Source organism: Stutzerimonas kirkiae (assembly GCF_004327335.1).
In the GTDB taxonomy this organism is placed as follows: Bacteria; Pseudomonadota; Gammaproteobacteria; order Pseudomonadales; family Pseudomonadaceae; genus Stutzerimonas; species Stutzerimonas kirkiae.
This window is the reverse complement of record NZ_QJUO01000010.1, coordinates 1-114,398: the sequence shown is the minus strand read 5'-3', so window position 1 is coordinate 114,398 and position 114,398 is coordinate 1. Positions and strand designations below refer to the sequence as shown.

Here is a 114,398-nt window from a genome sequence, read left to right as displayed (position 1 = left end):
GCTGCGGCATGGGCGCCGGGCTGGTTGAAGCGCACGCTGGCGTCTTTACCGATATCGAAGGACTGCCAGTCGATAATGGCGCGGTCGGAGCCCTGGTTCACCGTGAGGCTGGTGCCGCTCTGGCCGATATCGGCCTGGCCGGCAATGACCTTGCCACCGCTGGGCAGGGCGCCGGCGTCGAGGGCGAAGCCCGACGAGGGCAGGGCGAGCAGGCCGAGGCCGGCGAGTATCGCCAGGCGCAGCCGGCGCGCAGAGAAGGCGAACTGCCCCGTGACGGTAGCGCCGCCCACGGCCGCCGCGGCCTTGCCCTGGCCCCGGGCGGTTTCCGGGGCCACGGCCCAGGTGCCCCGGGCGCGGTTGAAGACCAGTCGATAAGCGCGGTTGATGCTGCCGTGGTGCCACATGTCGGTGTACCTCCCTGCGAGGGATTCGGTGCCGGTGAACCGGCATGGGATCAAGGGCGAGTCAGGCCGCCGGTCGTTGGTCTAGAACGCCTGGCTGAGGCTCAGCCAGGCGCGTGGGCCGCTGCGGGTGCCGTCCTGGTCGTGGTCGCTTTCGCCGCTGCCGGGGTTGTTGCCCAGGGGGGTCGCCAGCACGCCGTTGATGGCGAAACCCCTGGGGTGGCTCCAGGACAGGCCCAGGCCTGCGGCGTAGAGCGCGTAGCTGTTGCGACCGCTGTCGGCGGTATCCCAGCCCTGCCAGGTGGTGTGGCGCTGGCGGATCACGCCGCCATCGAGGAAGGCGTAGCCGTCCAGGCCGGGGATGCCGGCCCAGGGCAGCAGGCTGTGCAGTTCCAGTTGCAGCAGGGCACCGCTGTCGCCGCTGGCCTCGTTGACCGGGTAGCCGCGTACGCCGTAGGGGCCGCCGAGGCTGAACTGCTGGGAGGAGTCGAGGTTGTCGAAGGCCAACTGGCTGCTGAACCGACCGCGCAGGTACAGCGACGGGGCGAGCACCTGGTCGCGGCGCAGGTCGAGGCGCAGGTGGGCGAAGTCGCCGTCGATGCCGGCGCCGCCAGCGTCCTGCGCGCGGTCGGCGGCCAGGCGCAGGTCGGCGCGGCCACCGCTGAGGGCCAGGCGGCCGCTGTTCAGGCCACCGCCACCCCAGGCGTCGCGGGCATCGCCACGCAGTTCCAGGGTGGTGGTGGCCAGGCGGCGCTCACGCAGGGTGATGCCCAGGGTTTCATCTTCCTGGCGGGCCTGGGCCTGTTCCAGGCCGAGCCACAGGTTGTGCTGGCTGCTGCGCAGCAGGGGATAGTCCAGGCCGGCGCGGACAGTGCGGGTCTCGCCCTTGCTGTCGAGAATGGCGAAGTCCTTGCCGAGGCGATAGTGCACCTGGCTGTAGCCGAGCCTGGCGCGCAGGCCGTCATGGCCCAGCGGCAGGCTGTAGTCGGCGCCGAGGTAGTCGAGGTGCTCGGCGAGCAGGCCGCTCAATTGCAGGCGATCGCCGTAGCCGCTGGGGCCGTTCAGCGCCAGGCTGGCGAAGCCCTGGCCGCGCCCGGTGAAGCGGTTGCCGTAGTTGCTGGCGCCGAGCGCGCCGCTGATCAGTGGCGTGTCGCTCACGCGCAGGGCCAGGTCGCTGGTGCCTTGCGCCTGGCCAGCGCGCAGGGTGCCGTCGGCGCGCACGCCGGGCAGGTCGTTGGCCAGCAGCAGGCCGCGTTCGAGGGCCGCGAGCGAATAGGGCTGGCCGGCCTCCAGATGCCGCCCGACGGTGTTGGCGACGAACTCGGCATTGGCGCGGCTGTCGCCCGGTTGCAGGTCGATGCGGCCGAAGTGCCCCTCGATCACGCGAACCCGCAGGGTGCCGTCGCTGACATCCTGTTCGGGCAACTGGACGCGGACGAACCAGCCGCGCTCGCGGTACACGCCGACCAGGGTCTGGGCGGCGGCTTGCAGTTCGCCCAGGCTGATGGGGCGGTTCAGGTAGGGCTCGAACTGGCGGATCAGTTGGTCGTGGGGAATCAGGCTGGCGCCCTCCAGCTCGATTCGGCGGATGACGACCTGGGGCCCGGAGGTATCCACCACCGTCTCGGGGGCCACGGCCTTTGGCGGCTGCTGGATATCGGGCGTGCGCAGTTCCTGCTCGATCTGGCGCTGGATCTGCCCGGCGTCCGGGGCGATCTGGGCGTAGGCCGTGGAGCAGAGCACGGCGGAGGCGAACGCGGAGATCCAGCGGCTGCTGGCGCCGCCAGGGTGGCGATTGTTGGGCATGGCCGTTCCAGGTTGCCATACGCGGCACTGGCGGCCGTGCAGGGGCGTTGTGGGATAAGAGGCTTTCGCTGGCATGCGGAGGCATTGCTGTTCGCGGCGCATGGGCGAGTGAGGCGAACCATAAGTCGGCGCGCGTGGTTTTCCCATAGTCCATATGGACTGGCTGGCGGGGCTTGTGCGGCGGTAGCGGAAGCGCTTTCATAGGCCGATGAAGACCACGCCCATACTGCTTATCGACGACCACGCCCTGTTCCGCTCCGGGATCGCCATGGTGCTGCAGGCCAGTCTGGAGTGCGTGGAGATTTTCCAGGCCGGTTCGCTGGAACAGGCGTTGCGCCTCGCCGACATCGAGCCGTGCCTGGTGCTGCTGGATGTGCAGTTACAGGGCGTCAGCGGGCTGGAGGGAATCGAGTCGTTGCGGCGCAAGTGGCCGGTGGCCAAGGTGGTGATGGTCTCGGCGTTCGACCTGTCCGAGGTGGTTAGCGAAGCCGTCGAGCGCGGCGCCCTGGCGTTCATTTCCAAGACCGAGCGACCCGAGCGCATGCTGCAGCAGATCCGCGAGCTGTTGGCCGATGACGGCGCCCCAGCGCCCAGGAGTGTCGCCATTTCCCCTCGGCCGAGGCTTACCCCGCGCCAGTGCGAGGTGCTGGATCTGCTGTGCCAGGGCTTGTCGAACAAGATGATCGGCAGGCGCCTGAACCTGTCGGAACACACGGTACGCGGGCACGTACAGGCCATGCTGGCGGCGCTGCAGGTTTCCAGCCGCTCGGAAGCGGTGTTCGCCGCACGCCGGCTGGGGCTGATTCGTTGAGCGACGACCAGCGGGTTTACGCCGAACGGCTGCGGCTGGTGCTCGATGGCATTGCGCACTCGTTGCTGGTGGGCACGGTGCTGGCCACCCTGCTGGTGGTGGTGTTCTATTTCTCCAATGGCGAAGTGCAGGTCGCCATCTCGGCCGAGTCGAGCCGTGAGGTGGATGTGCGGGAGGCGACCATCGATTCGCTTGGCCTGGGCATCTGGTACCTGGCGTTCATGGTCGGCCGTGGGCTACTGGTCTGGTACACCAGGCGCACGCTTCGGCTTGGTTTCGAGCATGCCGATATGCCGCGGATCGTGCGGTTCCTGCTGGTCGGCAAGATCTACGAAGGCGTGGCCTGGGGCGTTTTCTGCTGGCTGGTGCTGCAGGAAAGCACCCCAGCCGCCGCGACGGCCCTGCTCCTGGCATTGATGGCGGCCATCAGCAGCAATGCCGTGTCGCTGCTGTCGCCGATCATCCGGCTCTACCTGGGGCTGATGCTGCCGATGCTGTTGCTGGCTGCGATTCGCTTCCTGGTGATGGACGGGCTGCTCTATCAGGCCATGGGGATCTGCTGCCTGCTGTATGTGGTCGGTCAGTACGGCCAGGCGCGGATCATCGGCCGTGGCCTGAGCAACTCGATCAAGCTGCGTTTCGAGAACCTCGACCTGATCGCGCGACTGGAGACCGAGAAGGCCCTGGCCAGCGCCGCCCGCGAAGAAGCCGAGCGGGCCAACCAGGCCAAGTCGCGTTTCCTCGCGGCGGCCAGCCACGACCTGCGCCAGCCGATCCATGCCCTGGGCCTGTTCCTCGAGGCGCTCTCCTACAGCCGCCTGGACGATGTTCAGCGTCAGGGCCTCGAGAATGCCAGGGCGGCCGGCGTGGCCTCGGCGGACATGTTGAACACGCTGCTGGATTTTTCCCGCATCGAGGCCGGCGTGGTGCGCCCCAAGCCCATGCCGTTCGCGTTGCAGTCGCTGTTTTACAAACTGGAGCAGGAGCTCGCGCCGCAGGCGGATGCCAAGGCGTTGATCTACCGCTCCCGGGAAACCCGGCACGTCGTCATTTCCGATCCGACCCTGTTGGAGCTGGTGCTGCGCAACCTGATTTCCAATGCCATTCGCTATACGGAGCAGGGCGGGATACTGGTGGCGTGTCGTTGCCGTGGCCGGCAGGTCGTCATAGAAATCTTCGATACCGGTATCGGTATCGCGCCGGAACAGCGGCGCGAGGTGTTCCGCGAGTTCCACCAGTTGGGCAATCCGGAGCGGGACCGGCGCAAGGGGCTGGGCCTGGGGCTGGCGATCGCCGAAGGCCTGGCGCGCTCCATGGGCCATCGCCTGTCCCTCGTCTCGCGCCTGGGGCGTGGCAGCGTATTCCGTGTCGAAGTGCCACTGGCGCAGGATGCGCTACCGGCCGGTGGACTGGAAAACCCGCCGCTCCAGGCCCTGCGCGATACCAGCCTGGAGGGCAAGCGGGTGCTGGTCGTCGACGATGACGAGTCCGTGCGCCTGGCCATGCGCCACTTGCTGAGCAACTGGGGCTGCGACTGCCGCGCGGTGGAATCCCTCGACGAGGTCTTTTCGCTGGACTGGAGGCTGCCGCCGCAGGCCGTCATCTGCGATTACCGCTTGCGCGAGCGGCAGACCGGTGCCGAGGTCATCGGTATGCTGAGGGCGCATTACGGCAACGATATCCCCGCGCTACTGGTCACGGGCGACACCGCGCCCGAGCGCTTGCGCGAGGCCGAAGCCAGCGGCATCCCGCTGCTGCATAAGCCGCTGGCCGCGGAGCAACTGCGCCAGGCGCTGCTGGAACTGCTCGGCGCATACTGACTGGCGCCGCCCGTCTTTCGCCGTGCGGCTGGCGAGTAGGGGTAGCTGGAAGCCATAAGCTGGCAGCGGAATCCACCGTGTGTTGCGGGTGAGAGTGCGCCGCCGGGGCACCCGGCAGCGGCTTCGGGCTTATGGCTGCCTCCAGGGGGGCACATCAGATATCGACATGCGCCCTGGCGCAGGCTGCGCTGAGCAAACTTCGCATCTCGCGCCTTGCCTCGTGTGAAAACAGGCGCCAGCGCGCTCACGCCGAAACGTCAACGGACCCTGGCCGAGCGGTCAGGGCTGCAGTTCCAGCCAGACCGGGCAATGGTCGGAGGGTTTCTCCATGGCGCGGATTTCATAGTCCACGCCGCTGGCCCGGGTGCGCGCCTGCAATGGGTCGGTGGTGAGGATCAGGTCGATGCGCAGGCCACGGCGGGGTTCGTCCTCGAAGCCGCGGCTGCGGTAGTCGAACCAACTGAAACGGTCATCCACTTCGGGGTACAGGGCCCGGAAGCTGTCCTGCAGGCCCCAGCTCTTGAGCCGTTCCAGCCACTCGCGCTCCTCCGGCAGGAAGCTGCACTTGCCGGTACGCAGCCAGCGCTTGGCGTTGGCCTCACCGATACCGATGTCGCAATCCTGGGGCGAGATATTGAAGTCGCCCATGATGGCCAGCGCGTCCCCGGGGGTGAAGCGCTCTTCCAGCAGCGCTTGCAGATCGGCATAGAAGCGGTTCTTGGCCGGGAACTTGACCGGATGATCGCGGCTTTCGCCCTGTGGGAAATAGCCGTTCATCACCACCACGGGGTTGCCCCGGGCATCGGCGAAACGGCCCCAGATAAAGCGTTTCTGCGCATCTTCACCGTCGCCGGGAAAGCCCTTGTGGATTTCCAGTGGCGCCTGGCGTGATAGCAGGGCGACACCGTAGTGTCCTTTCTGCCCGTGATAGTGGACGTGATAGCCCAGCGCCTCGACCTCGGCCCGGGGGAATTGCTCGTCGGAAACCTTGGTTTCCTGCAGCCCGATGACATCGGGCTGGTGTTTTTCGATCAGTGCGGCCAGTTGATGCGGCCTTGCACGCAAGCCGTTGATGTTGAAGGAAACGAGTTTCATGGTCAGGCCTTTCAATGTGGACGCGTCATTTTAGTCAGGCCGGGCGGATGGAGGGAACCTCGGCGCCGTGGACGGTTCTGAACTTCCAGGGAGCGCCAGGCACGGGCCAGCGCCGCTGATACCATGATCCCATGGTGTCACTTAAGGAATGAACGACAATGTCCGCCGCCGTCCGCATACTCGACTCCGCCCATGCCCGTGAGGCCCGTTCGCTGCTGTACCAGGCCTATCTGTACGAACCGACGTTCGCCTATCTGTTCGAGTCCGCCCGCCCCGGTTACGAGCGGCGCCTGCGGGCCACCGTGCGCGCCCTGGTCAGCCAGCATTTCGCCCAGCAGCAGCCCGCCATCGGCCTGTTGCTGGAGGACCGGTTGATCGCTGTCGCGCTGATCGCGCCACCCCAGCGGCGCCTGGCGATCACTGAAAGCTGGCTGTGGCGCCTGCGCATGCTGCTGTACGCCGGCCTTGGCAGCACCCGGCGCTATATCGACTATCAGCGAACCTTGCTGGCATCGCTTCCTCCGGGGCCTTTCCATGTGCTGCCGCTGATCGGCGTGCATCCGCAATATCAGGGGCAGCAGTATGGCGAGCAATTGCTGCAGGCGGTGCATGAATGGTGTGTGGAGGATAAACAGTCACAGGGCCTGGTCATCGATACCGGCAATCCACACTATCTGGACTATTTCCGTGAGCAGGGTTACGAGGAGCTGGGGCAGATCGCCATCGGCCCGGTGCTCGAGCATGTGTTCTTCCATGCCGCCACGCGGGAATGAAGACACTGGCGAAGTATGTCGGCATGGCCGCGGGTAATAACGTGCAAGGCAGACTTATACGCGGATGTCGTCCGCATGGTCGCTTGCGGCTGAACATCAACAACCCCTAGCATTCGCAGCCATGAAAGAATTCAAATGCTACGGCGCCTGCCTGGGCCTTTTGCTGTCGCTGACAGGAACCTGGGCGATGGCCGCTGAACTGGATGTCGAGGTCAAGCCGGGCAATCGCGCATTGCGACAGAACATCGAGAATTATGTCGGTGAACTGGGCGATCGCGATGAGCGGGAGTTGCTGCGTTACAGCCGGATCGCCCTGCAGCAGGCGGAAAAGGCCATGCAGGCGCTGGGTTACTACAAAGGCCAGGTGAACAGCGAAGTGATTGGCGGCGAGACGCCGCGCCTGCTGCTGAAGGTGGTTCCCGGCGAGCCGGTGCGCCTGCGCGGCGTGGTGCTCGGGCTGGATGGCGAAGCCGCCGACCTGGCGGCCTTCCGTGTGCCGCGCGGCCTTCTGAAGGAAGGCGACGTGCTCGATCACGGACGTTACGAGGATGCCAAGCAGCAGTTCCTCAACCAGGCCTCCAGGCATGGTTTCTTCGATGGCCGTTTCACTCGCCAGCGCTTGCTGGTCGACCCTGATGAAGGGGTCGCCGATATAGAACTGATCTTCGACAGCGGCAGGCGTTACCGGCTTGGCGATGTGGCTTTCCAGGGCGATTTCCCCTTCGACGAAGGCCTGCTGGCACGCATGGTGCCGTTCAAGGCCGACACACCCTATGATTCCGAACTGATCGCCGAGCTGAACCAGGCGCTGCAGTCCAGTGGCTATTTCGACGGCGTACGGGTCGATGCCAATCCGGAGCGCGCCGAGCAGCAGCGTATTCCCGTGGATGTGCTGCTGACCACCCGCAAACCTCGCACCCTGGGGCTCGGCCTGGGCTTTTCGACCGACGTGGGGCCGCGCGTCCGTTTCGACTGGACCCGCCACTGGGTCAATCCGCAAGGCCACAGTTATGGCGTGCAAACCGAGCTGTCGGCGCCAAGGCAGAACGTCGGGCTCTGGTACGAAGTACCGCTCGACCCGCCCTTGAGCAACAAGATGCGCTATGTCGCCGGCTACCAGTACGAGGAACTGGCCAATACCGACAGCCTCAGCCGGCTGCTGACCCTGGGCCCGGAGTGGCACCGGGAACTGCCGAGTGGCTGGCAACGTGTGCTGTCGCTGAAGTGGCAGCATGAGGAGTATCGCCTGGGCGACGACTCCGGGCTGAGCACCTTGCTGATGCCTGGGGTCAGCTACAGCTATCTGCGCAGTGACAACCGCCTGGACCCGAGCCGGGGCTATCGCCTGCAGTTCGAACTGTCGGCGGCCAAGGAAGGCGTGTTGTCGGATGCCAACCTGATCCATGGCAACGCCACACTCAAGGGCCTGACCACCCTGGCGCGCACTCATCGCTTTCTCGGTCGTGTGCAACTGGGCGGCAACCTGACCGATGGCTACACCAAGGTACCGCCCTCGCTGCGCTATTTCGCCGGTGGCGACCAGAGCGTGCGGGGCTACGACTACCAGAGCCTCTCGCCGACCAACTCCGATGGCGACCGCATCGGTGGCCGTTACCAGTTCGCCATGAGCGTGGAATACCAGTATTCGATCGCCGAACGCTGGCGCCTGGCGACCTTTGTCGACCAGGGCAATTCGTTCAATTCGCTGGATTTCCCATCGCTCAAGAGCGCCGTGGGGCTTGGCCTGCGCTGGGTTTCCCCGGTAGGGCCGATCCGTATCGACCTGGCGCACCCGCTCGATGGCGATGGTGGCGTACGCCTGCACTTTTCCATGGGGCCTGAACTATGAGGCGAAGCGTCCGCATCGGGCTGGCGGTGCTGCCCGCCATGCTGCTGGTCGTCGTGCTGGCGATCGCCAGCCTGCTGGCCAGCGAGACCGGGAGCCGCTGGCTGCTGGGTTGGGTGCCGGGCCTGCAGGTCGAGGGCTTCGACGGGCGCCTGGGCGGGCGCTGGCAGGCGCAGAGCCTGCAATGGCAGCATGGCGGGCAGCAGGTCCGGGTGCAGGCGCCGCGTTTGCAGTGGTCGCCGTCCTGCCTGCTGCGCCTGCGCCTGTGCATCGATGAACTGAGCGCGGCCAGGGTCGAACTGGTCTTCCCGCCCTCGACGGAGCCGGCCAGCGACGAGCCTTTCGAACTGCCGGATATCCGCCTGCCAGTGGCTATCCAGCTTTCACGTGTCGATATCGGCCCGCTGAACCTGAATGGCGACGAATTGCTGCGCAGTGTCTATCTCGAAGCCGACTGGCGGGAGCCGGGCGTGCAGATCGCTGCCCTGCGGGTGATACGCGAGGGCTTGCAGGCCGAGCTCTCGGGCACTTTGCACCCGCAAGGCGACTGGCCCCTGGCGTTGACCGGGCAGGCCAGCCTGCCGGCGCCGGATGCGCGGCCCTGGCAGGTGACGTTCGATGTGTCCGGTAGCGTGCGGGAAGACCTGGTGCTCGCGCTCAGCAGCGAGGGCTACCTGGCGGCCGAGTTGAATGGCAGCCTGCAACCCTTGCATGAGCATCTGCCGGGCAGCTTCCGGTTGCAGGTGCGGGATTTCAAGGCCAGCCCGGAATTGCCCGATACGCTGCGCCTGGATGAACTGGAATTGACCGCCAGGGGCGATCTGCAGGATGGCTACATCGTGCTGGGCACGGGACGCTTGCCGGGCAAGGGCGGTGTGGTCCGCCTGGCCCTGGAGACGCGGGTAACGGCACAAGGTGCGCAGTTGCAGGTACTGGAGCTGGACGCCGGCGAGAAACAGCGGCTGGCCCTGGAAGGCGACTTCGGCTGGGCCGAGGGCTTGCAGGCGAATGCCTCGCTGCACTGGAACGAATTCCCCTGGCAGCGCCTGTACCCGCTCGAGCAGGCGCCACCGGTCACGCTGCGGCGGCTGCAGGCGCAGGTCCAGTATGACGATGGCCGCTACCTGGGCAACCTCGATGCCAGCCTTGGTGGGCCTGCGGGTGATTTCACCCTGGTCAGTCCATTCAGTGGCACGCTGCAGGAAATCCACTTGCCGCAACTGGAGCTGGTGGCGGGGCAGGGGCGTGTCGCTGGCAGCCTGAGTGCGGGCTTTGCCGATGCCATCGACTGGACGGCGGACCTGGCCCTGAGTGATTTCGACCCTGCCTATTGGCTCGCCGAGCTGCCCGGCAAGCTGGCTGGCACGTTGAGGAGCCAGGGCGGCTTGCGAGACGGTGTGCTGAGGGCGGATGCCGAACTGGACCTGCAGGGTGAACTGCGGCGGCGTCCGGCGCGCCTGGCACTGCTGGCGAGTGGGGCGGGCGAGCAGTGGACCGTGCAGCAGCTACAGATACGACTGGGCGATAACAGTGTGCAGGGCAGCGGTCGCTGGGCCGAGCGCCTGGCCGGCCAGCTCGACCTCGACCTGCGCAACCTGGGCCAGCTCTGGCCGGGGCTGGCGGGGCAATTGTCCGGGGCATTGAAACTGGCCGGCAGCGCCCGCTCGCCCGAAGGCGAGTTGAGCCTTGGCGGGCAACGCCTGGCCTTCGAGGATAACAAGGTCGGGCAACTGCAACTGGACGCCTTGCTTGGGGCGGGCGAGCGGGCGCGGCTCGGCATCAAGGCCGATGGCATCCGGGTTGGCGAGACCGAACTGGGGCAGGCGACGCTGAACGCCAGTGGTACCCGCCAGCGCCATGAGGCGGCACTAGCGTTGCAAGGCCCGCTGTTGAAGTTGGCGCTGGGGCTCGATGGTGGTCTGCGTGGCGATGACTGGCACGGGCAACTGACCCGACTGGACCTGGATGCCCAGCGCCAGCGCTGGAGTTTGCAGGCGCCCGCCGCCTTGTCGCGCCTGGGCAACGGGCGTATCGAGCTGGGCGCGCATTGCTGGGTGTCCGGGCCGGCCAGCCTGTGCGCCGAGAAACAGCGGCTGATGCCCGAACCACAGATCCGCTATCGCCTGCGGGATTTCCAACTGGCGAGCCTGCAACCCTATTTGCCCGACGATATTGCCTGGCAGGGCGTGCTCAGTGCCGATATCCATCTCGACTTGCCGAGCGCCGGCCCTGACGGTCGCATCAGCCTGGATGCCGGCCCCGGCGTATTGCGTTTGCGCGAGTCGGGCGAATGGCTGGACTTTCCCTACCAGACGCTGTCGCTGGACAGCCGGCTGACGCCGCAAAAGGTCGATGGCAACCTGCGTTTCGATGGCGGCGACCTGGGCACGCTGGCGTTGCAGCTCAGCATCGACCCGCGCGGCGAACTCAAGCCGCTGTCAGGCGATTTCCAGCTCACCGGGCTGGACCTGGCCGTGGCGCGTCCCTTCGTACTGCAGGTCGATCGGCTGGAGGGGCAGCTCAATGGTTCCGGGCGCCTGTCCGGCACTTTGACGCAACCGGAGGTCAACGGGCGCCTGGTGCTCAGCAGTGGCGAAATTGCCGGCAACGAACTGCCGGTCACGATCGAGGCCCTGCGGGCCAACGTGCTGATCGACGGTGAAAGCCTGCAACTGGAAGGCGACTGGCGCAGTGGCGAGCGCGGGCGGGGGCAACTGAACGGCAGCCTCGACTGGCGCGAGGGGCTGGACCTGGACCTGCGGGTCAGTGGCAGCGACTTGCCGGTCGCCGTCGAGCCTTATGCCGAGCTCGATGTCAGCCCGGACCTGCGCATCACCCTGGTCGAGCGGCAACTGGCGATCAGCGGCAAGGTCGATGTACCGCGTGGCGCCATCACCGTGCGTGAGTTGCCGCCATCGACGGTAAAAGTGTCGCAGGATGCAGAGATCGTCGGGCAACAGCAGGAAGCCAGGGATGACGGCCTGGCGGTGCGCATGGACATCGCCGTCGAGGTCGGCCGGGAGCGCCTGCGCTTCTCCGGCTTCGGCCTGACCGCGGACCTGGCGGGCCACCTGCACATCGGCAACGACCTCGATGCCAGGGGCGAACTCAACCTCAACAATGGCCGCTACCGGGCCTATGGCCAGCGCCTGACGATTCGCCGCGCGCGCTTGCTGTTCACTGGCCTGCTGTCGCAGCCGTACCTGGATATCGAGGCGATCCGCCGCATCGAGGCCGAGAATGTGGTGGCGGGCCTGCGTATCTCCGGTAGCGCCGAGCAGCCGCGCATCGATGTGTTCTCCGAGCCGGTGATGAGCCAGGAACAGGCCCTGGCCTACCTGGTGCTGGGGCGTGCCCTCGGCGCGGACAGCGGCGACAGCAACCTGCTGGCGCAGGCGGCACTGGGCCTCGGCCTGATGGGCGGCTCCTCGTTCGCCGGCGGCCTGGCGGAGCAACTGGGAATCGAGGACTTCATGCTCGATACCGAAGGCAGCGGCAGCAGCACCAGCGTGGTCGCCAGCGGGCAGATCACCGAGCGGCTGTCGCTGCGCTATGGGGTCGGCGTGTTCGAGCCGGCCAACACCATCGCCCTGCGCTACCGCCTGACCCGGCGTATCTTCCTGGAAGCCGCCAGTGGCCTGGCCAGCTCCCTGGACCTGTTCTACCGGCGGGATTTCTAGACGGCGTCCAGGCTGGGGGATAGCAGGAGCGGGCGCCGTCGGGCACGAAAGCCTCGTCCAAGGGCGCTCCCTCGGCGAGGCTCAGGCGCAGCGGGCAGTCGGGGTGGCGGGCTGTTCGTCGGCCAGTACTGCGGCGATGCTTTCCCGGGCGCGGCGCGCCAGGGTCGAGCGGTCCAGGCCGTGGGGCTGGATCGGCGGCAGGAAGTGGATTTCCACGCTGGCCTGGCCGCTGGCGAGCAGCCGTTGCAGGTGGCTGGTCAACTCGTCATCGCCGAGGAACGGGCTGAGCGGGTCCGCCTGGTCGTGGCGGCGGTAGCGGATGGCAACGGGTTGCACCGGCGTAGCGGTTTCCAGGGCACAGCCCAGCAGGCGCGGATGGAAGGTGCGTACGCCAGTGCCATCGCTGGTGGTGCCTTCGGGGAAGATCAGCAGGGGGTGTTCGCGCCGCAGGTAATCCTGCAACTGCTGCCCGACCTGGCCGTGCTCGCCAGCGCCGCGGCGGATGAAGCAGGTGCCGGCATGGTGCGCCAGCCAGCCGATCAACGGCCACTGGGCAACATCGTCCTTGGACAGGAAGGACAGTGGCATCACCCGGCCCAGCATGACGATATCGACCCAGGAAACATGGTTGGCGACCCAGAGCATGGACTGCCTGGGCGGTTCTCCCACGATGCGCAGTTCATAGGGCAGTTGCCGGCCGATGCGCTCGAGGAACTGGCGGGTCAGGTATTGGCGCCGGGCCAGCGATGGCGGGCGGCCGCAGTGCTCGCGGACGGTCAGCCAACTGGCGGTCAGCAGCCCATGGCCGAGGATGGTCAGCAGCCCGCTGTAGCGCCTGAGGCGCAGCAGGCGCCCCATCAGACAGCCGCCTTGAAGTGCCGGGCATAGCGTGGGCAGAGCTCGTCGCGCTTGAGCAGGATGAAGATGTCGGCCACCTGGAATTCCGTGTCCCAACTGGGTTCACCGCAGATTTTCGCACCCAGGCGCATATAGGCTTTGAGCAATGGCGGCAGTTCGGCGATCACGTTCGCCGGCAGGTCGAGGGCGGGTAGTGGTTTCTTCGGCTCGGCGTGCAGGTGTTCTGTGCTCAGGTAGCGGTCGCGCAGGCGTTGCATGATCGCCTGGGCCTGGATGCCGCCGTCGCGCATGGAGACGCTGGCGCAGCCCATCAGGTAGCGGTACTGGCCCTGGTTCAGGACTTCCGCGAGTTCGCCCCAGAGTACGGCGATGGTGGCACCGTTGCGGTACTCGGCGTCGACGCAGGTACGGCCGATTTCCAGTACCGGCCCGCTCAGTTCGGTCAGGCCGTGCAGCTCGAATTCCGCCTCACTGTAGAAACGCCCCAGGCGACCGGCGGCCTGGCGGTCCAGCAGGCGCGTGGTCGCCACCAGTTGCCCGCTGCCGAGGTCGCGCACGCCGATATGCATGCAGTGCTCGTCGAACTCGTCGATGTCCAGCCCTTGTTCGGCGCCCTTGAGCTGGGCATCGTATTCGCTGCTGAAGACCTTGTAGCGCAATTCCTGGGCTTCGCGCAGGGCCTGTGGGGTTTGCAGGCGCTCGGCCTGCAGACGGCGGGGAAAGGCGATCATGTTCATGCTCTGTCTCCTGTGCGCCCTGGCTGGGTTTTCAGGGGCAGATTAGGTCTGCCCGGTGTCACTCGGGTTACTGAAACATGATGGTTGGATGACGCCGTCGGCTGCTGCGTCGCTGGAGGTGGCGGGAACTCTGGATGGTATTGCGGACCTATGTAAGGGCAGCGGCAAGCCGCAAGCCACAAGCTTGCGGCCTTGTCCCCTCATCACTATCCACAGGAGGATGTATGCGTTTTATCGTGGCTGTGCTGCTGGTTTGTTCGAGCGCCCTGTGCCAGGCCGACTGGCATGTCCTGGCGGACTCGTCGCGGGTCAGCTTCGTTTCGGTCAAGCGGGGCAACATCGCCGATGTGCACCGTTTCAGGAATGTCGCCGGGGTGATCGACGGGCAGGGCGCCGCGCGCATCACCTTGCCGTTCGCCGACCTGGATAGCGGCCTGGCCCTGCGTGACGAACGCATGCGCGAACTGTTGTTCGAGGTGACGCGCTTTGCCCATGCCGAACTGAGTGCGAATGTGGACCTGCCGCACTGGGAGCGGATGCGTGTCGGCGAGGTGCAGGCGACCACGCTGGAGTTCCAGTTGGATCTACATGGTCATCGGCAGCGCCTGAAGGCCGATGTGCTGGTCAGCCGCCTGGGTGAGAAGCGCATGCAGGTAGCGACCCTGGAGCCGATCCTGATCAAGGCCGAGTTGTTCGAACTGGAGGGTGGATTACTGAAACTGCAGGAACTGGCCGGTCTGCCCTCGATCGCATCCGAGGTGCCGGTATGGGCAGTGCTGGATTTCCAGCAGCGTCCCTGAGAACCTGTGTCCGGCGTCGGTTTCCGGAGTCGTGCTCGGGTGGAGAAGCGCTTGATAAAAGCTGGAGAAGTCTTTCCCTGGCGAGAAGGCAATGCCTTTCGCCTGTTGCTGGATGGGCCGGGGTTCTTCCCGGTGATGCTGGCTGCCGTCGATCGGGCGCGTTGCAGTGTCGATCTGGAAATATACCTGGTCGAGGAGAGCGATTGCGCCAGTCGCATGATCGACGCGCTGGTCGCCGCGGCAGACCGTGGCGTGCGGGTGCGTTGCCTGTTCGATGGCTTCGGCTGCCTGCGGCTCGGTCAGGTTTCGCGCCAGCGCCTGTTGCAGGCGGGCGTGCAGCTTCGCCTCTACAATCCGTTGGCATGGCGCCTGCGTTTTCACAATCTGCACCGTGACCATCGCAAATTGCTGGTGATCGACAGCACCCTGGGCTATGTCGGGGGTACGGGGCTGACCGACGAGTTCTGGAGCAGGGAAAGGCCGGAACGGCAATGGCATGAGGCGATGGTCGAGATGCGCGGGCCATTGCTGGCCGATTGGCAGAGGCTGTTCGATGCGCAATGGCTCTTCAGCAGGCGCAAGCGCATCTGGCAGATACCCTTGCCCCGGCGCCAGCCGCGTTTGCCCGTGGCCCCCATGGGCGCGGATGGCCAGGGGCGGGTGGCCTACACTGCGGCCCGCCAGCATCGGGACATCCTGCAGAGCCTGCTGCGTAACCTGCATCGCGCCGAGCGGCGTATCTGGCTGGCCACGCCGTATTTCCTGCCGACCGGCAAGGTACGACGCGCCCTGATCCGGGCGGCCCGGCGAGGTGTCGAGGTGCGTCTGTTGCTGACTGGCCGGCATACCGACAATCCACCCGTGCGTTATGCCGGCCAGCGCTATTATCCGAGGCTGTTGCGCGCCGGGGTGCGCATTCATGAATATCAGCCACACTTCCTGCACCTGAAGATGGTATTGGTGGACGACTGGGTAAGTGTCGGATCGTGCAATTTCGACCACTGGAATCTGCGCTGGAACCTGGAGGCCAACCTCGAAGCCATCGACACTGCGCTGGCCAGTCAGGTGGCTGCCAGCTTCGAGCGCGATTTCACCCGGAGCATCGAAGTGGATATGCAGTCCTGGCGGGCCCGGCCCTTGCTGACAAGGGTCTACCAGCGCCTGTGGGGAATGCTGGACAAACTGGTGATCAATATTTTCAACCGGAGTGGGCGATCATGACGACAGAGCGGAAAATCCTGGTACTGGCCGGTGACTACGTCGAGGACTATGAACTGATGGTGCCGTTCCAGGCCCTGCAGGCCATCGGTTATACCGTGCATGCGGTATGCCCCGGCAAGTCGGCGGGGGACAAGGTGCGCACCGCGATCCATGACTTCGAGGGCGACCAGACCTACAGCGAAAAGCCCGGGCACAACTTCGCCCTCAACTTCGATTTCGCGGCGGTGCGCGCGGACGATTATGCCGGCCTGCTGGTTCCGGGCGGGCGTGCCCCGGAATACCTGCGCTTGAACGACAAGGTGCTGGAACTGGTGCGAGCTTTCGACCAGGCCGGCAAGCCCATCGCCGCCGTGTGCCACGGTGCGCAACTGCTGGCGGCGGCAGACGTGCTCAAGGGCCGCGAGTGCAGTGCCTATCCGGCCTGTGCGCCGGAAGTGCGCCTGGCGGGCGGGCAGTTCGTCGATATCGCGGTCGACCAGGCCCATGTCCAGGGCAACCTGGTCACCGCCCCGGCCTGGCCGGCCCATCCCGCCTGGCTGGCAGCCTTCGTCAGGCTGCTGGGGGCCAGGATCAGTTTGTAAGGGCGGCAAGCTGCAAAAAAAAGCGCCTTGACGAACCCTGGTGTCGCGTCATACATCAAATGTCACAGCGCTCTTGCGTAGGGTGTGCCGTACGCACCTGAACAATCGGTGCCGCTATCCTTGGTGCGCATGGCGCACCCGCCCTACCGACATTTGATTCGTGTCGCGACACTAGATGCCCCCCGCGCTTTTTGCAGCTTCTTTTCTTTTCTTTATGAGTAGAATTTGTTTTCAACTGGAATATATTGAATTTGTCTCATGAGGCTCCGCTCTCCAGAATGCCTGCATCATTCGCATGGGAGAGTTGGGCATGGCCCTGGCACACAATCTTGGATTTCCCCGCATCGGTCGTGACCGTGAGCTGAAAAAAGCCCAGGAAGCCTTCTGGAAAGGCGAGCTGGACGAAGCCGGCCTGAGTGCCGTGGGCCGTGAACTGCGGGCCACGCACTGGCAGGTGCAAAAGGATGCCGGTATCGAACTGCTGCCGGTGGGCGATTTCGCCTGGTACGACCAGGTGCTGACCCACTCGCTGACCTTCGGCGTGATCCCCGAACGTTTCCGTCCGCACAGTGGCAAGCCGACCCTGGATACCCTGTTCGCCATGGCTCGCGGTGCCGTTGGAAAAGAGCGTCGCGACAGTTGCTGCGGCGCTGCCCATGCCCAGCCCTTGCTTGCACAAGAACTGACCAAGTGGTTCGACACCAACTACCACTACCTGGTCCCCGAATTCACCGCCGACCAGCAGTTCGAACTGAGCTGGGAGCAACTGTTCGAGGAAACCGCCGAAGCCATCGCCCTCGGGTACCAGGTCAAGCCGGTGCTGATCGGCCCGCTGACCTACCTGTGGCTGGGCAAGGCCAAGGGCACGGAGTTCGACCGCCTGGAACTGCTGGAGCGCCTGCTGCCGCTGTATGGGCAGATCTTCCAGCGGCTGGCCGGTTTGGGCGTGGAATGGGTGCAGATCGACGAGCCGATCCTGGTGCTGGACCTGCCGCAGGAATGGAAGAACGCCTACGAGCGTGCCTACAACCTGTTGCAGCGCGAACCGCTGAAGAAGCTGGTCGCCACCTATTTCGGCGGGCTGGAAGAAAACCTCGGACTGGCCGCCAACCTGCCGGTCGACGGCCTGCATATCGACCTGGTGCGCGCCCACGAGCAGTACCCGACCATCCTCGATCGCCTGCCGGCCTACAAGGTGCTGTCGCTGGGGCTGGTCAATGGCCGCAACGTCTGGCGCTGCGATCTGGAGAAAGCGTTGCAGGTGCTGCAGCACGCCCATGAACGGCTGGGCGCGCGCCTGTGGGTGGCGCCGTCCTGTTCGCTGCTGCACTCCCCGGTCGACCTGGAGCGTGAAGACAAGCTGGACGCCGAACTCAAGAGCTGGCTGGCATTCGCCCAGCAGAAGTGTGCCGAGGTGTCTATCCTGGCCCGCGCCCTGAGCGAACCCGAGGCCGCCGATGTGCAGGACGCCCTGGCCGCCAGCCGTGCCGTACAGGCCGCCCGAGCGGCCTCGCCGCGTATCCACAAGCCGCAGGTGCAGGCGCGTATCGCCGCCATTCGCCCGCAGGACAGCCAGCGCCCGGCACCGTTCGCCGTGCGTATCGAGAAACAGCGCGCACTGTTGCAACTGCCGGCGTTCCCGACCACCACCATCGGTTCCTTCCCACAGACTTCGGCGATCCGCCTGGCGCGGCAGTCGTTCAAGCAGGGCAGGTTGTCCGAGGCGGCCTACATCGAAGCGATGCAGAGTGAAATCCGCAATGCGGTGAGTTTCCAGGAGCGCCTGGGCCTGGATGTGCTGGTGCATGGCGAGGCCGAGCGCAACGATATGGTCGAGTATTTCGCCGAGCAACTGGATGGCTATGCCTTCACCCGCTTTGGCTGGGTACAGAGCTATGGTTCGCGTTGCGTCAAGCCGGCGGTTATCTATGGCGACCTGAGCCGTCCACGGCCTATGACCGTGGAGTGGATCAGGTATGCGCAGAGCCTGACCGGCAAGGTGATGAAGGGCATGCTGACCGGCCCGGTGACCATGCTGATGTGGTCCTTCCCGCGTGAGGATGCCAGCCGCGAGGGGCAGGCACGGCAACTGGCGCTGGCGATTCGCGACGAGGTGGTCGACCTGGAGGCCGCCGGCATCAAGCTGGTGCAGATCGACGAGGCGGCCTTCCGCGAGGGCCTGCCGCTGCGCCGCTCGCAATGGCGGCACTACCTGGACTGGGCGACCGAGGCGTTCCGCCTGTGCGCCAGCGGCGTGCGCGACGAGACGCAGATACACACCCATATGTGCTACAGCGAGTTCAACGATGTGATCGAATCCATCGCGGCAATGGATGCCGATGTGATCACCATCGAGACTTCGCGTTCGGACATGGAGCTGCTGGAAGCCTTCGAGGCCTTCGAGTACCCGAACGAGATCGGTCCGGGCGTCTACGATATCCACTCGCCGCGTGTACCATCGCTGGAGGAGATGGCCAACCTGCTACGCAAGGCGGCCATGCGCATTCCCGCCGGGCGCCTGTGGGTGAACCCGGATTGCGGCCTGAAGACCCGTGGCTGGCCGGAAACCGAAGCGGCACTGGTCAACATGGTCGCGGCAGCGCGCCAGTTGCGCGAAGAGCTGGCCTGATCCGGCCATGAGGATGTCCGGGCGCTTTGGCGCAGGTGCCTGCGCTCGAATGTCGTTATGGGTTCGCCCCATGGGAATCGTGTGCCGCCTCGTTACGACCGAACTGGCAATCGTGTGCCCGTCTATAGGGTGTATAGCGTGACCTCGGGCTCATCGCCTCTGTGCGGATGCCCGGTGGCGCGTGAATACCTCCCTGTAGCTCTTCGCCGTCATCCCTGGCGGCGAAGGCCCCGTCCCGCCACCGGGCATCCGCACAGTCACTTATCGACGTCGACGGTGCCTGTAGGAAAGAGCGCGAAGCTGAAAACCCTACGGATGATTCGGCACCGCGCCAGCGGTCCTTTCCATAGTCGCCTCGATATTCGCCGCGAGCCCGGCCAGCCGCGCTATGAAACACGCATGAACCCGTCGCCCATATGAATAAGGAGGGCGCTCTTCGTCGGCGTCCCTGCCAACGAAGGTTTCGAGCGTTAGCGAGTCCACGGGTACCAGGACACCGCCAGCGCTCTATGATGAAGCACATACTTGATTGCCAATCCGGAGGGCACGCCTGCCTGGGGCGGAGGAGAGCGCCCAGGCGATTGCCCTCATCAAAGTATCCGGGCACAGGCTCTGACGCGACACTAATCGGTGGTGTGTATCCTTTGCTCGGCCTCGACGTAGGCGGGGGTCTTGCCCACATCCGCGAAGATTTCATCCCCTTCCTCGGTGCGGATGACCTGTTCGCCCTTGATATAGGGGATCGCCGATTCCGCTTCATGGATGGCCGCATGGAGCAGGCCCTCGGTGATGGTCTGTTCATCCAGCCCGTAGATCTCGGCGAAAGCCTTGATCTTGACCAGATCGTGCCGGTAAAGGGTCAGGGTGGTTTCCACCCGTTCCTGTGCGGCTCGGGATCTGGTTTCCCACTGATTCAGCAGCGTCGCGAAAGTGCTCATGTCCGTCTCCAGTGATCCACGGGCCTGGATATCCAGCCTGTCCAGGCTCCTGCAATATCCGACCCCGTTGCGGACAGCGCGTTCTACCGCCAAGCCGTGCAGGGCACCTGCGCAGCAAGTCAGTGGCCCCGCTTCTTGGGTTGACCAGGACATTTCCTCTCCAGCCGGAGGCAGGTTCGTATGCCTCCAGCTCTCCAGCTTGCGGCCTATGGCAAGTCCCCTGGCATTCCCGCGTGCTCGATCGCATTGGCGATATGCCGCATGAGCTGGGCATCCATGGGCCTGCCCAGGTTGATGTTCAACCCGGGTATGGGGCGTTGGAACCAGCGCTGGTAGATATCGGTCATGTCGGGTGCGGCGAGGACGGCGAGCAGGGCATCGCGTACGACCAGTTCGAAGGCCCGGTCGTCCAGGCGCATCATGAAACCGTAGGGTATCGGTGCGCTCAGGGTTTCCTCGGAAACCCTGTATTTTTCAGGCTCGGGGCTGCCGGCGATCATGGTCTGGAGAATGATGTCGTCCATGATGAAGGCGCTGACCCTGCCTGTTCCAAGCAGCTCGAAAGCCGTCTCGTACGAATCGCTCGGGATGATCGCGAGGTTGAGCCGGCGCAGGCGGTTGGCCTGGTTGACCTGGCCGATGCTCACGGTGCCGCGGGTGACGCTTACACTGCGCCCCTTGAGGTCGTCGAACCGGCGGACCTGCTGTCGTTCGTGGGTCGCGTAGCGGGTTGCGCTGTAGAAAATGGCCGGGGAGAAGGCAACGTTGCGGCGTCGTTCGCTGGTATTGCTGGCGGTGTCGCAATCGATGTCGTAGTCGCCCCTGTCGAGCATTTGCACGCGTTTGTTGGCTGTATGCAGGACATACTCGATCGCCAGTCGCTCCAGCCCGAGCTGTTTCTGCAGGCGCCTGGCGATCCTCTGGCAGAGTTCGATCGAGTAGCCGACGACCTGGCCGTCGGCCTGGTAGGCGAATGGTGGCAGGCCGCCATAGCCGAAGCGGATCACACCAGTCTCGTGAATATGCTCCAGGGTGGAGGCGAGCACCGGCGGCCAGGTACCGCTCGCCGCCAGCAACAGGCCAAGCAATAGCGCGCGCGGGTGTCCGTTCTTCTGCTCCTGGCGATGCGTGGTCATCTGCCGTCTCCTCAATCGAGGTATTCGCCGGGGCTGGCGAATATGGCCCTGAGTTCGCTGGTAATGGGCAGGGCGAGGCTCTGCCCGTTCGGTGGGATCGGCGACTGGAACCAGCGCCGATAGAGGGTTTCTATTTCACCGCTGGCGAAGAGGTCGCGCATGGAGCGATTGACCACGGCCTTGAACCGCAGGTCGCCGGGGGGCAGCAGGATGCCGTAGGGTTCGGGGTTTTCCAGGGTCAGGCTGGAAATCTCGAAGGCCTGCGGGTTGTCGGAAGCGGCTACCAGACCCGCCAGCAGGATATCGTCGGCGACCAGTGCGGCGGCCTTGCCGTTTGCCACCAGTTCGAAGGCTTCCTGGTAATCGCGGGTGAGGATTACCGAGATGTTCAGGTAGCCGGCCCGGTTGAGTGCGTGGAGTTGCTCCAGGCCGAGCGAGCCGCTGGGGGCCGCGACACTGCGCCCGGCCAGGTCTGCCAGGTTGTGCAGGGCATTCTCTCGGCGTGAAACGAAGCGGTTGCTGGCCACGAAATGTGGGTAGCTGAATTCCGCCAGCTTGCGGCGCATGACGGTGTTGGTGGTGGCGCCGCATTCGAGGTCGATGCTGCCGTTGCCGATCAGGATGAAGCGCGTGGCGGTGGTGACCGGCATATAACGCACGTCGATGCGTTCCAGCCCCAGCTCCTGGCGGATGCCTTCGACGATATGCCGGCAGATATCCACCGAGTAGCCCATCACCTGGCCATCGGCGACATAGGACAAGGGTGGCGCATTGTGCCGGTGGCCGAGGGTGACGCTGGCGGTTCTGGCGATCCGTTCCAGTGTTTCGCCATCCTCCGCCGCATTCACCGCCGTTATCGCCACAGAGGCCAGCAGCAGGGCCGCGGCGATGCAGGCCGATGGCCAGAGGCGGCTGGCGCGGTTCCATATCCATGTGATCCCGATTTCTTTCCCAGGCATCTTTCTTCCCCTGAAGTCTTTCCTTGAAGTGAGCCGCTCATTCCTTGAATAGACTCGTCAATCCGGCTTATCCATCGGTCGTCTCATGTTGCGCCGGCATGGACATGCCGTGGCGATAGAACATGAAGCGGCGGCGGCCATCGTTCTTGGCCGCATACAGCGCTACATCGGCCCGTAGCAGCAGTTCGTGCGGGGTATGGCCGTCGTTCGGAGCCCGGGCGATGCCGATGCTCACGCCGACGCTCAGGGTGAGTCCGTTGCTCTCGATGGGCCTGCTGATGGCTTCGATCAGGCGTGTGGCCAGTCGCTGGGCCTCCTGCTCGGCGTCGCGCGCGATCTGCTGGATGATCGCGAACTCGTCGCCACCCAGCCGTGCGGCGGTGTCATTCGATCCCAGCAGCAGCGATATGCGCTCGCCGATCTCCACCAGCAGCTTGTCGCCGGTGGCGTGGCCGAAGCGATCGTTGACCACCTTGAAGTCATCCAGGTCGAACAGCATCAGGTTGAATCTCTGCTGCACGGCCAGTTTTTCCGTGGCATGGTCCAGGGTATTGTTCAACTGCGCGCGATTGGGCAGGCCGGTCAGAACATCGTGGTGGGCCATGTATTCCAGGCGCAATGCCCGTTCCTTGATCTCCAGCAGATGCTCGCGCTCGATGACGGCGGTGCGCAGCTTCTCTATCGCGCAGGCCAGGTCGCCGATCTCGTCGTCACGCTCGAGAAAGGGCGTGGTGGTGCGAGTGTCGTTGTGGGCAATGCGGGTCAGTGCCTCGATAAGGCGCGGAACCGGGCGGAAGACCCGGCGCTTGAGCAGGAACAGGCCGCCGAGGGTGACGGCCAGCACCGTCAGCAATACCAGCAGCGAGCGGTGTACCAGATCATTATGGGTCGCATAGAGTTCCGATCTCAGGCCAATGCTGGATACCACGCTGCCCAGCAGTTGCCCGTCCGGGGCCAGCACCGGCAGCGACGCGATGAAATGCTCTTCATCGCCGATATGGGCGAACCCCGTGTAGAACTGTTGCGGCGCCGCCAGTTGCAGAAGCGGGGGCTGTCCGTCCGGGTGGCTGCCGAGGGTACCCCAGGCATCCGCCACGCCGACCAGACGCTGCCTGCCAGGTTCGCGCTGGAACAGCCAGGCGTTGCTCTTGGTCTGGCTGGCGGCCTGCGCCAGTACATCGGCGGTACTGAAACCGGTATCGAGCACGGCAGTCGAATCGCCAAGCAGGCGCTCACTGAGGATGCCGGTTATCTGTCCATGCTCATCGGCGTCGACGGCGACGAAGGTATAGGTGTGGCGGATCACGGCGCTGACGATCTGCGCGTTCACCTCGGCCGCACGCGTCCACTGGTCACGCAGGCTGCGCTCCATGATGAAGAGCCCGGCCGCCGCGCCGAGAATATAGGCCAGCAGCACTCCGGCCAGCATGAGAGCCTGGATCTGGCCTTGCAGCGAGCGCCGCCAATTGAACAAGGGCGCGAATGGACGAGGTTCGCCGGAACGTGGTGCCGGCCCTTGTAGCCCGTCCGGGATTGATTTTTCCATACATTCCCCTATAGCGAATTTTCCTCTATTTCTCCGTGGTTCCGCTCAGGGCCGGCAGCATCGACTGCGTATCGCTCGTCGGCGAATCTGTAAAAACTCAATCTCTATTGCCGTAGATCAATGACATGGCTGGATGCCATCGTCGTTATATCAATCGTTACGCTTTAAAAGTCAACCGCGAAGTCAATATTGCAAGAAATTTCGCCTGCCCGGGAGGGGCTGTCGCGACAACGCGGCTTGCGACGAAACGGGAACAGACCCTACGCCATATGGCTCTGGGCCTCATGCAGTGCTTGCGAGCCGAGGGAAAAGAAAACAAGCCCCCAGGAACGCGAAAGCCCGGCTTGCATGGCCGGGCTTTCGCGTTCCTGGGTGGGACTGTTATTGCACTTCCACCGCCAGGCTGTCGGCGATCTTCTTCTGCCAGATCGCCGGGCCGGTGATGTGTACCGACTCGCCATTGGTATCGACGGCGACGGTGACCGGCATGTCCTTCACTTCGAACTCGTAGATGGCTTCCATGCCCAGTTCGGCGAAGGCCAGTACCTTGGACTTCCTGATCGCCTGGGCCACCAGGTAGGCGGCGCCACCCACGGCCATCAGGTAGACGGCCTTGTTGTCGCGGATCGCCTCGATAGCGATCGGGCCGCGTTCGGACTTGCCGATCATGCCGAGCAGGCCGGTGCTCTCCAGGATCTGCCGGGTGAATTTGTCCATGCGCGTGGCGGTGGTGGGGCCGGCCGGACCGACCACTTCGTCACCGACCGGATCGACCGGGCCGACGTAGTAGATAAAGCGGCCCTTGAGATCGACGGGGAGTTGCTCGCCCTTGTTGAGCATATCGACCATGCGCTTGTGCGCGGCGTCGCGACCGGTGAGCATCTTGCCGTTGAGCAGGATGGTCTCGCCCGGCTTCCAACTCTGCACTTCTTCCGGGGTGATGCTGTCGAGGTCGACGCGACGGGCGCTCGGGCCGGCTTCCCAGACGATGTCCGGGTAGGCGTCCAGCGAAGGCGCTTGCAGTTCCGCCGGGCCGCTGCCATCGAGCACGAAGTGGGCGTGGCGGGTGGCGGCGCAGTTGGGGATCATGCACACCGGCAGCGAGGCGGCGTGGGTCGGGTAATCCATGATCTTGACGTCGAGCACGGTGGTCAGGCCGCCCAGGCCCTGGGCGCCGATACCCAGTTGGTTGACCTTCTCGAACAGCTCCAGACGCAGTTCCTCGATGCGGTTTTGCGGGCCACGGGCTTGCAGTTCATGGATGTCGATGTGCTCCATCAGTACTTCCTTGGCCATCACCGCGGCCTTCTCGGCGGTGCCGCCGATGCCGATGCCGAGCATGCCCGGCGGGCACCAGCCGGCGCCCATGGTCGGCACGGTCTTGAGCACCCAGTCGACGATGGAGTCGGACGGGTTGAGCATGGCCATCTTCGATTTGTTCTCGGAGCCGCCGCCCTTGGCCGCGACATCCACTTCCACCTTGTCGCCGGGGACAATGGAATAGTGGATCACCGCCGGGGTGTTGTCCCTGGTGTTCTTGCGGGCACCGGCCGGGTCGGCCAGGATCGAGGCGCGCAGCACGTTCTCCGGCAGGTTGTAGGCACGGCGCACGCCTTCGTTGATCATGTCGTCGACGCTCAGGGTGGCGCCGTCCCAGCGCACGTCCATACCGACCCTGATGAATACGGTGACGATGCCGGTGTCCTGGCAGATCGGCCGGTGGCCGGTGGCGCACATGCGCGAGTTGATCAGGATCTGCGCCATGGAATCGCGCGCGGCCGGCGATTCTTCCTTCAGGTAGGCTTCATGCATCGCCTGAATGAAATCAACCGGGTGGTAATAGGAAATGAACTGCAATGCGTCGGCGACACTCTGGATCAGGTCGTCTTGTTTTATCACGGTCATGTGCGCGTCCTCTTGGCGGGGCGGAACGATGAGCAAACAGGGGCGCCCGGCAGGCACCCCAGTTGGAAACGGCGCGGCAGTATAGCGCGTCGGATTGACGCTGGCACGAAACGGGCAGGGTGATGCAGGGACATCGCGCCATGCCGTTATTCACCGGCAGGGCGCTTCGATAAAAGCGCTGGAGGCTGGAAAGCTGGACGAAAAACACCGGCTGCCACGCTCTTTCGTCCAGCCGTCCAGCCGTCCAGCGCTTTTCCCGGATTTATAGCGGGCGTCGTGGCGGTCCGCCGGGCTGTTAATATCGGCCTGTCCTATTCGCTGGAGGTGGTAATGAACGTACAAGTCATCATGCGCGATGGCGCGCCGGAGTATGCGGTGCTGCCATGGGCCGAATACCAGGCGTTGCTGGACGCCACGGGACGTACGCCAGATCAGCCGGCCATACAGCCTGGCCAGGCCTCGTTGGCGCAGTTGGCGCAACTGCGCCAGGAGCAAGGGCTGAGCCTCGAACAACTGGCTCGTACGGTAGGCATCAGCCCGGCCTACCTGGAACTGATCGAGCGGGGCGAGCGCGATCCGGATAGTGCCATTCGCCGGGTGCTCGCCCGGACCCTGGGGGTCTCTGGCTGGGGCGAGGCTTCTTGAACAGCCGGGTGCTGAGGATCAGCCGGGCCCAGTGGCAGGCGCTGCTGGATGCACTGGAGGTGACCCGGCGCGAGCGCAAGCTGCTGACTTACCGTTCCCTGCTGGAGCGTTTGCAACTGGCGACCCCGGCCATGCTCACCCTGACCTCGGCGCTGGAACACCTGGCGAGCAGGGATGCGGAGGCCGGGCGGCCCTTGCGCAGTGCATTGGTAATCAGCCAGAGCGCCAGCCGCTTGCCGCGCAGCGGGTTCTTCGACTGTGCGAAGCGGCTGGGCCGCTTCAGCGGAGATCCCGAGGGCGCTGCCGCCGTGTCCTGGCATGCCGCCGAGGTGGCCAGGGTGTTCGATTTCGATTATCCGGAGGCGACATGATCGTCTGGAAAATCCGGGCACGCATCGGCTACTGGTGTGCACGCCGGTTACTGGCATGGCGCTGGGCCGTTGCGCAGCCTCGCCTGTGGCGCTGGATGGAAGGGCAGTTCTCGCGTATGGCCAACCTGGGCGACAGGCCTGCGCAGAGTTTCTACGGGCATGTGCTGCTGTTTCGCGGCCAGGGGCTGGGCTCCCGCCAGGAAGGCATGCGCTTGTTGGGACTGGCGGCGCAAGCCGGGGATGGCAAGGCGGCCTATCAACTGGGTTGCCAGTGCCTGGCGGCGCGGCTCGAGCAGCCAGCCGATCCAGCACAGGCCGCGCAGTGGTGGCGGATGGCCGTGGATGCCGGCCATCCGTTGGCGGCATCGCGGCTGGCTCAATTGTATGAGCAGGGCGGCGAAGGCCTGCCCGGCGATCCACTTCTGGCGCAACGCTATCGCGCGCAGGCGGCCAGGCTCGGGTTCTGATCCTGATGGTTGTCGGTATCCAGCAGGTGCCAACTGAAACCGGGCTTCAGTTTGGCCTGGTGCTTGGCTTCCGATGCCAGGCCCGCGAGCATCGCCGCATCCAGCTCCTGCGCCCGGTATGGGCGCAGATGCACCGCGCCGACCGAAAGCGCCAGCAGCGGGTAGCGGGTCTGCTGCCCCTGGCGGTCCTGGGCGATGAAGCATCCATCGCTCAGGTGTTCGCTGCGGTAGAAGCTTCGGCAGCGTTTCTGGAAGTCCTCGAACAACAGTTCCAGCCGCCGCTGCCAGTCGTTGGGGCCGAGCACCAGCATGAAATCGTCACCGCCGATATGGCCGACGAAGTCGCAGCTGTAGTCGAGCCGTTCGCCCAGGCAGTGGGACAGGCACAGCAGTACCTCATCCCCCTTGGCATAGCCGTAGATATCGTTGAAAGGCTTGAAATTATCCAGGTCGACATAGCAGATGACCGCTTCACGCTCCTGTTGCAGCAGGCGGGCCAGGCATTGCTGAATCGGTACATTGCCGGGCAGCAGGGTCAGCGGATTGGCGTGACGTGCCTGCTGGATCTTCATCTCGGTGATCAGCTTGAGCACGTCGATGACTCGCCCCAGGCCGTGGTAGTCGCCTTCATGGGTGATGATGAAGTCTTCCTCTATGCGCTGTCGGGCACGGCTGGTCAGCAGCCGGCTGACCTGCTGCAGCGACTGGTGCAGTTCCACGGCGAGAAAGTCATCGCTCATCAGGCGACTGATCGGCTTGCGTGACAGCAGGTCGGTGGCGAAAGGCTTGAGCAGCGCTTCGGAGAGCAGGTTGCGGTGGACGATGCCGACCGGGCGGCTTCCTTCGTCCAGTACCGCCAGCGAATTGAGATTGGCCTGCATACGGAAGATTTCCAGCACTTCGCCGACCGGCTGCTCCTGGGACACGGCGGGCTGGCGTAGCAGCAGCGGGCTCAGGTCGCCGCTGTCTTCGTTGAGGCCGACCTGCGAGGGCAGAACGATCCGTTCGGCGTCCAGGCATGGCTGCTCCTGCGGGCGTCCGAGCAGATAGCCCTGTACCAGGTCGACCCCCATCTCCATCAGCACCGTCAGCTCTTCCTGCAGCTCGATGCCCTCGGCGATGACCTGTGAGTGGGAGGTCCGGGCGATCTTGAGAATGGACTCGACGAACTTGCGCTTGACCGCATCCAGGTGGATGCCGTCGATGAAGTAACGGTCGATCTTGACGTAGTCGGGGCGCAGTTCCGACCACATGCGCAGGCTCGAATAACCTGCGCCCAGGTCATCCAGGGCGATCAGGAAGCCCATGTCGCGGTAATGGTGCAGGGCAGTGTCGAGTAGCGCCACATCGTCGGTGGGTGACTGCTCGGTGAGCTCGATGACCACCTGCTCGGGAGAGAGGCCATAGGTCCGCAGGAATTCCAGGGTCCGGCCCGGCTTGTGCGAGGCTTCCAGCAGCGACTCGGGCGAGGCGTTGAGGAACAGCTTGCCGCGCAACCGCCGTTGGCTGAAGCAGCGGCAGGCGTTCTGCCGGCAGGCCATTTCCAGCTCGTTCAGGCGTCCGCCGTGGCGGGCCGCCGCCAACAGGTTGATCGGTGAATGCAGGGGGCTGTCGGACGGGCCGCGTGTCAGGGCCTCGTAGCCGAGGATGCGCCGCTCGGAGAGCGAAACGATGGGCTGGAACAGTGTGCTGATGTCGCCATGAGCAAGGATATGGTCCAGGCTGCTCGACTGCGAGGTGGCGGTCATACGGACCTCATGCGGTGGTCGCGGAAACGGAAAGGCCCGCACCGCGGGCCCTCCCATTTCATGCGAGCATGATGTCACTTTGATGACAAATTCTCTGCCGCATGCTTTTCAATATGCCTGGCTTTACCCGCATGCTTCTCAGTGGCTGGCCAGCCTGCTGTTGAGCTTCAGGTAGTCCAGCAGGATATGGCCGCTCTCCGAGAGGTAGGCATCATCTTCCGGCTTGCCTTTTTCCTCTTCCTCATGCACTAGCAGCTCCTCGTCTTCCTTCTTCAGCGCGTCCAGCGGTTCCTCGCCCTTGGCCACGCGCAGGGCGTTCTCCAGGGACAACTGGCGTTTTTCAATAGCGTCCTGCTGGCTGCGGCGACGTTGCTCGTTGAGGCTGACCGTGGTTTCCTGCATCAGCTCCTGAGCCAGGGCCAGGCGTTCGCGGGTGAACACGAAGTCCGGATTGTCGCGGGTGCGTGACTCGTGGCGCGCCTGCAGTTCGGCGAGGAAGGGGGCGAAAGGATTCTGCGGCGCGCTGATGGCCGGGCGGATGCTGTCCCAGGGCAGGGCCTCGGGCAGGGCGCTCTCACCGATTTCCTGGATATCCACATTGGCCGGATAGGCAATGTCCGGGAGCACGCCCTGGTGTTGCGTGCTCTGGCCCGATACCCGATAGAACTTGGCCAGGGTCAGCTTGAGTTCGCCATGGTTGAGCGGCTGGATCGACTGCACGGTGCCTTTGCCGAACGTCTGGCCGCCGAGGATCAGCGCACGGTGATAGTCCTGCATGGCGCCGGCGAAGATTTCCGAGGCCGAGGCGGAGAGGCGGTTGACCAGCACCGCCAGCGGGCCTTTGTAGAAGGCGCCGGGGGTTTCGTCGGCCAGCACATCGACGCGCCCGTCGCTGTTGCGCACCAGCACGGTCGGGCCTTGCTCGATGAACAGGCTGGTCAACTCGGTGGCTTCCTGCAGCGAGCCGCCGCCATTGTTGCGCAAGTCGATGACGACACCGTCGACTTTTTCCTCCTGCAGTTCCGTCAGCAGCTTGCGCACATCGCGGGTCGTGCTCTTGTATTCCTTGTCACCGGCCCTCAGCGCCTTGAAATCCAGGTAGAACGCCGGAATCTCGATGACACCGAGCTTGTAGTCGTGGCCAGCATGCTCGAGGTGCAAGATCGACTTCTTCGCGGCCTGCTCTTCGAGCTTGACGGCTTCGCGGGTAATGGCGACCACCTTGCTGCTCTGGTCGTTCGGTGCATTGCTGGCCGGGATTATTTCCAGCCGCACCACCGAGCCTTTCGGGCCACGGATCAGCTTGACCACTTCGTCGAGACGCCAGCCGATCACATCGACCATGTCGCCGTCGGCCTGGGCCACGCCGATGATCTTGTCGGCGGGCGCGACCTGCTTGCTCTTTTCCGCCGGGCCGGCCGGCACCAGGCGCACGATCTTGACGTGTTCGTTGTCGCTCTGCAGGACCGCGCCGATGCCTTCCAGGGAAAGGCTCATGTTGATATCGAAATTTTCCGCGCTGTCCGGCGAGAGGTACTGGGTGTGCGGGTCATAGGACTGGGCGAAGGCGTTGATATAGGTCTGGAACACGTCCTCGCCACGGGTCTGCTCGAGCCGGGACAGTTGATTGCGGTAGCGCTTGCCGAGCAGCTCGTCGATGGCCTTGGGTTCCTTGCCGGCGATCTTCAGGCGCAGCACCTCGTCCTTGACGCGCTTGCGCCACAGGTCGTCCAGCTCGGCCTCGTCCTTGGCCCAGGGCGCATTCTTGCGATCGATCAGCAACTGCTCGTCGGCCGTGAAGTCGATGTTCTCGCTGCCTTTCTCGATCAGCGACAGTGCGTATTCCAGGCGGCTCTGCAGGCGTTGCAAATGGCGCTTGTAGAGGGTGAAGCCCGGCTCGAGCTCGCCATTGCGCAGGAAATCGTCGAACTGGGTGCGCCAGGGGGCGAATTCCTCGAGATCGGCCGCGGTGAAATAGCTGCGTGAGGGATCGAGCATCTCGATATAGCTGTCGAATATCTTGACCGAGCGGGCATCGTTCAATGGCGGCTTGTTGTAATGATGGCGCTTGAGCAGCTCCACCACGTTGAGGCTGGCGATGACCTGCTCGCGGTCGGGCAGCAGGTAATCCCAGTAGGCGCTGTCCTTGGACAGCGCCAGGGCGGTGATGCTCTGCAGGCCGAGGGTCAGGGCCAGGCAGGTGGAGATCAGCGAACGTTTCATGGAGTATGGGCGGCGTGAGGATGGAAAATAACGCATATTAGGCCATCAGATTGGGCGCCGGTTCAGGCGCGGAAGCGAATTGGCCCGAGATGAAGCCGGTTGGGTTGCGGTGGCGGGCACAGACAGGACCACTATGGAGGCAGTATGAAGGCATTGCAAGGTATCGAAGGGCGTGTGGAGTGGAGCGAGCACCCGACCCCGGCCTGTGGCCAGGGGCAGGTGCGTATCCGCGTGGCGGCCGCCGGGCTCAATCGTGCCGACCTGTTGCAGCGTGCCGGCCTCTACCCGCCGCCGGCCGGTGTGACGCAGGTTCTCGGCCTGGAATGCGCCGGGGTCATCAGTGAAGTGGGCGGCGACGGCCCGTGGCGGGTCGGTGATCGTGTCTGCGCGCTGCTGGCTGGCGGCGGCATCGCCGAGGAGGTGGTGGTGGATGCGCGCCATGTGCTGCCGGTGCCGCAGGGGCTGAGCCTGGTCGAGGCGGCGGTGCTGCTGGAGGTCTATACCACGGCCTGGCTGAATCTCTACCAACTCGGTGGCCTGAAGCCCCGGGAGAAGGTGTTGTTGCATGCCGGCGCCAGCGGCGTCGGCTCGGCGGCCATTCAATTGTGCCGGGCGTTCGACAACCCGTGCTGGGTGAGCGTCGGCTCGGCGCAGCGGCTGGCCTACTGCGAATCGCTTGGCGCCCAGGGCGGCGTGCTGCGTGGAGAAGGGCTGGAGGCCCTGCGCGATTTCGCCCCCTTCGATGTGATTCTCGATCCGGTCGGCGCCAAGTATGCCGCGCTGAACTTGCAGTTGCTGCGCCAGGATGGCCGCCTGGTGGTCATAGGGCTGATGGGCGGGCGCAAGGCCGAACTGGACCTGGCGCTGTTGCTCGGCAAGCGGATTCAACTTATCGGTTCGACGCTGCGCACGCGAGACGATGACTTCAAGGCGCAGTTGCTGGCGCAGATGCGGGAGAAGCTGTGGCCGCTGTTCGCCGATGGCCGGCTGTCGCCACGCCTGGAGTTCAGCTTTCCCATCGGAGATGTCGAGGCGGCCTTCGCGACCCTGGAAAGCAATACGGTGGCGGGCAAGGTGGCGCTGCTGATCGACCCCGGGCTTTGAGCCGGAACAGCCGGAAAAGCATTGGAGGCCGGACGAGGTCGTCGCCCGGCCTCCAGTGCTTCAAGGCAGTTCGGCGCTGCGATAGAACGCTGTCAGTACCTTGACCAGGTGCGCCAGGTCCTGGCTGCCGGCCAGTTCGCGGATCGAGTGCATGGCGAAGGTCGGCAGGCCGATATCCACCGTGCGCACGCCGATGCGGCTGGCGGTGATCGGGCCTATGGTCGAGCCGCAACCCATGTCGCTGCGGGTGACGAAGCTCTGTACCGGCACTTCCTCGGTCAGGCACAGGTGGCGGAAGAAACCGGCGGTTTCGCTGCTGGTGGCATAGCGCTGGTTGCTGTTGACCTTGATCACCGGCCCCGCGTTGATCTTGGGCCCGTGGTTGCCGTCATGTTTTTCCGGGTAGTTGGGATGAACCGCATGGGCATTGTCGGCGGAAATCAGCAACGAGCGGTTGATGGTCCGCTGCAGCGCGTCCTCTTCCGGCAGGATGCGGCGCAGCACCTGCTCCAGGAAAGGCCCGTCGGCACCGCAGCAGGAGGATGAGCCGACTTCCTCGTGGTCGGTGCAGACCAGCATGCAGCTCTGCTCTGGCGTCGCCGCCAGCAATGCCTGCAGGCCGGCATAGCAGGAAAGCAGGTTGTCCAGGCGTGCGCCCGCGATGAATTCCCCGTTCAGGCCGATCTGGCTGGCCGGCTGCGTGTCGTAGAAGCCAAGTTCGAAGTCGAGGACTACATCGGCCACCAGGTCGTGCTCGCGACTCAACTGTTCCGCCAGCAGGGCGCGAAAGTCCGAGGCGTCCTGGCTGGCGACCTGCGCCAGGATCGGCGGCAGTTCCTTCTGGGCGTTGATGGCCCAGCCCTGGTTGGCTTCGCGATTGAGGTGGATGGCCAGGTTGGGGATGGTCGCGATGGCCTGCCTGAAGTCGATCAACTGGCTTTCGATATGGCCATCCCGGCTGTAGGTGAGGCGCCCGGCGAGGGACAGGTCGCGATCGAACCAGGGGGCCAGCAGGGCGCCGCCGTAGACCTCCACGCCCAGTTGCCAGAAACCCTGGCTATGCAGGTCCGGGTGCGGCTTGACGCGCAGGCAGGGGCTGTCGGTATGTGCGCCGACCAGGCGAATGCCCTGTTCGCTCATAGGCTGCGTGCCGAGCTGGAAGGCGATGATCGAGGAGTCGTTGCGGGTGACGTAGTAGCGGCCCCCGGCCTGCAGTTGCCAGCTTTCACGCTCGTCCAGGCGCTCATATCCGCCGCTGCGCAGCCTCTGCGCCAGGCTGGCGGTGGCATGGAAGGGCGAGGGCGAGGCACCCAGGTAGTCGATCAGTCCCTGGTTGAGTGTTGCTTGCATTGACACGGCTCCATACGGCGGTGGCGCGCAGTCTAGCGCATTCGATCCGCTTGCGAGCCCGGCTCGCTTCATAAGTGTGACTGGCTTTACAATCGCAGCTTTTTTTCCGGACCATCGCTCATGATCCCGCGGTTGCTCGCTGCTTTGCTGATGACATGCGTTTTTGCGGTACAGGCACAGGATGTTTCCTACTCCCGGGACATCCAGCCGATCCTCACCAGGAACTGCGTCGCCTGCCATGCCTGCTACGACGCGCCCTGCCAGTTGAACCTGGGCAACGGCGAGGGGCTGCAGCGCGGTGCGAGCAAGCTGCCGGTGTATAACGGCACGCGGACCAAGGCACAGGAAACCTCGCGCCTTTACCTGGATGGCCACGGCGAAGAGGCCTGGCGCCAGCGGGGCTTCCACTCGGTGGTGCAGGAGCAGGCTTCGCTGATGGCGCGCATGCTGGAGCTGGGGCGCAACAACCCGTTGCCGGCCAATGCCAGGTTGCCGGATGACCTGGACATCGGCATCAACCGCGAGAACCAGTGCCCGCTGCCGGGCGATTTCGACAGTTATGCACGCAAGCACGCCAGTGCCGGCATGCCGTTCGCCGTGACCGGCCTGGCCGATGAGGACTACGCGACCCTGCAGCGCTGGTTCGCGCAGGGCGCGCCGATCGAGATCGAAACGATACGGGCTACGGCGGACGAGCAACGGCAGATCGACGAATGGGAGCGCCTGCTCAACGGCTCGTCGGCGCGCGAGCGCCTGGCCAGCCGCTGGCTGTATGAGCATCTGTTCCTGGCCCATCTGCATTTCGATGGTGGCCGCACGGGGCACTTCTTCGAACTGGTGCGCTCGCGCACCCCCAGTGGCCAGCCGGTCGATCCGATCGCCACCCGGCGCCCCAATGACGACCCAGGTACCGACTTCCATTACCGGATCCGTCCGGTGCAGGGCGTGATCGTGCACAAGACCCACATCACTTATCCCCTGAGTGCACAGAAGCTGGCCCGCACACGGCAACTGCTGTTCGCCGGTGACTGGCAAGTCGAGCGGTTGCCGGGTTATGGGGCAGGGCACCGCTCCAATCCGTTCCTGACCTTCGAAGCGATCCCGGCCCGCTCCCGCTATCAGTTCATGCTCGACAACGCGGAATATTTCGTCCGCACCTTTATCCGCGGGCCGGTCTGCCGCGGCCAGATCGCCACCGATGTGATTCGCGATCATTTCTGGGTGATGTTCCAGCAGCCCGGGCATGATCTCTATGTCAAAGATGCCGGCTACCGGGCCGAAGCCACCGGGTTGTTGTCGATGCCCGGGCAATGGGACGAGATCGGCGACCTGCTCGGCCTGTGGCGCAGCTACCGGGACAAGCGCAACCAGTATGAGGCTTTGCGCACCAATAGCTACCGGAATGCCCCGGCGCCGGACTGGGAGCACATATGGTCCGGCAACGACAATGCGCTGCTGACGGTGTTCCGCCACCATGACAGCGCATCGGTGAACAAGGGCCTGATCGGGGGACTGCCGCAGACGTTCTGGTGGATGGACTACCCGTTGCTGGAGCGCACCTATTACCAGTTGGTGGTCAATTTCGATGTTTTCGGCAATGTCGCCCACCAGGCGCAGACACGCTTGTACTTCGACCTGATCCGCAATGGCGCCGAGCAGAACTTCCTGCGCCTCATGCCAGCGGACGGGCGCAAGGCGATCCTCGACGACTGGTACCAGAACGGCGGTCAGCTCAAATTGTGGATCGACTACCAGGCGCTCGATCGCAAGTCGCCGAGCGGCCTGCAACTGTCGCAACGGGAGCCGCTCCAGCAGTTCGCGGACGCCCTGCTGGAGCGCTTCGCCAGCATTAACGCGACACCCGACCCGATCAACCGTTGCCGGGGAAGCCATTGCCACCGTCCACGGCTGCATGCACAGATACAGGCGGCCGAACAATCTCTGAGCCGTCTGAGCGGGCGTCTGGCCGCAGGGCTAAAGGTCATCCAGCAACTGCCCGAGGCGACCCTGCTGCGGGTAGAAGCAAGCGACGGCTCGCGCGAGGTCTACAGCCTGCTGCGCAATCGGGCGCACAGCAACGTGGCCTTCATGCTCGGCGAGAGCCTGCGCTATCAGCCGCGGCTGGATACCCTGACGATCCACCCCGGGGTTCTGAGCAGCTATCCGAACTTCATCTTCAACCTGCCGGCGAGCGAGGTGCCGGGGTTCGTCCGCAGCCTGGAACTGGCGACGAACAGTCAGGACCTGGAGGCACTGGTGGAGCGTTGGGGAATAAGGCGCAGCCATCCGGAATTCTGGCGTTACTTCCATGACATGAGTGCCTATATCCAGGAAACCGAGCCGCTCGAAGAGGGCGTTCTCGATATGAATCGCTACCAGAATCTCTAGGGGTCATCGACGTTTCGCTTCAACTCATTGATTCAGATGGAAATATATTTCCAATCCAGTCCTTCGAACGGGCTTCTTCGAAGCACAAGCGGCCTTCGGCCTTCGATTAAAAGCGCTGATGGCTGAACGCTGGACGAAAGCGCTGGCGCCGTGTGCCGGTCGTTCAGCCTCCAGCGCTTTTCGGCTGTCCGTTTGTGCCTCTATCCGGCCATCCATGCCGAAACGTCAACAGCCCCAAGGGCCTGTTGACGTTTCGTCGCTTTTTCTCTGCCGCTACCCGCCGATCTGTACCTGCTACCTTATTTCCTACTGATTTAGTATGGCTTCAACCACGCGCCGGGTTGGCGTACACTGCATTCAAGTTCGCGAGGAGGCTTTATGAGCGCCATCACCATTACCGACGCTGCACATGATTACCTGGCCGACCTGCTGGACAAGCAGAATACGACCGGCATTGGTATACGAGTCTTCATCACGCAGCCGGGCACGCCCTATGCCGAGACCTGTATTGCCTACTGTAAGCCGGGCGAAGAAAAGCCTGACGACATCGCCCTGGCGCTGAAAAGCTTCACGGCCTGGATCGACGCTGTCAGCGAGCCTTTTCTGGAAGATGCCCTGGTCGATTACGCGACCGATCGCATGGGCGGGCAACTGACCATCAAGGCACCCAACGCAAAAGTGCCGATGGTGAACGAAGACAGCCCGCTGAACGAGCGCATCAACTACTACCTGCAGACCGAGATCAATCCGGGCCTGGCCAGCCATGGCGGCCAGGTGACACTGATCGATGTGGTGGAAGAGGGCGTCGCGGTGCTGCAGTTCGGCGGTGGTTGCCAGGGCTGCGGCCAGGCGGATGTCACCCTCAAGGACGGTATCGAGAAGACGCTGCTGGAACGTATTCCCGAGCTCAAGGGCGTGCGCGACGTGACCGACCACACCAACCGCGAGAATGCCTACTACTGACGAGCAGCGATGAGCGGCAAGCGGGGTTCCCGGGGCGCGCCATCATTCGCCGAAACCCGGGATGCTTTTCTTGCAGCTTGAAGCCGTTCCATCGGAACGATGCCATTATTTTGCCATGCATCGCCCATTCGACCTCCGGCTGGGATAAGCTTCTCGCTCGCTCCGAGGGTTCTGAGAGTAAGGCATGTCTCCCCCTGTTCTACTGATTTGTGACGACTCTTCGCTTGCACGCAAGCAATTGCTGCGTGCGCTTCCCCTCGACTGGCAGGTCACTGTCGAACAGGTCGATGGCGGTAGTGCGGCGCTCGAGCGCATTCGCCAGGGCGGCGTGGACCTGATGCTGCTGGACCTGACGATGCCAGAGATGGATGGCTATCAGGTTCTGGCCTGTTTGCGCGAAGAGGCCCATGACTGCCAGGTCATCGTGGTTTCCGCCGATATTCAGGAGCAGGCCGTACGGCGGGTATTGTCGCTGGGTGCCAAAGCCTTTATCCGCAAGCCGGCCGACCCTCTGCAACTGCTGCGGACCCTGGCGGACCTCGGGCTATTGAACGCACTGCGACAGATCGGCGAGCGCGGCCAGGGCGAGTCCATCGGTTTTCGCGATGCGTTCCGGGAAGTGGTGAACGTCGCCATGGGGCGGGCGGCGGCGCTGCTCGCCCATGTGCTGGGGGTGTTCATCCAGTTGCCGGTGCCGAACGTCAATATCCTGGAAGTGGGCGAGTTGCATATGGCCCTGGCGGATGCGGCTTGCCGGGACCGGCTGACGGCGGTTTGCCAAGGGTATATCGGCGGTGGCATAGCGGGAGAGGCACTGCTGATCTTCCACGATTCCGATATCCGCGACATGGCGCGGCTGATGGGCAGTGGCGATAGCTACCAGGACATGGAGATGCTCCTCGACCTGTCGAGCCTGTTGATCAGCGCCTGCCTGAGCGGTATTGCCGAGCAGATCGACCTGGTCTTCTCCCAGGGGCACCCCCAAGTACTGGGGCAGCATGCCTCGATCGCCGAACTGATCAATGTCAACCGATCGCGCTGGCGCAAGACACTGGCCGTGGAGCTCAGCTACAGTATCGAAGGCCATGACATTCATTTCGATCTGCTGCTGCTGTTCACCGAAGACTCGGTGGAACTGCTGTCGCGCAAGATCGCCTATCTGGTGAACTGAATGCTGTTGGACAAGAACCGTCTGGGCGAATTGCATGGCCTGCTGGCGATAGTGCAGAGCATCGACATCGGTGTGGTCGTGCTCGACCGCGACTATCGCGTGGAGGTCTGGAACACCTTCATGGAGAACCGTTCCGGGCGCTTGCCTTCCGAAGCCTTCGGCCAGCCGTTCTTCGAACTGTTCCCCGAAGTGGACGAAGCCTGGTTCCGGCGCAAGGTGGAAACGGTGGCGACGCTTGGCACGCCAACCTTCACCATTTGGGAGCAGCGGCCTTATCTGTTGCACTTCAAGAACTACCAGCCGATCACCGGGCTGGAAGATTTCATGTACCAGAACACCACGATCCTGCCGCTGAAGGGCCTGAGCGGTGTCGTCGACCAGGTCTGCCTGCTGATCTACGACGTGACCGATGTGGCGACCAACCGTCACCAATTGCAGGCGGCCAACCGGGAGCTGCAACGGTTGTCGAGCACCGACCGGCTGACCGGGCTCTACAACCGCGGGCACTGGGAAGAGCGGCTGCGCCAGGAATGTGCCCGCTATGGCCGCTCGGGAGGCCATGCATCGCTGGTCATGTTCGATATCGACCATTTCAAGAGGATCAACGACACATTCGGGCACCAGACCGGCGATACGGTGATTCGCCGGGTGGCCGATGTCGTGCGCATGACGGTGCGCGAGTCGGATGTGGCGGGCCGTTATGGCGGAGAAGAGTTCGCCGTGCTGCTGCCGGAGACCGACCTGGACGGTGCGCTGATCTTCGCCGAGCGCCTGCGTGAGGCGGTGCAGGCGCAGGAGGTGAGCTATGAAGGGCAGGCCGTCCGTTTCACCATCAGCCTGGGGATATCCAGCACCCTACAGGCCCCGCAGGGGCCGGAGCAACTGATCGCGATGGCCGACAGGGCCCTCTACGAGTCCAAGGCGCAGGGGCGTAATCGCACCAGTCTTTATAGCGGCTGACATGCCCGGCAGCCTCCGTGGCGACGCTCTCCTGCCGTGCTCGCGATGAAAACCCCTCACCGCGAGCTACACGGGGGTTTCGAAAGATACGGAAGCGGATGGGGTGTCGTTATGCCGGCATGCTCCAGGGCGACAGGTTGAGGCCCTTGTCGCTCAGACGCTCACGGGCCTGCTGCAGGATGCTGCCCAGTTTCACCGGGTCGCTGTAGACACTGCTGGCGATATTGCAACGACCGAGGATGCACGACTGGCTATTGTCCATGACGCTGATGCTGACCTCACCATTGCCGCCTTGCTGGGTCCAGGCCACGCAGTGGAAGGGCTGGAAAGCACGGTCAGTGATCAGAAGGGCATCGTTGAAGCGCAGTGTGTGGGTCATTGCAAGTATCTCTCTGGGGCATCCGAAATGTGCCGCGCGGCTCATCGCGTGTCGGCTTGGTACTGTTGATGCCGGCAGGGAGGCTGGAAGTCACATCGAAATTCGAAAAGTCGAAATTTTTATCGATCAGCCCAAAGTCTGAGCCTCAAGCTGCAAGTGAAAGCAATATCTATCTTGCAGCTTGCGACTGCCTACACCTTGAACTGGCTCAGCAGCCGGTTCAGGCGTTCCGCCAGTTCGTCCAGGTGCTTGCCGGCACCGCTGGATTGTTCAGCGGCCCTGGTGCTTTCCTGGGCCAGGGCGGCAGCCTGGGTGACATTCTGGTTGATATCCTCGGCGACATGGGACTGTTGCAGTGTCGCACTGGCGATCGAGGCGTTGAGGCCTGACAGGTTGCGTAGCGACTGGGCAATCTGGCCAAGGCTCTCGCCGGCCTGGCTGGCCTGCTCGACCGTCAGTTGCGAAGCCCGGTTGCTGGCCATGATCACATCCACGGCGGCGCCCGAATTCTGCTGCAGGCGTTCGATCATGCCCTGGATCTCCGCCGTCGATTGCTGTGTGCGCTGTGCCAGCAGGCGTACTTCGTCGGCCACCACGGCGAAGCCACGGCCCTGTTCGCCGGCGCGGGCCGCTTCGATGGCGGCGTTGAGGGCCAGCAGGTTGGTCTGTTCGGCAATCGAACCGATCACCTCGAGTACCGAACCGATCTTGCTGGTTTCCTGCGCCAGCGACTGGATCACATCGACCGCCTGGGTGATGGTGCCCGAGAGCTGGTCGATCTGCTGCAGGGTCGTCTCGATATTCAACTGCCCCTGGCGGGCCTGCTTGTCGGCGATATCCACTTCGGTGGCGGCCTGTTCGGCGTTCTTGGCCACTTCCTGCACCGCGTAGGTCACTTCGTTGACGGCCGTGGCCACCAGTTCCATCTGTTGCAGCTGTTGCTGGCTCTGGCTATGGGTGCGTTGCGAGAGTTCGCCAAGGCTGTGCGAGGAGTGCTTCAGCGTGTCGGAGGTCTGCTGCAACTGGCCGATCAGCGTGCGCAGTTTTTCCGTGAAGCGGTTGAAGTCCCTGCCAAGGGTCGCCAGTTCGTCGCGCCCGGCCACGTCCAGGTTGCGTGTCAGGTCCGCTTCGCCACTGGCGATGTTGGCCATGGCGGCTATCGAGTGCTGCAGGGGCTGGGTGATGCTGCGGATCAGGATCGCCACCATGCTGGCCATTATCAGGGCGATCAACAGGCCGATCAGCGAGAAGCGCAACAGGTAGTTGTTGAATTCCTGTTCCACGTCGTCGATATAGATACCCGAGCCGATGATCCAGCCCCATGGCTGGAACAACTGTACGTAGGAGGTCTTGGAAACCGGCGCACTCTCGCCCGGACGCGCCCATTGGTAGGCCACCGCGCCGGCTCCGTGCTGTTTGGCCACTGCGACCATCTCGTTGAACAGTTCCTTGCCGTTCGGGTCCTTGTGGCGTGAAAGATCCTGCCCCTCGAGTACCGGCTGCATCGGGTGCATGATCATTTTCGGTTGCAGGTCGTTGATCCAGAAATAGTCGTGGTCGTCGTAGCGCAGGGTGCGTACCTGCTCCAGTGCGGCTTGCTGGGCCTGCTCGCGGCTCAGGCTACCGTTGCTTTCCAACTGCTGGTAATGCTGGAGAATACCGGCGGCGGTCTCGACCACATGGCGTGTCATCACGTCCTTGCTTTCGTAGAGATCGCTGCGTACCTGCAGGATCATCAGCAGGCCAAGGGTGAACAGCATGAAAGTAGCGAATAGCGGAATCAGCCAGAGCCGCTTGCTGATCGGGAATCTGCGCAGCAGGTCCATTGTTTAGCTCCAGGGGTGAATATCTTTTCGTTTTTATGATCGTGCCGAATCATCAATAGATTCGCTGGCGGAGGTATTGTCGGAGATCGGCGGGCCATTGCCATCCCATCCTTTCGGAGCAGGCTCTATATCGGGCCTTTCCCGTACCACCGGAACGGTTATCGGCATGTCCGCGCCAATCTGTATGCCGGGTGCCCTTCGCTACGAGCGCTGCAAGCCGGCCGAAAGCCGCCACGGCTCCTGCGGGCCTTTGCCGGCTCTTGGCGTTTTTGACTTGCGCCGGGGCTTGCTGCACAGTACGCGGCTTTTTCAACTCCTGGCGGGTAGGTTCGAATGAACGCAGTGGTGGCGGCGGTCGGCATCATGCTGGTGCTTTCCTTGTGCCGTGTGCATGTGGTGATCGCTCTGATCGTGGGTGCGCTGAGTGGCGGCCTGCTTGGCGGGCTTGGTGTGGAGGCTACCCTGGCAGCCTTCAACAAGGGGCTGGGTGGCGGTGCCACCGTGGCGCTGTCCTATGCGCTGCTGGGGGCCTTTGCGGTCGCCATCGCCAAGTCCGGGCTGGCCCATGTGCTGGCCGACAAGGCGCTGGCCATGGTTGGCCGGCAGGAAGCGCATGGCGGCGGAGCGCTGAAGTGGATAATGATCGGGCTGCTGCTGGCGGTGGCGATTGCCTCGCAGAACATCCTGCCTATCCATATTGCCTTTATCCCGCTGCTGGTACCGCCGCTGCTGTTCGTGCTGAGCACGTTGCAGATCGACCGGCGCCTGATCGCCTGTGTGCTGACCTTCGGGCTGATCACGCCCTATATGTTCCTGCCGGTGGGCTTCGGCAATATCTTCCTCAATGAGATCCTGATGGCGAACATCACCCGCAGCGGGGTCGATGTGACGGGCATCAATGTCACCGAGGCCATGCTGATTCCCGCGCTGGGCATGGCGGCGGGCCTGCTGATCGCCTTCGTCAGTTACCGCAAGCCCCGGGTCTACGAACTCGACCGGCTGGAAAGCGGCTCTACGCAGAAAGTCAGCTATACCCCCTTGACGCTGCTGGTCGCGCTGGTGGCCATCGCCTCGGCCTTTATCATCCAGCTCTGGCTGGATTCGATGATCATCGGCGCGCTGGTGGGCTTCGTGCTGTTTTCCGCTTCCGGCGTGGTGCGCTGGCGCGAGGCGGATGACCTGTTCACCGAAGGCATGAAGATGATGGCGATGATCGGTTTCATCATGATCGCTTCATCCGGCTTCGCCGAGGTCATCCGCGAGACCGGGCAGGTCAAGACGCTGGTCGACGCCTCGGTCGACTGGATCGGCAACAGTCAGGCCATCGGCGCGTTGCTGATGCTGCTGGTGGGGCTGCTGGTGACCATGGGTATCGGCTCGTCCTTTTCCACGGTGCCGATCATTGCCGCGATCTTCGTGCCGCTGAGTGCCGAGCTTGGTTTCAGCACCCTGGCCATCGTCAGCCTGGTGGGGGCTGCCGGCGCCATCGGCGATGCCGGCTCGCCAGCTTCCGACTCGACCCTCGGACCGACTGCGGGGCTGAATGTCGATGGCCAGCACAGCCATATCTGGGACACGGTGGTGCCGACCTTCCTGCACTACAACCTGCCACTGCTGGTATTCGGCTGGGTGGCCGCGATGGTGCTGTAGGAGCGACTGGTGGCTGGAATCCATAAGCTGGAAGTGAGGATTTCGTACAGGTTCAAGCTTCAAGCTGCTCCCGTCACGCCAGATCGCGGAAGGCGGCCAGGGCCCGTTCGCGGCTGGCGGCCAGGTCGACGATCGGCGTTGGATAGTCGATGGGGTTGAACAGGTCGCTGGCCGGCGGCGCATGGATCGCCTTGTCGTCGAGGCCGGCCAGCTCCGGCAGCCAGTGGCGGATGAAGCGCCCCTTGGGGTCGAAGCGCTGCGATTGGGTGATTGGATTGAACAGGCGGAAATAGGGCACCGCATCCGTACCGGTGGAGGCGGACCATTGCCAGCCGCCGTTATTGGCGGCCAGGTCGCCGTCGATCAGATGACGCATGAAGAAGCGCTCGCCTTCGCGCCAGTCGATCAGCAGGTTCTTGCTGAGGAACATCGCCACCAGCATGCGCAGGCGATTGTGCATCCAGCCGGTGGCCTGCAATTGGCGCATGGCGGCGTCGATGATCGGCAGTCCGGTGCGGCCCTGTTGCCAGGCCAGCAGTTCCTGCGGCGCATCGCGCCAGGGCAGGGCTTCCGTCTGTGGGCGGAAGGCGCGATGGCGCGAGACTCTCGGATAGCCGACCAGGATGTGCTTGTAGAATTCGCGCCAGAGCAGCTCGTTGATCCAGGTGGTGGCACCGCTGTTGCCTGTATCGAACTCGCCCTGGTTGCAGGTCAGTGCGGCATGCAGGCATTGGCGGGGCGACAGCACGCCAGCCGCCAGGTAGGGGGAGAGCCGGCTGGTGCCCGGCTCGGCGGGAATGTCGCGGCGTTCGGCGTAATCCTCCATGGCCTCGTCGGCGAAGCGCGTCAGTGCCTCCAGGGCGGCCGGCTCACCAGCGGGCCAGTGGCTGCGCAGGCTGTCTGCCGGCGGCTGACAGCCTGGCAGCGGATCGGCAATCGTATCGCTGGCGATGGACAGCGGCGCCTGGGCCGCCGGGCGCCCCCTGGGCACCGGGGGCGCCGCGCGCAGGTGCTGCAGGCACAGGGCGCGGAACTGGCTGTAGACCTTGTAATAGTCCCCGGTGCGGGTCAACAGGCTGCCGGGCTGGAACAGCAACTGGTCGAGGTGGCGTTGCAGCGCCACGCCATCGGCGGCAAGCCGTGTCGCCGTGGCCTGGTCGCGGCGCTGCTCGTTGATGCCGTACTCATCGTTGATGTGCACGGTGTCGATACGCTGCTCATGGCACAGGCGGCCAAGCAGCTCCGGCACGGCGGACCAGTCGTCGCACTGGCGCACCAGCAGGGGCACGTTCAAGCGCTGCAGCTCATCGCGTAGCCGCGCCAGGTTGCGCAGCCAGAAATCCACCTTGCATGGGGCATCGTCGTGCTGCCGCCACTGGCCGGGGGTGAGCAGGTACAGGGCGACGGTCGGGCCGTCGCGCATGGCGGCATGCAGTGCGCTGTTGTCGTGTACGCGCAGGTCGCTACGCAGCCAGATCAATTGCATGGAAAGTGGTCCCAGCCCGTCGTTTCGGCGAGCACTGGTGGATAGGGGCACAGGTAGGCCTGGCGCTGAATATAGCTATCGGGATAGCGCTGGAAGTACGCTCGCAGCAGCTCCAGCGGGGCCGCCAATGGTCGTTTGCGCAAACGGTAGTCCTCCAGCAGGGCTTGCCAGCTCCGTTGTTCTTCCACGCTCAGGCGATGCTTCAGGTAGCCGGCGACGTGCAGCAGCGCATTCAGTTGGCGGCCATGCTCGGGGGGCTTGCCCAGGCTTGCCATGAGCCCCTGGATATAGCGTTTGCGGCGCTGTTCGAGAGGCCGCTCGGCAGGCCGCCCGAGCAACTGGCCGAGCGACTTGTAGCCCTGCGGGTCATAGGCGAGCAGCAGGTATTTGTAGCGCGCATGGAAGTCTGTCAGGGTGCGCTCGCCAAGGCCGTCGGCAAGCATTGCCTGCCAATCGGCGAGGGCGAAGGCGCGGGTGAAGAAGCTGTCGCGGCAGGGCGCCAGGGCCAGGTGGCCGATGACGGCCTGTGGATATAGGCTGCCCGCTCGCGTATCCACTGTTGCCGCAGGGCCGTGTATATGTCCGCAGAGGCCCGCGACGCCGTTGGCGTCCCCTGGCGGCAAGGCCAGCAGATGAAAGTGGCGCTCCAGCGCCGCCTGTGGTGGCCAGCCGCTGCACAGGAGTTCGCCGTCGAGGCCCAGAACGGCTTTTGTCAAAATGGCTGCATCCGATGGATTGATAGAGTCATTCCCCTGACCATGGGGCGGGCTGGCCCGCGAAGCTTTCATGGGCGCAAAGCCAGCCCGCTGTTACGGGATCAGCGTTCGTAGTAGCGCTCGTGCCACTCGATCAGTGGTTGCGGTGTATTGAGTTTCTGGCCATAGATGACCGAGTAGGTCAGTACGTTCTGCACATACTGGCGGGTTTCGTCGAAGGGGATGTTCTCCACCCAGACATCGAACGACAGGTGTTCGGCATCCTTCAGCCATTGCCGCACCCGGCCAGGGCCGGCGTTGTAGGCGGCCGTCGCGAGGACCCGGTTGCCATTGAACTGATTGTAGATCTGGCTCAGGTAGGCGGCGCCCAGTTGGATGTTGGTCGCCGGGTTGAGCACCTGCTGCTGCGAGGCGAGCGGAATGTCGAAGCGTTTGGCGGTTTCCTTGGCGGTCGCCGGCATCAGTTGCATAAGGCCGGTGGCACCGACATGGGAACGGGCATCGACCATGAATGCGCTTTCCTGGCGGGTCACGGCGAACACCCAACTGGGATGGATGTCACGCACTTTCGCGGCCTGCAGCAACTGGCTGCGATAGGCCATGGGAAAGCGTATGTCCAGGTCGTCCCAGTACTGCGCCTGGGTGATGGTGCGGATCGCCGGGAAATACCACTGCATGTCGTAGGCCAGGCGGGCCTGGGCGACCAGTTCGTCACGATCGAACTGGCGGCTGGCGTGATACCACTCACGGCGACCATCGACGATCTGGCCGCGCGCGTGGAACTCCAGGGCGCGCTGGATACCGGCCGTGGCGCGGACTTTCTGGCGTGTCGCGGCGTCGATTTTCAGCGGCTGGTGGTTGAACTTGTAGGGCGCCTGGATACGGTCCGCCGCGAGGAACCCGTAGAAGTCACGTTCCCCGGCGACCGGTTGGTAGAGTTTGCGCACCTGCTCCTCGCTGGCCCGGGCCAACTGCAGGCTGCGGGCTTTCCAGTAGCGCCAGCGGTTGCTGTCGGCCAGTTCCGTCGGGAAACGATTGATCAGTGCGTGGGCCTGTTGCCATTCGCCTTGGCGCAGCAATAGCCGGGCACGCCATTCGCTGACGGTATTGTCGCGCAGGTTCGGGTCGTAGTCAGCCATGACCTGGAGGGCCCGGTTATCGAACCGGCGGGCCAGCGTGAGGCCGACCTGACGGGCGATGGCGACTTTTTCCTCATCCGTGAAGGCGAAGCGGCGCGCATAGTCCTGCAGCAGGCCGAGGGCCTTTTCCGGGTCCTGGCGTGCCAGGCGGCGCAGGCCGAGCGAAACGATCTCGGCCATCTGCGGTGTGGCGGGCGTGAAGCGCGCCGGCTGGTTGAGCAACTGCGGCTTCTGTGCGACATCGACCAGCAGCTTCACCTGGTCCTCTAGCCTCGGCATTTTCTTGCCGAGGAAGGTGGCGAAACTGTAATTGCCGCTTTCGACCGCCAGCCTGGCCCGGCGCCAACGCTTGTCCTCGGTCAGCAGGCCGGCGGCCTCCCAACGCTCGAACAGCGGGTCGCAGCTGTTCGGCTGCGACTTGCCCACCAGCCACAGACGCTCTGCGGTCTGGTTGCCGGCCTGCTCCTGGCCATGGCTCAGTTGATACTGGCCGAACAGGCAGTCCAGTTCGGTGAAGTTCATGCCCTGGTCGTAATACCTGACGAACAGTGGCCACTCGCCGCGCGCCGCCAGCAGGCGCAACCAGCGCAGTTTCATCCAGTTGATCTGTGGCAGGTCGCCATGCCGTTCAAGAAAGGTCGAGACTTCTTCGTTGCTGGCGGTCTTCAGGCGTGCGGTCAGCTCGTCATAGGCAAGGTACGGTTCCAGCGGGTAGCCACGCAGGGCGCCGGCATGGCGCTTGTAGGGCGCACTGTCGCCTTTGGCCAGGGCCTGCTTGGCTTCATCGTAGTACTGGCGTTGTTGAGCCAGGCTGGCGGCCTGGCAGGCTCCAGCGAGCAGGAAGGAAAGGAGCAGGCAGAAGCTGAAACTGGAAAAGCGGCCGCGCATAGGACTACCGAAGGCAGAGGGTCTGGAATATCGCTGGTATGAGGCGGGTCGGGTCGCGACGCTCCTCCATGGGGCGCTAGCTTATCCTGCCGACGACGCCAGTTGAACGGGAGAAGCCACAAGTTACAACTATCCTTGGGCAAGGCGCTTTAGAAACCATCCTTCCAGGCGCGCAGCACGGCGAATACCTGTTCGGGGCAGGGGTTGCCCAGCAAGGGGTTGCGTTGCAGGCAAGCCTGCCTTATCTCCGCTTCCCCGGTGCGCAGGAAGGGGTTGGTGGCTTTCTCCAGCGCGATGCTGGAGGGCAGGGTGATCCGCCCTTGCTCGCGCAAACGAATGACCTGTTCCAGGCGGTGGCTGGTGTCATCGTTGCCCGGTTCCACCGCATGGGCGAAGCGCAGGTTGCCCAGGGTGTATTCATGGGCGCAATAGACCAGCGTTCGCTCCGGCAGTGTGGCCAGGCGCGACAGCGAATGGAACATCTGCTCCGGCGTGCCCTCGAAAAGGCGCCCGCAGCCGGCGGCGAACAGCGTGTCGCCGCTGAACAGGCGCGGCTGCTCGGGGTCGTCGAGGAAGTAGGCGATATGCCCGAGGGTATGCCCCGGCACGGCGAGTACCCGCAGGGGCAGGCCGAGCACTTGCAGCCTGGCACCGTCATCCAGGGCATGGTCGCGTTGCGGGATGTCCTCGTGTGCGGGGCCGTGCACCCTGGCGCCGCAATGGGCTTTCAGTGCCGGGACACCGCCGACATGGTCGTGGTGATGGTGGGTGATCAGGATGTCGCTCAGGCGCCAGCCGCGATTGAGTTCCAGCCAGGCCATGACCGGTGCGGCATCGCCCGGGTCGACCACCGCGCAGCGGCGGCTACCGGTGTCGGCGAGGAGCCAGATGTAGTTGTCGCTGAATGCGGGCAGGGCTTCTATCTGCAACATATGCCAGGTCGCCAAGTAATGGACAAAGGTGCATCCTAACAGGCAAAGGCAGTGGCGAACCTCAACGCGCCATGCGCGGCCAACGGGCGAAAAGAGCGCTGGAAAGAAAACAGCAGCCAGGCAGTGTCCTCATCCAGCCCCCAGCGCTTTTATCGAATCGGATGACACGGCATGGCATGATCGCCCTGCTTGCAACTTGGGGCTTGCCGCTGCTTCTATTTCCGAGGATACGAGCATGACCGATGCACCACGACTGAAAGCCGAGCCGCAATGGCTGTCTCTGGTCGATGCCGCAGGCACCTGGTTCGAGACGCCCCACGGGCAGCAGTTGCTGGGGCAGGAGCGGCGTTTGTTGCAGGTCGAGCTGGAGCGCTGTTTCGGCAGTTACCTGGTGCACTATGCGCCCTTTGCCGAAAATGCCCTGGAGTCGAGCTCGATCCGGCATTGCGTACGCCTGGGCGCGCCGCTGAAGGGGGCCGACATCATCTGTGACGAGCAGTCCTGGCCGCTGGGCGAGTATGCCGCCGATGTGGTGGTGGTGCAGCATGGCCTGGATTTCAGCCTGTCGCCCCATGCGCTGTTGCGCGAAGCGGCCTTCAGCGTGCGCCCGGGCGGGCACCTGCTGGTGCTGGGGATGAACCCCTGGAGCGCCTGGGGGGCTCGCCGGCTGGTTGCCGCTGGCGGTTTCCGCCAGGCGCGCTGCATCCGCCCGACACGTGTCGCGGACTGGCTGAGCCTGTTGGGGTTTGGCTTGGAGAAACGGCTGTTCGGGTGCTATTGTCCGCCGCTTTCTTCGGCCCGCTGGCAGGCGCGCCTGACTCCGCTGGAAAATCTGGGGCAACGCTATCAGGTGCCTTTCGGTGGTTTCTACCTGCTGCTGGCACGCAAGCTGACCGCGGGCATGCGCCCATTGCGCCAGGATCGCCGCGAGCCCAGGGGGCAGTTGCTGCCGATGCCTGTGGCCAAGGTCAGCCGGCGCAGTGCCGAATGAGCCGAATCCAGGAGTAGTGCTGTCCATATGAATGATGAGTCGGTGGTGATCTATACCGATGGCGCCTGCAAGGGCAATCCCGGTCCGGGTGGCTGGGGCGCCTTGATGGTCTACAAGGGGGTGGAGAAGGAGCTCTGGGGCGGCGAGGCCGAAACCACCAACAACCGCATGGAACTGATGGCGGCGATCCACTCCCTGGCCGAGCTCAAGCGCTCGTGCCAGGTGCGGCTGGTGACGGATTCGCAGTACGTGATGCAGGGCATCAACGACTGGATGCCGAACTGGAAGAAACGCGGCTGGAAGACTTCGACCCGTCAGCCGGTCAAGAACGCCGACCTGTGGCAGCAACTGGATGAGCAGGTCGGTCGTCACCAGGTGTCCTGGAGCTGGGTGCGCGGCCATACCGGGCACCCTGGCAACGAACGTGCGGACATGCTGGCCAACCGTGGGGTCGATGAGATTCGCCAGTCCCGGGGCCGGGGCTAGTCAGGAGAGAATGCAAGCATGCGCAGTGTAGTGCTGGATACCGAAACCACCGGCATGCCGGTGAGCGATGGCCACCGGATCATCGAGATCGGTTGTGTCGAGGTGATCGGCCGCCGCCTGACCGGGCGCCATTATCATGTCTATCTGCAGCCGGACCGCGAGGTGGACGAGGGCGCCATCGCGGTGCACGGGATCACCAACGAGGACCTGCTGGACAAGCCGCGTTTCCGTGAGGTGGCCGATGAATTCTTCGAGTTCATCAAGGGCGCACAACTGATCATCCACAACGCGGCGTTCGATATCGGCTTCATCAACAACGAGTTCGCCCTGCTCGGGCAGCAGGACCGCGCCGATATCACCGAGCACTGTTCTGTGCTGGATACCCTGCTGATGGCACGCGAGCGCCACCCGGGCCAGCGCAACAACCTCGATGCGCTGTGCAAGCGTTACGGTGTGGACAACTCGGGCCGCGACCTGCACGGCGCCTTGCTCGATGCGGAGATCCTGGCCGACGTCTACCTGACCATGACCGGCGGCCAGACCAACCTGTCCCTGGCGGGCGATGGTGCGGAGGTCGATGGCGGCGGGCGCGTCCAGCCTTCGCCGATTCGCCGCCTGCCCGCCGAACGCGGCAAGGGGGTGGTGCTGCGCGCCAGCGCACAGGAACTGGCCGCCCATGCGGCACGCCTGGCGATCATCGAGAAGGCGGCGGGCGCACCCCCGCTCTGGCTGCAACTGGAAGCCGGGGACAAATAAAGCTTGACAGGGCTTGCCCGGAGCTTGCCTGTCTGATCAAGCTTGCAGCTGCTCCTATAGCCGTAACTGGCCGATCGCCTTGCTCAACTGGCCGGACAGTTCCGCCAGTTGCGAACTGGTGGTGGCCGAGTCGACAGTCTGCTGCACGGTGCGTTCGGTGACATCGCGGATTCCGGTCACCGAGCGATTGAGTTCCTCGGCGACCTGGCTCTGTTCTTCGGCGGCGGCGGCAATCTGGGTATTGCTTTCGCGCATCTGCGCGACCGCGCCAGTAATCGCCTCCAGTGCCAGGCCCGCTTCCTGCGCCTGCTGTACGCAGTCATCGGCCTTGAGCGAACTTTCCTGCATGAACTCCACTGCATCGCGGGTCATGCCCTGCAGGTCGGCGATCATGCGGGTGATCTCGTCGGTGGAAACCTGTACGCGCTTGGCCAGGTTGCGCACCTCGTCGGCCACCACGGCGAATCCACGGCCCATCTCGCCGGCCCGGGCCGCCTCGATGGCGGCATTCAACGCCAGCAGGTTGGTCTGTTCGGCGATGCTGTGAATGACGCTCACCACGCCATTGATCTTCTGGCTGTCGGCGGCCAGTTGCTCGATGGTTTCGGCGGTCTGCTGGACACCCCGGGAAAGGCTGTTGATGGAGTTTTCCACGCGCTCGACGACGCGATGGCCCTCGCTGGCGAGGCGGTCGGCGTTCTGCGACTGGTCCCGTGTGTCGCGCGCGTGCTCGGCGATGTGATGCACGGTGGTGGTCATTTGGTTGATGGCGGTCGCGGCCTGGTCGGTTTCGTTCTGCTGGTCGAGCATGTCCCGGCGAACTTCGTCCATGTTGGCGGCCAGGCTCCGTGCATCCTCGTCGAGGCGCGCCGCCGAGTTGGCGACGGTGCCGACGATACGCTGGTAGCCGGATTGCATGGCATTGAAGGCGGTGGCCATCTGGCCGACTTCGTCACGGCTGTCCAGAGGCACGCGGACGGAGAGGTCGCCGCTGGTTTCGACGTGCAGCATCACATCCTTGAGGGTGTTCAGGTGGCTGAGCAGGAAGCGGATAAGGATCTGCGAGGACGCCAGCAGCGCCAGCATGAGCACCAGGACCGCCGCCGCATAGCTGAAGAAGTGCTGGGTCCATACCTGGGCGAAGCTGGGCGTGCGGGCCTGTACGGCGACATGCTGGCCATCGCCACGGGCCAGGACCTGGACGCCGATCAGCGGGTCATCGCCGAAAAACGCATCATGTTCGAGTGCTGTCCAGCCGGAGGGCGCGATCTTCTGGCCATCGATTTCCAGCGGCTGGCCGGCGGTGAATAATCGCAGTCTGCCGTTAGCGGGCAACGGCGCGCTGGCGGGCCAGCTTTCGACCAGGGCGGCGTACTGGCGGGCGTCCTCATGCGCATCGACACCGCGGGTCCGCTGTTCGAGTTGTATCGCGTACAACACCAGCAGCAGGGTGGTGACGAAGGTCACCATATTCAGAGCCCAGAATTTGTATTTCAGAGAAAGGTCGCGCATCCAGACAATCATTAATGGGTCTTCTTCGATTGAGGGGTCGATCATCTATGCAATAGCGGCAGCTTCGCAAGTTGCTTTAGCGGGTGTGGGTATCAGTGCAAACTGAAAAAACGACGGGCACAGGCCGTGGTGTGGGCCGCCAGCGCCGAGGGGCTTTCGCCTCGGCAGCGTGCGACATCGTATAGCACCTGCACCAGGTAGGCGGGCTCGTTCAGGTTGTTTCTGGGGCGCGGCTGCAGGCTGCGGGGCAGCAGGTAAGGGGCATCGCTCTCCAGCATCAGGCGGCCCGCGGGAATGTCGCGTACCAACTGCTGCAGGTGGGTGCCCCGCCTTTCGTCGCAGATCCAGCCGGTGATACCGATGTGCAGCCCCAGGTCCAGGTAGGCGTAGAGCGCTTGCCTTTCACCCGTGAAACAGTGGATCACCGCGTTGCAGAGGTGATCGCGGACGGATTTGAGGATTTCCAGCATCCGCTGGCTGGCGTCACGCTCATGCAGGAAGACCGGCAGGCCGGTTTCCGCGGCCAGTTGCAACTGGGCCTCCAGCGCGGCCTGTTGACGTTCCCGGGGCGAGAAGTCGCGGTTGAAGTCCAGCCCGCACTCGCCGACGGCGCGCACCCGGCTTTCCTGCAGCAACTGCTGCAATTGCCTGGCGCTGTCCGCCCGCCAGTCCTTGGCGTCATGCGGGTGAACGCCGGCGGTGCAGTAGAGTGAGCTGCCGCTGGGGTCCAGTTCATGGCATAGCGCCAGGGCCTTTTCGCTCTCAGCGATGCTGGTGCCGGTCAGCAGCATCTGCCTTACGCCGGCGTCATGGGCGCGCTGCAGTACCTCCTGGCGGTTGCTGGCGAAGCTGGGGTGGGTGAGATTGACGCCGATGTCCACCAGCGGTTCCGCTGGGTGGTTTTCCTGGGTGCTGAGTGCGCTCATGGCTGATCTTTATCAGGTGGTTCTGGCGGTATTGCCTGTGGTGGTCGCTGGGAGGCTGTGCGAATCTTCGCACCAGGCACCTGGTCAGCAAAAGTGGGAACGCACCATTCATGCGATTGCCTTCGGTCATTCTGCTGTTTTTACTGGCACAGGTCATGTTGCCGGCACAGGCTCGCCTGCAGGGGCCGCAGGCCTGGCACCCCGCCGACGCCGGCGCCAGTCAGGTCCGAGACCTGGCGCAGATCCGCCGCAGCGGTGTGCTGCGCGTGCTGGTCAACCAGAGCCGCAACAGCTCGGGCGAGATCAGGGGCGAGGCCGTGGGCATCGAGTACGCACGCCTGAAGGCTTTCGAGCAGTTTCTCAACCGTGATGCCGCTGCCGGCCATACGATCACCCTGAAGATCATTCCCAGGGCCAAGGACCAGTTGCTGGCGGCCCTGTTGCGCGGCGAAGGGGATATGGTCGCGCCCGGAGAGCGCCTGGGCATGCCGGCCGGCGCGGCACTGAGCCGAAGCCGGGCGCTGGTCGCTGATGTACCGATGGTCCTGGTCGGGCGCAAGGGCGGGGCGCTCTATTCGAGCCTCGAGCAATTGTCGGGGCGCAGTCTCGCGTTGCCGGCCGGTAGTGCGGCCGGACCTGCGCTGGCACGCCTGAATGAGCGCCTGCTGGCCAGCGGTCGGGCACCGCTGGTGATCGAGTGGGTTGACCCGAGCCTGGCGGTGGAGGATGTGCTGGAGATGGTACAGGCCGGTATCTATCCACTGACGGCGGTCGAGCTGAGCATCGCCCAGCGCTGGGCCCGGGTGATGCCGAAGCTGCGCATCGACCGGCAACTGACCCTGGGAGAAAAGGCCGGCATGCACTGGTTCCTGCCGCAGGAGGCCAGCATGTTGCGCGCCAGCGCGGACCGTTTCATCAAGAATTACCGGGCGCCAGACAACCAGGATGCGCTGTTCGAGCGGGTCTACAGGCGACTTTACCGGGTCCAGTACCCGCTGGACCGGATCGGCCGGCAACGCCTGGATGCCGTGCGCCCGGTGCTGCAGCGGCATGCCCGTGAGCAGGCGCTGGACTGGCTGAACCTGGCAGCCCTGGCTTTCAAGGAATCCACCCTCGACCCTTCTGCCCGTGGCGCTTCGGGCGCCATCGGGCTGATGCAGGTGACGCCAGCGACGGCGCGCAGCATGGGGGTCGGCGATGTGCACCGGCTGGATAACAATGTGCAGGCCAGTGCCAGGTACCTGGCCAGTATCCGCCGGCAGTTCTTTTCCAGCCCGCGACTGAACGAACGCGAGCGCATGGCCTTCGTGCTGGCGGCCTACAACCTGGGGCCGCAACGTGTGCAAAGCATGCGTGCCGAGGCGCGGCGGCGCGGCCTGAATGCCGACCAGTGGTTCTTCCAGGTCGAGCGGGTGGCGATGGATAGCGCGGGCATGGGGGTGGTCAGCTACGTCAACAGCGTCAACAAGTACTACCTGGCCTATGCCCGCGAGCGCTATCGGCTGGAGCGGTAGCAGCAGCTTGAAGCCGGAAGGAAAAGCGATAGCGTGACCTGCAACGGCTTGAAGCTTCTGACTTGCCGCTGCGCCTAGCGCTCCTGCTCGGCCTCGTATTTATCGAATGCATCACGGGCGATGATGCGCCCCAGGGCGATCAGTTCCGGGGCCTTGTAGAACTCGTAGAAGCGGCAGGCGCGGCGCGGTACGTTGATCAGCACATTGGGTGGATAACCGGCGATCTTGTACTGGGTCAGGGACGACTGCATGACTTCGAAACTCTGGTTGATCAGTTCCAGCAGCGAGGCCGGCCCACCGACATCGATCACCACTGCGCCTTCGGCGGACTTGGGGGCGCCCTGGCCGGTCGGTACGCTTGGCGGCTGCTCGTCGTCCTGTAGCCTGGCGATATGTTCTTCCAGATCACGGGCGCTGCGGCGCAGGAACGGCAGGCGCGAACTGATCGAGTTGATGACCGTATCGAAACGGCCGGGTCGGCTGATTTCCGGCAGCGGGTACTGCTTGTGATTGTTGCCGTTCAGGTTGACGGCGATGATCAGGTCACAGTGGCTGGAGACCACCGGTACGATCGGCAGCGGATTGAGCAGCCCGCCGTCGACCAGCATGCGCTTGCCCTGTATCACCGGGGTGAACAGGCTGGGAATGGCGGCCGAGGCGCGCATGGCCAGTTCCAGGCTACCCTCCTGGAACCAGATTTCCTGCTGGTTGGTCAGGTCGGTGGCGACTGCCGTATAGGGGATCGGCAGGTCCTCGATATCGATATCGCCAATGATCTCGCGTACGCGGGCGAAGACTTTTTCGCCGCGTACCGCGCCCAGGCTGAAGCTCGGGTCGAGCAGCCGCAGCACATCCAGGTAGTCCAGGCTCTCGACCCACTCCCGGTACTGGTCCAGTTTGCCGGCGGCGTGGATGCCACCGACCACGGCTCCCATCGAGCAACCGGCGATGCAGCCGATCTCGTAGCCACGTGCTTCGATTTCCTCGATGACGCCGATATGCGCGTAACCGCGCGCACCACCGGAACCCAGCACCAGAGCCGCTCGCTTGCCCATGTTCGCTTCCCCTTCGACAGGGGTGCTAGCTTCGGGCCTGTGCGGATGCGGTGCAAGCTTCATCTGCCAGTGGCTTTGCCGCGTCTTCGCATATGGAGGCGCAGCAGCCATTTCTCCAGTTCCGAGCCGAGCAGCACCAACAGCGCCGCGGCGCATACCTTCAGCCAGTCGTCCGCGCTCAGGGCTGCGGCACCGAACAGGTTCTGCATCGGTGCTGTGTAGGTATAGAGCAACTGCAACACGGCACAGGCGGCAATGGTCAGCAGGATCCAGGGATTGCCCAGCAGCCCTTCGCGGGTGAGCACGCTGTCGTGGATGTGCCGGCTGCTCAGCAGGTAGAACATCTCCGCCATGACCACGGTATTCACCGCCATGGTGCGCGCGGTCTCCAGGCTGGCGCCCTGTTCCAGTTCCCAGAGGAACAGGCCGAGGGCGCCGGTCATCATCAGCACCGAAACCAGCACCACGCGCCAGACGAAGAAGCCCGACAGCAGCGGTTCGCTGGGCGGCCGTGGCGGCCGGCGCATGATACCGCGCTCGGTCGGCTCGGCGGCCAGGGCCATGCCGAGGGTGCAGGAGGTCACCATGTTGATCCACAGCACCTGGGCCGGGGTCAGCGGCAGGGCGAACTGGAACAGGATGGCGCTGATCACGATCAATGCTTCGCCACCATTGGTCGGCAGCATGAACAGAATGAACTTCTTCAGGTTGTCGTAGATCGCCCGGCCTTCGCGCACGGCATTGCCGATGGTGGCGAAGTTGTCGTCCACCAGCACCACATCGGCGGATTCCTTGGCCGCCTCGGTGCCTTTCAGCCCCATGGCCACGCCGACATCGGCACGCTTGAGGGCCGGCGCGTCGTTGACGCCGTCGCCGGTCATCGCCACCACCTGGCCGCAGGCCTGCATGGCCTGCACCAGGCGCAGCTTGTGCTCGGGGCTGGCGCGGGCGAACACGTCGATATCCATCACCACCTGGCGTAGCGCTTCATCGCTCATCAGCGCCAGTTCCGCACCGGTCAGCGCCGGCCGGCCGACACCGATGCCGAGTTCGGCGCCGATGGCCCGGGCGGTGTCGGCGTGGTCGCCGGTGATCATCTTCACGCGGATGCCGGCGTCATGGCATTCGGCCACGGCGGCGATGGCTTCCTCGCGCGGCGGGTCGATCATGCCGACCAGCGCCAACAGGCTGAAGCCACCCTGGTCGATATCCTCGAAGCCGAGCAACTGCTGGCTGTCGTCGACCCGCCGGCGGGCCAGGGCGAGCAGGCGCAGGCCCTGGGCCGCGGTATCGGTGGCCATGCGCCGCCAGTAATCGGGGTCCAGTGGCTGTTCGCCGTCGAGGCCGAGCTGATGGTCGCAGATTTCCAGCAGGCGCTCCGGCGCGCCGACCATGAAGATACTGGTCTGCCCCGGGCCGGCATGGTTCAGGCTGGCGCGGAAACGGTGTTCCGACTCGAAAGGAATGCTGTCGCGGCACGTCCAGGTGGAGAGCACCTGTTCGCTTTCCAGCCGGTTCTTGGCCGCCAGCACCAGCAGCGCTGCCTCGGTCGGGTCGCCCTCGATCCGCCAGCCTTGCCCTTCGGGCTGGATGCGTGCGTCATTGCACAGCAGGCAGGCGTGGCCGATCAGTTGCAGGCGTTGCCGTTCCTCGGGCGATAGCTTGGCACCGTCACGGCTTATCTCGCCTTCCGGAGCGTAGCCGACACCGCCGACCTGATAGCGGGCATCGGCGCAGATCACCCGCTGCACGGTCATCTCGTTGCGGGTCAGGGTGCCGGTCTTGTCCGAGCAGATCACCGTGACCGAGCCGAGCGTCTCCACCGCCGGCAGGCGGCGGATGATCGCGTGGCGCCGGGCCATGCGCTGCACGCCGAGGGCCAGCATCACCGTCATGATGGCCGGCAGGCCCTCGGGGATGGCCGAGGCGGTGAGGGCCACGGCCATCATGAACATCTCGCCGGGATCATGGCCGCGCCACAGGGTGCCGAGGGCGAAGGTCGCCGCCACCATCGCCAGGATCACCATGGCCAGGCCGCGGCCGAAGCGGTCGATCTGCCGCAGCAGGGGCGTGGAGATGGCCTGTACGCGGGCCAGCATGCTGTTGATCTTGCCCAGTTCGGTTTGCGCCCCGGTCGCCACCACCAGGCCGCTGGCCTGCCCGTAGACCACCAGGGTGCCGGACCAGGCCATGCAATAGCGGTCACCCAGCGCGGCATCGGCGGCCACCGCTTGCTCGTTCTTTTCCATCGGCAGCGATTCGCCGGTCAGGGCCGCCTCGTCCACCCGCAGGTTGCGTACGTCCAGCAGGCGCAGGTCGGCGGGCACCTTGTCGCCGGAAACCAGTAGCACGATATCGCCGGGCACCAGTTCGCTGGCGTCCACTTCGACGCGGCGACCATCGCGCAGGACATTGGCCCGGGTGCTGAGCATGTTGCGGATGCTGTCCAGGGCGCTTTGTGCCTTGCCTTCCTGGATGAAGCCGATGATGGCGTTGACCAGCACCGCGGCGAAGATCACCCCGGTGTCGACCCAGTGTCCGAGCAGTGCCGTGACCACCGCCGCGCCGAGCATCACGTAGAGCAGGATATTGTGGAACTGCATGAAAAAACGCAGCAATGGCCCGTGGCGGGCGACTTCCGGCAGGCGGTTGTAGCCATGGCGTTGCCGCAGCAGTTCCACCTGCTCGGTGCAGAGGCCGGCGCGGTCGCTGTCCAGCGACTGGAGGCATTCGCTGGCGGGCAGTTCGTGCCAGTTCGGGTCGTGGGGGGCGGGCATGGCAGACTCCTGTCATTGGCTCCGGTGTGTCATGGCTGAAAAACCCTACGCAAGACAGGGGGTTCGAACAAGGCGCAGGACAGTGTCTTTGTCAGTAAAGATTACCGCTATCCGTCTTGCGCCATGGCACCTCGATAACCGTACCGGAAGTCATAGGCTGGAAGTGACATGTCACTGGCTTGCAATCCCTGGCGGAACCCTGGACGCTCGGATTCAGGCTTCAAGCGAAAGGGGAGACGTGAACAATGACCGAGTACAAGGTGTTCGGGGTGGAGCTGGCCGAACGGATCGCCCGCGTAACGATCGACCGCGCGGACAAGCTCAACGCGATGAATGCGGATTTCTGGCGGGAAATCGTGGAGATCTTCCGCTGGGCGGACGATGCCGACGAGGTGCGGGTGGTGGTCCTGGCCGGGGCCGGAGAGCACTTCTCGGCGGGTATCGACCTGCAGTTGCTAGGGGAGGCCGCCAGCCAGATGGGGCCTGATGCAGGCCGCAATGCCGAGCGCCTGCGCCGACGCATTCTCGAGTTGCAGGCATCCTTCAACGCCGTGGATGAGTGCCGCAAGCCGGTCATCGCCGCTGTCCAGGGGTACTGCCTGGGCGGGGCGATCGACCTGATCGCGGCCTGCGACATGCGCTACTGCAGCGAGGATGCACGCTTCTCGATCAAGGAGATCGACATGGGCATGGTGGCCGATGTCGGTACGCTACAGCGGCTACCGCGTATCATTGGCGACGGTATGTTGCGCGAACTGGCCTATACCGGTCGTACCCTGGACGGCCGCGAAGCGCAGGCCATCGGGCTGGCGAACCGCTGCTACGGGACTCTGTCCGAACTGCAGGAAGGCGTTCTGCAGGTTGCCCGGGAAATCGCCGCCAAGTCGCCACTGGCCATACGCGGCACCAAGCGGATGATCCGCTATATGCGCGACCACCGGGTCGATGACGGGCTGGACTATGTCGCGACCTGGAATGCCGCGATGTTGCAGTCCAGCGACCTGCCTGTCGCGATGGCGGCCCATATGAGTAAAAAGAAGCCGGATTTCGAGGATTGATGAGCCAGACGATGGGACAGACGATGACGCGGCGGGGTGTCTGATGGGATTGCGTTGGCAGGCTGCCTTGCTCGACCCCGGGGAACCGGGCGGGCTGGCGCTGGTGCATTGCCACCAGCATTTTCTGTGCGATAGGCAGGGCGTACTGTTCCCTCGCGATTGGCTCAAGCGCCTGGCGCTACCCTTGCTCAGCGAGCAGGGACTCGGCCATTTCGACGGCGAGCGAGTGTTCCTGCTGGTGCTGGAGCGCCAGTGCGAAGTACCCGGTGCGGGCTGGCTGGGGCTGCGCCAGTTGATGCAGGAGGATGACGATCACGAGCGCTATCGCATGCTCGCCTTTGCCGCACAGATCGCCACCTGGGCCAGCCAGCACCGCTTCTGCGGCAGTTGCGGCGCGCCCATGCGCCAGCGCCCCGGCGAGCGGGCGATGCATTGCGAGGCCTGCGGCACTCATCACTATCCGCGCATCTCGCCGAGCATGATCGTGCTGGTGAGCCGCGGCGACGAGATCCTGCTGGCCCGTTCGCCACGCTTCGTGCCGGGCGTCTATAGCGCCCTGGCCGGTTTCGTCGAGCCCGGGGAGTCAGTCGAGCAGTGCGTGGCGCGGGAGGTGCGCGAGGAGGTCGGGCTCAGTATCCAGCCGCCGCATTATATCGCCAGCCAGGGCTGGCCCTTCCCGCATTCGCTGATGCTGGGCTTCCATGCCGAATATGCCGCTGGCGATATCGTGCCGCAGCCCGAGGAAATCGAGGACGCTGCCTGGTTCCATGTCGAGCGCCTGCCGGTTCTGCCTTCCAGGCGTTCCATCGCGCGCTATCTGATCGAGCTCTATGTGGCCAGGCGGCTGGGCAAGGAGGAGCCAGCACCGCCGATCTGACTCCCTCGACGCCCCGCCGGCCGCTCAGTGTGGCGCTCGGGAAGTTACCGTCGCTTCGGGCGGGCCCGGCAGCAACAGTAGCCGCGTGCTGTTGCGTTCATCGAACAGCCGGCCCGCCAGCCGCTGCAGTCGCCGATGGTCGATGGCCGTGACCAGTTGCGCTTGCCGGCTCAGGTAGTCCGGAGTCCCCCAGGCCCGATAACCGAGGACCAGGCGTTGCAGTTGGGTGCCGGGGTCCGTCAGGCGTTCTTGCTCGCTGTTGGCCAGCGCCTGCAGGGCTTGCCGGCTCTCTTCGGGGGACAACTGTCGCGGCAGATCGCGCAAGGTTTTCAGGGCCAGTCGCCAGAGCTCCTCCACTCGCGCGGGGGCGCTGCTGAAGGTCAGGCGGCTTTCCACCCGATTGCTGTCCTGGTTCAGGCTGCTGTCGAAGACCAGCCTGTAGACGCCGCTGGCCTCGCTGCGCAGCGCCTGTTTCAGGGCGCGGTTGGCCATTGGTGTCAGCAGCCTGATGGCCGCGGCGTCTTCCGGGCTCCAGGGCAGTTCGCTGTAGCTGTTGGCATTCAGTGTGGCGCGTGGCTCCCGAGCGATGCGCAGGGTGGCGCTGCGCATGCCGGCGGCCTGTCGCCCGGACGCCATGTCGACGCCTGGCCTTGCCGGAGCCCTGGGAATCGCTGCGAGTTCCTCGCGCACCAGGCTTTCCAGCCGCTCCCGCGGGATGTCGGCCAGCAGGTAATAAGTGACCGGATGGCGTGCCAGTCGTTGCCAGTCTCGCCTGATGTCCTGTATCGACAGTGCCTGCAATTCCCCCTGGGTCGGCATTTGCCAGGTCGCGTGCGGATTCAGTAGTGCCTGTTGGCTGGCATTCTGGCGCAGTTGCAGGTCGTGGCGGACACTTTCCAGGCGCTGCTGGAGCTCCAGCCGCGATGCATCGAACATTGCCTCGTCCAGGCCCGGGGCCGTATGCAGGCCCCGGTAGAGGGCGAGCAATGCGCCCAGTTCGGCGCTGGGTGCGTTGGCGTGGAATTCCAGCCGTTGCAGGTTGTGCTCGAGGCTCAGGTTCAGGCCATGACTGCTTTGCCATTGCCGCCGTTGCTCGAGGCTCCAGGCAAAGGGCGCGCTGCGCGAGAGCAGTTGGCTGGCCATCTGTTGCCGCCAGCCGGTTTCAGCCGGGCCGAGTTCGCCGGCGCCGGTCTCGGCCTGCAGGTAGGCCCGCTGCAGCGGGAAGCCGGGCTTGAGCCAGACCAGCCGGTCGCCGTTATCGAGTTGCCATTGCTCTACCTGTTGCGCCGGGAATGTCTTGCGCTGGACGATATGACCTGGCCTGCCGGCGCTGGGGGCATCCACCGGGTCGACGGAGGGCGTGTCCTGGAGCGGCTGCGGAGGTTCCAGCCGCTGTCCTTGCCAGTGGGTGCGAAGCCCATTGAATCGCTCATTGGAGGCCAGCGTCAGCGGGCTGAGCCCTGGAGCGCTGTACTGGAGTATCTGGTCGGGGCTGGACAACCAGTGGCGTAGCCGCTGGTTGAGTTCGTCCAGGGTGATTCCGTCCAGTTGGCGCAGGGTCGACTGTGCGATTTGCGTGCGCGACTGGACGATGCCTTCGCGCAGGGTGGCATCGTTCAAGCGCGTGACCCATTGCTCGAAGCTGTATGGCTGGGCGTTGTCCAGCATGCCTTGGGCCGTTTCACGCAGGGCTTGGCGCGCGCGCTCGCCATCGGCGTGCTGTATCCCCCGCTGGCGCAGGCGTTCGATCTCCTTGAGCAGCACTGACAATGCATCGTCGTGCCGGCGTCCGTCAGGTGTAGCGGCGATGGCCAGGACGGAGGAATAGCGGCCGATCTGGTTCTTCCTTACCGCGAAAGCGCTGACGCCATCCTGCGGGGCCTGCCTGCGCAACTGGCGGGTAGCGGCGTCCAGCGTCATGCGGTCGATCAGCCGTTCGCGCAGCCCGGCCAAACCGGGCGCGCGGCTGGCGGCTTCATGCCCGCGAAACATCAACGCCAGTTGGTTGCTGCCGCTCTCGGCATCCTGGACGCGCACGATATGCAAGCGTGGCGCGAGGGTCAGTTCCCGGTAGCCCCGCTCCGACAGCGGAGCGGGCAGGGCGCTGGCGAAATAACGTTCGAGCAGGTGCCGGAAGCGTTCCGGGTCGATATCGCCGACTGCCGATAGGGTCATGTTGTTGGGGCGATACCAGCGCTCCTGGTAGTCCCGCAGCGCCTCCAGGCGTGCGCCGAGGATGGCTTCCCGGTTGCCGATGGTGGCGCGTGCCGGGTAGCGCGAGTCATGTCGCTGGGCGGCTGTGCGCTGGTCGTTCATGCGCTGGGCGACACCCAGGCCGCCGCGCCACTCCTCGATGACGATAGGGCGTTCTGCCTCCAGATCCGTCGCCGTGAAGTCGGCGGCGAATGCCAGGGTGGCCAGTGCCTGCAATGCGCGCTCCAGCTCCTGGACGCCCCGGGGCGGGCTGAGCAGGTACTGGGTGCGTTCGTAGTTGGTCACGGCATTGTAATGCAGCCCCTGTTGCCAGTGGTGTTGCTGCAAGTAGTCGCGCAGCCTGGCCGGCAGCTCGCCCTGGTTGTAGAAGTTGAGGTGCTCCAACAGATGGGCGACACCGACCTGCCGGTCCTCTTCGTCCAGCGAGCCGGCCTGGACGGTCAGGCGGATGTCCAGGCGTTCGTTCGAGGCATCCTTCGGCGTGCCCGGATTGACCAGGCGGTATTCCAGGCCGTTGCTGAGCTGGCCTCGGATAATCGCCGGGTCCCATTCGCTGGAAGGGGATATATGGGTGCAGGCGCCAAGCAGTGTGCTCAGTAACAAAAGAACATAGATGGGCATCGGTATTTTCCGCTGAGCCTGCCTATCTGGCAGGCATTCTTCGGGTTGTCGCACGCGACGCGAAAATCGCTCCCGGCGATTCTTTGGCGTGAAACGAGGTATGCACTCCCAGCCCCGATGGAGTCGGGTGCTGGGAGTCGCGGATCGCCTCAGAAGCGGTAGCCGACTTCAAGCCAGAATTGGCGGCCGGTCTCGTAGGAGGTGTAGGTGGCTCCGCTGCGGCTGTAGGAGGTGCGGTTGATCTTGTCGGCGACATTGGTGATGTCGACGGCGACGAACAACGATTGATCCTTGCCGGTGGGCCGTTCCCAATGGATGCGGGTATCCCAGGTCGGGGCTCCCTTGATACGGTGCTTTTCGTAGAGGTCGTAGCTGATACCGTCGATTTCCACCGTACCGGAAGTGCTTTCTATCTGGTCGTAGGCACCGCGATAGCGGAAGAAGTTGCTCCAGGTCAGGTGTAATGCCGGGATTTCCGTGATGCTGGTCAGGCGCAGTGTCCAAGGGCGGTTGAAGTCAGCGGCGGGCAATTCGCTGTAGCGCATGATCGAGCCATCGTAGACCACGTCCGCATCGGCATATTCGTCGGCGTCTACCGCCGAGTCGTAGTTGCCGTAGGCACTGAGGGTACGGGACCAGTCGGCGGCGAGTTGGAACGAGGTGCGGCTGCCGGCCAGATCCAGGGTGGGTTGTGGGGTGATGGTCAGGCTGACGTTGTCGCTGTCGCTGCGCCCGGCGTTGGTATAGAGGTAGTAGTATTTCGTGTAGGTGACGCCGTCGCCGTAGTCGAGCCCGGTGACATTGGCATAGGCCCTGACGACCTGGTCACGGCCATAACGGCGGACATAGTTGAGGCGGAAGTCGGTTTCCAGCCAGTGTTGTGCGATGCCCAGTGTCAACTCATCGTCGTAGGGGATGTCCAGCGAGGAAAACTTGTTGGTGTTGGCCGTCGTGATCATGTTCCAGTTGCCGGTGCTGCTGGTGCGGGTCATGGTGGTGTTGAGCGCCTGGCGGCCATCGGCCAGGCGATACTTGAACAGGTTGCGACCGTAATAGCGATTGGCCCCGGCACTGAGGACCGTCGCCTGGTTGTCGAACAGGTCGTAGCTGGCGACGAAGCGCGGAGCCAGGGTCTTCTTGTCCATATAGTCGTCGCCCTCGAAGCGCAGGCCCGGGCGCAGGGTCAGACGGCCCCATTGCAGGCGATCCTGCAGGTACAGGGCATACTTGTTTTCAGTGGCTTCGATCTTGCCGGCGGCATACCGTATTTTCAGGCTCGAGTACTGGCGGGTGCTGCCGTTGACCAGGTCGCCGATCGAGCAGAGATCACTGACGCCATCGCAACTGGTCCCGTTGTCACGGCGGAAGGCGGTCGTCGAAGATGCCGCATTCGGGCGCTCCCAGGTGGCCTTCTGATGGGACAACTCCAGGCCACTGGTCAGATTGTGCTCGGTGTGCAGCAGGAACAGCGGCGACCAGTCACTTTTGAGGCTGTAGGTGGCGCCGCGCTGTTTCTGCTCCAGATTCCCGTAGGAGCCCTCGGCGCTGCGGGATGTCGAGCTGCTGGACGAGCCCCAGTTCTTGCTGCTGGAGTAATACCAGTTGATGTAGTCGTTGGATTCGGCCGTGCGCGAGCTTTCCAGTTCGGTCAGCGCCAGCTTGTGAGTCCATAGCGCATGGTTGCCCTGCCATTCGCCTTTCAGGCTCCCCTGCCAGCCGCCGCTTTCCAGGTCAAAGCCGGAATCGATGCGGTTTTCCACGAAATAGTAGTCCTTCTGTGGCGCATAGGTCAGCGAGCCGTCCAGTACCAGCCGCTCATTGACGTTCCAATAGGTCTTGAGCAGGTAATTGTCGATGCGCCGGGTCTGGTCGGTTTTCTTCGTGTCGCCGGCATAGCCGCTTTCATAGCGGTACTGTGGAATGGTCGAGCGCTTCTGCGAGAAGTTCAGAATGGCTCCGAAGTCTTCGCTCAGGTGCCCCTCAAGGGTGCCGCGTACGGTGGTCTTGAGGAATTCCGGCTGGTAGTTGCCGGTGGTCGGGTGATCGAAATTTTCTTCCTCGCCGTCGATGACGTGGTAGTTGGTCCATTCCGAACGGGACATGGCGAAGGACAGCTTGCCATGCAGATCCGGCGTCGGGCGGCGGGTGATGGCGTCGATCACGCCACCGTTGAAGCCACCGTATTCGGCGGGTACGTTGCTGTCGTAGACCTTGACCTCTTGCAGCAGGTCGGCGTCCAGCGCTATGCCATGGGAGCGGCTGGGCGTGGTGTCGAAGGAGCGGATGCTGTTGAAGGTGTGATAGCCGGGGTCCAGGTCATTGTTGATGTTGATCCCGTCGATCATGAAGTTGTTCTGGTAGTAGCGGGCTCCGTTGATGCTGATATCCGCCGGGTTGATTTCGCCGGGGGTGTTGCTGCTCTGTTGCTGGCTGCTGAACTGTACCGAAGGGTGCATTTTCAACAGGGTGGTGATGTCGCCATTGGCCCCGGGGAAAGCCTGGATAGCCCGCTGGTCGATAATGGTTTCGCCGGGCAGCCCTTGCTCCTCATATCCCAGCACCAGTAGATCGGCAATCCGCAGGCTGTCCTCGATACTGCTGCCGGTGTCGCCTAAGGGACGGATTTCCAGGGTATCGCTGGCGGTCACCGTCCAGCCCAGGGCGGTGCCGCCGAGCAATTGCTCCAGGGCCTGCAGGCCCGACAGATTGCCTTGTACGGCGGATGCCGAATGCGACTTGACCAGGTCGCTGTCGACGCTGATCGGGATACCTGCCTGCTGGCCGAAGCTGAGCAGCGCAGAGCCCAGAGGCTGGGCCTCTATGGTGAAACGATGCGTGCCATGCAGCAGGCTGGTCACTTGTGTTTCGGCCGCCTGCAATCCATGACCGCCAAGGCTGCTCGCCAACAGCAGGGCGCTGGCCAGGCGACGGAGCATACGAGGGTTGCCCGTCGCATCGCGGGTGTTGGCTTGTGTATCCATGAAGAAATCCCCTTGCAAGTGCCAATGGCAAAATAAGTACGAATGAGTCGTAATTGTTCGAGCTTCGGGGAATGACGCAGGCCACGGAAAAATCTTCACGGCCCGTGCAATCTTTTTATGGTTTGTGATTCTTGGCGAGCAGCCTCAGGGCTATGGCTGACGCGAAGCCAGCAATTGCCCGCAGCGATTTCTTGTGCTTCAGTCGAGGGTAATGCGCAACTGCCCGTCAGGCAGTTCCTGCAAGGTCCCGTCATGGGGACCAATGGCGCTACGCAGGGAGGCCAATGGCGTGCGCAGGTCGTACAGGCCGGTGACACGCCGTGAGGCGAGGGCAGGCGAGGCGAGCTCGACGCGTCCGGGATAGTAGCGGGCGAGCTCCCTGATCACCTGGTCCAGCGGCTGATCCTCGGCGAGCAACTGATGCTGGCGCCAACTACCCATCTGCTGTGGCGGCCGGGTCTGCCGGGATAACTGGCCGGATTGGCGCTGCAACGACAACTGTTCTCCAGGCTCGAGCGGGGGCACTTGCCTACCGGCCACGGAAACCTGCAGCGAACCGCTCTGCAGGTCGATTTGCGCCTGCTGCGAGGTCAGGCTGGTCTGAAATGCCGTACCTGTCACCAGCACCTGCAATTCGCCGACCTCGACCCGGAATGGGCGCCGGCGGTCGGGAGAGACTTCGAAGAAGGCCCTGCCACCATGAAGAACCAGATCGCGGCTACCGGGTTGCAGGTTGACGCTCAGGTGAGTATCGGTGTCGAGATGCAACAGGCTACCGTCATCCAGCAGGACCTGGCGGATTTCCCCCACCTGGCTGCGGTATTCCTGCAACTGTGGCGGGCTGGCAGGCCAACCGAGCCAGAGCAGCACCAGGCAGGCCGCCAGCCCGCCAAGCAGTACCCGGCGTTGGTGGCGGCGACGCCGGGGCGGAACACGACCGGCGCCCGCACCGAAGGGGCTGACGGAGAGAGGGGTTGGCTGCCTGCCGGCGGCTGCCCGTGCCTGGTCCATCAGGGCGCAGGTCCGCGAGGCGCGTCGATAGGCCTCGGCATGGGACGGATCGGCCTGCAGCCACTGTTGCAGCTCCTCGCGCAGGGCGCTATCGGCAGGGGCCCGGCACAGGTTCAACTGCCAATTCAGAGCGGTTTCCCATACAGGATCGAATGCCTCGGCCGTGCCGGGCATGTCGTCCGCCGTCGCACCTGGCAACGGCGGGAAGTCATTCGGCTGCTTGGTGGCGTCCATCTGTGTTCTCATCCAGGCGGTTGGCGCAATGGGTAACGGCCGCACTTACCAGCTTGTGGGCCAATCCCATGGAAATATTCATTGTCTCGGCGATCTGCTGGAAGGTCATCCGGTTGAACCTATGCAGTTCGAAAGCCTGCCGCGTCCTCTCCGGGAGTTCGTCCAGGGCTTGCGCAATGATATGCAGGGCATTTTGCTCCAGTACCTGCTGTTCCGGCGAGGGTGTGCTGGCCGACATTTCGCAGAGCAGGGCTTCTCCTCCGGGATCGCGATGCTCGGCGGCCAGCCGCCGGTTGCTGTCCAGGGCCAGGTTGCGGACGATGCGATACAGGTAGTGAACGGGTTGCTGTAGTGGTGGTGTGGAACTGTCGAAACGCAGCCAGGACTCTTGCACTACATCTTCGGCCTTGGCCCGGCAGCCGACGATAGGCGTTGCATAGTCCACCAGGGCACGGCGATGCAGGGTGAACAGCGCGATTTTATCGAGCGATGCGGTCAAGTCAGTCGTTCACAATGGGGAAGGCCGCGATGGCTGAGCCTACTGTGCCCGCGAATGCGGGCCGATGAATAATGCTGGCGTTCGACAGTAAATCCGAATCATTAATATCAATCAAGGGGCCCAGGGTCTTCTGCCGGGGCGACCGCGCTATGCCGTTACCCCGTGGCAAGGCGTTTCGATAAAAGCGCTGGAGGCTGGAAAGCTGGACGAAACACCGGGTAACCCCGCGCTTTCGTTCAGCCTTGCGTTCAGCGCTCTTTGCGGCCCTTGCCCGCAAGTGGCGCGATCGCCACGGTCTTCTGCCTGAGGATATAGAGGCTCACCAGGACCGCGCTGGTGAGCATTGCCAGTCGCGCCCAGGGGAGGGGGACGATCCAGCAGGAGACGCCGATGCTCAGCCACATCAGCCCGATGGCGTAGCACTTGCCCTTCAGCGGGATGCCGTTGCCTTCCAGGTAGTCGCGAAACCAGGGGCCGAGGCGTGGATGGCCGACCAGCCATTCATAGAAGCGCCTGGAGCTGCGCACGAAGCAGGCCGCGGCCAGCAGCAGGAAAGGCGTGGTCGGCAGTACCGGCAGGAAGATGCCCAACACGCCGAGGGCGACACTCAACCAGCCCAGTGCCAGCAGCAGATAGCGCAGCAGCGGGCTGCGGCTCAGTGGAATATCGCGATGGGCCACGGCTGAAGAGGGCTGGTCAGTGCCGGCGCGGCTTGAGCAGTGCCGGTTTTTCCTCGGGAGCGTGACAGATCAGGTAGAGGGTGGTCAGCAGTTCGGGAATCTGCCCGGCCATTTCGCCGACCAGCTCGGCATCGGCGGCGATATCGGAGAACTCGGGCTGATCATCGAACAGACCTGACCCCACCATGATCGGCAGCAGCAGTTCGCTGACTTCTTCCTCGGCGTCTTCGAACCAGATTTCCTCGCGCATGAACACGCCCTCCATGAAGCCGATGCACCAGCCGCGCAGCTCGGATTCGTCGGGCTCGTCGCCGAGGGTCGGCTCGCAGGGCAGGTCCATGTCCTCGTCACTGGCCAGTTGCCGGGCGATATGCGCCTTTAGCTGTACCAGCGTCGCCTCGATGGCCTCGCGCTCGGTATCGTCGCTGTAGTGCGGCGGTTCGGCGAACAGGGCGTCGATCCACTCGCGCTCGGGCACCGGCTCGGGGCAGATGCACAGCGCGGTCAGGTAGCCATGGGCGGCGATGTAATCGAGTGCTTCCTCATGCAGGTCGTCTGCATCCAGGAACACTTGAAGGCGTGCGAGTTGCTCGGCGAATGACATCGTAGGCTACCTGGGCATGAAGAGTAGTGGAGAATTCTAGACGAGCCGGGAACTACAGGCTACCGCTTTGGGAACGCGCCAACCCGCGCGTTGCCGTTATCCACTGGCAGCGCTCGATTTCAGTTCTTGCCAGGGCCATGCAATTCTCGACTCGTTCACAGTTTCATGCGGGCATCGGGATTATCCATCGCGCCCTGGGGTTGCGGCGAAAGGCAACTGGTATACTGCGCGCCTTGTTTTGGAGAACCGCATGCTCGACCAGGCACAGCACATCCTCAAAGAAGTCTTCGGCTACGATGCGTTCCGGGGCCGGCAGAGGGCGATCATCGAGCAGGTCGCCGGCGGTGGCGATGCACTGGTGCTGATGCCCACCGGTGGTGGCAAGTCGCTCTGCTTCCAGGTCCCGGCCCTGTTGCGCAACGGGCTTGCCGTGGTGGTATCGCCGCTGATCGCGCTGATGGACGATCAGGTGGCCACGCTCGAAGAGCTCGGCGTCAGCGCCGTCGCCCTGAACTCCATGCTGAGCGCGGAGGAGCAACGCGAGATCGCGCTGCGTATCCGCCGCGGCGAAGTGAAGATGCTTTACCTGGCGCCGGAGCGCCTGGTGCAGCCACGCATGCTGGAATTCCTGCAGCAGTTCGAGATCGCCCTGTTCGCCATCGACGAGGCCCATTGCGTGTCGCAATGGGGGCATGATTTCCGCCCCGAATACCTGCAGCTCGGCCAGTTGGCGGAACTCTTCCCGAATGTACCGCGGGTGGCCCTGACCGCCACGGCGGATCGCCGCACCCGCGAGGAGATCGTCCAGCGCTTGCACCTGGAGCGGGCCGAGCGCTTCCTGTCGAGTTTCGACCGGCCGAATATCTTCTATCGTATCGTCGCCAAGGAGCAGCCACGCAAGCAACTGCTCGCTTTCCTTGCCGAGCGGCGGGGCGATGCCGGGATCGTCTACTGCATGTCGCGCAAGAAGGTCGATGAACTGGCGGCCTTTCTCAGCGAGCAGGGCTTCCCGGCGCTGCCTTATCACGCGGGGCTGTCGAACGAGCTGCGCGCCTACCACCAGAAGCGCTTCCTCAACGAGGAAAGCCTGATCATGGTGGCGACCATCGCGTTTGGCATGGGTATCGACAAACCCAACGTCCGTTTCGTCGCTCACCTGGACCTGCCCAAATCCCTGGAAGCCTACTACCAGGAAACCGGGCGGGCAGGACGCGACGGCCTGCCCGCGGATGCCTGGATGGCCTATGGCCTGCAGGATGTGATCTTCCTCAAGCAGATGCTCAACAATTCGGAAGGTGACGAGCGCCACAAGCGTATCGAGCAGCACAAGCTCGATGCCATGCTGGCGCTGTGCGAGGAAACCCGCTGCCGGCGGCAGACGCTGCTGGCCTATTTCGATGAGGAGATGCCGGAGCCTTGCGGGCATTGCGACAACTGTGTCGACAAGGTACGTACCTGGGATGCCACCGAACCGGCCCGCCAGGCGCTGTCGGCCATCTACCGCAGCGGGCAGCGCTTTGGCGTCGGCCACCTGGTGGATATCCTGCTGGGGCGTGAGAACGAGCGGATGCGTGAACTGGGGCACCAGCACCTGTCGGTTTTCGGCATTGGCAAGTCGCACACCGAGAGCGAGTGGCGCTCGCTGTTTCGCCAACTGGTGGCGCGCGGGCTGGTGGATATCGACCTGGAAGGCTACGGCGGCCTGCGCCTGAGCGATAGCTGCCGCCCATTGTTGCGTGGCGAGACGACGCTGGAACTGCGCCAGGACATCTCCAGCAAGACGGCCCGGGCCGGCAACGGCGCGGGCAGCCAGAGCAGGGCCAGCCAACTGGTGCGCAACGATGAACGCGAGCAGTGGGAAGCCCTGCGGGCGTTGCGGCGCAAGCTGGCGGAGGAGCACAGTGTGCCGCCCTATGTGATATTCCCGGATGCGACGTTGCTGGAGATGTTGCGCGGCCAGCCGGCCAGCCTCGGCGAGATGGCCGGTGTCAGTGGTGTAGGGGCACGCAAGCTAGAGCGCTATGGCGCGGCTTTTCTCGCGCTGCTCAACGGTGGCTCGGCGCAGGCGGAAAAGCCGGTGGCGGACCTGCGTCACGAGCTGGTTTCACTGGCGCGCTCCGGTATGACGCCGGAGCAGATCGCCTACCGGCTATCCTGCAGCGAGCGCAACGTCTACAGCCTGCTGGCTGAAGCGCTGGCTCATCAGGAGCTGACGCTGGAACAGGCACTGGATATTCCCGAAGACCTCATGGGACAGATACAGGATGCATTTCTGGATGGCGAAGGGGAATTGCCGCCCGTTTCGGCAATCACGGAGCGGTTCGCCGGGCGCGTGCCCGAGGGGGTGCTGTTCTGTGTCCGTGCGGCGCTGCAGGCGGAGTTCGAGCTCTGAGCGCGGCCGGCTTGTCTGGCACCTGATGGTCGAAGGGCCCCGTTCAACCTTTTTCCCGTATGAGTAATGGGCGGCGTCTCTCCGGCGCCAGCCCGGTCATGGATTCGAACAGGTTTCTTTCGCATGTCTTATCCCGATCAACATCGTTTCGCCATGCAGTTGGCGCAGCTCTCCCGTGGCTGGCGCGCGGAACTGGACAGGCGCCTGGCGGATCTGGGGCTTTCGCAGGCTCGCTGGCTGGTGCTGCTGCACCTGGCGCGTTTTGCCCATGTGCCGACCCAGAGCGAACTGGCCAAGAGCGTCGCCGTGGAGGGGCCGACCCTGGCCCGTCTGCTCGACTCCCTCGAGGCCCAGGGATTGGTGGAGCGGCAGGCGGTGGCGCATGACCGGCGGGCGAAGAACGTCGTCCTGGCGCCCAAGGCCCTGCCGTTGATCGACAGGATCGAAGCGCTGTCGCGGCAACTGCGCGAAGAGCTGTTCAGCGGTATCAGCGAGGATGAATTGCGCAACTGCCAGCAGGTGCATGCGCGAATCCTGGGCAATCTGGAACGGCATTGAACCGAAGCACCCAGGCCTTTCCAGTAGAAGCGGGCTTGCCCGCTAATAGCGCGCCACCGATCACGAAAGCTGCGCGCCAAGGCCGCCCCCGCGGGTAAATGAAGCCCTTTTGAATCAAGCATATGATTTTTACAGGAGCGGCCAGCGCATATCCTGGAGCGGCTTCAAGCTTCAAGCCACTCCCATACTCAAAAACTGCGACCCAGGTTGAGATACAGCGCACGCTCGCGCTCGTCGTTGAAACCATAGCTGAAATTCAATGGGCCAAGCGGTGTGTCGTAGCCGAGGAAGATACTGGCAGCGTTGATATAGCCACTGTCGAAGGCATTGTCATTGTTCCAGGCGCGGCCTCGTTCCAGTGATGCGCCGAGATACAACGGGAAGTCGAGTGGCAGGAACGAGCGTTCGCTCATGCGCCGATAGTAGAGCAGGCGCCCGAGGCTGACGTTCTGCCCCGAGAGGGCGTCCTGGCGGAACCCCGACAATTGCCGTGCGCCCCCGAGCAGGAAGCTCGATGTCACCACTTCAGTATCGTCCAGGGTCCTGCCGTAGCGCCCGCCGACCACCCAGGTATTGACCCCATGGCTGAATGCCTTGTTCAGGTCGATCCGCCATTGCAGGTAGCGTTCATCGGAGCCCAGGCTGTTGTCGTATTGGCGCAGGGACAGGTCGATTTCCTCGCCCTCATGGGGAAAGTCGACATTGTCCAGGGTATCGAAGGCGTATTGCAGCTTGTAGTAGCCCTCGGTGAAGCTGAACTCGGGCAGTTGCTGTTCGCCCACCCGCACACGGGCTTCGCCCCATGCCTGGCTGATACCGAAGCGGATCTCGCCATTGTTGGCGATCTGCCGTCCCAGGTTCAGGTTGTAGCCGTAGCGTTGCAGGCGGTACTCGGCGATCGGATCGTTATCCAGGATCGACTCCACATTAAGCGCATCGACGAACAGGCTGGGCGCGACGAACCAGCGTGAGCCTATGTCCAGTGGCTGGTAGAACTCGCTGTAGAGCTCCTGGTGGTCACCCAACTGGATACGCGTCAGCCATTCCGCCCCCAGTGGGTTGAGGCCGTTCTTGCGGTAGCTGGCGCCGATGTTGAAGGCGCTGTCGCCACGGAAGTCGTCCGACAGGTTGATGCCCAGGCGCAGGTAGTCGGTGCCGGAGCGCTTGCCCCTGGAGTCGATGACCAGGGTATTGCCCTGTTTGCCATGCTCGACCCGGTATTCGATCTGCTCGAAGTAATCCAGGCCGTACAGGGTTCCCATGTCCTTCTGCAGGCGCTCCAGGTCCAGTGGCTGCCCCAGCGGCTGGCGCAGGTAGCGGCGTATCACCCGGTCGTCGACCTTTGAGGTGTTGACGATACGTATGCTGTCGATACGCGGGGTACGTGGCTCCGCGCCTAGCGCCTGGGCGGTCGCGAAGTCACCGGAAGGCTCGCGCATGCCCTGCAGACGGTTTTCCAGGGCGCTGGCGGCGCGGTAGCCGGCATCGATGAGCTCCCGGGTACGACCGAAGTCGGTGGAGGCGAAACCGGCCAGCACGGGTTGTACCAGAAGGTCCTCGGCGCTCAGCGTCTCCAGTTGGCTCTCGGAGTTGCGACGGGTCATCATGGTGATCGACTGGTTGAGCACGTCCACCACCGTCAGCAATTCCTTGCGCGGTTTCAGCGGCGTGCCGATGTCCACCACGATCAGGCGTTCGACGCCCATGGCGCGCGCGACATCCATGGGCACGTTGTCCACCATGCCGCCATCGACCAGCAGGCGGCCATCGACTTCCACCGGGGCGAAGACCGCGGGGATCGACATGCTGGCCCTGATCGCCTGCGGCAGGTGGCCACGGCTGAACACGACCTTTTCGTCATTGGCGATATCGGTGGCCACCGCCCGGAAGGCAATGGGCAGGCGGTCGAAGTCGCGGGTATCGCTGACGTGTACCAGCAGGCGTTCCAGCAGCAGCGCCAGGTTCTGGCCCTGGATGACACCGAGTGGCAGGCCCAGGCTGCCATCGTCCTGGAAGCTAAGGCGGCGTTTCACCAGGAAATCCCGGTCGTCCTGCTTGCGCCTGAAGGGTACGTCGGTGCGTGGTGGGTCATCGGAGAGTACCTGCTGCCAGTCGAGCTCCAGGGCCAGCGCCTCCAGTTCGTCGGCACTGTATCCGGAGGCATACAGGCCGCCGATCACCGCGCCCATGCTGGTACCGGCGATCGCGTCGATGCGTACGCCATACTGCTCCAGCGCCTTCAGTACGCCGATATGGGCCAAGCCCCGGGCGGCGCCGCCGGAAAGCACCAGGCCGGTACGGGGCTGTGGCTGTTCCCCGGCCTGGCAGAAGACAGCGAGGAGTATAAGCAGGATAGCGAGGGCATGTTTCATGGCGAGGGCCGCGAGCGAGTCGGTGAAAGGCCGCTATTATAAGCGCCCACTTCGACTATCAGAGGTCTGCCATGGGCGAGAAACCGAAGATCGCCATTCATTACTGCTGCCAGTGCCAATGGCTGCTGCGCGCGGCCTGGCTGGCGCAGGAACTGCTGTCGACGTTCGCCGATGACCTGGGGCAGGTGGCGCTGGTGCCGGGTAGCGGTGGGATCTTCCTGATCAGTTGCGATGGTGTACAGGTCTGGGAACGCAAGGCCGATGGCGGCTTCCCCGAGGCCAAGGTACTCAAGCAGCGTATCCGGGATCTGATCGCCCCGGAGCGGGCCCTGGGGCATATCGATCGCTGACGCGGGCTGTTTTACTCAATCCTTACATTTCGTTGACTAAATGTTTTGGCTGCACGCGCCTAGAATCTGCTGGCGCCGATTCAGGCGTTCTCATGGAGTATGTCATGCGCTCTTCATCGTTTCGCTCGATCGTCGCCGGGGTCCTGGTGATCCTTTGCGGGCTGCCGGTCCAGGCCGAGCCCCGTGGGCCAGGTGGACCGGGTGGCGGTCATTCAGGCCCGGGGCGGCCTGATTATCATGCGCCGGGACCACGGCATGGGCATGGCCTGCCAAGTGCGGCCAGGGAGATATGGATCGGTAGCACGCTGTACTTCCTGGCCGCCGGCACCTATTACCTGTGGAATGCGGACCGCAAGACCTATGTCGTCGCTTCTCCTCCTCCAGCGGCCAATGTGGAGCCCGCCAACTATCAGGTGATCGCCTACCCGGCCAGCGGGCAGAGTACCGAGCAACAGGCCAAGGACCGCTATGAGTGCCATAGCTGGGCGGTCAGCCAGAGTGGTTTCGACCCACTGAGCGTTGCGCAGTCACCTTCGGAAACGGCTGCGACGCTTTATCGCCGGGCACAGGTGGCCTGCCTGACCGGGCGGGGTTACAGCGTCAACTGAGCAGCGCCGCAAGCTGCAAGCGAAAATTTCATGATGGAGCAAGCTTGACCGCTTGCTTCAGGGCCGCTTGCTCAGGCGTACCGCCAGCACATCGCAAGGCGCCCCATGCAGGATATCGTCGGTGGTCGAGCCCAGCAGCAGCGCCAGGCCGTGGCGGCCATTGCTGCCGACGACGATCAGGTCGCAAGCCAGCTCGCCCGCCAGGCGGTGGACCTCCTGGCGGGGTTGCCCATAGAGCAGATGGCGGCGCGCTGCCGGCAGTTGCGGATATTGTGCGGCAAAGGCATCCAGCCTGGCGCGCGCCTGTTCGAACTGCTGTTCCTGCAATAGGGAAAGATCCATCGGGACATCGCCACCGAACGCCATGGCCATGGGCTCGATGATATGCACCAGCTCCAGTTCGGCATCGCCGGCCAGGGCCTGGGCACGTTGCACGACAGGCAGGCAATCCTCGGTCAGGTCGATAGCGACCAGGATATGTTTGTAGGTCATGGTGCTGCTCCTGAAATGGCTCCTGCCAGACTTTATACGACCTACGGGCTGTCTATTCCAGCATCAGTTTGTTGCGGGAGTTGCTGTATCATGCCGGCAATACCCGCTGATAGAGCGGTCCGGCGATATTCCTGGAAGCCCTATGCTGATCTTCGAGAACGACTATTACCTGGCCTGGAGCCTCTATGCCGTGGCAGCGCTGGGTTGCATGCTGGCCTGGTTCCGCATGACGCGCTGGATGTGGCGCTGGCTGCGCGAACCCCTGCGCCTGCTGATGGCCGTACTGCTGCTGACACCGACCATTGTCGAGCCGACCCAGGGCATCTATGCGCCTGCGGTTGCGATCACCGCGCTGGACCTGCTGTTCCATGTCGGCGACAACGCCTGGCGGGCGGTCTCCGACCTGGCCCTGTATGGCCTGATTGCCCTCGCTGCCTATCTGCTGCTGGTACTGCTGCGTTGGCCGATCGAGCGCAGCTTTCGGCAACGGGCAGGTCGACAACAGGCCGGCCAGCAACAGACGAGTGCGGATACTCGCCCGCAGGCGCGTGCCGAGCAACGACCGAGCGTCCGTGAAAGGCTCGAGCCGCGCTTGTGATATCGACTGGATGATGGCGGAGAATTCCGATGTGCGAGTTGCTGGGCATGAGTGCCAATGTACCGACGGATATCGTCTTCAGCTTTACCGGGCTGATGCAGCGCGGTGGCAAGACCGGGCCGCACAAGGACGGTTGGGGGATCGCCTTCTATGAGGGCAGGGGACTGCGGCTGTTCCAGGACCCGGTGGCCAGTTGCGATTCCGAAGTCGCGAAGATGATCCAGCGCTACCAGATCAAGAGCGAGGTGGTGATCGGGCATATCCGCCATGCCAATGTCGGCAAGGTCGGACTGGTCAATACCCACCCGTTCGTGCGCGAGCTGTGGGGGCAGCACTGGTGCTTCGCGCACAATGGCCAGATGGCCGGCTTCGCGCCGCCGAAGGGCTTCTATCGTCCGGTTGGCGATACCGACAGCGAGAGCGCATTCTGCGATCTGCTCAACCGCATACGCCAGGCCTTCCCCGAGCCGGTCGCGGCCGAGGCCCTGTTGCCGACGCTGATCGAGGCCTGCAATGAATATCGCCGCCAGGGGGTGTTCAATTGCCTGCTGAGCAATGGCCAGTGGCTGTTCAGCTTCTGTTCGAGCAAACTGGCACAGATTACCCGCCGGGCGCCATTCGGCCCGGCGCAACTCAAGGATGCCGATCTGACGGTGGATTTCCAGGCGGAAACCACGCCCAACGATGTGGTGACGGTGCTGGCCACCGAGCCCTTGACCCAGAATGAGCGATGGAGCCTGCACCAACCTGGGCAATGGAGCCTGTGGCGCCTTGGCGAGTGTGTGGCTTCGGGGAGAGTCGACTGATGTTGCGTAGCTACCTGCGTCTGGTTCTGTTCGGCCTTGGGCTGTTGATCGGTGTGCAATGGCCTGGTTTCATCGAGGCCTATGCATTGCGTGTGGATGCGCATCGGCAGGAGGCCGAACTCGGGTTGCAGGGCTTTCGTGATACGGCCGAAAAGTTTTTCCAAGGCGACCTGGAGAGGCTGATCGCACACTATCGCGGCAGCGATGATGCGGTGATCCGCAGCGATGCCCGTAGCCTGGAACATCTGGTACAGCGGGTAGAACTGCTGGAGCGGGAATGGCAGGCCATGAGCGGCCCCTGGTATGCCCGCGCCTGGCACGTCGCCTTCGCCGCCGACCCGCAGTTGAGGGCGGAAACCTATACCGGTTACCGCTACCAGGTGCTGCTGACTCCGGAAGCGATCGCCTGGGGCCTGGGGGCGGCGCTGCTGCTGGCCTGGCTGGCGGAACTGTTGCTGTTGTCCCTGCGCCGGATGCTCGTGGGGCGGCCACGGGTGTCGCGTTTTTCCTGAGCCGGCGCTCCATTGCCTTTCCTCATGCTGATGCTGGGCGGCTCACGGCTAGGGCAGCCATGCTCTTGTAGGCACCACCTTGCATCTTCGCCGTAGCGCTGTCTCATATCGAACAGGTGTGCGTTTCACCATAAGCCGCTGGCCGGGGGTGAATACCGAGGTGACCATGGAATTGCCAATCCAGCGCTCACTGAAGAAGGGCATATGTCTGGCCGGGAGCAGGGCTGGGCGCTCATACGATTGCCCCGTTTCGCCACCGCGCAACCCGTGCGTGGTGGCCGACCCCGAAGCTTGTGCGGGCAAATCCGCTCCGACAGTTATCTGGAGAGACAGTCCATGGCCTGTTCGAGCCCTTGCAGGGTCAGCGGGTACATACGGCCCTGCAGCAGTTCGCGAACCATTGCGGTCGAGTGCGAGTAGCCCCATGTGTCTTCCGTATAGGGATTGATCCAGATGAGCTTCCTGTATCTGTCGCTGAAGCGCCGCATCCAGATATGCCCGGCTTCTTCGTTCCAGTGCTCGACGCTGCCACCCGGCTGGGTGATTTCATAGGGCGCCATCGCCGCATCGCCGACGAAAATCACCCGGTAGTCCTCACCGTAGGTATGCAGCAGGTCGAAGGTCGATGTGCGTTCCGCCATGCGGCGCAGGCTGTCCTTCCACACCGACTCGTAGATGAAGTTGTGGAAGTAGAAATACTCCAGGTGCTTGAATTCGCTGCGGCAGGCCGAGAAAAGCTCTTCGCAGACGCGGATATGGGCATCCATCGAGCCCCCCACATCGAACAGCAACAGCAGCTTGACCGCATTGCGCCGTTGCGGGCGCATCTGGATATTCAGCAGCCCGCCGTCGCGCGCCGTCTCGCTGATGGTGCCGTCAAGGTCCAATTCGTCCTCGGCACCCTGGCGGGCGAATCTGCGCAGGCGGCGCAGGGCCATCTTGATCGTGCGTGTGCCGATTTCCAACTGGTCGTCCAGGTTGCGGTATTCCCGCTGCTGCCAGACCTTGACCGCCTTGCCCTGGCGCTCGCCAGCGCTGCCGACGCGAATGCCCTCGGGGTGGTAGCCGCCCGATCCGAACGGGCTGCTGCCTCCGGTGCCGATCCAGCGGTTGCCGCCGGCATGGCGCTCCCGCTGTTCTTCCAGGCGCTGGCGAAAGGCCTCGATCAGCTTGTCGAGGCCGCCCAGGGACTGGAGTTGCGCACGCTCCTGAGGGCTCAGGCTGCGCTCGAACGCCTTGCGCAGCCATTCCTCCGGGATCATCGCTTCGAGATGCCGGTCGAGATCCTGCAAGCCATCGAAGTAGGCGGTGAAGGCCTGGTCGAACTTGTCGAAATGGCGCTCGTCCTTGACCAGCAGGCTGCGGGCGAGGAAATAGAACGCCTCCATATCGGCGAACACCAGGCCCTGTTTCAGCGCCTCGATCAGGTCGAGCAGTTCGCGCAGGGAAACCGGTACCTTGGCCGCACGCAGTTCATTGAAAAGACCGAGCAGCATAATTATCTCCGCGCGCGTTCAGCGTTTCTCGCGCCGGCTCATGAAAGCCAGGCGCTCCAGCAACATCACGTCCTGCTCGTTCTTCACCAGGGCGCCGGCCAGGGGCGGGATGGCCTTGCTCGGGTCACGCTGGCGCAGCAGCTCCACGCCGATGCTGTCGGCCATCAGCAGCTTGATCCAGTCCACCAGCTCACTGGTTGAGGGCTTTTTCTTCAGGCCGGGCACCTTGCGGATATCGAAGAAGATATCCAGTGCTTCGCTGACCAGCGTGGCCGCGATGCCGGGATAGTGCACGTCGATGATCCGCTCCAGGGTCCTGCGGTCCGGAAAGGCGATGTAATGGAAAAAGCAGCGCCGCAGGAAGGCGTCCGGCAATTCCTTCTCATTGTTCGAGGTGATGATGATGATCGGTCGCTGGACGGCCCTGACGGTTTCCCCGGTCTCGTAGACGAAGAACTCCATACGGTCGAGTTCCTGCAGCAGGTCGTTGGGGAATTCGATATCGGCCTTGTCTATCTCGTCGATCAACAGGATCGCCCTTTGCGGCGCGGTGAAAGCCTCCCACAGCTTGCCTTGCCTGATGTAGTTGCGAACGTCGTTGACCCGTTCGGAGTTCAGTTGCGAGTCGCGCAGGCGGCCGACCGCATCGTATTCGTAGAGCCCCTGGTGCGCCTTGGTGGTGGATTTGATATGCCAGGTGATCAGCGGCGCGGAGAAGGCGGCGGCCAACTGTTCGGCGAGCAGGGTCTTGCCGGTCCCCGGCTCCCCCTTGACCAGCAGCGGGCGTTGCAGGGTGACGGCGGCATTGACTGCCAGCTTGAGATCGTCGGTGGCGACATAGGAGGCGGTGCCTTCGAATTTCATCGGTTCTACCTTCGGGCCGGAATCACGCCACCGACTATAACCTTTTGCCCATGCGAAAAGGGCAGGCCGCATGAACGCTCACCTCCGTTCCCGGGCAGGCATATGCCCGGCTCAGGGGGTGAGACAGTGCGAGCGTACTGGCAATAGAGTGCGGTGCAGAGCGTGAGCTCGGGCCCAGCGTCCCCGTGCACATGCCAGGTGGCAGGACGGGGCTCGCGACAACACGGACAACAGAACACCGGCAGCGGTGTACAGCCAATCGCACACTCGACTGCCAATCCGCCCGCAACGGGGCGGCGCACGACTACCCGGCTTCCACGACCATGGACCGGGACTTCATGCGATCGCCCCGATGGCCGCGAAGGCTTTGCGTGCGGCGCTGGCCGATCACTGAGCAAGCCCACCTCAGCGGGGATATCTCCGCTTGTGTGATAGCGATCAAAGGTGGCCCGGTCACGCTTGTGCTGGCCGGGCAGTCATTCGGCTTGCCGGTTGCCGATGCTCGGCATAGGCTCTGGGGCTTGTCTTTGCCTTATTCAGGAACTGCAAGCATGAGTCGAATTTTCTCCGACAACGCCAGCACCATCGGTAATACCCCGCTGGTGCTGATCAATCGCCTGGGGCCCAAGGGTGTCAGCATCCTGGCCAAGACCGAGGGGCGCAACCCGGCCTATTCGGTCAAATGCCGTATCGGCGCGGGCATGATCTGGGATGCGGAAGACAAGGGCCTGCTCAAGCCGGGCATGACCATCGTCGAGCCGACTTCAGGCAACACCGGCATCGGCCTGGCCTTCGTCGCCGCCTCGCGGGGTTACCAACTGATCCTGACCATGCCGGCGTCCATGAGCCTGGAGCGGCGCAAGGTACTCAAGGCGCTGGGTGCCGAACTGGTGCTGACAGAACCGGCCAAGGGTATGAAAGGCGCCATCGAGAAAGCCCATGAGATCGTGGCGGCCGACCCGGAGCGCTTCTTCCTGCCGCAGCAGTTCGAGAACCCGGCCAATCCTGCCATCCACGAAAAGACCACCGGGCCGGAAATCTGGAACGACACCGATGGCAATGTCGATGTGCTGGTCGCGGGAGTGGGTACGGGCGGTACCATCACCGGCGTCTCCCGCTACATCAAGCAGACCAGGGGCAAGCCGTTGCTGAGCGTGGCGGTCGAACCGGCCGGTTCCCCGGTGATCAGCCAGACCCTGGCCGGGGAGGAGGTCAAGCCCAGCCCACACAAGATCCAGGGCATCGGCGCGGGCTTCGTGCCGAAAAATCTCGACCTGTCGCTGGTCGATCGCGTAGAGCTCGTAGAGGATGAGGAAGCCAAGGCCGTTGCCCTGCGTTTGATGCGCGAGGAGGGCATCCTGGCCGGTATCTCCGGTGGCGCGGCAATGGCGGCGGCCATTCGCCTGGCCGAGCAGCCGGAGCTGCAGGGCAAGACCATCGTCGTCATATTGCCCGACTCCGGCGAGCGCTATCTGTCGACGATGCTGTTCGCCGACCTGTTCGAAGAGAAGGAACTGGTGCAGTAATCCACGGCGAAAAAGAGCGCTGGAGGGCTTGGAATTGAACGACAAGGCACGCGCCCGAGTGGCAGCGTGCCTTGCTTCCAGCTTCCCGACAGTGACCAGGCGGCCCTTTGCCCTGAAAGATGATGCCTCGCCGCATGGATGCCGGCTGCGTAACGCATGGGCGCGAATACTGATCGCCATGTCCGGAAAATGACAGGCCACGCCATGCTGGGCGAAAATTGCTCCAGGTGATTTTTGCGAAACCGCTGTCATCTTATCGGCGGATTGCCGGTAGGATGCCGATCTTTCCCATCCCGCTCAGGTGCCTGCACTCCATGGCGCGTCCGCAATGTTCCCGCTGCTGTCGTCCTGTCAGCCACTGCCTTTGTCCATTGATACCCGATCTTGCCAACCATACCCGGCTACTGATCCTGCAACATCGCAGCGAAGCCGGGCACGCGCTGAATACCGCCAGGCTCGCGGCCCTCGGACTGCGTAATGCACAGCTCTGGATCGGCGAACATTTCGATGGCCTGGAAGCACTGCTCGAGGCCGAGGCAGGTGGAGCGGCGCTGCTGTTCCCGGGTGAGCAGGACGCGCCGCGAGGAAACAGCGCGCCGATCAAGCCGCGGTTGCTGGTGGTACCGGATGGCAGTTGGCGCAAGGCGCGCAAGATCCTGCACCTGCATCCATGCCTGGGGAAACTTCCACGCCTGTGCCTGTCGTCCGGGCAGATCAGCCGTTATCGCCTTCGCAAGGCGCCGATGGCCGGCGCGTTGTCGACCATCGAGGCCGTGACCCTGGCGTTGAACATGCTGGAGGCGCCGGCGCGTTTCGATGACCTGCTACGCCCCTTCGAGGCACTGATAGAAGGGCAGATAGCGGCGATGGGGGAGGAAACATTCCTGCGTAATCACGGCGACCAGCCCTGAACGGGGCTGGCCGGTTATCCGGGGCGGATGTCAGGCGGGGAAGAGTTCGCTCAGCTTGAGGGCCAGCATCATATCCCCCTCGGTGCGCAGCTTGCCGCCCATGAAGGCCTGCATGCCGTCGGTTTCACCGCTGATGATGCCCTGGATGGTTTCGCTGTCCATGATCAGGGTCACGTTGGCATCGTCGGATTCGCCTTCCCTGAATTCGCAGGTTCCATCCTTGACCACCAGGTAATAGTTACTGGCGTCGGTGATAGTGAACTGAAAGACCAGGTCGAGGCCGGCGGCGGCACTGGCATTGAACTTGGCTTGCATACCCTGGATGGTTTCGTCGACGGAGCTCATGGTCGGTTCCTTCTTATAGGCTGTGGGGCTTGCGGGCTGGTCCATCGGCATGATGGAGCCGGATGCCGCCAGGCTGCACGGTCGCGGCGCGAAAGCGCAGCGCTGCACGGTTTCGGCGAGGGTATGGGGAAGGCTCTGGAGTGTCAACGGAAATTCATACGTTTGTTTGAAATGCCTTTTTCTGGCTCGAAATGAGGGGCATCGGTATGCTGGGAAGCCAATGCATGAGCTCGCCTAGGAGGGTGTGTGGAATTTCTTGCTGACTATGCTGGTTTTCTGGCCAGGACGCTGACGGTGGTAGTGGCCATCATCGCCATTCTGATAGCCCTGGTTGCGATGCGCAGAGCGAGGGGCGGCCAGCAGCGCGAGGGTGAACTGGAGGTCCGCAGACTCAACGATTTCTATAAGGGTTTGCGCCAACGCCTGGAGCAGTCGGTGCTGGAAAAGGACGCGCTCAAGGCGCTGCGTAAGCAGGAAGCCAAGGCCGAGAAGGCCTTGCGCAAGGAGGAGGCGTCCGCAACGCGGGTCTTCGTGCTCGATTTCGACGGCGATATCAAGGCTTCGGCGCTGGACAACCTGCGCCATGAGGTAACCGCGATCCTGACCCTGGCGCGGCCTGTGGACGAGGTGGTGGTGCGTCTGGAAAGCGCTGGCGGCATGGTGCATGCGTACGGCCTGGCGGCTTCGCAACTGGTGCGTATCCGCAGCGCCGGTGTGCCGCTGACCATCTGCGTGGACAAGGTGGCTGCCAGTGGCGGCTACATGATGGCCTGCATCGGCGAGAAGATATTGGCGGCTCCCTTCGCCATTCTGGGCTCCATCGGCGTGGTGGCACAGTTGCCGAACCTTCATCGCCTGCTGCAAAAGCATGATGTCGACTTCGAAGTGCTCACGGCGGGCGAATACAAGCGCACACTGACGGTATTCGGCGAGAACACCGAGAAGGGCCGGGAGAAGTTCCAGGAGGACCTGGAAACCACCCACGAACTGTTCAAGGGCTTCGTGGCGCAATATCGCCAGCAGCTCTCGATCGACGAGGTGGCCACGGGCGAGGTGTGGCTGGGCAGCCATGCCCTGGCCCTGAAACTGGTCGATGAAATCAGCACCAGCGATGAATATCTGGCGGCTCGCGCTGCTGATGCACAGCTCTTCCATGTGCATTATGCGCAACGCAAGAGCCTGCCGCAGCGTTTCGGCCTGGCGGCGGCGACAGCCTGCGAGCAGACACTGGCGCGGGGCTGGAGCCGTCTGAACGAACAACGATTCTGGCAATAAGGAGAAGAAGATGACCCACTTCAAGGCATTGCAGGTGCATGAACAGCAAGGCTCTTTCGTTTCCAGTGTGGTCGAGCGCCGCGTCGATGAACTGCCGGCAGGTGAGGTACTGATCCGTGTCCACTATTCCTCACTGAACTACAAGGATGCCCTGTCGGCCAGTGGCAACCGGGGCGTCACCCGTGAATACCCGCATACCCCCGGTATCGACGCATCCGGTGTGGTCGCCGAGTCGTCGGTGAGCGAGTTCGCCGTGGGCGATGAGGTCATCGTCACCGGCTATGACCTGGGCATGAACACGTCGGGTGGCTATGGCCAGTACATTCGCGTACCGGCCGCCTGGGTGATCAAGCGTCCGGCCGGGCTTACCCTGCGCGAAGCCATGTTGCTGGGGACCGCCGGCCTGACTGCAGCGCTGTGCGTGGACAAGCTCGAGCGTGCCGGGCTGGAGGCCGACCAGGGGCCGGTGCTGGTGACCGGCGCCACGGGGGGCGTCGGCAGCATTGCCATCGCACTGCTTTCCAGCCTTGGCTACGAGGTGGCGGCAGTTACCGGCAAGGCGGATCAGGAGGCGTTTTTGCGCGCGCTCGGGGCGAGCCATATCGTCGAGCGTTCGGTGTTGCAGGCCGGCGTGGAGAAGGCACTGCTGAAGGAACAGTGGGCCGGCGCGGTGGATACCGTGGGCGGCGACATTCTCTTCAACGTGGTCAAGTCGCTACGCCGCGGCGCCAGTGTCGCCTGCTGCGGCCTCACCGCGGGCGTCAACTTCCAGGCCAGCGTGCTGCCATTCATACTGCGCGGGGTGAACCTGCTGGGCGTTGACTCGGTGGAGATTCCGCTGGTGGCGAAGGCTTCCATGTGGGACAAGCTGTCGCTGCAATGGAAGATTCCGCACCTGGATGAACTGGTCCACGAGGTAAGCCTGCAGGAGCTGCCGAAGGCCATAGAAACCACGCTGGCCGGCAAACAGGTAGGGCGCGTGCTGGTGCGACTGCAGGATGCCTGATTGAACCGGGCATCGCTGCGAGGAGGCCATCGCCGTGGGGCGGCCTTGGCCGCGACAGCCCTGTTCATCAGAGCTTCGCGGCCTGCGGGAAATCAGCCGCGGCGACGGAACAGCGGCAGCGGGTCATCCACTGCCGCCTGATAGGTCACGGAGAAGTCGTCCAGGCCCAGCAGGGCGTCATGCGGATCGCGATCGGCGCGTACGGCGAATGCATCGAAGCCGCAGCGGCGCATCAGGAACAACTGATCGCGCAGCACATCGCCGATGGCGCGGATCTCACCCTTGTAGCCATAGCGCTCGCGCAGCAGGCGCGCGCTGGAATAATGGCGGCCATCGGTGAATGCCGTGAAGTTGAGGGCGACGACCTGGAAATCGGCCAGGTGCTCGATGATATCCTCGATGATCTCTTCCGCATCCAGCCAGACACCCTGGCCGCCATCGCGCGCCTTGAGCGCCGAGGCGTGCTCCTTCCACAGGGCCAGCGGTACAATCAGATTACCGCTGTTGGGCAACGCATCCAGCGCCGTATCGGCTCCAACCAGGCTCCAGTCATCGTCGATGACGCGGTTGCCCTTAATGATTTGCTGCATAGACGCGCTCCTTGAAGGGGGCGATACCGATTCGCCGGAATGTGTCGATAAAGCGTTCATCCTCGGTACGCTGTTCCACATAGACGTTGATGATCTTTTCGATCACGTCGGGCATCGCATCCTGGGCGAAGGATGGGCCGAGGATCTGTCCCAGGCTGGCATTGCGCCCGGCGCTGCCACCCAGGGAAACCTGATAGAACTCGGCACCCTTCTTGTCCACGCCGAGAATGCCGATATGGCCGATGTGGTGGTGGCCACAGGCGTTCATGCAGCCAGAGATGTTCAGGTCGAGATCGCCGATATCGAACAGATAGTCGAGGTCGTCGAAGCGGCGCTGGATGGACTCGGCGATCGGGATCGACTTGGCGTTGGCCAACGAGCAGAAATCGCCGCCAGGGCAGCAGATGATATCGGTCAGCAGCCCGATATTGGGCGTCGCGACGCCCAGTTCGCGCAGTTCGTGCCAGAGTTCGAACAGGCGCTCCTGCTCGACGTCGGCGAGGATCATGTTCTGCTCGTGGGAGTTGCGCACCTCGCCGAAGCTGTAGCGATCGGCCAGGTCGGCGATGGTGTGCAATTGTTTGTCGGTGACATCGCCAGGCGCGACCGCGGTGCTCTTCAGCGACAGGGTGACTGCGGCATAGCCGGGCTTCTTGTGGGCCACCACGTTGCGCTGGCGCCAGCGGGCAAAGCCGGGGTGCTCGGCGTCGAGGCGGGCGAGCAAGTCGTCCTGGTCCTCCAGTTGCCGGTATTGCGGATCGACGAAGTACTGGCTGACGCGCTGGACTTCCTCGTCGGTCAGGGTGTTCGGGCCATCCTTGAGGTGCTGCCACTCGGCCTCGACGCGTTCGGCGAAGACCTCGGGGGTCAATGCCTTGACCAGGATCTTGATGCGCGCCTTGAACTTGTTGTCACGGCGGCCGTAGCGGTTGTATACGCGCAGCACGGCATCGAGATAGGTCAGCAGGTGCCGCCAGGGCAGGAAGGGTCTGATCAGGCTGCCGACGATCGGGGTACGCCCGAGGCCGCCGCCCACGGTCACGCGGAAGCCCAGCTCGCCGGCCTCTTCGACGCACTCGAGGCCGATGTCATGCACCTCGGTGGCGGCACGATCGCTGACCGCACCATTCACGGCGATCTTGAACTTGCGCGGCAGGAAGGCGAACTCCGGGTGGAAGGTCGACCACTGGCGGATGATCTCGCACCAGGGGCGTGGGTCGATCAGTTCATCCTTGGCGACACCGGCGAACTGGTCGGTGGTGGTGTTGCGGATGCAATTGCCGCTGGTCTGGATCGCGTGCATCTGCACGGTCGCCAGCTCGGCCAGTATCTCCGGCACGTCCTCGAGTTCCGGCCAGTTGTACTGCACGTTGGTGCGGGTACTGATATGGGCGTAGCCCTTGTCGTACTTGCGGGCGATATCCGCCAGCTTGCGCACCTGGGTCGATGACAGCAGGCCATAGGGCACCGCGACGCGCAGCATGGGAGCGAAACGCTGGATATAGAGGCCGTTCTGCAGGCGCAGAGGGCGGAATTCCTCGCCACCCAGCTCGCCCGCGAGGAAACGGCGCGTCTGGTCGCGGAACTGGCGTACGCGATCCTCGATGATATGTTGGTCGTACTGGTCGTAAACGTACATGAGACGTCCTGTTATTCAGGCTGATTGCAGCTTTTTACCGCGCACACGGTCGCGCGGATGCGCAAGATAACAGCAATCCTCTTATCCGCAAAATCGGACTTTTAGAATAAGAATATTCATTTTACCTATATGGATATTGCCCCGGTCGACACTTGGCAAAGGGCCATACGGCGGCTCGCACCTGACGCTATAAGCGGCTATCCATGCCCCTGGATGCTCTGTTTCAAGCTTCAGGGGTGCCACTGCCATAAGCCCTGGCGCGCAACTGCCCGCAGCCACCGTCGACTTCCTGGCCCGCCGAGTCGCGGATCTTGGTCAGGATGCCGTGGCCATGCAGGTAGCGCATGATCTGTCGCGTGCGCTCCGCGGTCGGGCGCTGGAACTGGTCATTCTCCAGGCTGTTGTAGGGAATGACGTTGAGGATGGCGAACTTGCCTTTGAGCAGGCGGATCAGTGCGTCCATTTCCTCCTGTGAGTCATTGATGCCGGCCAGCAGGGTCCATTGGTACTGGATCGGATAACCGCCATTGCGGGCATAGGCCTCGGCATGCTCGACCAGTTCCGCGGGAGGGATGCGCGGAGCCTTCGGCAGCAGGCGCTGGCGCAGCGAAGCATCCGTGCTGTGCAGCGAAAGGGCCAGGGCTGGCTTGACCTGCTGGCGTGGCAAGCGCTCGAATACCCGCAGGTCGCCCACGCTGGAAAACACCAGTTGCTTGTGGCCGATACCGCCGACCGTACCCAGCAGGTCGATGGCTTCCAGTACATTGTCGAGGTTGTGCGCGGGTTCCCCCATACCCATGAAAACCACCTTGTTGACCGATCTCAGGCTGCGTGCGAGCGCGACCTGGGCGACGATCTCCGCACTGCCGAGTTGACGCAGCAGGCCGGAGCGGCCGGTCATGCAGAAGACGCAACCCACGGCACAGCCCAACTGGCTGGAAACGCACAGGCCGCCACGCGGCAGCAGCACGCTCTCGACCAACTGGCCGTCCGCCAGCGCCACCAGCAGCCGGTTCGAACCGTCGCCATCGGGGTGTTGCGCATGGATGCGCGCCAGCCGTCGCAGGATCGCCTCCAGCTCGGGCAGGGCCTGGCGCACGCCGAGTGGCAGGAAGTCTTCGCTTTTCTGGCGACGCGTGCCGCTGCCGGGCGGCAGGCCCTGCAGCCACATGCGCATCAGGCGCTGGCTGTGGACAGCCTTGGCGCCCGCGCGGGAGAACTGTTGGTAGATATCAGCTATATGCATGGTGTCTTCGAATCAAGCGAAACGGCGGTTGCTGCAGGCAATGCCGATCAGCATCAGGGCGACCGCGGCGAAAGCCAGGCCGAGGGAACTGTAGTGCGCAATGGCTCCGATCAAGGCCGGCCCGGCCAGTACCCCGGCGAAGCCTATGGTAGTGGCGGCGGTCACGGCCTGGTGCACCGGCATGCTCTTCTGCTGGCTGAGGGATGAAATGAGGACCGGGGAGACATTGGCGCAGCCCAGGCCGCAGAGACCGTAGCCGATCAGCACCAGGGGCCAGGCCTCGGCCCATATGCTCAGGAAGATACCGCCGGCGGCCAGCAGCCCGCCGAACAGAATGACCCGCGCCGTACCCAGTGCCCGGGTGAGCCGGTCGCCGGTGAAGCGCCCGCAAGTGACCATCAGGGCGAAGCTGGCATAGCCCAGGCCACCTCGCGCTGTATCCAGCGCCTTCTCCTGGGTCAGGTAGAGCGCGCTCCAGTCGAGGATGGCCCCTTCGGCCAGGTACACGACGAAGCACATCACGCCCACCAGCATCACCATGGCGTTGGGGCGCATGAACGAGACGCCGCCGCCGGGGGCGCGATCCGGCAGGAAGCCCCGGTAGACGGCGGCAGTGCCCGCGAGCAGCAGCAGGATCAGCGCAATGGTACCCGTGGCGGGGCTCAGGCCGCTCATCAACAATCCGGTCAGCAGCAGCGAACCACTGATGGTGCCCAGGCTGAACATGCCGTGAAAATTCGACATCAGGCGCTTGCCGGCGCTGCGCTCGACCAGCAGTGCCTGGATGTTGAGTACCACATCCAACACACCGAGGCTGCCGCCGAAACAGAACAGCGCCAGAGCCAGCAGTGGCAGGGCGCTCGACAGGACCATGCCGGCAAGCGCCAGGCTCAACAGCAGAACGCAGCCGACGATCACCGGGCGGATACCTATCCGCGCCACCAGCAGCCCGGAAAGGGGCATCCAGGTCAGCGAGCCGATACCGATGCACAGCAGCAACAGGCCGAACAGCGCATCGCTTATCTCGATGCGCTCGCGTGCATAAGGCACCAGCGGCGCCCATACGGAAAGCCCCAGGCCGGCCATGAAGAAGCCGCTGCGGGTCGCGCGGCGAATCAGCGGAGAGTCGTTGCTGTCGGTCATGGCTGCTGCGCAAGGAGTGGCTGAAAGACCTGCATTCTCGCCTGCAGGCCCGTATTGAGGGCGGCCAACATACACCAAAGACGATGACGCTGCTCCTGTCGCCTGGCAAGCCCGGCGGGGGAGTGCGCCATGCGGGGCAAAGAGCCGAAAAGAGCGCTGAAAGCTCGAGGCTGGGCGGAACCACTCTTGCCGCCGCCGGTGTCCGGATGACGATCCGGTGCCGTTGCCCTGGCAGGGTCAATGAGGGCAGGGCAGAATAGGCACTCATCCGGGTTCTTGCTGCACAGGAAAAGGCGTCGATATGAAATTCACCGAACGGGGCGACCGGTATGCCTAGCCTGACCCTGGATATCGCCATTTCCCCGGAGCGCCTGCTGGCGCTCTACCAGGGGCGGGCCAACCGGATCCTGGTGCGCAGCCGCGAAGGCAAGCGGGTCAGCCTGCCGGCCCACCACCTGCGACCGTTCTTCGCGCGGGAAGGGTTGTATGGCAGCTTCGTGCTGGATTTCTCCAACGAGGGCGAACTGATCAGCCTGCGCCGTCTCAAGGGGTAGTCGCGGTGGATGATGGCGGCTTTGCGGGTGCGCCATATACCGGGATCCATCCATGATGTAGCCGCATTCTGCCGCCGCGCCATGAAGCCCCTGTTATACTGCGTCACCGTCATCATCTCGACTCTGGATTGCGCATGTATAACCTGGCCCGCCAGTTGCTCTTCAAACTCACTCCAGAAACCGCCCATGAGCTCTCGTTGGAACTGATCGGGGCAGGAGGTCGCCTTGGCTTGAATGGCCTGCTGACGCGCAAGCCGACGCCGTTGCCGGTCAGTGTGATGGGGCTGGATTTCCCCAATCCGGTCGGCCTGGCAGCCGGTCTGGACAAGAATGGCGAAGCCATCCTGGGGCTGTCGCAACTGGGTTTCGGCTTCCTCGAGATAGGCACCGTCACCCCGCGGGCACAACCCGGCAACCCCAGGCCGCGCCTGTTCCGCCTCGCCGAAGCGCAAGCGATCATCAACCGCATGGGTTTCAACAATCAGGGGCTGGACGCCTTGTTGGCCCATGTGCGGGCGGCCGGGTTCAAGGGCGTGCTGGGCATCAATATCGGCAAGAACTTCGATACGCCCGTCGAGCAGGCCGAAAGCGATTATCTGCTCTGCCTGGAGCGCGTCTATCCGTATGCCAGCTATATCACGGTGAATGTCAGCTCGCCGAATACACCCGGGCTACGCAGCCTGCAGTTCGGCGAGTCGCTCAGGCAGTTGCTCGATGCGCTGCGCGTGCGCCGGGAAGCGCTGGAGATCGAACATGGCAAGCGGGTACCACTGGCAGTCAAGATCGCGCCGGACATGAGCGACGAGGAAACCGAAGCGGTCGCCCGCAGCGTACTCGAGGCTGGCCTGGACGGAATCATCGCGACCAATACCACCCTGGCCCGTGACGGTGTCGCCGGCCTGGCGCATGCCGATGAGGCGGGCGGGCTCTCGGGCGCGCCGGTCCGTGACAAAAGTAGCCATACGGTGCGGGTGCTGGCGGAAACCCTTGGCGGCCGTCTGCCGATCATCGCGGTCGGCGGCATCACCGAAGGGCGCCATGCGGCCGAGAAGATACAGGCCGGTGCCAGCCTGGTTCAATTGTATTCCGGGTTCATCTACAGGGGGCCGGCACTGATTCGCGAAGCGGTGGATGCGATTGCCGCGTTGCCACGCTGAGCCGGTCGGACAGGGGCTCTCGCAGAGCCCCTGGTGTGACTGCTGGCCGGGATCAGCCGACTGCTCGTAATTCGTTCAGCCTGTGCAGGCCGGCGGTGCCGGTCAGGCCGTCCCAGTTGTCGCCCCGGCCCTCACGCCAGCCATTGATCCAGGCCTGGCGGATGCCGGGGTGGGAAAAGGGACACAGGTCGCGGGACTTGCCATGGATGCCATGCTGATAACCGCGCAGAAATGCTCGTTCCATCGGATCACGCTTGAGTCTTCTCATTGGGTATTGCCCTCAGTGGTTGACTGGTGTTCCTGCTCGTTGCGAGGCTTTTCGTTGTAAAGCCTCGTGGGAACCGCTGCCGGCGTGGCGGTTCCCGGCCAGCGCATACGAATGGCTGGCTGGTCGAGTTCTAACCCAATGCCCCTGTGGCTGGAATGATCGTTTTGTCATAAGCACGTAACCCGACCATGGAACTGCCCTATAAGCTTTGCCGCCACAGCGCTGTAAGGGGCGGCCCTGACAGACTTTTTCGCAGCGGGAGAGAATCGCTCCCATTGCCATAATGACCATGATCATCCGACGAAGGGATGCTCGCGGCTTACCCATTGCGACTCACGGATTTCACATGAGCGACCGCCACGAACTGATACTGACGTGCCCCAAGGGGCTGGAAAACCTGCTGCTGGCCGAGGCGAGCGAACTCGGCCTGGAGGATGCTCGCGAGCAGGTCGCCGCCGTTCGAGGGCAGGCGACCCTGGAGGTGGCCTACCGGCTCTGCCTCTGGTCGCGGCTGGCGAATCGCGTGTTGCTGGTGCTCAGGCGCTTCCCCACGCAGACGGCGGAAACCCTCTATCAGGGTGTGCATGAACTGGACTGGTCCGAGCACCTGGCTGCCGACGGTAGCCTGGCCGTCGAGTTCAGCGGCGTCGGCTCGGGCATCGACAATACGCATTTCGGTGCCCTGAAGGTCAAGGATGCGATCGTCGATCGCCTGCGCACCCACGGCGGGCAACGGCCCGCCATCGACAAGCTGAACCCCGACCTGCGTGTCCACCTGCACCTGGAAAGGGGGCAGGCCGTGCTCTCGATCGACCTGTCCGGGCACAGCCTGCACCAGCGCGGCTATCGCCTTCAGCAAGGGGCGGCACCGCTGAAGGAAAACCTCGCGGCGGCGATCCTGATCCGTGCCGGGTGGCCACGCCTGGCACGCGAGGGCGGGGCGCTGGCCGACCCCATGTGCGGCGTCGGCACCTTTCTCATCGAGGGGGCGATGATCGCCGCGGATATCGCGCCCAACCTGAAGCGCGAGCGCTGGGGTTTCTCGAACTGGCTGGGGCATGTGCCGGCCATCTGGGCGGGCCTGTGCAGCGAGGCACAGGCCCGCGCCGAGGCCGGACTGGCCCGGGCGCCACTGTGGATTCGCGGCTACGAGGCCGATCCGCGGCTGATCCAGCCGGCGCGCAACAATATCGAGCGCGCCGGGTTGGCGGAATGGGTGCGTATCTACCAGGGGGAACTGGCGACCTTCGAGCCACGCACGGACAAGGGGCAGAAGGGGCTGGTGATCTGCAACCCGCCCTATGGCGAACGCCTGGGTGATGAGGCGAGCCTGCTTTATCTCTACCAGAACCTTGGCGAACGCTTGCGCCAGGCCTGCCTTGGCTGGGAGGCGGGCATCTTCACCGGCGCGCCCGAGCTTGGCAAGCGCATGGGGCTGCGTAGCCACAAGCAGTATGCTTTCTGGAATGGCGCGCTGCCATGCAAGCTGCTGTTGTTTCAGGTCGAACCGCAGAACTTCGTGACCGAGCGCCGCGAGCAGCAGGCCGTGCCGACCGCGCGCCTGAGCGAAGGGGCGCAGATGTTCGCCAATCGCCTGCGCAAGAACCTGCGCACCCTGGGCAAGTGGGCACGCCGCGAAGGGGTTGAATGCTACCGCCTGTATGACGCGGATATGCCCGAATATGCCCTGGCGGTGGACCTGTACCGGGACTGGGTGCATGTGCAAGAGTACGCGCCGCCGCGCTCCATCGACCCGCTCAAGGCCCAGGAACGGCTGATGGACGCCCTGGCGGCACTGCCGCAGGCGCTGGAGGTCCCCCAGGAACGCATCGTCGTCAAGCGCCGCGAGCGCCAGAGCGGCACCCGGCAATACGAGCGCCAGGCGGCCAGGGGCGAATTCCTCGAGGTCGCGGAGGGTGGCGTGAAGCTTCTGGTCAACCTGACCGACTACCTCGATACCGGGCTGTTCCTCGACCATCGCCCATTGCGCTTGCGCATCCAGCGCGAAGCGGCAGGCAAGCGCTTCCTCAACCTGTTCTGCTACACCGCCACGGCAACCGTGCATGCCGCCAGGGGCGGCGCACGCAGCACCACCAGCGTCGATCTTTCCAGGACCTACCTGGACTGGGCGCGGCGCAACCTGGCGCTCAATGGGTTTTCCGACAGGCAGCGCCTGGAGCAGGCCGATGTCATGGAGTGGCTACGCAACGACCGAGGCGAGTACGAACTGATCTTCATCGATCCGCCGACCTTCTCCAACTCGAAGCGCATGGAAGGTGTTTTCGATGTGCAGAGGGACCATGGCGAGTTGCTCGACCTGGCCATGGCGAGGCTGGCGCCAGGCGGGGCGTTGTATTTCTCCAACAACTTCCGGCGTTTCTCGCTGGATGAGGACCTGGCCTCGCGCTACCTCATCGAAGAGATCAGCGGCACGACCCTGGACGCCGACTTCCAGCGCAACAACCGCATTCACCGTGCCTGGATGATCAAGGCCGGGAAATAGCGGCGACCGATGATGTGGCCGTGGAGCGCCGTCGGCGCTCCACGCCTGGGGATTCGTTCAGATCGCGGCTGACGCCGGGGCTTGTGGGCGGGATGACGCTTCGCTGTCCTGCGGGCTGTGGATATTGACCGCATGCAGCCCCTTGGGCCCCTGGATGATATCGAACGTGACCGCCTGCCCGGCTTTCAGTGTCTTGTAGCCATCCATCTGTATGGCCGAATAGTGGGCGAACAGGTCCTCGCTTTCGCCATCGGCCACGATGAAGCCATAGCCCTTGGCGTTGTTGAACCACTTGACCTTACCACTTAGCATGCTGGTATCCCTCTGCAAAGGAGTCCATTACTGGAGTAACATCCATTTCATTCCGCGCTGTGCGGCCCAGGGCCCATTGCGCGCAACCCGTTGCCGATGTAGGCACCTTACCGTTTTTATCATCGTTTGGCTGATAGTCAAGGCGGCTCGTCGGCTGCTGTGAAACACGTCAACCATTGCGGCTCCCCGGCCCAGATCGAGAAACCGATACGCATGCATGCAATACCCGATATCCGTCAGGCTTCCGACCAGGAGCACCACGACGACACAGATGGTCACGATTCAGGCATCGCCGTGCAGGAAGCCAAGCCTGCGCTGCAGGCGCCGCCGATGTATAAAGTGATCATGTTCAACGATGATTACACCCCGATGGATTTCGTCGTCGAGGTGCTCGAAGGCATATTCAGTCATAACCGCGAACAGGCCACCAGGATCATGTTGGCCGTTCATACTGAAGGAAAGGCGGTCTGCGGCATCTACACGCGAGATATCGCTGAAACCAAGGCCGCTCAAGTCAATCAATATGCAAGGGAATGCCAGCATCCGCTGCTCTGCGAGATAGAGAAAGACGCTTAATCCGAAGAACGGTCCAGGCAAGAGGTGAAGCTATGTTGAATCGAGAGCTGGAAGTCACTCTGAATCTGGCCTTCAAGGAGGCCCGTGCCAAGCGTCATGAGTTCATGACGGTGGAACACCTGTTGCTGGCGCTGCTCGATAACGAGGCCGCCGCCACGGTACTGCGCGCCTGCGGGGCCAGCCTGGACCGCCTGCGCCATGACTTGCAGGAGTTCATCGACTCGACGACGCCACTGATTCCTCAGCATGACGAGGAGCGCGAGACGCAGCCGACCCTGGGCTTCCAGCGGGTGCTGCAGCGTGCGGTGTTCCATGTGCAGAGTTCGGGCAAGCGCGAGGTGACCGGCGCCAATGTGCTGGTGGCCATTTTCAGCGAACAGGAAAGCCAGGCGGTATTCCTGCTCAAGCAGCAGAACGTGGCGCGCATAGATGTCGTCAACTATATCGCCCATGGTATTTCCAAGGTGCCCGGCAACGAGCCTGCGGAAAACGATGCGGAAATGCAGGACGAAGAGGCGGTCGAGGGCGCGAGCGCAAGCAGCCCGCTCGATTCCTATGCCAGCAATCTGAACGAGGCCGCCCGCCTGGGACGCATCGACCCGCTGGTCGGGCGCGAGGCCGAGGTGGAGCGTGTCGCGCAGATCCTCGCGCGGCGGCGCAAGAACAATCCGTTGCTGGTGGGCGAGGCGGGGGTCGGCAAGACGGCGATCGCCGAAGGGCTGGCCAAGCGCATCGTCGACGGCCAGGTGCCCGACCTGCTGGCCGACAGCGTGGTCTATTCCCTGGACCTTGGCGCGCTGCTGGCCGGCACCAAGTACCGGGGCGACTTCGAGAAGCGCTTCAAGGCGCTGCTCGGTGAGTTGCGCAAGCGCCCGCAGGCGATCCTGTTCATCGACGAGATCCACACCATCATTGGCGCCGGCGCGGCTTCCGGCGGCGTCATGGATGCCTCCAACCTGCTCAAGCCATTGCTTTCCTCCGGAGAAATCCGCTGCATCGGCTCCACCACCTTCCAGGAGTTCCGCGGCATTTTCGAAAAGGACCGGGCATTGGCCAGGCGCTTCCAGAAGGTGGATGTCAGCGAGCCCTCTGTGGAGGACACTATCGGCATACTGCGCGGCCTCAAGAGCCGCTTCGAGCAGCACCACCATATCGAATACACGGACGAGGCGCTGCGTGCGGCCGCCGAGCTGGCGGCACGCTACATCAACGACCGGCATATGCCGGACAAGGCCATCGATGTGATCGACGAGGCTGGCGCCTACCAGCGTCTGTTGCCGGAAGAGCAGCGGGTGGACAGTATCGATGTCGCCCAGGTGGAGGATATCGTGGCCAAGATCGCCCGTATTCCGCCCAAGCATGTCACCTCTTCGGACAAGGAACTGCTGCGTAACCTGGAGCGGGACCTCAAGCTCACGGTATTCGGCCAGGACGATGCCATCGGCTCGCTAGCGACCGCGATCAAGCTGTCGCGCGCGGGCCTGAAGGCCCCGGACAAGCCGATCGGTTCGTTCCTGTTCGCCGGCCCGACCGGCGTCGGCAAGACCGAGGTGGCCCGCCAACTGGCGCGCGCCATGGGCATCGAGCTGGTGCGTTTCGATATGTCCGAATACATGGAGCGGCATACGGTGTCGCGCCTGATCGGCGCACCGCCGGGGTATGTCGGCTTCGACCAGGGCGGCCTGCTGACCGAGGCGATCACCAAGCAGCCGCATTGCGTGCTGTTGCTGGATGAAATCGAGAAGGCGCATCCGGAGGTGTTCAATCTGCTGCTGCAGGTGATGGACCACGGTACGCTGACCGACAACAACGGGCGCAAGGCGGATTTCCGCAATGTCATCCTGATCATGACCACCAATGCCGGCGCGGAAACCGCAGCACGCGCCTCGATCGGCTTCACTCATCAGGATCACACTTCGGACGCCATGGAAGTCATCCGCAAGAGCTTCACGCCGGAGTTCCGCAACCGCCTGGACAGCATCATCCAGTTCGGCCGGCTCAGCCATGAAGTCATCAAGAGCATCGTCGACAAGTTCCTGGTGGAGTTGCAGGCGCAACTGGAAGACAAGCATGTCACGCTCGAGGTGTCGGAGCCGGCGCGCAACTGGCTGGCCGAGCATGGCTACGATGCGCAGATGGGCGCACGCCCCATGGCGCGCCTGATCCAGGATCGCATCAAGCGCCCGCTGGCCGAGGAAATACTCTTTGGCGAGCTATCCCATGGTGGTGGCGTGGTGCATGTGGACATGCAGGGCGAAGAACTGCATTTCGAGTTCGAAGTCGCCGAAGAGATGGCCTGAGCCTTTCGCGATGGCCAACTAAAAAGCCCGGCAAGGTGACTTGCCGGGCTTTTTAGTGATCGCGGATCAGCGTGCGCGGTAGGTGATACGCCCTTTGCTCAGGTCGTAGGGGGTCAGCTCGACCCGAACCTTGTCGCCGGTGAGAATCCGGATGTAATTCTTGCGCATCTTCCCGGAGATATGCGCGGTAACGACGTGCCCGTTTTCCAACTCCACGCGGAACATGGTGTTTGGCAGGGTGTCGACGACAGTGCCTTCCATTTCGAAGCTGTCTTCTTTCGACATTCAGTAAAGCCCTCGATAACCAAAGATTGGCCTGACACAAGTCGATGTCCAGGCAAAAGCGGCGGGTATTGTGCCCGAAATGGCCTGCCGAGCCAAGGCTTCAGTTGAGCAGTACCCAACGCTGGTTGACCAGAAGCTCGATTGGCCGGTATTCGGTCTTGTAGTTCATTTTCCGGCAGTTCCTGATCCAGTAGCCGAGGTAGAGCGCTTCCAGGCCCAGGCGGTCGGCCTCTCCCAGTTGCCACAGAATGGCGTAGCGCCCCAGGCTCCTGTGGGCCATCTCGGGTTCGTAGAAGGTATAGACGGCAGACAGGCCGTTGGGCAGTACGTCGGTGACCGCAACGGCCAGCAGCCGCCCATCCAGCCGGAACTCGTAGAAATGGCAGAAGGGCAGGTCCCTGACCAGGAAAGTGGTGAATTGCTCGCGGCTTGGCGGGTACATGTCGCCATCCGCATGGCGCTGCTCGATATAGCGGGCATACAGCGAGTAGATCTCATCGTTGCAGGTCGGCCGGCGTCGTTCGACCCGCAGGTCGGCGTTGCGCTTGATGATGCGCTTCTGCTGGCGCTTCAGGGCCATGCCGGCGACGGGCAGGCGAGCGGCTATGCAGGCGCTGCACTGCTGGCAGTGAGGACGGTAGAGGTGGTCGCCACTACGGCGAAAGCCGACTTCGGATAATTGCGCATAGATCTGCTCGTCCATCGGCTGGCTGGGGTCGAGGAACAAGGTGGTGGCCTGCTGGCCCGAGAGATAGCTGCAGTCATGCGGCTGTGTGGCGTAGAACTTCAGACGAGCCAGCGAGGTCATGGTCAAGCCTCATGCATTTCATGGCTGTCAGTTTAGGGGATACTCGCCCGACCTCGCCAGTTGGACTCGCCCGGTCGGCCCAGCGCGCCATGCAGGATCGCGGCGAACTCCGTGCGTGGTATCTCGCGGGCGCCGAAGCTGGCCAGGTGGCGGGTATGCATCTGGCAGTCGAGCAACTCGAAGCCCCATTCCCGCAGGCACTCCACCAGGTGGGCAAAGCCGATCTTCGAGGCATCCGTGGCGTGGCTGAACATCGACTCGCCGAAGAACAGCCTGCCCATGGCCAGGCCGTACAGGCCACCGACCAGTTGCTGTTCCTGCCAGACTTCCACCGAGTGCGCCACGCCCAGCTCATGCAGACGCAGGTAGGCGCGCTGCATCGGGCTGGTGATCCAGGTTCCGTCGGTATTGCGCCGCGGTCCGGCACAGTGGCCGATGACGGCCTGGAAGGCCTGGTCCAGGGTGACCTGGAAAGGCTGTTGGCGTATGCGCTTGCGCAGGCTGCGTGACACATGCAGCTCACCCGGGAACAGCACCATGCGCGGGTCCGGCGACCACCACAGCAGTGGCTGGCCATCCTGATACCAGGGGAAGCAGCCATGCCGGTAGGCCGCCAGCAGCCGTTCGACGCTCAGGTCGCCGCCAGCCGCCAGCAAACCGTTCGGTTCGCGCAATGCCGACTCGAGCGCAGGGAACGCCAGTTCGTCACGCGACAGCCAGGCCAGCATCGACACCACTCCAGCTCAGTTGTCCAGGTACTTCTCGGCATCCAGGGCCGCCATGCAGCCGGCGCCGGCCGAGGTGATGGCCTGGCGATAAACATTATCGGCCACGTCGCCGGCAGCGAATACGCCGGGAATGCTGGTGCTGGTGGCATCGCCCTGGTTGCCGCCCTTGACCACCAGGTAGCCGTCGTGGGTTTCCAGTTGGCCCTGGAACAGTTCGGTGTTGGGTTTATGCCCGATGGCGATGAAGACGCCAGCCAGCTCGAGGGTTTTCTCTTCGCCGGACTCGGTGCTTTTCAGGCGCACGCCGGTGACGCCGCTGGCATCGCCCAGCACTTCTTCCAGGGTGTGGTTCCAATGCAGGCGGATATTGCCGCTGGCGGCTTTCTCGAGGATCTTGTCCTGCAGGATCTTCTCCGAACGCAGTTTGTCGCGGCGGTGGATCAGGTGCACTTCCCTGGCGATATTGGACAGGTAGAGCGCTTCCTCGACCGCGGTGTTACCGCCACCGATCACCGCGACCACCTGGTTGCGATAGAAGAAACCATCGCACGTGGCGCAGGCCGACACGCCGCGACCGGCGAAGGCGTCTTCCGAGGGCAGCCCCAGGTACTGGGCCGAAGCGCCGGTGGCGATGATCAGCGCATCGCAGCTATAGGTGGCATCGTCGCCCTTGAGCAGGAACGGGCGCTGCTGCAATTCGGCGGTATGGATATGGTCGTGGACGATCTCGGTGTCGAAACGTTCGGCATGTTCGCGCATGCGTTCCATCAGGCCCGGGCCGGTCAGCCCTTCGACATCGCCTGGCCAGTTGTCGACTTCGGTGGTGGTGGTCAACTGGCCGCCCGGCTGGATCCCGGTGATCACCAGTGGCTTCAGGTTGGCACGGGCTGCGTAAACGGCCGCGGTATAGCCGGCAGGGCCAGAGCCGAGAATGATCAGACGTGAATGCTTGACTTCACTCATAAAAAGCCCTCATAAGCCTTTGTTTCGAAATGGATGAACCTGTGCCGCGAAAAGCACACAAAGAAAACTGGCGGTTATGCTACACCGAAGCATCGCGAAAAGCCCAAACCGGCTTGGTATGCGCGCTGCATCATCCGTACAATGCCGGAGATTCCAGTTCATCGAGTGCGCCCTGGCGCAGGATATAAAGCGTTTTGAAGAATCCCATACCAGCGGCATCTATTTCGGCCTGGCGACAGCAACTGGGTTCGCGCCTGAAAGAGGGGGCGCTGATCGCCCTTGGCGTGCTCTGTGCCTACCTGTGGATGGCGCTGCTCACCTACGATGCGGCCGACCCGGGCTGGACCCACACCAGCAACGTGGACCAGGTGAAGAACGCCGCCGGGCGCGCCGGCGCCTGGTTCGCCGATGTGCTGTTCATGGCGCTTGGCTACTTCGCCTACCTGTTTCCGCTGTTGCTCGGGATCAAGACCTGGCAGGTGTTCCGTGCGCGCCACCAGCCCTGGAGCTGGAGTGGCTGGCTGTTCTCCTGGCGCCTGATCGGCCTGGTGTTCCTGGTGCTGTCCGGCTCCGCACTGGCCTATATCCATTTCCAGGGCGCTGCCGGCCTGCCGGGTTCGGCGGGCGGAGCCCTGGGCGAAAGCCTCGGGCAATGGGCCGAAGTCACCTTCAATGTGCAGGGCAGCACCCTGGTGCTGCTGGCGTTCTTTCTCTTCGGCCTGACGGTGTTCACTGACCTGTCCTGGTTCCGCGTGATGGACCTGACCGGCAAGATCACCCTCGATCTGTTCGAACTGCTCCAGAGCTTCTTCAGCCGTTGGTGGAATGCGCGCAACGAGCGCCGGCAGATGATCGCCCAGTTGCGCGAAGCGGACGATGTGATCAGCGAGGTGGTGGCGCCGGTGGTGGCGGACCAGCGTGAGCGCGTGCGTGCCAAGGAGCGCCTGATCGAGCGCGAAGAATCCCTGAGCCGCCATATGAGCGAGCGGGAAAAGCGCGTGGTACCGGTCATCGAGCCGCCGGCTCCGGCCAAGGCCAGCGAACCGAGCAAGCGGGTGCTCAAGGAGAAGCAGGCGACCCTGTTCGTCGATACGGCGGTGGAAGGCAGCCTGCCGCCGATTTCCCTGCTGGATGCGGCCGAGAAGAAGCAGAAGCAGTTTTCCCCGGAATCCCTGGAGGCGATGTCGCGCCTGCTGGAGATCAAGCTGAAGGAGTTCGGTGTCGAGGTCATCGTCGAGTCGGTGCATCCGGGCCCGGTGATCACCCGTTTCGAAATCCAGCCGGGGGTGGGGGTGAAGGTCAGCCGTATCTCCAACCTGGCCAAGGACCTGGCGCGCTCGCTGGCGGTGATCAGCGTGCGGGTGGTCGAGGTGATCCCCGGCAAGACCACGGTCGGTATCGAGATTCCCAACGAGGACCGGCAGATCGTGCGTTTTTCCGAGGTGCTGTCCTCGACCCAGTACGACGAGGCCAAGTCGCCGGTCACCATCGCGCTGGGCCACGATATCGGCGGCCAGCCGGTCATCGCCGACCTGGCGAAGATGCCGCACCTGTTGGTGGCCGGTACCACCGGTTCGGGCAAGTCGGTCGGCGTCAACGCGATGATCCTGTCGATCCTTTTCAAGTCGACGCCGGACGAGGCGCGCCTGATCATGATCGACCCGAAGATGCTGGAGCTGTCGATCTACGAAGGTATTCCGCACCTGCTGTGCCCGGTGGTCACCGACATGAAGGAAGCGGCCAACGCGCTACGCTGGAGCGTCGCCGAGATGGAGCGCCGCTACAAGCTGATGGCGGCCATGGGCGTACGCAACCTGGCCGGCTTCAATCGCAAGATCAAGGAGGCCGAGGAGGCCGGCACGCCGCTCGGCGACCCGCTCTATCGCCGCGAAAGCATGGAGGATGAGCCGCCCCTGCTGAAACCGCTGCCGACCATCGTGGTGGTGGTCGACGAATTCGCCGATATGATGATGATCGTCGGCAAGAAGGTCGAAGAGCTGATCGCGCGCATCGCGCAGAAGGCGAGAGCGGCCGGCATCCATCTGATCCTGGCCACGCAGCGGCCCTCGGTGGATGTCATCACCGGCCTGATCAAGGCCAATATTCCGACCCGCATGGCCTTCCAGGTATCGAGCAAGATCGACTCGCGCACCATCCTCGACCAGGGCGGCGCGGAGCAACTGCTGGGCCATGGCGATATGCTCTACCTGCCACCGGGCACCGGGCTGCCGGTCCGCGTGCATGGTGCGTTCGTTTCCGACGAAGAGGTGCACCGCGTGGTCGAGGCCTGGAAGGCGCGGGGCGCTCCCGACTATATCGAGGACATCCTGGCCGGCGTGGAAGAGTCGGGCGGCGGCTTCGAAGGAGGCTCCGGCGGCGACGGTGAAGACAGCGAAAGCGACCCCTTGTACGACGAAGCGGTGAATTTCGTGCTGGAAAGCCGCAGGGCTTCGATTTCCTCCGTACAGCGCAAGCTGAAGATCGGCTACAACCGCGCCGCGCGCATGATCGAGGCGATGGAGATGGCCGGCGTGGTCAGCGCCATGAATACCAACGGCTCGCGCGAAGTGATAGCGCCGGGCCCACATCGCGACTGATGTCGCACCGAGGCATTATGCAATTGATCCGTTCGCTGTTCGCATCCGCCCTGCTGGTCGCCATGCCGGTGCATGCCGATGCGCTTTCCGCCCAGCGCCTGAGCGGGCTCCTGACCCAGGCGGAAACCCTCACCGGGCGCTTTTCGCAACTCTCCCTGGATGGCAGCGGCACGCAACTGCAGGAAACCGCCGGCGAACTCGCGCTCAAGCGCCCGGGCCAGTTCCGCTGGCATACCGACGCGCCGATGGAGCAGTTGCTGGTGTCCGACGGCAAGCAGGTCTGGCTGTATGACCCGGACCTGGAGCAGGTGACGATCCAGCAACTCGACCAGCGCCTGACCCATACGCCGGCGCTGCTGCTGTCCGGCGATGTCTCGCGGATCAGCGAGAACTTCGAGGTCAGCCACAAGGAGGCGGGGGAAGTGGTCGACTTCACCCTGACGCCCAAGGCCAAGGACACCCTGTTCGATAACCTGCGGCTGTCCTTTCGCGGTGGTGTGATCAACGATATGCAACTGATCGACAGTGTCGGGCAGCGCACCAATATCCTCTTCAGCGGTGTGAAGATGAACCAGCCGATCGACGCCGGGCAGTTCCATTTCGAGATTCCCGAAGGGGCTGACGTCATTTCCGAGTAAGTCATTGCCCGGGCAGTGATTGCAGATACGAGGAGCCATCCCGCGATGGATCTGTTCAAGCGCGAACCTGTCGCCCAGCCCCTGGCGGCACGTTTGCGCCCGGAAAACCTGGATGAATACGTCGGCCAGCAGCACCTGCTGGCGCGCGGCAAGCCGCTGCGCGAGGCGCTGGAGCAGGGCGCCCTGCATTCCATGGTGTTCTGGGGGCCGCCCGGGGTTGGCAAGACCACCCTGGCGCGACTGCTGGCCAAGGTCTCGGATGCGCATTTCGAAACGATTTCCGCGGTGCTGTCCGGGGTCAAGGAGATCCGCCAGGCGGTCGAGGTGGCCAAGCAGCAGGCCGCGCAATACGGGCGCAAGACCATCCTGTTCGTCGATGAGGTGCATCGCTTCAACAAGTCGCAGCAGGATGCCTTCCTGCCCTATGTGGAAGACGGCACGCTGATCTTCATCGGCGCCACCACCGAAAACCCATCCTTCGAGCTGAACAATGCGCTGCTGTCGCGGGCGCGCGTCTATGTGCTCAAGGGGCTGGACGAGGCCGCGCTGCGGCAACTGGCCAACCGCGCCCTGCATGAGTCGCGAGGGCTGGGCGCACTGCGACTGACGCTGCCCGAGGAAAGCCTGGCGATCCTGATCGCCGCCGCCGACGGCGATGGCCGGCGCCTGCTCAACCTGCTGGAAAACGCCGCGGACCTGCTCGAGGCCGGGCAAGAGATCGCCCCGGAGCTGCTGCAGAACCTGCTGGGCGACAGCCGTCGCCGCTTCGACAAGGGTGGCGAAGCCTTCTACGACCAGATATCGGCCCTGCACAAGTCGGTGCGCGGTTCCAACCCCGATGCGGCGCTGTACTGGTTCGCACGTATGCTCGATGGCGGTTGCGACCCGCTGTATATCGCCAGGCGAGTGGTGCGCATGGCCAGCGAAGAGGTGGGCAATGCCGACCCGCGGGCACTGGACTTGTGCTTGAGCGCCTGGGAAGTGCAGGAGCGCCTGGGCAGCCCGGAGGGCGAGCTGGCGGTGGCGCAGGCCATCGTCTACCTGGCCTGTGCGCCGAAGAGCAATGCGGTCTATAGCGCCTTCAACGCCGCCCGCCGCGATGTCGCGGACAACGGCTCGCACGAGGTGCCGCTGCACCTGCGCAATGCGCCGACCCGGTTGATGAAGGAGCTGGGCTATGGCGAAGAGTATCGCTATGCCCATGACGAGCCGGATGCCTATGCCGCCGGGGAAGACTACTTTCCCGAAGCCATGGAGCCACGCCGCTACTACCAGCCGGCGCCGCGTGGCCTGGAAAGCAAGATCCGCGACAAGCTCGAACACCTGGCGCAACTGGATCGCGACAGCCCGCGACAGAGGCGCAAACCATGATACGCATGCTCGTCATGATCGCCTGCGCCGGGGTGGCCGGTACCCTGTTGCGCTTCGCCGCCGGGGTCTGGGTCGCCCAGCACTGGCCTCGCCAGTACTTTCTGGGGACCCTGGCGGTCAATCTGCTCGGTTGCCTGCTGATCGGCTATCTCTATGCCTTTTTCCTCGATCGCCCTGGCCTGTCGCCGGAATGGCGCAACACCCTGATCGTCGGCTTCGTCGGTGGGCTGACGACCTTTTCCAGCTTTTCCCTGGACAACCTGCGGCTGCTCGAAAGCGGCCAGTTGGCCACACTGTTCGGCTATCTCGGCCTGAGCGTATGCGGCGGCCTGCTGGCGACCTGGCTGGGCCTGACCCTCGCCAGGCTCTGAGCCGGGAAGTACACTGCACAACCCGCTCTCCCTTACTCAAGATATTCCAGAAGACGAGAACCACCATGCTTGATTCGAAACTGCTGCGCAGCCAGCTACAGGATGTCGCGGCCCGTCTGGCCACCCGTGGCTATACGCTGGATGTGGCGCGTATCGAAGCGCTCGAAGCACAGCGCAAGACCGTACAGAGCCGCACCGAACAGCTCCAGGCCGAGCGTAACGCACGCTCCAGGGCCATCGGCAAGGCCAAGCAACAGGGTGAGGACATCGCACCGCTGCTGGCCGAGGTGGACCGCATGGGCGCCGACCTCGAGTCGGGCAAGCGTGAGCTGGACAATATCCAGACGGAGCTCGATCAACTGCTGCTGAACATTCCCAACCTGCCCGATGCATCGGTGCCGGTCGGCGTTGACGAGGAGCAGAATGTCGAAGTCCGCCGCTGGGGCTCGCCGACGAGTTTCGATTTCGAAATCAAGGACCACGTCGCCCTGGGCGAGCAGCATGGCTGGCTCGATTTCGAAACCGCCGCGAAACTCTCCGGCGCACGCTTCGCGCTGATGCGCGGGCCGATCGCCAGGATGCACCGTGCCCTGGCGCAGTTCATGCTCGACCTGCACACCCGCGAGCATGGCTACGAGGAAGCCTATACACCTTATCTGGTACAGGCCCCGGCCCTGCAGGGGACCGGCCAGCTACCCAAGTTCGAGGAAGACCTGTTCAAGATTTCCCGGGAAGGCGAGGCGGATTTCTACCTGATCCCGACCGCGGAAGTGTCGCTGACCAATATCGTTTCCGGTGAGATTCTCGATATTCGCGCGCTGCCGCTGAAATTCGTCGCGCATACGCCCTGTTTCCGTAGCGAAGCCGGCGCCTCCGGCCGCGATACCCGCGGCATGATTCGCCAGCACCAGTTCGACAAGGTCGAGATGGTGCAGATCGTCGAGCCATCGCGTTCTTTCGAGGCACTGGAAGAGCTCACCGGCAATGCCGAGAAAGTCCTCCAGGCGCTGCAACTGCCTTATCGCGTACTCGCGCTGTGCACCGGCGACATGGGCTTCAGCGCCAGCAAGACCTACGACCTGGAGGTCTGGGTGCCCAGCCAGGGCAAATACCGCGAAATTTCCTCCTGCTCGAACTGCGGCGACTTCCAGGCGCGCCGCATGCAGGCGCGCTACCGCAACCCGGAAACCGGCAAGCCGGAACTGGTGCACACCCTCAACGGTTCCGGCCTGGCGGTCGGCCGCACGCTGGTCGCGGTACTGGAGAACTACCAGCAGGCCGATGGCTCGATCCTTGTGCCCGAAGTGCTCAAGCCATACATGGGCGGCATCGAGGTGATAGGTTGAACGCATTCGGCCAGCCCTCGCGGCGAGTGCCGGGGCGCTGAGCGGTATGGAATACCTCCCGCTGTTCCACAGCCTCAAGGGGCGGCAGGTACTGCTTGTCGGCGGCGGCAGCATCGCCCTGCGCAAGGCCCGCCTGTTGAGCCAGGCGGGTGCCCTGTTGCGTGTCGTCGCCCCGGAGATCGTTGCGGAGCTGGAAGAACTGGCGGCGGATTGCCGACGGCGCACCTACCTGCCCGATGACCTGGGCGGCGTATCGCTGGTGATCGCCTGCACCAGCGATACTTCGGTCAACGCCCGGGTCTCGCAGGATGCCCAGGCACTCGGTATCCCGGTGAATGTGGTGGACGCCCCGGCGCTCTGCAGTGTCATCTTTCCCGCCATCGTCGATCGTTCGCCGCTGATCGTCGCCGTTTCCAGCGGTGGCGATGCCCCGGTGCTGGCGCGGCTGGTACGGGCCAGCATCGAGACCTGGATCCCCTCGGCCTATGGCCGCCTGGCCGGGCTGGCCAGGCGCTTCAGGGCCACGGTCAGGGGGCGCCTGCCGGATGTACAGCAGCGCCGGTTGTTCTGGGAAGAGGTTTTCCAGGGGCCTATCGCCGAACAGGTCATGGCCGGCCGCGACGACGAGGCCGCGCATCATCTGCAGGAGCGCCTGGACAACTTCGGCGCGCCGGGGCGGGGCGAGGTCTACCTGGTCGGCGCCGGACCGGGCGATCCCGACTTGCTGACGTTCCGCGCCCTGCGGCTGATGCAGCAGGCCGATGTGGTGCTCTATGACCGCCTGGTTGCGCCGGCGATCGTCGAGCTGTGCCGCCGCGATGCCGAACGCATCTATGTCGGCAAGCAGCGGGCGCGGCATGCCTTGCCGCAGGAACAGATCAACCGGCAGTTGGTCGACCTGGCCCTTGCCGGCAAGCGTGTATTGCGGCTGAAGGGGGGCGACCCGTTCATCTTCGGCCGGGGCGGGGAAGAGATCGAGGAACTGGCGGCCCACGGCATACCTTTCCAGGTCGTGCCGGGGATCACCGCCGCCAGCGGCTGCGCCGCCTATGCCGGGATTCCCCTGACCCATCGCGACCATGCCCAGTCGGTTCGCTTCGTCACCGGGCACCTGAAGGATGGCAGTTGCGACCTGCCCTGGGCGGACCTGGTCGCACCCGGGCAGACCCTGGTGTTCTACATGGGGCTGGTGGGGCTGCCGATCATCTGCCGGCAACTGATCGCCCACGGCCGCGCCGCCGCCACGCCGATCGCACTGATCCAGCAAGGCACCACGGAGAACCAGCGGGTCTTCACTGGCACCCTGGCCGACCTGCCCCAACGGATCGCCGCCGAACAGGTGCAGGCACCGACGCTGCTGATCGTTGGCGAAGTGGTCACGCTGCGCGACAAGCTGGCCTGGTTCAAGGTCTGATCAGCCAGCGCCCTGGAAAATACCCCTGCCTGGCAGGCGTTCCCTGCCATGTGGGCTGCCCAGGCTCGATTGCGGCCCCTTGGGTACGATGCCATTGGCATTGATCGAGCGGTGGCTCTGGTAATAGTGCCGCTTGATATGCTGCAGATCGACCGTCTCGGCGATACCGGGCCACTGGTATAGCTCACGCAACCAGCCCTGCAGGTTGGGGTAGTCGCTGATGCGTCGCAGGTTGCATTTGAAATGCCCATGGTAGACCGCGTCGAAGCGTACCAGCGTGGTGAACAGTCGCCAGTCCGCCTCGCTCAGGTACTCTCCGGCCAGGTAGCGTTTGCCGTCCAGCAACCCCTCCAGCTCGTCGAGGGTGGCGAAGACAGCATCGAATGCCTCCTCGTAGGCCCCCTGGCGGGTGGCGAAACCGGCCCGATAGACGCCATTGTTGAGGCTGTCGTAGATATGGCTGTTGAGCCGGTCGATTTCCTCCTGCAATGCCGTGGGGTAGAGGTCCAGGGTCGACCTCGTCAGTTCATCGAAGGCAGCGTTGAAGATGCGGATGATATCGGCCGACTCGTTGTTGACGATGCGCCGGGTCTTGCGGTCCCAGAGAACCGGCACGGTAACCCGGCCACTGTAGTCGGGGGAGTCCAGCGTGTAGAGCTGGTGCAGGTATTGCAGCCCTTGCAGGGCATCGCCGCTCGAGCCGAGGTTCTGGTCGAAGGTCCAGCCATGCTCCGCCATCAGCCAACTGACCACGGAAACGCTGATCAACGACTCCAGCCCCTTGAGCCTGCGGTAGATCAGGGTGCGGTGCGCCCAGGGGCAGGCGAGCGAGACATACAGGTGATAGCGACCGGCTTCGGGCTGGAAATCGCCATCGGCGGTTATCCAGTCGCGATGCTGTGTCGCCTGGCGCCGATACTGGCCATCCTCGTCGATCTGGTCTTCCTGATCGAACCATACACCTTGCGCAAGACGCCCCATGCCTACCTCCTTCAATGGTCACTTTTCCGACAGTCTATGTCCTATGCGACCACGGAAACGACCGAAAGACTGCTGATAACCATCTTGCCAGTCGATCGGTCAGAGGCAGTTGGTCGGCCTCGGCAGGCCGGCCAGGCGGGCGGCGCGCTTGGCTGGCGGCCCCTGGAACAAGGCATTCAAGTAAAGGCTGTTGCCTTTCTCCGGGCCGAGCTTGAGGGCCACGTACTTGATCAAGGGGCGATTGGCCGGGGCGAGCTGGAACTCGTCGTAGAACCGCCGCAGCAGTTCGAGCACCTCCCAGTGCCGCTCATCCAGCTCGATACCTTCCTCCCGCGCCAATGCCCGTGCCACCTCGGGCTGCCAGTCGCTCAAGTTGACGAGGTAGCCATCCGGGTCCAGAGGGATATCGCGGTCTTCTATACGCAATGCGCTCATAGCCAACTGTTGCTTTTCGAGTAGAGGCCGCAGATATCGACGAATGCAGGGTAATCGATGGCGATCAGCCGCTCGGGCAGATCGCTCAGCGAGCGCGCCTCGATATCTTCAGCCAGGGCATACAGGGAAATATCCCGGGGCAACCGTTGCAGCACCTGGCGCCGGGAGGTGCCGGGGGCGAGGGCATGCACGGCATCGCCGCATAACAGCAGCGCATCGCCGCCCTGCAGCAGCCTGAGGCAAGTGTCCAGATGGCCGCCTTCGAAGGGCGAGAGGGAGAGAATATGCAGTGTGCTCATCAGAGGGTGATCACATGGTCATGGTTGTCGACAAGGGCGCGCAGCCCCTCGTCATCGAGAGGGATCGCCGCGATCGCCAGCGGTCGTTGCAACAGCCCGCGCTCGCCCAGGCTGCGCTGGCAGACATGGATAGCCTCTACGCCGAACAGCGGCAGGGCTTGCAGATTGGCGGTCATGTCCTTCTGTTCGAGGTTGCCCGGGGATTGCCCGGGAACCAGTTGGAACACGCCATCGTCGATGAGCAGCAGCGAAATCGGCAGATCGAAGGCACCGCCGGCCAGGGCGATATCCAGCGCCTCGCGTGCGCCGCTGCCGGACCAGGGCGACCGCCGGCTGATGATCAGCATGGAGCGCATGTTCAAGACCCTCCGAAGCAGACCAGGCGCTCGGACTGCTGGGCCGCATCATGCAACTGGCCGAGCCCCGAGAGGCTCCAGCCACCCGCCAGATTGACCGCCGGACGGGCATGGCGGGTGGCTTCCTGCTGGTCGAGTACACCACGCCGCAGGGCTGCCGCGACACACACGACGCCATCGAGCTGGTGTGCCTGGATGAATTGCCGCCATTGCAATGCCATGTCCGACTCGTCCTGGGGAAACACGACATTGGCCGATGCCGTGTGCACGCCGTCCTGGTAGAGGAATATCCGCACGATCTCATGCCCCTGCTGCAGGACAGCCTGGGCGAAGCGCAGCGCCCGGCGCGCCGCAGGCGAGTGGGGAGGAGAGAACAGGGCAATGGCGAATTTCATCCAGCGTATCCGCATCGGGGAACCGGCCGCCATGATACTGCGCCAGGCCATGAAAACGAAAAGCCCCGAGAGGCGAGGCCTCCCGGGGCCATTGGCTACCCTGGGCGGCTCAGTCGTCCGAGCCGAAGATGCCCAGCAGTTGCAGCAGGCTGATGAACAGGTTGTACAGTGCAACGTACAGGCCGATGGTCGCCATGATGTAGTTACGCTCGCCACCGTGGATGATGGCGCTGGTCTGGAACAGGATGCAGGCCGACGAGAACAGCACGAAGCCGGCGCTGATCGCCAGTTGCAGGCCACTGATCTCGAAGAACAGGTTGGCCACGACCGCTCCCAGCAGGACGAAGAAGCCGGCGGTGATGAAACCGCTGAGGAAACTCATGTCCTTGCGCGTGACCAGTACGAAGGCCGACAGGCCGAAGAACACCAGGGCGGTCATCGACAACGCGGTGGAAACCAGCTCGCCACCGTTGGCCATGCCCAGGTACATGTTCAGGATCGGCCCGAGGGTATAGCCCATGAAACCCGTCAGGGCGAAGGTGGAAACCAGGCCCCATACCGAATTGCGCAGCTTTGCCGTGAGGAAGAACAACCCAAGGTAGCCGACCAGCAGGACGATCAGGTTCGGGTAGGGCGCATTCGCCTGCATCGCCATGTAGGCGACCACTCCGCTGAAGGCCAGGGTCATGGCCAGCAGGCCATAGGTATTGCGCAGAACGCGGCTGACCGCTTGCTGGTCCGCCTGCGCATGGCCAAGCGCGTATTCATGTTCGTGCATGATGGCACTCCTGTGGGGTAATGTTCGAACGGCACGATCATAGCAGAGCCGATACTGCGAATTGACGACAGTGTTTGACAGTGTGTGTCGATTCGGTACTATAGCGCCGCGAATTTGGAGGTGTGGCCGAGTGGTTTAAGGCAGCGGTCTTGAAAACCGCCGTGTGTAACAGCACCTAGAGTTCGAATCTCTACGCCTCCGCCATCTGCTACCACGAAAGCCCCGTATTCCGGGGCTTTCGTGTTTCTGGGGTATTATCCAGGCGTCCGTATTCATTTCCAGAAGGAAGCGTCTCATGAGTCGTCCGCGAGTTCTCCAGGTCGGGTTCCTGACGGAGCGCTTTTCCAGCAGCCTGTCTGCCCATTACGATGTGCAGCCTCTGTGGCGGCAGCAGGATCCAGACGCCTTTCTGCTGAGGCATGGCGGGGAGTTCGAGGCGCTGGTGACTGCGGCGCGGCATGGCTGCCCGCAGGCGCTGCTCGAGCGCCTGCCCAATGTCAAGGCGATCTGCAGCTTTGGTGTCGGTTTCGACTCCATTGCCGTTGATCATGCGCATGAACGTGGCATCCAGGTCAGCAATACTCCGGATGTGCTCAACCAGTGCGTGGCCGATCTGGCGATCGGGCTGATCATCGACACGGCTCGTCGTTCGGTGGAAGCCGATCGCTTTACCCGTGCCGGGAAGTGGCTCCAGGGCAATTTCCCCCTGGGCCGTCGCGTCAGTGGCAAGAACCTGGGAATCGTCGGGCTGGGAGGAATTGGCAAGGAAGTGGCCAGGCGCTCCAGTGGTTTCGACATGCCGGTGCGCTACCATAACCGGCACCCGGTAGCGGACTGCCTCTATCAGTATGAAGGCGACCTGCTGGAGCTCGCCAGGTGGGCGGACTTCCTCGTGCTCTGCTGCCCGGGAGGGGCTGCCACTCACCACCTGATCTCGGCCGAGGTCCTGAAAGCCCTGGGGCCTGATGGCATCCTGATCAATCTGGCCCGTGGCAGTGTGGTGGATGAACAGGCGCTGGTGGCCGCTCTTGGCGGTGGTTCGCTCAAGGCTGCCGGCCTGGATGTCTATGCGGATGAACCCAGGGTTCCCGAGGCATTGTTCGAATTGCCGAATGTCGTGCTGCTGCCGCATATCGGCAGTGCGACGGAGGAGACACGCCTGCAGATGGAGGAGCTGGTACTGGCCAACCTGCATGAGTTCTTTGCCAGGGGCAGGGTGCTGACCGGCGTCTGAATCAGCGCCGCCCGGTGTTTCAACGCCGGGCGGCGCGCTTCTTCATATTCAGAAGCTGATATCGACCTTGGTCCACAAGGTACGCCCGGGTTCGCTGATCGACTCCGGGTTATCCGCGACGAAACCGAAACCGGCATTGCCCGCAAGGTTCAGGTGCTCGGTGTAGTCACGGTCGAACAGATTGTCTATTCCCGCACTGAGCCTTACCTGACGGCTGACCCGATAGGCCCCGTTCAAGGAGAACACGGCGAATCCCGGGCTGTCGTCGAAGTCCTTGCCGACCACATTGCCTCGCCCTTCGGCGATGCGATTCTGGGCCGCGACGACGCGCCACAGGGCGCCCGCGCTCCAGTCGGACCTTTCGTAGGTCAGGCCGAGTCGTACCTCGAGCGGTGGCATCTGTGGCAACGCCTCGCCATCAGAGCGGTTCTTGCCCCAGGCATAGGCCAGGGTGGCATCACCCTTCCAGTTCGCATCGAGCCGGTAGCTGGCCCCCAGTTCCGCGCCCATGATTCGTGCATCGATGTTCTGTGCGCGGCTGGTGGTTCCCATCATGCCGGGGGTATAGGTGAACAGGATGTAGTCCCGTATCTGGCCCAGATAGCCAGAGGCCCACGCCTGCAGCTCATCACCCGCATACTGGACGCCAAAGTCGAACTGGGTGGTCTTCTCCGGATGGATGGCATCGAAGGCATTGCGCGAGCCCAGCGGGCCGCTGCCGGGCGAGAACAACTCCCAGTAGTCCGGCATGCGCTGGCTATGGCCCAGCCCGGCATAGAGCGTGGTGGGCTGGCCACGGAGGTCGATCTCGTAGCGCAGGAATCCGCTCGGCAATGTCTCGTCGCGACTGTCGCCCAGGGTGGGATTGATGGTGGGCATCATGCTGCCCAGTGTCTGGCGATAGTCCTTGGCCGAGGCCCTATCCAGGCGCGCACCGCCGATCAGGCGCTGCTGTTCGTCGGTGCGCCAGGTCGCTTCGGTGAATACGCCATAATTGTGGAACAGCGCATCCCTGACCCTCGGGAACTGTCCCGCACCGGTGAACGCCCCGCTCATCATGGCGTAGCTGGATCTGCGTCCCCGATGCTCGCTGCGCATGGCATCGAGCCCCGCGATCACCTGCAGGGTATCCCAGTCGAATGTCGCCGCGACCCTTGCCCCGACAGTGCGCCGATCGACATTGGAAGCCATCGGATAACGCATCATCGGCATGGCGTCATACGGATTCGGGGTGCGCAGGCTGTAGTTGTCCATGATGTGATCGGCATAGTTGTAGTAGACCTGCGCCTCGACCTTGCTCAGTACGTCGCCGATATTTTCACGAACCACCCGCAGCCCCAGGCTCTCACGCAGCAGCTTGGTCGCGTCCATGCCGCGCCCGGCATAGCGTGATTCGCCATCACCCTTGCCGGCGCTCAGCTCGATCAGCGTATCGCTGTCGGGCGTCCAGCCAAGAGCGATATCGCCGCTCCATTTTTCCCAGCGCGAAGGCATGCGCTCACCGTCGCCACTCTTGTAGTCGTCGGCCTGGGCATGGGTGCCGATCACTCGCAGATAGCCTTCCTCAGCCCCCAGCGAACCATCGAAGACTTTATCCAGGCGCCCGTTGGAGCCGACCAGGAAGCTGGCATCTACACGCCCTCCCAGCTCGCTGAAACGCTCCGGATCGCGCTCGAAGAGCACCGTTCCGGCGGAAGAGCCAGCTCCCCAGATAACGGTTTGCGGGCCTTTGATCACGGTCAGTCGATCAAAGGTGGAGGGGACGATATAGGATGTGGGCGCGTCCATTCTGGAAGGGCAGGCGCCGATCATCAGCGTACCGTTACTGAGGATGTTCAAACGCGAGCCGAACATGCCGCGCAGCACCGGATCGCCGTTGCTGCCACCGTTGCGAATCGAGGAAAACCCCGGGATCGTCTTCAGGTAATCGGCGCCATCGGTTGCCGGGACAGGCTGCCGGGGCTCCTTGGGATTGGTGACGACAGTCAATGGCGACGCTTGCTGCACGGCGGTGATGACGGTGCTTTCGAGCTCTGCCGAGGTGGGCGAATGTTCATGGGCATGCAACGGCGAGACGGCCAAGAGCCCGAGGGAAATGGCGAAAGCCTGGCGCCAGCGAATGAACGTGGCGGCTGGCTCGAAGTGGCCCATAGCATTCGGGCACGGTAATAGAGTGGATTCCATGGTGATTCCATCAGTCGAAAATTGGCTTCGTTTGCTTGCGACTTTCAGGATGCGGCGGGAGGGGCACGGGGG

General features: G+C 63.8%; 98 protein-coding genes and 1 tRNA gene (1 of these 99 running past the window's edge). 48 read left to right on the top strand and 51 right to left on the bottom strand.

Features of this window, described 5'->3' with window-relative positions:
* Positions 1-404, bottom strand: part of the annotated coding region (locus DNJ95_RS07975; protein ID WP_131184191.1) for a GLUG motif-containing protein (this coding region is incomplete at its 3' end). The annotated region extends 4,536 nt beyond the left edge of the window; 404 of its 4,940 annotated nt are in view.
* An 81-nt stretch (positions 405-485) separates the two neighbouring features.
* Positions 486-2,207, bottom strand: a complete 1,722-nt coding sequence (locus DNJ95_RS07970; protein WP_165491612.1) for a ShlB/FhaC/HecB family hemolysin secretion/activation protein — start codon at positions 2,205-2,207, stop codon at positions 486-488.
* Between the two features lie 208 nt (positions 2,208-2,415).
* Here DNJ95_RS07970 and DNJ95_RS07965 point away from each other — a divergent pair, with 208 nt between their 5' ends.
* Positions 2,416-3,018, top strand: coding sequence for a response regulator (locus DNJ95_RS07965; RefSeq protein WP_131184189.1), 603 nt, complete (start codon positions 2,416-2,418; stop codon positions 3,016-3,018).
* Positions 3,015-4,838: an ATP-binding response regulator gene (locus DNJ95_RS07960; RefSeq protein WP_131184188.1), complete on the top strand. Its 1,824-nt coding sequence runs from the start codon at positions 3,015-3,017 to the stop codon at positions 4,836-4,838. The genes DNJ95_RS07965 and DNJ95_RS07960 overlap by 4 nt, the downstream gene beginning before the upstream one ends.
* A gap of 279 nt (positions 4,839-5,117) precedes the next feature.
* Here DNJ95_RS07960 and xthA read toward each other — a convergent pair whose 3' ends face one another.
* Positions 5,118-5,933 carry an exodeoxyribonuclease III gene (xthA, locus tag DNJ95_RS07955; protein WP_131184187.1) on the bottom strand — a complete coding sequence of 272 codons (816 nt, stop codon included), beginning with the start codon at positions 5,931-5,933 and terminating at the stop codon, positions 5,118-5,120.
* A 158-nt stretch (positions 5,934-6,091) separates the two neighbouring features.
* Between xthA and DNJ95_RS07950 the strand changes: the two genes are divergently transcribed.
* The 3 genes from DNJ95_RS07950 to DNJ95_RS07940 all read left to right on the top strand — a co-directional run bounded on the left by DNJ95_RS07950 (position 6,092) and on the right by DNJ95_RS07940 (position 12,232).
* Entirely contained in the window at positions 6,092-6,706 is a 615-nt protein-coding gene (locus DNJ95_RS07950; RefSeq protein ID WP_131184186.1) for a GNAT family N-acetyltransferase, read from the top strand.
* Positions 6,707-6,893: 187 nt separating this feature from the next.
* A complete protein-coding gene (locus DNJ95_RS07945; protein WP_420824387.1) occupies positions 6,894-8,555 on the top strand; it encodes an autotransporter assembly complex protein TamA in 1,662 nt (553 codons plus the stop codon).
* On the top strand, positions 8,552-12,232 hold the full coding sequence (locus DNJ95_RS07940) for a translocation/assembly module TamB domain-containing protein (protein WP_131184184.1): 3,681 nt from the start codon (positions 8,552-8,554) through the stop codon (positions 12,230-12,232). The genes DNJ95_RS07945 and DNJ95_RS07940 overlap by 4 nt, the downstream gene beginning before the upstream one ends.
* Positions 12,233-12,313: 81 nt before the next feature.
* On the opposite strand, the gene DNJ95_RS07935 is transcribed toward DNJ95_RS07940, so the two are convergent.
* Positions 12,314-13,090 (bottom strand): lysophospholipid acyltransferase family protein, encoded by a 777-nt coding sequence (locus DNJ95_RS07935; protein WP_131184183.1) that lies wholly within the window; start codon positions 13,088-13,090, stop codon positions 12,314-12,316.
* Entirely contained in the window at positions 13,090-13,821 is a 732-nt protein-coding gene (olsB, locus tag DNJ95_RS07930) for an L-ornithine N(alpha)-acyltransferase (protein WP_420824388.1), read from the bottom strand. The genes DNJ95_RS07935 and olsB overlap by 1 nt, the downstream gene beginning before the upstream one ends.
* Positions 13,822-14,051: 230 nt before the next feature.
* On the opposite strand from olsB, the gene DNJ95_RS07925 reads away from it, so the two are divergent.
* The 4 genes from DNJ95_RS07925 (at position 14,052) to metE (ending at position 19,058) form a co-directional block, all read left to right on the top strand.
* A complete protein-coding gene (locus DNJ95_RS07925; protein WP_131184181.1) occupies positions 14,052-14,627 on the top strand; it encodes a YceI family protein in 576 nt (191 codons plus the stop codon).
* A gap of 54 nt (positions 14,628-14,681) precedes the next feature.
* Positions 14,682-15,848: a phospholipase D-like domain-containing protein gene (locus tag DNJ95_RS07920; RefSeq protein ID WP_165491615.1), complete on the top strand. Its 1,167-nt coding sequence runs from the start codon at positions 14,682-14,684 to the stop codon at positions 15,846-15,848.
* Positions 15,845-16,429, top strand: a complete 585-nt coding sequence (locus DNJ95_RS07915; RefSeq protein WP_131184180.1) for a DJ-1/PfpI family protein — start codon at positions 15,845-15,847, stop codon at positions 16,427-16,429. The genes DNJ95_RS07920 and DNJ95_RS07915 overlap by 4 nt, the downstream gene beginning before the upstream one ends.
* A gap of 310 nt (positions 16,430-16,739) precedes the next feature.
* Positions 16,740-19,058 (top strand): 5-methyltetrahydropteroyltriglutamate--homocysteine S-methyltransferase, encoded by a 2,319-nt coding sequence (gene metE, locus DNJ95_RS07910; protein WP_131184179.1) that lies wholly within the window; start codon positions 16,740-16,742, stop codon positions 19,056-19,058.
* Between the two features lie 623 nt (positions 19,059-19,681).
* On the opposite strand, the gene DNJ95_RS07905 is transcribed toward metE, so the two are convergent.
* From DNJ95_RS07905 to DNJ95_RS07885, 5 genes are all read right to left on the bottom strand, one after another.
* Positions 19,682-19,996 carry a hypothetical protein gene (locus tag DNJ95_RS07905; RefSeq protein ID WP_131184178.1) on the bottom strand — a complete coding sequence of 105 codons (315 nt, stop codon included), beginning with the start codon at positions 19,994-19,996 and terminating at the stop codon, positions 19,682-19,684.
* A gap of 206 nt (positions 19,997-20,202) precedes the next feature.
* Positions 20,203-21,132, bottom strand: a complete 930-nt coding sequence (locus DNJ95_RS07900) for an amino acid ABC transporter substrate-binding protein (protein WP_131184177.1) — start codon at positions 21,130-21,132, stop codon at positions 20,203-20,205.
* An 11-nt stretch (positions 21,133-21,143) separates the two neighbouring features.
* A complete protein-coding gene (locus DNJ95_RS07895) occupies positions 21,144-22,091 on the bottom strand; it encodes an amino acid ABC transporter substrate-binding protein (protein WP_131184176.1) in 948 nt (315 codons plus the stop codon).
* Positions 22,092-22,158: 67 nt separating this feature from the next.
* On the bottom strand, positions 22,159-23,637 hold the full coding sequence (locus tag DNJ95_RS07890) for a diguanylate cyclase domain-containing protein (RefSeq protein ID WP_131184175.1): 1,479 nt from the start codon (positions 23,635-23,637) through the stop codon (positions 22,159-22,161).
* Positions 23,638-24,018: 381 nt separating this feature from the next.
* Positions 24,019-25,542: a fumarate hydratase gene (locus DNJ95_RS07885; protein ID WP_131184174.1), complete on the bottom strand. Its 1,524-nt coding sequence runs from the start codon at positions 25,540-25,542 to the stop codon at positions 24,019-24,021.
* A 330-nt stretch (positions 25,543-25,872) separates the two neighbouring features.
* Here DNJ95_RS07885 and DNJ95_RS07880 point away from each other — a divergent pair, with 330 nt between their 5' ends.
* Genes DNJ95_RS07880 through DNJ95_RS07870 form a run of 3 tightly spaced genes read left to right on the top strand, consistent with a single transcriptional unit; the run spans position 25,873 to position 27,025 of the window.
* A complete protein-coding gene (locus DNJ95_RS07880) occupies positions 25,873-26,187 on the top strand; it encodes a helix-turn-helix domain-containing protein (RefSeq protein WP_131184173.1) in 315 nt (104 codons plus the stop codon).
* Complete coding sequence (locus DNJ95_RS07875) at positions 26,184-26,558, top strand: hypothetical protein (RefSeq protein ID WP_242671951.1); 375 nt, start codon at positions 26,184-26,186, stop codon at positions 26,556-26,558. The genes DNJ95_RS07880 and DNJ95_RS07875 overlap by 4 nt, the downstream gene beginning before the upstream one ends.
* Positions 26,555-27,025, top strand: coding sequence for a tetratricopeptide repeat protein (locus DNJ95_RS07870; RefSeq protein ID WP_181953381.1), 471 nt, complete (start codon positions 26,555-26,557; stop codon positions 27,023-27,025). The genes DNJ95_RS07875 and DNJ95_RS07870 overlap by 4 nt, the downstream gene beginning before the upstream one ends.
* On the opposite strand, the gene DNJ95_RS07865 is transcribed toward DNJ95_RS07870, so the two are convergent.
* Together DNJ95_RS07865 and DNJ95_RS07860 are read right to left on the bottom strand one after the other, a co-directional pair.
* The gene (locus DNJ95_RS07865; protein WP_131184172.1) at positions 26,992-28,773 is read right to left on the bottom strand and encodes a bifunctional diguanylate cyclase/phosphodiesterase; all 1,782 of its coding nucleotides are present in this window, start codon (positions 28,771-28,773) and stop codon (positions 26,992-26,994) included. The two genes, DNJ95_RS07870 and DNJ95_RS07865, sit on opposite strands and share 34 nt — an antisense overlap.
* A gap of 138 nt (positions 28,774-28,911) precedes the next feature.
* Positions 28,912-30,996 (bottom strand): carboxy terminal-processing peptidase, encoded by a 2,085-nt coding sequence (locus DNJ95_RS07860; RefSeq protein WP_131184171.1) that lies wholly within the window; start codon positions 30,994-30,996, stop codon positions 28,912-28,914.
* A 144-nt stretch (positions 30,997-31,140) separates the two neighbouring features.
* On the opposite strand from DNJ95_RS07860, the gene DNJ95_RS07855 reads away from it, so the two are divergent.
* Positions 31,141-32,100 (top strand): NAD(P)H-quinone oxidoreductase, encoded by a 960-nt coding sequence (locus DNJ95_RS07855; protein ID WP_131184170.1) that lies wholly within the window; start codon positions 31,141-31,143, stop codon positions 32,098-32,100.
* A gap of 60 nt (positions 32,101-32,160) precedes the next feature.
* Here the strand turns inward: DNJ95_RS07855 and DNJ95_RS07850 are convergent, their stop codons facing one another.
* Positions 32,161-33,450, bottom strand: a complete 1,290-nt coding sequence (locus DNJ95_RS07850; protein ID WP_131184169.1) for a M18 family aminopeptidase — start codon at positions 33,448-33,450, stop codon at positions 32,161-32,163.
* A gap of 120 nt (positions 33,451-33,570) precedes the next feature.
* Here DNJ95_RS07850 and DNJ95_RS07845 point away from each other — a divergent pair, with 120 nt between their 5' ends.
* The 4 genes from DNJ95_RS07845 (at position 33,571) to DNJ95_RS07830 (ending at position 38,932) form a co-directional block, all read left to right on the top strand.
* Positions 33,571-35,838, top strand: coding sequence for a fatty acid cis/trans isomerase (locus DNJ95_RS07845; protein WP_131184168.1), 2,268 nt, complete (start codon positions 33,571-33,573; stop codon positions 35,836-35,838).
* A 378-nt stretch (positions 35,839-36,216) separates the two neighbouring features.
* Entirely contained in the window at positions 36,217-36,801 is a 585-nt protein-coding gene (gene nfuA, locus DNJ95_RS07840; protein WP_131184167.1) for a Fe-S biogenesis protein NfuA, read from the top strand.
* A 184-nt stretch (positions 36,802-36,985) separates the two neighbouring features.
* Positions 36,986-37,972, top strand: a complete 987-nt coding sequence (locus tag DNJ95_RS07835) for a response regulator (RefSeq protein ID WP_131184166.1) — start codon at positions 36,986-36,988, stop codon at positions 37,970-37,972.
* Positions 37,973-38,932: a GGDEF domain-containing protein gene (locus tag DNJ95_RS07830; RefSeq protein ID WP_131184165.1), complete on the top strand. Its 960-nt coding sequence runs from the start codon at positions 37,973-37,975 to the stop codon at positions 38,930-38,932.
* Between the two features lie 109 nt (positions 38,933-39,041).
* On the opposite strand, the gene DNJ95_RS07825 is transcribed toward DNJ95_RS07830, so the two are convergent.
* Both DNJ95_RS07825 and DNJ95_RS07820 read right to left on the bottom strand, forming a co-directional pair.
* Positions 39,042-39,311 (bottom strand): hypothetical protein, encoded by a 270-nt coding sequence (locus DNJ95_RS07825; protein ID WP_131184164.1) that lies wholly within the window; start codon positions 39,309-39,311, stop codon positions 39,042-39,044.
* A 191-nt stretch (positions 39,312-39,502) separates the two neighbouring features.
* A complete protein-coding gene (locus DNJ95_RS07820) occupies positions 39,503-41,137 on the bottom strand; it encodes a methyl-accepting chemotaxis protein (protein WP_131184163.1) in 1,635 nt (544 codons plus the stop codon).
* A 333-nt stretch (positions 41,138-41,470) separates the two neighbouring features.
* On the opposite strand from DNJ95_RS07820, the gene DNJ95_RS07815 reads away from it, so the two are divergent.
* Positions 41,471-42,787 carry a Na+/H+ antiporter family protein gene (locus DNJ95_RS07815; protein WP_131184162.1) on the top strand — a complete coding sequence of 439 codons (1,317 nt, stop codon included), beginning with the start codon at positions 41,471-41,473 and terminating at the stop codon, positions 42,785-42,787.
* Between the two features lie 73 nt (positions 42,788-42,860).
* On the opposite strand, the gene phrB is transcribed toward DNJ95_RS07815, so the two are convergent.
* The 4 genes from phrB to gloB all read right to left on the bottom strand — a co-directional run bounded on the left by phrB (position 42,861) and on the right by gloB (position 47,948).
* Complete coding sequence (phrB, locus tag DNJ95_RS07810; RefSeq protein ID WP_131184161.1) at positions 42,861-44,273, bottom strand: deoxyribodipyrimidine photo-lyase; 1,413 nt, start codon at positions 44,271-44,273, stop codon at positions 42,861-42,863.
* On the bottom strand, positions 44,264-44,989 hold the full coding sequence (locus tag DNJ95_RS07805; protein ID WP_165491613.1) for a YbgA family protein: 726 nt from the start codon (positions 44,987-44,989) through the stop codon (positions 44,264-44,266). Before DNJ95_RS07805 ends, phrB begins: the two co-directional genes overlap by 10 nt.
* A 101-nt stretch (positions 44,990-45,090) precedes the next feature.
* Positions 45,091-47,016, bottom strand: coding sequence for a transglycosylase SLT domain-containing protein (locus tag DNJ95_RS07800; protein ID WP_131184159.1), 1,926 nt, complete (start codon positions 47,014-47,016; stop codon positions 45,091-45,093).
* A gap of 149 nt (positions 47,017-47,165) precedes the next feature.
* Positions 47,166-47,948 (bottom strand): hydroxyacylglutathione hydrolase, encoded by a 783-nt coding sequence (gene gloB, locus DNJ95_RS07795; RefSeq protein WP_131184158.1) that lies wholly within the window; start codon positions 47,946-47,948, stop codon positions 47,166-47,168.
* Positions 47,949-48,183: 235 nt separating this feature from the next.
* Between gloB and DNJ95_RS07790 the strand changes: the two genes are divergently transcribed.
* Genes DNJ95_RS07790 through dnaQ form a run of 3 tightly spaced genes read left to right on the top strand, consistent with a single transcriptional unit; the run spans position 48,184 to position 50,181 of the window.
* Positions 48,184-48,939 carry a class I SAM-dependent methyltransferase gene (locus DNJ95_RS07790; RefSeq protein WP_131184157.1) on the top strand — a complete coding sequence of 252 codons (756 nt, stop codon included), beginning with the start codon at positions 48,184-48,186 and terminating at the stop codon, positions 48,937-48,939.
* Positions 48,940-48,966: 27 nt separating this feature from the next.
* Positions 48,967-49,425: a ribonuclease HI gene (rnhA, locus tag DNJ95_RS07785; protein ID WP_131184156.1), complete on the top strand. Its 459-nt coding sequence runs from the start codon at positions 48,967-48,969 to the stop codon at positions 49,423-49,425.
* 18 nt (positions 49,426-49,443) lie between these two features.
* Positions 49,444-50,181: a DNA polymerase III subunit epsilon gene (gene dnaQ / locus DNJ95_RS07780; protein WP_131184155.1), complete on the top strand. Its 738-nt coding sequence runs from the start codon at positions 49,444-49,446 to the stop codon at positions 50,179-50,181.
* A 54-nt stretch (positions 50,182-50,235) separates the two neighbouring features.
* On the opposite strand, the gene DNJ95_RS07775 is transcribed toward dnaQ, so the two are convergent.
* Both DNJ95_RS07775 and DNJ95_RS07770 read right to left on the bottom strand, forming a co-directional pair.
* On the bottom strand, positions 50,236-51,705 hold the full coding sequence (locus tag DNJ95_RS07775; protein ID WP_131184154.1) for a methyl-accepting chemotaxis protein: 1,470 nt from the start codon (positions 51,703-51,705) through the stop codon (positions 50,236-50,238).
* A gap of 80 nt (positions 51,706-51,785) precedes the next feature.
* The gene (locus DNJ95_RS07770) at positions 51,786-52,619 is read right to left on the bottom strand and encodes a TatD family hydrolase (RefSeq protein ID WP_131184153.1); all 834 of its coding nucleotides are present in this window, start codon (positions 52,617-52,619) and stop codon (positions 51,786-51,788) included.
* Between the two features lie 110 nt (positions 52,620-52,729).
* On the opposite strand from DNJ95_RS07770, the gene DNJ95_RS07765 reads away from it, so the two are divergent.
* The gene (locus DNJ95_RS07765; RefSeq protein WP_131184152.1) at positions 52,730-54,133 is read left to right on the top strand and encodes an MltF family protein; all 1,404 of its coding nucleotides are present in this window, start codon (positions 52,730-52,732) and stop codon (positions 54,131-54,133) included.
* A 74-nt stretch (positions 54,134-54,207) separates the two neighbouring features.
* On the opposite strand, the gene DNJ95_RS07760 is transcribed toward DNJ95_RS07765, so the two are convergent.
* Positions 54,208-55,188, bottom strand: a complete 981-nt coding sequence (locus DNJ95_RS07760; protein ID WP_131184151.1) for a patatin-like phospholipase family protein — start codon at positions 55,186-55,188, stop codon at positions 54,208-54,210.
* A gap of 59 nt (positions 55,189-55,247) precedes the next feature.
* Positions 55,248-57,965, bottom strand: a complete 2,718-nt coding sequence (locus DNJ95_RS07755; RefSeq protein WP_131184150.1) for a cation-transporting P-type ATPase — start codon at positions 57,963-57,965, stop codon at positions 55,248-55,250.
* Positions 57,966-58,210: 245 nt separating this feature from the next.
* Here DNJ95_RS07755 and DNJ95_RS07750 point away from each other — a divergent pair, with 245 nt between their 5' ends.
* Together DNJ95_RS07750 and nudC are read left to right on the top strand one after the other, a co-directional pair.
* Entirely contained in the window at positions 58,211-59,023 is an 813-nt protein-coding gene (locus tag DNJ95_RS07750) for a crotonase/enoyl-CoA hydratase family protein (protein WP_131184149.1), read from the top strand.
* A gap of 43 nt (positions 59,024-59,066) precedes the next feature.
* On the top strand, positions 59,067-59,900 hold the full coding sequence (gene nudC / locus DNJ95_RS07745; protein WP_131184148.1) for an NAD(+) diphosphatase: 834 nt from the start codon (positions 59,067-59,069) through the stop codon (positions 59,898-59,900).
* Between the two features lie 24 nt (positions 59,901-59,924).
* On the opposite strand, the gene DNJ95_RS07740 is transcribed toward nudC, so the two are convergent.
* The 6 genes from DNJ95_RS07740 to DNJ95_RS07715 form a co-directional block, all read right to left on the bottom strand.
* Positions 59,925-62,735 carry a M16 family metallopeptidase gene (locus DNJ95_RS07740; RefSeq protein ID WP_131184147.1) on the bottom strand — a complete coding sequence of 937 codons (2,811 nt, stop codon included), beginning with the start codon at positions 62,733-62,735 and terminating at the stop codon, positions 59,925-59,927.
* A 149-nt stretch (positions 62,736-62,884) separates the two neighbouring features.
* A complete protein-coding gene (locus DNJ95_RS07735) occupies positions 62,885-65,716 on the bottom strand; it encodes a TonB-dependent receptor (protein WP_131184146.1) in 2,832 nt (943 codons plus the stop codon).
* A gap of 198 nt (positions 65,717-65,914) precedes the next feature.
* Positions 65,915-66,961, bottom strand: coding sequence for a FecR family protein (locus tag DNJ95_RS07730; protein WP_165491614.1), 1,047 nt, complete (start codon positions 66,959-66,961; stop codon positions 65,915-65,917).
* The gene (locus DNJ95_RS07725; protein ID WP_131184144.1) at positions 66,936-67,460 is read right to left on the bottom strand and encodes a sigma-70 family RNA polymerase sigma factor; all 525 of its coding nucleotides are present in this window, start codon (positions 67,458-67,460) and stop codon (positions 66,936-66,938) included. The genes DNJ95_RS07730 and DNJ95_RS07725 overlap by 26 nt, the downstream gene beginning before the upstream one ends.
* A gap of 248 nt (positions 67,461-67,708) precedes the next feature.
* Positions 67,709-68,140: a YbaN family protein gene (locus tag DNJ95_RS07720; RefSeq protein WP_131184143.1), complete on the bottom strand. Its 432-nt coding sequence runs from the start codon at positions 68,138-68,140 to the stop codon at positions 67,709-67,711.
* Between the two features lie 16 nt (positions 68,141-68,156).
* A complete protein-coding gene (locus tag DNJ95_RS07715; RefSeq protein ID WP_131184142.1) occupies positions 68,157-68,744 on the bottom strand; it encodes a UPF0149 family protein in 588 nt (195 codons plus the stop codon).
* Between the two features lie 250 nt (positions 68,745-68,994).
* Here DNJ95_RS07715 and recQ point away from each other — a divergent pair, with 250 nt between their 5' ends.
* Together recQ and DNJ95_RS07705 are read left to right on the top strand one after the other, a co-directional pair.
* Positions 68,995-71,136 carry a DNA helicase RecQ gene (recQ, locus tag DNJ95_RS07710; protein WP_131184141.1) on the top strand — a complete coding sequence of 714 codons (2,142 nt, stop codon included), beginning with the start codon at positions 68,995-68,997 and terminating at the stop codon, positions 71,134-71,136.
* 123 nt (positions 71,137-71,259) lie between these two features.
* Complete coding sequence (locus DNJ95_RS07705; protein WP_131184140.1) at positions 71,260-71,694, top strand: MarR family transcriptional regulator; 435 nt, start codon at positions 71,260-71,262, stop codon at positions 71,692-71,694.
* A gap of 188 nt (positions 71,695-71,882) precedes the next feature.
* Here DNJ95_RS07705 and DNJ95_RS07700 read toward each other — a convergent pair whose 3' ends face one another.
* Positions 71,883-74,066, bottom strand: coding sequence for a patatin-like phospholipase family protein (locus DNJ95_RS07700; RefSeq protein ID WP_131184139.1), 2,184 nt, complete (start codon positions 74,064-74,066; stop codon positions 71,883-71,885).
* A 71-nt stretch (positions 74,067-74,137) separates the two neighbouring features.
* On the opposite strand from DNJ95_RS07700, the gene DNJ95_RS07695 reads away from it, so the two are divergent.
* Both DNJ95_RS07695 and DNJ95_RS07690 read left to right on the top strand, forming a co-directional pair.
* Entirely contained in the window at positions 74,138-74,416 is a 279-nt protein-coding gene (locus DNJ95_RS07695; RefSeq protein ID WP_131184138.1) for an Rdx family protein, read from the top strand.
* A 104-nt stretch (positions 74,417-74,520) separates the two neighbouring features.
* Complete coding sequence (locus DNJ95_RS07690) at positions 74,521-75,024, top strand: hypothetical protein (protein ID WP_131184137.1); 504 nt, start codon at positions 74,521-74,523, stop codon at positions 75,022-75,024.
* 57 nt (positions 75,025-75,081) lie between these two features.
* Here the strand turns inward: DNJ95_RS07690 and DNJ95_RS07685 are convergent, their stop codons facing one another.
* Positions 75,082-75,516, bottom strand: a complete 435-nt coding sequence (locus DNJ95_RS07685) for a universal stress protein (RefSeq protein ID WP_131184136.1) — start codon at positions 75,514-75,516, stop codon at positions 75,082-75,084.
* A 142-nt stretch (positions 75,517-75,658) separates the two neighbouring features.
* On the opposite strand from DNJ95_RS07685, the gene DNJ95_RS07680 reads away from it, so the two are divergent.
* From DNJ95_RS07680 to DNJ95_RS07670, 3 genes are read left to right on the top strand one after another with little or no spacing between them, the layout of a single operon-like run.
* On the top strand, positions 75,659-76,114 hold the full coding sequence (locus DNJ95_RS07680) for an MFS transporter (RefSeq protein ID WP_131184135.1): 456 nt from the start codon (positions 75,659-75,661) through the stop codon (positions 76,112-76,114).
* Between the two features lie 29 nt (positions 76,115-76,143).
* Positions 76,144-76,920, top strand: coding sequence for a class II glutamine amidotransferase (locus tag DNJ95_RS07675; protein WP_131184134.1), 777 nt, complete (start codon positions 76,144-76,146; stop codon positions 76,918-76,920).
* The gene (locus tag DNJ95_RS07670) at positions 76,920-77,432 is read left to right on the top strand and encodes a DUF2937 family protein (protein WP_131184133.1); all 513 of its coding nucleotides are present in this window, start codon (positions 76,920-76,922) and stop codon (positions 77,430-77,432) included. The genes DNJ95_RS07675 and DNJ95_RS07670 overlap by 1 nt, the downstream gene beginning before the upstream one ends.
* A 317-nt stretch (positions 77,433-77,749) precedes the next feature.
* Here the strand turns inward: DNJ95_RS07670 and DNJ95_RS07665 are convergent, their stop codons facing one another.
* Complete coding sequence (locus DNJ95_RS07665) at positions 77,750-78,928, bottom strand: vWA domain-containing protein (protein ID WP_131184132.1); 1,179 nt, start codon at positions 78,926-78,928, stop codon at positions 77,750-77,752.
* Positions 78,929-78,946: 18 nt separating this feature from the next.
* Positions 78,947-79,792, bottom strand: coding sequence for an AAA family ATPase (locus DNJ95_RS07660; RefSeq protein ID WP_131184131.1), 846 nt, complete (start codon positions 79,790-79,792; stop codon positions 78,947-78,949).
* Positions 79,793-80,343: 551 nt separating this feature from the next.
* On the opposite strand from DNJ95_RS07660, the gene cysK reads away from it, so the two are divergent.
* Complete coding sequence (cysK, locus tag DNJ95_RS07655) at positions 80,344-81,318, top strand: cysteine synthase A (protein WP_131184130.1); 975 nt, start codon at positions 80,344-80,346, stop codon at positions 81,316-81,318.
* Positions 81,319-81,632: 314 nt separating this feature from the next.
* On the top strand, positions 81,633-82,229 hold the full coding sequence (locus tag DNJ95_RS07650; protein ID WP_131184129.1) for a tRNA-uridine aminocarboxypropyltransferase: 597 nt from the start codon (positions 81,633-81,635) through the stop codon (positions 82,227-82,229).
* A gap of 30 nt (positions 82,230-82,259) precedes the next feature.
* On the opposite strand, the gene DNJ95_RS07645 is transcribed toward DNJ95_RS07650, so the two are convergent.
* Positions 82,260-82,574: an SCP2 sterol-binding domain-containing protein gene (locus DNJ95_RS07645; RefSeq protein WP_131184128.1), complete on the bottom strand. Its 315-nt coding sequence runs from the start codon at positions 82,572-82,574 to the stop codon at positions 82,260-82,262.
* A 246-nt stretch (positions 82,575-82,820) separates the two neighbouring features.
* Between DNJ95_RS07645 and sohB the strand changes: the two genes are divergently transcribed.
* Together sohB and DNJ95_RS07635 are read left to right on the top strand one after the other, a co-directional pair.
* The gene (sohB, locus tag DNJ95_RS07640; protein ID WP_131184127.1) at positions 82,821-83,849 is read left to right on the top strand and encodes a protease SohB; all 1,029 of its coding nucleotides are present in this window, start codon (positions 82,821-82,823) and stop codon (positions 83,847-83,849) included.
* Between the two features lie 10 nt (positions 83,850-83,859).
* Complete coding sequence (locus DNJ95_RS07635; RefSeq protein ID WP_131184126.1) at positions 83,860-84,855, top strand: YhdH/YhfP family quinone oxidoreductase; 996 nt, start codon at positions 83,860-83,862, stop codon at positions 84,853-84,855.
* A gap of 92 nt (positions 84,856-84,947) precedes the next feature.
* Here the strand turns inward: DNJ95_RS07635 and DNJ95_RS07630 are convergent, their stop codons facing one another.
* The 4 genes from DNJ95_RS07630 to DNJ95_RS07615 form a co-directional block, all read right to left on the bottom strand.
* The gene (locus DNJ95_RS07630) at positions 84,948-85,445 is read right to left on the bottom strand and encodes a DUF934 domain-containing protein (RefSeq protein ID WP_131184125.1); all 498 of its coding nucleotides are present in this window, start codon (positions 85,443-85,445) and stop codon (positions 84,948-84,950) included.
* Positions 85,429-87,084, bottom strand: a complete 1,656-nt coding sequence (locus tag DNJ95_RS07625) for a nitrite/sulfite reductase (RefSeq protein WP_131184124.1) — start codon at positions 87,082-87,084, stop codon at positions 85,429-85,431. Before DNJ95_RS07625 ends, DNJ95_RS07630 begins: the two co-directional genes overlap by 17 nt.
* Before the next feature lie 223 nt (positions 87,085-87,307).
* Complete coding sequence (locus tag DNJ95_RS07620; RefSeq protein WP_131184123.1) at positions 87,308-88,330, bottom strand: RNA methyltransferase; 1,023 nt, start codon at positions 88,328-88,330, stop codon at positions 87,308-87,310.
* 12 nt (positions 88,331-88,342) lie between these two features.
* Complete coding sequence (locus tag DNJ95_RS07615) at positions 88,343-89,473, bottom strand: MFS transporter (RefSeq protein ID WP_131184122.1); 1,131 nt, start codon at positions 89,471-89,473, stop codon at positions 88,343-88,345.
* Between the two features lie 329 nt (positions 89,474-89,802).
* Here DNJ95_RS07615 and DNJ95_RS07610 point away from each other — a divergent pair, with 329 nt between their 5' ends.
* Together DNJ95_RS07610 and DNJ95_RS07605 are read left to right on the top strand one after the other, a co-directional pair.
* The gene (locus DNJ95_RS07610) at positions 89,803-90,027 is read left to right on the top strand and encodes a DUF2835 domain-containing protein (RefSeq protein ID WP_131184121.1); all 225 of its coding nucleotides are present in this window, start codon (positions 89,803-89,805) and stop codon (positions 90,025-90,027) included.
* 134 nt (positions 90,028-90,161) lie between these two features.
* A complete protein-coding gene (locus DNJ95_RS07605; protein ID WP_131184120.1) occupies positions 90,162-91,184 on the top strand; it encodes a quinone-dependent dihydroorotate dehydrogenase in 1,023 nt (340 codons plus the stop codon).
* A 52-nt stretch (positions 91,185-91,236) separates the two neighbouring features.
* On the opposite strand, the gene rmf is transcribed toward DNJ95_RS07605, so the two are convergent.
* The gene (rmf, locus tag DNJ95_RS07600) at positions 91,237-91,452 is read right to left on the bottom strand and encodes a ribosome modulation factor (RefSeq protein ID WP_131184119.1); all 216 of its coding nucleotides are present in this window, start codon (positions 91,450-91,452) and stop codon (positions 91,237-91,239) included.
* A 346-nt stretch (positions 91,453-91,798) separates the two neighbouring features.
* On the opposite strand from rmf, the gene rlmKL reads away from it, so the two are divergent.
* Positions 91,799-93,955: a bifunctional 23S rRNA (guanine(2069)-N(7))-methyltransferase RlmK/23S rRNA (guanine(2445)-N(2))-methyltransferase RlmL gene (gene rlmKL / locus DNJ95_RS07595; protein ID WP_131184118.1), complete on the top strand. Its 2,157-nt coding sequence runs from the start codon at positions 91,799-91,801 to the stop codon at positions 93,953-93,955.
* A 57-nt stretch (positions 93,956-94,012) separates the two neighbouring features.
* Here rlmKL and cspD read toward each other — a convergent pair whose 3' ends face one another.
* Entirely contained in the window at positions 94,013-94,267 is a 255-nt protein-coding gene (gene cspD / locus DNJ95_RS07590) for a cold shock domain-containing protein CspD (protein WP_131184117.1), read from the bottom strand.
* Between the two features lie 213 nt (positions 94,268-94,480).
* Here cspD and clpS point away from each other — a divergent pair, with 213 nt between their 5' ends.
* On the top strand, positions 94,481-94,843 hold the full coding sequence (gene clpS, locus DNJ95_RS07585) for an ATP-dependent Clp protease adapter ClpS (RefSeq protein ID WP_131184193.1): 363 nt from the start codon (positions 94,481-94,483) through the stop codon (positions 94,841-94,843).
* Between the two features lie 32 nt (positions 94,844-94,875).
* On the top strand, positions 94,876-97,143 hold the full coding sequence (clpA, locus tag DNJ95_RS07580; protein WP_131184116.1) for an ATP-dependent Clp protease ATP-binding subunit ClpA: 2,268 nt from the start codon (positions 94,876-94,878) through the stop codon (positions 97,141-97,143).
* A 66-nt stretch (positions 97,144-97,209) separates the two neighbouring features.
* Here clpA and infA read toward each other — a convergent pair whose 3' ends face one another.
* The 4 genes from infA to trxB all read right to left on the bottom strand — a co-directional run bounded on the left by infA (position 97,210) and on the right by trxB (position 99,927).
* On the bottom strand, positions 97,210-97,428 hold the full coding sequence (gene infA, locus DNJ95_RS07575; protein WP_002553999.1) for a translation initiation factor IF-1: 219 nt from the start codon (positions 97,426-97,428) through the stop codon (positions 97,210-97,212).
* A 100-nt stretch (positions 97,429-97,528) separates the two neighbouring features.
* Positions 97,529-98,236, bottom strand: a complete 708-nt coding sequence (locus DNJ95_RS07570) for an arginyltransferase (RefSeq protein ID WP_131184115.1) — start codon at positions 98,234-98,236, stop codon at positions 97,529-97,531.
* A 32-nt stretch (positions 98,237-98,268) separates the two neighbouring features.
* Complete coding sequence (gene aat / locus DNJ95_RS07565; protein WP_131184114.1) at positions 98,269-98,964, bottom strand: leucyl/phenylalanyl-tRNA--protein transferase; 696 nt, start codon at positions 98,962-98,964, stop codon at positions 98,269-98,271.
* Positions 98,965-98,979: 15 nt separating this feature from the next.
* A complete protein-coding gene (gene trxB / locus DNJ95_RS07560) occupies positions 98,980-99,927 on the bottom strand; it encodes a thioredoxin-disulfide reductase (protein ID WP_131184113.1) in 948 nt (315 codons plus the stop codon).
* 194 nt (positions 99,928-100,121) lie between these two features.
* Between trxB and ftsK the strand changes: the two genes are divergently transcribed.
* From ftsK to cysG, 6 genes are all read left to right on the top strand, one after another.
* On the top strand, positions 100,122-102,524 hold the full coding sequence (ftsK, locus tag DNJ95_RS07555) for a DNA translocase FtsK (RefSeq protein WP_242671952.1): 2,403 nt from the start codon (positions 100,122-100,124) through the stop codon (positions 102,522-102,524).
* A 17-nt stretch (positions 102,525-102,541) separates the two neighbouring features.
* On the top strand, positions 102,542-103,162 hold the full coding sequence (gene lolA, locus DNJ95_RS07550; protein ID WP_131184112.1) for an outer membrane lipoprotein periplasmic chaperone LolA: 621 nt from the start codon (positions 102,542-102,544) through the stop codon (positions 103,160-103,162).
* A 45-nt stretch (positions 103,163-103,207) separates the two neighbouring features.
* Complete coding sequence (locus tag DNJ95_RS07545) at positions 103,208-104,533, top strand: replication-associated recombination protein A (RefSeq protein WP_131184111.1); 1,326 nt, start codon at positions 103,208-103,210, stop codon at positions 104,531-104,533.
* Positions 104,530-104,904 (top strand): fluoride efflux transporter CrcB, encoded by a 375-nt coding sequence (gene crcB, locus DNJ95_RS07540; protein ID WP_131184110.1) that lies wholly within the window; start codon positions 104,530-104,532, stop codon positions 104,902-104,904. Before DNJ95_RS07545 ends, crcB begins: the two co-directional genes overlap by 4 nt.
* A gap of 65 nt (positions 104,905-104,969) precedes the next feature.
* On the top strand, positions 104,970-106,250 hold the full coding sequence (gene serS, locus DNJ95_RS07535; RefSeq protein ID WP_131184109.1) for a serine--tRNA ligase: 1,281 nt from the start codon (positions 104,970-104,972) through the stop codon (positions 106,248-106,250).
* Between the two features lie 46 nt (positions 106,251-106,296).
* Positions 106,297-107,664: a siroheme synthase CysG gene (cysG, locus tag DNJ95_RS07530; protein ID WP_131184108.1), complete on the top strand. Its 1,368-nt coding sequence runs from the start codon at positions 106,297-106,299 to the stop codon at positions 107,662-107,664.
* On the opposite strand, the gene DNJ95_RS07525 is transcribed toward cysG, so the two are convergent.
* From DNJ95_RS07525 to DNJ95_RS07500, 6 genes are all read right to left on the bottom strand, one after another.
* The gene (locus tag DNJ95_RS07525; protein ID WP_131184107.1) at positions 107,665-108,645 is read right to left on the bottom strand and encodes a glutathione S-transferase family protein; all 981 of its coding nucleotides are present in this window, start codon (positions 108,643-108,645) and stop codon (positions 107,665-107,667) included. It lies immediately after the preceding gene.
* A 99-nt stretch (positions 108,646-108,744) separates the two neighbouring features.
* A complete protein-coding gene (locus DNJ95_RS07520; RefSeq protein ID WP_131184106.1) occupies positions 108,745-109,080 on the bottom strand; it encodes a TusE/DsrC/DsvC family sulfur relay protein in 336 nt (111 codons plus the stop codon).
* Positions 109,077-109,382: a sulfurtransferase complex subunit TusB gene (gene tusB, locus DNJ95_RS07515; protein WP_420824389.1), complete on the bottom strand. Its 306-nt coding sequence runs from the start codon at positions 109,380-109,382 to the stop codon at positions 109,077-109,079. The genes DNJ95_RS07520 and tusB overlap by 4 nt, the downstream gene beginning before the upstream one ends.
* Positions 109,379-109,735 (bottom strand): sulfurtransferase complex subunit TusC, encoded by a 357-nt coding sequence (tusC, locus tag DNJ95_RS07510; protein WP_131184104.1) that lies wholly within the window; start codon positions 109,733-109,735, stop codon positions 109,379-109,381. The genes tusB and tusC overlap by 4 nt, the downstream gene beginning before the upstream one ends.
* Positions 109,736-109,737: 2 nt before the next feature.
* A complete protein-coding gene (gene tusD, locus DNJ95_RS07505; RefSeq protein WP_131184103.1) occupies positions 109,738-110,130 on the bottom strand; it encodes a sulfurtransferase complex subunit TusD in 393 nt (130 codons plus the stop codon).
* 109 nt (positions 110,131-110,239) lie between these two features.
* Positions 110,240-110,908 (bottom strand): Bax inhibitor-1/YccA family protein, encoded by a 669-nt coding sequence (locus tag DNJ95_RS07500; protein WP_131184102.1) that lies wholly within the window; start codon positions 110,906-110,908, stop codon positions 110,240-110,242.
* Between the two features lie 116 nt (positions 110,909-111,024).
* Between DNJ95_RS07500 and DNJ95_RS07495 the strand changes: the two genes are divergently transcribed.
* Both DNJ95_RS07495 and DNJ95_RS07490 read left to right on the top strand, forming a co-directional pair.
* Positions 111,025-111,112 (top strand) — tRNA-Ser (locus tag DNJ95_RS07495).
* Positions 111,113-111,203: 91 nt separating this feature from the next.
* On the top strand, positions 111,204-112,142 hold the full coding sequence (locus DNJ95_RS07490; RefSeq protein ID WP_131184101.1) for a 2-hydroxyacid dehydrogenase: 939 nt from the start codon (positions 111,204-111,206) through the stop codon (positions 112,140-112,142).
* A 48-nt stretch (positions 112,143-112,190) separates the two neighbouring features.
* On the opposite strand, the gene DNJ95_RS07485 is transcribed toward DNJ95_RS07490, so the two are convergent.
* Positions 112,191-114,293, bottom strand: a complete 2,103-nt coding sequence (locus DNJ95_RS07485; RefSeq protein ID WP_131187560.1) for a TonB-dependent copper receptor — start codon at positions 114,291-114,293, stop codon at positions 112,191-112,193.
* Between the last annotated feature and the right edge of the window lie 105 nt (positions 114,294-114,398).

Coding starts and splice junctions, on each gene's coding strand:
- DNJ95_RS07570 (WP_131184115.1), bottom strand. CDS start 98,236: ATGACCTCGCTGGCTCGTCTGAAGTTCTACGCCACACAGCCGCATGAC.
- DNJ95_RS07735 (WP_131184146.1), bottom strand. CDS start 65,716: ATGGATACACAAGCCAACACCCGCGATGCGACGGGCAACCCTCGTATG.
- DNJ95_RS07860 (WP_131184171.1), bottom strand. CDS start 30,996: ATGAAACGTTCGCTGATCTCCACCTGCCTGGCCCTGACCCTCGGCCTG.
- DNJ95_RS07895 (WP_131184176.1), bottom strand. CDS start 22,091: ATGCCTGGGAAAGAAATCGGGATCACATGGATATGGAACCGCGCCAGC.
- DNJ95_RS07675 (WP_131184134.1), top strand. CDS start 76,144: ATGTGCGAGTTGCTGGGCATGAGTGCCAATGTACCGACGGATATCGTC.
- DNJ95_RS07700 (WP_131184139.1), bottom strand. CDS start 74,066: ATGAAACATGCCCTCGCTATCCTGCTTATACTCCTCGCTGTCTTCTGC.
- nudC (WP_131184148.1), top strand. CDS start 59,067: ATGGGATTGCGTTGGCAGGCTGCCTTGCTCGACCCCGGGGAACCGGGC.
- DNJ95_RS07645 (WP_131184128.1), bottom strand. CDS start 82,574: ATGAGCTCCGTCGACGAAACCATCCAGGGTATGCAAGCCAAGTTCAAT.
- DNJ95_RS07660 (WP_131184131.1), bottom strand. CDS start 79,792: ATGAAATTCGAAGGCACCGCCTCCTATGTCGCCACCGACGATCTCAAG.
- crcB (WP_131184110.1), top strand. CDS start 104,530: ATGATACGCATGCTCGTCATGATCGCCTGCGCCGGGGTGGCCGGTACC.
- DNJ95_RS07485 (WP_131187560.1), bottom strand. CDS start 114,293: ATGGGCCACTTCGAGCCAGCCGCCACGTTCATTCGCTGGCGCCAGGCT.
- DNJ95_RS07865 (WP_131184172.1), bottom strand. CDS start 28,773: ATGACCGCCACCTCGCAGTCGAGCAGCCTGGACCATATCCTTGCTCAT.
- clpA (WP_131184116.1), top strand. CDS start 94,876: ATGTTGAATCGAGAGCTGGAAGTCACTCTGAATCTGGCCTTCAAGGAG.
- DNJ95_RS07620 (WP_131184123.1), bottom strand. CDS start 88,330: ATGCATATAGCTGATATCTACCAACAGTTCTCCCGCGCGGGCGCCAAG.
- DNJ95_RS07855 (WP_131184170.1), top strand. CDS start 31,141: ATGAAGGCATTGCAAGGTATCGAAGGGCGTGTGGAGTGGAGCGAGCAC.
- DNJ95_RS07970 (WP_165491612.1), bottom strand. CDS start 2,207: ATGCCCAACAATCGCCACCCTGGCGGCGCCAGCAGCCGCTGGATCTCC.
- DNJ95_RS07770 (WP_131184153.1), bottom strand. CDS start 52,619: ATGAGCGCACTCAGCACCCAGGAAAACCACCCAGCGGAACCGCTGGTG.
- DNJ95_RS07950 (WP_131184186.1), top strand. CDS start 6,092: ATGTCCGCCGCCGTCCGCATACTCGACTCCGCCCATGCCCGTGAGGCC.
- cspD (WP_131184117.1), bottom strand. CDS start 94,267: ATGCTAAGTGGTAAGGTCAAGTGGTTCAACAACGCCAAGGGCTATGGC.
- DNJ95_RS07790 (WP_131184157.1), top strand. CDS start 48,184: ATGACCGATGCACCACGACTGAAAGCCGAGCCGCAATGGCTGTCTCTG.
- DNJ95_RS07820 (WP_131184163.1), bottom strand. CDS start 41,137: ATGGACCTGCTGCGCAGATTCCCGATCAGCAAGCGGCTCTGGCTGATT.
- DNJ95_RS07730 (WP_165491614.1), bottom strand. CDS start 66,961: ATGGACGCCACCAAGCAGCCGAATGACTTCCCGCCGTTGCCAGGTGCG.
- aat (WP_131184114.1), bottom strand. CDS start 98,964: ATGCTGGCCTGGCTGTCGCGTGACGAACTGGCGTTCCCTGCGCTCGAG.
- DNJ95_RS07965 (WP_131184189.1), top strand. CDS start 2,416: ATGAAGACCACGCCCATACTGCTTATCGACGACCACGCCCTGTTCCGC.
- DNJ95_RS07900 (WP_131184177.1), bottom strand. CDS start 21,132: ATGACCACGCATCGCCAGGAGCAGAAGAACGGACACCCGCGCGCGCTA.
- metE (WP_131184179.1), top strand. CDS start 16,740: ATGGCCCTGGCACACAATCTTGGATTTCCCCGCATCGGTCGTGACCGT.
- DNJ95_RS07880 (WP_131184173.1), top strand. CDS start 25,873: ATGAACGTACAAGTCATCATGCGCGATGGCGCGCCGGAGTATGCGGTG.
- DNJ95_RS07490 (WP_131184101.1), top strand. CDS start 111,204: ATGAGTCGTCCGCGAGTTCTCCAGGTCGGGTTCCTGACGGAGCGCTTT.
- DNJ95_RS07940 (WP_131184184.1), top strand. CDS start 8,552: ATGAGGCGAAGCGTCCGCATCGGGCTGGCGGTGCTGCCCGCCATGCTG.
- DNJ95_RS07935 (WP_131184183.1), bottom strand. CDS start 13,090: ATGGGGCGCCTGCTGCGCCTCAGGCGCTACAGCGGGCTGCTGACCATC.
- DNJ95_RS07695 (WP_131184138.1), top strand. CDS start 74,138: ATGGGCGAGAAACCGAAGATCGCCATTCATTACTGCTGCCAGTGCCAA.
- DNJ95_RS07705 (WP_131184140.1), top strand. CDS start 71,260: ATGTCTTATCCCGATCAACATCGTTTCGCCATGCAGTTGGCGCAGCTC.
- DNJ95_RS07775 (WP_131184154.1), bottom strand. CDS start 51,705: ATGATTGTCTGGATGCGCGACCTTTCTCTGAAATACAAATTCTGGGCT.
- tusC (WP_131184104.1), bottom strand. CDS start 109,735: ATGCGCTCCATGCTGATCATCAGCCGGCGGTCGCCCTGGTCCGGCAGC.
- DNJ95_RS07885 (WP_131184174.1), bottom strand. CDS start 25,542: ATGACCGTGATAAAACAAGACGACCTGATCCAGAGTGTCGCCGACGCA.
- DNJ95_RS07650 (WP_131184129.1), top strand. CDS start 81,633: ATGGCGCGTCCGCAATGTTCCCGCTGCTGTCGTCCTGTCAGCCACTGC.
- DNJ95_RS07830 (WP_131184165.1), top strand. CDS start 37,973: ATGCTGTTGGACAAGAACCGTCTGGGCGAATTGCATGGCCTGCTGGCG.
- DNJ95_RS07610 (WP_131184121.1), top strand. CDS start 89,803: ATGCCTAGCCTGACCCTGGATATCGCCATTTCCCCGGAGCGCCTGCTG.
- olsB (WP_420824388.1), bottom strand. CDS start 13,821: ATGATCGCCTTTCCCCGCCGTCTGCAGGCCGAGCGCCTGCAAACCCCA.
- DNJ95_RS07765 (WP_131184152.1), top strand. CDS start 52,730: ATGCGATTGCCTTCGGTCATTCTGCTGTTTTTACTGGCACAGGTCATG.
- DNJ95_RS07500 (WP_131184102.1), bottom strand. CDS start 110,908: ATGCACGAACATGAATACGCGCTTGGCCATGCGCAGGCGGACCAGCAA.
- DNJ95_RS07605 (WP_131184120.1), top strand. CDS start 90,162: ATGTATAACCTGGCCCGCCAGTTGCTCTTCAAACTCACTCCAGAAACC.
- DNJ95_RS07945 (WP_420824387.1), top strand. CDS start 6,894: ATGGCCGCTGAACTGGATGTCGAGGTCAAGCCGGGCAATCGCGCATTG.
- DNJ95_RS07715 (WP_131184142.1), bottom strand. CDS start 68,744: ATGTCATTCGCCGAGCAACTCGCACGCCTTCAAGTGTTCCTGGATGCA.
- DNJ95_RS07845 (WP_131184168.1), top strand. CDS start 33,571: ATGATCCCGCGGTTGCTCGCTGCTTTGCTGATGACATGCGTTTTTGCG.
- DNJ95_RS07665 (WP_131184132.1), bottom strand. CDS start 78,928: ATGCTGCTCGGTCTTTTCAATGAACTGCGTGCGGCCAAGGTACCGGTT.
- DNJ95_RS07625 (WP_131184124.1), bottom strand. CDS start 87,084: ATGTACGTTTACGACCAGTACGACCAACATATCATCGAGGATCGCGTA.
- DNJ95_RS07915 (WP_131184180.1), top strand. CDS start 15,845: ATGACGACAGAGCGGAAAATCCTGGTACTGGCCGGTGACTACGTCGAG.
- trxB (WP_131184113.1), bottom strand. CDS start 99,927: ATGAGTGAAGTCAAGCATTCACGTCTGATCATTCTCGGCTCTGGCCCT.
- DNJ95_RS07870 (WP_181953381.1), top strand. CDS start 26,555: ATGATCGTCTGGAAAATCCGGGCACGCATCGGCTACTGGTGTGCACGC.
- DNJ95_RS07750 (WP_131184149.1), top strand. CDS start 58,211: ATGACCGAGTACAAGGTGTTCGGGGTGGAGCTGGCCGAACGGATCGCC.
- DNJ95_RS07760 (WP_131184151.1), bottom strand. CDS start 55,188: ATGGGCAAGCGAGCGGCTCTGGTGCTGGGTTCCGGTGGTGCGCGCGGT.
- nfuA (WP_131184167.1), top strand. CDS start 36,217: ATGAGCGCCATCACCATTACCGACGCTGCACATGATTACCTGGCCGAC.
- DNJ95_RS07520 (WP_131184106.1), bottom strand. CDS start 109,080: ATGAGCGCATTGCGTATAGAAGACCGCGATATCCCTCTGGACCCGGAT.
- DNJ95_RS07525 (WP_131184107.1), bottom strand. CDS start 108,645: ATGGGGCGTCTTGCGCAAGGTGTATGGTTCGATCAGGAAGACCAGATC.
- DNJ95_RS07800 (WP_131184159.1), bottom strand. CDS start 47,016: ATGCGCGGCCGCTTTTCCAGTTTCAGCTTCTGCCTGCTCCTTTCCTTC.
- DNJ95_RS07545 (WP_131184111.1), top strand. CDS start 103,208: ATGGATCTGTTCAAGCGCGAACCTGTCGCCCAGCCCCTGGCGGCACGT.
- DNJ95_RS07685 (WP_131184136.1), bottom strand. CDS start 75,516: ATGACCTACAAACATATCCTGGTCGCTATCGACCTGACCGAGGATTGC.
- serS (WP_131184109.1), top strand. CDS start 104,970: ATGCTTGATTCGAAACTGCTGCGCAGCCAGCTACAGGATGTCGCGGCC.
- cysK (WP_131184130.1), top strand. CDS start 80,344: ATGAGTCGAATTTTCTCCGACAACGCCAGCACCATCGGTAATACCCCG.
- DNJ95_RS07925 (WP_131184181.1), top strand. CDS start 14,052: ATGCGTTTTATCGTGGCTGTGCTGCTGGTTTGTTCGAGCGCCCTGTGC.
- rmf (WP_131184119.1), bottom strand. CDS start 91,452: ATGAGAAGACTCAAGCGTGATCCGATGGAACGAGCATTTCTGCGCGGT.
- dnaQ (WP_131184155.1), top strand. CDS start 49,444: ATGCGCAGTGTAGTGCTGGATACCGAAACCACCGGCATGCCGGTGAGC.
- DNJ95_RS07690 (WP_131184137.1), top strand. CDS start 74,521: ATGCGCTCTTCATCGTTTCGCTCGATCGTCGCCGGGGTCCTGGTGATC.
- DNJ95_RS07635 (WP_131184126.1), top strand. CDS start 83,860: ATGACCCACTTCAAGGCATTGCAGGTGCATGAACAGCAAGGCTCTTTC.
- cysG (WP_131184108.1), top strand. CDS start 106,297: ATGGAATACCTCCCGCTGTTCCACAGCCTCAAGGGGCGGCAGGTACTG.
- DNJ95_RS07905 (WP_131184178.1), bottom strand. CDS start 19,996: ATGAGCACTTTCGCGACGCTGCTGAATCAGTGGGAAACCAGATCCCGA.
- DNJ95_RS07630 (WP_131184125.1), bottom strand. CDS start 85,445: ATGCAGCAAATCATTAAGGGCAACCGCGTCATCGACGATGACTGGAGC.
- DNJ95_RS07815 (WP_131184162.1), top strand. CDS start 41,471: ATGAACGCAGTGGTGGCGGCGGTCGGCATCATGCTGGTGCTTTCCTTG.
- xthA (WP_131184187.1), bottom strand. CDS start 5,933: ATGAAACTCGTTTCCTTCAACATCAACGGCTTGCGTGCAAGGCCGCAT.
- DNJ95_RS07615 (WP_131184122.1), bottom strand. CDS start 89,473: ATGACCGACAGCAACGACTCTCCGCTGATTCGCCGCGCGACCCGCAGC.
- rlmKL (WP_131184118.1), top strand. CDS start 91,799: ATGAGCGACCGCCACGAACTGATACTGACGTGCCCCAAGGGGCTGGAA.
- DNJ95_RS07680 (WP_131184135.1), top strand. CDS start 75,659: ATGCTGATCTTCGAGAACGACTATTACCTGGCCTGGAGCCTCTATGCC.
- DNJ95_RS07850 (WP_131184169.1), bottom strand. CDS start 33,450: ATGCAAGCAACACTCAACCAGGGACTGATCGACTACCTGGGTGCCTCG.
- DNJ95_RS07740 (WP_131184147.1), bottom strand. CDS start 62,735: ATGCCCATCTATGTTCTTTTGTTACTGAGCACACTGCTTGGCGCCTGC.
- rnhA (WP_131184156.1), top strand. CDS start 48,967: ATGAATGATGAGTCGGTGGTGATCTATACCGATGGCGCCTGCAAGGGC.
- DNJ95_RS07755 (WP_131184150.1), bottom strand. CDS start 57,965: ATGCCCGCCCCCCACGACCCGAACTGGCACGAACTGCCCGCCAGCGAA.
- gloB (WP_131184158.1), bottom strand. CDS start 47,948: ATGTTGCAGATAGAAGCCCTGCCCGCATTCAGCGACAACTACATCTGG.
- tusD (WP_131184103.1), bottom strand. CDS start 110,130: ATGAAATTCGCCATTGCCCTGTTCTCTCCTCCCCACTCGCCTGCGGCG.
- recQ (WP_131184141.1), top strand. CDS start 68,995: ATGCTCGACCAGGCACAGCACATCCTCAAAGAAGTCTTCGGCTACGAT.
- DNJ95_RS07670 (WP_131184133.1), top strand. CDS start 76,920: ATGTTGCGTAGCTACCTGCGTCTGGTTCTGTTCGGCCTTGGGCTGTTG.
- DNJ95_RS07890 (WP_131184175.1), bottom strand. CDS start 23,637: ATGGAAAAATCAATCCCGGACGGGCTACAAGGGCCGGCACCACGTTCC.
- DNJ95_RS07835 (WP_131184166.1), top strand. CDS start 36,986: ATGTCTCCCCCTGTTCTACTGATTTGTGACGACTCTTCGCTTGCACGC.
- infA (WP_002553999.1), bottom strand. CDS start 97,428: ATGTCGAAAGAAGACAGCTTCGAAATGGAAGGCACTGTCGTCGACACC.
- phrB (WP_131184161.1), bottom strand. CDS start 44,273: ATGCAATTGATCTGGCTGCGTAGCGACCTGCGCGTACACGACAACAGC.
- lolA (WP_131184112.1), top strand. CDS start 102,542: ATGCAATTGATCCGTTCGCTGTTCGCATCCGCCCTGCTGGTCGCCATG.
- clpS (WP_131184193.1), top strand. CDS start 94,481: ATGCATGCAATACCCGATATCCGTCAGGCTTCCGACCAGGAGCACCAC.
- DNJ95_RS07825 (WP_131184164.1), bottom strand. CDS start 39,311: ATGACCCACACACTGCGCTTCAACGATGCCCTTCTGATCACTGACCGT.